The organism is Synechococcus sp. MVIR-18-1 (genome assembly GCF_014279835.1).
GTDB lineage: Bacteria > Cyanobacteriota > Cyanobacteriia > PCC-6307 > Cyanobiaceae > Synechococcus_C.
The window spans coordinates 441,871-549,421 of record NZ_CP047942.1; the positions used below are offsets into that span (position 1 = coordinate 441,871).

A 107,551-nucleotide genomic window follows, 5' to 3' on the forward strand; every position below is an offset into this window, starting at 1 on the left:
GTTCAGTAATGAACCTGGTTTTCCAGGAACAGAACCTTTCACAACGAGAAGGTTGCGATCACTGTCGATTTTCAGGATCGTCAAACCACGCGTGGTGATTTTTTTGCCGCCGTAGCGGCCGGACATCCGTTTGCCTGGATAAATCCTGCCTGGCGTTGTGCCGGCACCGATCGAACCGGGTTGGCGATGATTTTTGGAGCCGTGCGTCATTGGACCACGACTAAAACCATGGCGCTTTTGCAGACCAGCAAAGCCACGACCCATGGTGTCGCCACTGACGTCTACTTTTTGACCAGCCGCAAAGTCACCAACGGTGACCGCTCCACCTAATTGAATCCCGTCGAGATCGTCGACGCGGTACTCAATTAGGTGGCGAACGAGGTCTTCGCCAGATTTAGCGAGATGACCTTTCGCTGGTTTATTGATCAGCTTTTCGCGAATCTCGCCAAAGCCGATCTGTACGGCTTGATAGCCGTCAGTTTCTGAACTTTTGAGCTGGGTGATACGGCAAGGACCCGCCTCGATCAATGTGACCGGGACGGATTTGCCTTGCTCATCGAAGAACTGGGACATACCCAATTTCTTCCCAAGAATGCCGATAGACATGGAGGTAAGAACGCCAGCGTGAACAACCGCTTATTCACTAAGGAATGAAGAGGCCTGAGAGGGCGCTGATCGTATTAACGCAGTCATGACCGTCATCCTTTCGCCAGTGGCGGAAAAGAAGCCGGATTGGAGCTAGCGAGCGAATCAGCTGGCTGAGACTTTCCGTGCAATGGTTTGCTCGGTGAGTTTCTCGGCAGTACCACCAATGAATTGGTAAGACTGCGCTGGCCTAAGGATCCGGCGCAAACGCCGAACCTGCTCTGTGATCTGGAGGCCCGGCTAGCGGACGGGCACAGCTCAACAGTGCAAACAAAGACACTACAGCATTGCGATCAAGTTATTAATTGGCGGCGATTAACTGCCAGAATCTCGTCATTCGATCCAATTTCATGCCGCTGCTGCTGTCTGGTCGTGGTTTCCGCCGTGAGCTGGAGTCAGCAGGTTGCATGGCAGTCTTCGCGCCCCTTGAAGGGGGAGCCGAAACTCGGTTGCTAAGGCGATTGCGTGGAGCTGGCTATCGCACGCAGCTTTCGTCTGCCCGCGGTTTGGGCGACCCCGAGGTGTTTTTGTTTCAAAAGCATGGAATCCGTCCGCCCCATCTCGGGCATCAAAGCGTTGGCCGTGGTGCCGCTGTGGGCGAGGTCCAAGAGGTGATGCCACTGCTCGGTGAGGCGATGCTTGGCTCAAAGCCTGTTGCGCTTTGGCTTCTTGAAGGCCAGGTGTTATCTCGCTCTGAATTGTCGGCTCTATGTGATCTTTGTCGCCGAGAGCCTCGTTTGAAAGTGGTTGTGGAGATGGGTGGCGCTCGAAGTCTTCGCTGGCAACCGATGAAGGAGCTGCTGAGCAACTGAATTGCACCGTTAAAACGGCTCTTCAGGGAGCGGATGCCGGTGAGCTTGCTCTGGCCAAGGGCTCATGGGTGAAGTTGATTTGTGGCGCCAGCAATCAAGACTTGGCCTCGATTGGGGATCTGTGTGCGCTCTTTTCAGTTGCAGGTGTTCATTGCGTGGACGTGGCCGCTGATGCTGCCGTTGTGCGTGCTGCCCGCGACGGATTGGATTGGGCCTGGGAGCGTACTGGGCGCCGCCCTTGGTTGATGGTGAGTGTGAGCGATGGAAATGATGCCCATTTCCGTAAGGCGGTTTTCGATCCAGGCCTTTGTCCCCCCGATTGTTCACGGCCTTGCGAACGGGTGTGTCCAGCCGATGCCATCCGAGCGACGGTTGGGGTTGATGAACGGCTTTGCTATGGGTGCGGTCGCTGTTGGCCGGCATGCCCACCTCAATTGATCGAATCCTTGGATCGTCGAGTGGGTCTGAATGACTTGGCTCCCCTTCTTCACGACTTGCGTCCGGATGCATTGGAAATACACACGGCTCCAGGGCGCTTGAATGCTTTTCAGGCCACCCTTGAACAGGTTCGTCTCGCTGATGTTCCCTTGAAGCGGCTGTCCGTGAGTTGTGGACTTGAAGGCCATCAGGTCACGGTGGAGTCTCTTTCCAAAGAACTGTGGCAGCGCCATCAGGCCTTGCGTGCATACCAGCAACGCCCGCTTTGGCAACTAGATGGCCGTCCGATGAGCGGAGATCTTGGGGTTGGAACTGCTCGTTCGGCCGTTGGCCTTTGGGAGCAGATTCAGCCCCTAGCACCGCCTGGGCCATTGCAGTTGGCTGGTGGGACCAACACAGCAACACTTGGTTTGCTCCCATGCCAAGGCGGGTCGATTGGACCTGCTGGTGTTGCTTTTGGTGGTGTGGCTAGAACGCTCGTTCAGCCCTTTTTTCAAGCTGCGCAAGACCAAGGATCTCGCTTGCGCGATTGGCCGGATGGCTGGGCTCAGTCTCTTCAAGCTGCGCGCACATTGATTACGCCCTGGTTGAGGCGTAGCTGATCGAACACCGACCCCGTGTTCCACTTGCTATGACTGTTTTTGGTCCGACTGATGGGCGAGTGAGCCATGACGACCGAGCGCATTACCGACGACTTAAACCGACTCGTCTCTTTGCTTCCTGCAGAGCTCCAAGCCTCGTTGGCTTCGCCGGAGTCGAGAGACCAACTCCTTGAGGTTGTTCTCGACCTTGGACGTCTTCCAGAAGCCCGTTATTCCGGTTGGTCGATCCCTCTTGGAGACAGCAGCATTACGCGTGCTGATCTGAAGGCGATGGTGGAACGTCTTGGTGAGTTTGGTTCCGACAACAGGGCGGGTATTGAGCGAACCTTGCATCGCATCAGTGCCATTCGTAATCGTCGAGGTGAAGTGGTGGGCCTGACCTGCCGCGTTGGGCGCGCTGTGTTTGGGACGGTGGAGATGGTGCGCGATCTTCTCGATAGCGGTGACTCCTTGCTTCTCATGGGCCGGCCTGGGGTCGGTAAAACCACTGCTTTGCGCGAGATCGCTCGTGTGCTCGCGGATGACCTGGGTAAGCGTGTCGTGGTGATCGATACCAGCAATGAAATTGCCGGGGATGGTGATATCCCTCATCCAGCGATTGGTCGAGCGCGGCGCATGCAGGTGGCTCGACCAGAGCTTCAGCATCACGTGATGATCGAGGCCGTGGAAAACCACATGCCCGAAGTGATCGTCATTGATGAAATCGGTACCGAGTTGGAGGCGCGTGCAGCCCGCACGATTGCTGAACGGGGTGTGACCTTGGTGGCGACAGCGCACGGAAATGCCCTGTCCAATTTGATCAAAAATCCCACTTTGTGTGATCTAGTTGGCGGCATTGAATCCGTCACCCTTGGCGATGATGAGGCTCGCCGTCGTCGCAGTCAGAAAACGGTGCTCGAACGGGCAGCGGAACCCACCTTCACCATGGCTGTGGAGATGCACAGTCGCAGTCGCTGGGCTGTTTATCGAGAGGTGGGACGAGCGGTTGATGCCTTGCTGCGCGGGCAAGTGCCCAGTTCTGAGGAGCGAAAAATGGCTTCGGATGGACGCGTTCTTCGGGTGGAACCTCTCCAGGTGTCGCCCTCGCCCTTAAGGCGTCCTTCCTTGGCGCCGGTTCCGCTTCCAGACCCCGTGGATTCAACCCCACGTCAACCCTTAGGAGTGGGTGTTGCGCAGCCAGAAAGGATGATGCCTCAGGCACCGCCCAAGTTGTTCCAGGTTCTGTGTTGCGGCCTGAGTGAGCAACGGCTGGATGAAGCGGTTCGCCGTCATGACTGGGCTGTTCAGGCCGTGGAAGATCTGATGCAGGCCGATGTGGTGCTGAGCGTTCGCCAAGGCCTTGGTCGTCAACCTGAACTGCGCCGTCAAGCGAGAGACGCTGGTGTCCCGATTTTGGTGATCAAATCCGACACCCTTCCTCAAGTGGAGAGGGCTTTGGAGCGTCTGTTGATGCGCCGTGATTCAGGTGCGAGTCATCGAGACGCAGCGGACTCTGGTGATCAGTTCGACGCCTCTGCCGCTCTTGAGGAATGCCGCTTGGCTGTCGAGCAAGTGGTGGTTCCGCAGGGCCGTCCCGTGGAGCTCCTTCCCCGCAGCGAAGACGTGCGCCAAATGCAGGCAGACCTTGTGACTCGCTATCGCCTTCGCAGCGATGTATACGGCAGCAGTGGCCAGCGGCGCCTGAGAGTATTTCCACCCTGAATCAGGGATTGGTTGTGAGAGGTGGATTGACGAAGGTCACTATGTTGTGGGTAACTATGTATGCGCTAGCAGGGATCACCAGTTTGGTGGTGCTGAGCTGGGGTTAATGGGCCGTCGCCAAGCGGTAAGGCAGCGGGTTTTGGTCTCGCCATTCCTAGGTTCGAATCCTAGCGGCCCAGTTTTTCCGGATTTCCGGTGTCGTTGCAGCCTCTCCTCGTTTTCGATTTCGATGGGGTGATCCTCGACGGGATGGATGAGTACTGGTCGAGTTCTCGAAAAGCTTGTCTATCCCTTCTCCAGGGAGTGTTTTTGCCTGAGCAAACACCGAGTCGCTTTCGTCAATTGCGCCCCTGGGTGCATCACGGCTGGGAGATGGTCCTGATCGCTGCGTTCCTTCAAGAGTCAGACGGACCGTTGCAGCGTCTTGGTGTTGATGCTTTCGCCGCGGATTATGACCAACAGCTTCGAGCTGGTCTCGATCGGTTTGGCTGGAAACCGTCGCTGCTACAAGACTCCCTCGAACGTGTTCGTCGTCAGGCCGTGTCCGGCGATCGTGCTGGTTGGGTGGCCTTGCATCGGCCGTTTAAAGGGGTGCAGGAGCGTTTGGCTGGGTTGGAGGAGGAGGGTGTGGCTTGGTCTGTGCTCACCACAAAAGGGCGAGATTTCACGGATGAGTTGCTTGATGCTTTTCAGCTTCGACCCGTACGCCTCGATGGCAGAGAGTCCGGCCCCAAGCCTGAGGTGTTACTCCGCTTGCGCCGCGAATGGGCGCTAAAGGGTTTTGTGGAAGACCGGCGGGCCACCCTTGAAGTGGTGTTGGAGACGCCTGGGCTTGAAGGCCTGAAGTGCTTTTTGGCCGATTGGGGATATCTGCGTCCGGCCGACCGAGAGGGTTTGCCGGAAGGGCTGGATTTGCTCTCAACCAGCAAATTTGCAGCCCCCTTGGCGATCTGGCCCTGATTCGATAACGTACATGTGTACTAGATGAGACAAGTGGCGTTAGTCGGGGCACTGGATGATCTGTCCAGTGTTGTGTCGACTTCAGTTTGCGGATCTTCCGCTGGCTGAATCGGCGACCTGCGGCACCTGTTTGCTCCTTAACTGTTCATTGCTATGCCAGCCGACGTGAAAGCCTCTCATTCCTCCGCAGGAGATCCCCGTCCAGGTGAGAGGGATAAAGCCTTGGACCTTGTGCTCGGTCAGATCGAGCGGAATTTTGGCAAGGGCTCAATTATGCGTTTGGGAGATGCCTCCCGGATGCGGGTGGAAACCATCTCCACGGGCGCTCTCACTCTCGACCTTGCCCTAGGCGGTGGGTACCCCAAGGGGCGAGTGGTGGAGGTTTACGGGCCTGAAAGTTCAGGCAAGACCACACTCACGCTGCATGCCATCGCTGAGGTGCAAAAGCGTGGAGGGGTGGCGGCATTCGTCGACGCTGAGCACGCCCTAGATCCTGTCTATGCGGCTTCCCTTGGTGTTGATGTAGAAAATCTCCTGGTCTCCCAGCCGGATACGGGTGAGATGGCCCTTGAAATCGTCGATCAGCTCGTTCGTTCTGCCGCTGTTGACATCGTGGTGATCGACTCCGTCGCTGCGTTGACGCCTCGGGCTGAGATTGAAGGAGAGATGGGTGATTTGTCTGTTGGGGGCCAAGCTCGCTTGATGAGTCAGGCCATGCGCAAGATCACTGGCAACATCGGTAAATCCGGTTGCACCGTGATCTTCCTGAACCAACTTCGTCTGAAGATCGGAGTGACCTATGGCAATCCTGAGACCACAACGGGTGGAAATGCGCTGAAGTTCTACGCCTCAGTGCGGCTTGATATTCGCCGGATCCAAACTCTCAAACGTGGCACTGAGGAGTACGGCATTCGGGCGAAAGTGAAGGTGGCGAAAAACAAGGTGGCGCCTCCGTTCAGGATTGCCGAATTCGATATTCTTTTTGGGCGCGGCATCAGTACGCTCGGATGCATTCTCGATCTGGCTGAGGAAACAGGAGTCGTCACGCGTAAAGGGGCCTGGTACAGCTACGAGGGCGACAACATTGGCCAAGGTCGTGACAACACAATTGGTTGGCTCGAGCAAAACCCCGAAGCCAAGGACGCCATCGAAGTGCTTGTGCGTCAGAAGTTGACCGAAGGATCGGAAGTGACCTCGAATTCGATGCGCCCTTTGGCTGCTGCTGCTCGCTCAGCGGCTGCCAAGCCGTTGGCGAAACCTGCTGATACGGATAAAAAGTCCCTTGCTGATGGGGCTGCTTAACGGCTTGCGATTTCAGGGGTGCTGCCCATTGCGGAGCGCTCCTGAATGGAGGTGACGATTCGTTGAAGCTCCTGAATGGCTTCTGCACCCTCAAACTTCACGAGTTCGCGCCCATTACGGGATTCAACCCAGCTAATTCCGAAATCGGACACCAGAAAACGCACGAGGTGCTGATCGCCGAGTTCGGCCACGAATGATGCGCCATTGCCGTCAGGGCTGTGGCCGTCATTGCAGCTGTAGCAAGTGGCAACGATCCCTTGCTTTTGAAGACTTGAAGCAAGGGCATGAAGGCTCATGACCAAATCTTTGACGACGGAGCGGTACTGATCGGCAAGGCGTGAAAACATCACGGATGTCCGGAAAACCTTTAGCAATCCTAAAGGTTTTGACTGGTTTCCGGTTGCGCCGCTTCTGGCTGTGCTGGTTTCGGTAGGTGGGTTATGGCATGTCGGAGAGCGTCCACCAGCCTGCCGCTGGTCCAATAAAACGCACCACGATCCAAAGAACCACGAGTCCTCCGATCCCAATCCAGGCCCCCTTTGTTGTGAGGGCAACGAATTGCTGGGATTGGCTCCGGGTTAATGGCAGCCAGGCAACGATTCGCTCGCTGTCCTTGGGGTCTGTTTTGCGTTGCTTTGGAGGTAGTCCCAGGCTGGTGCGACGTCGAGCTTCTCCCATCGAGGCAGGCTAGTGAGCAGATCTCAAGACTAGGGACGGTGTCAGTCCGGTAACAGCCTCTGCAGAGGAGACCAGGGCTCGAGGGCACGTAGGACCTGTTTGCCCCAGCTGCGTGCGCGGACTCTTCCATCCAAAATGGCGAGCCTTCCGCCGCTCTGCCTGAGGGGGGTGATTGCTGGAACCAGCTTTGCTAGAGCCTCCGGCAGAAGCAGATCGCGGAACCAATCCTGCCCCAGTTGTTTCAACGATTCCACCCGAGCGGCTGTGAGTGGATCTTCCAGGCTGGACACAGGAAGTAGGGCAATGATGAGCTGATCCAGGGCCGGTAGCTGGTTCTGATGGTCCATCCACCAAGACCAACCGCAGCAGATCACTCCGTTGACGTCCGGCGCTGTGTCTTGATGAATCACTCTGCTGCCAAATTCTCCAGCGAGTTCGGTGGTGAGTTTTTGCCTGAGCCCTGGATCGTCCAGCAAAACAACGGTCAGCCCACGACGCCCAAGAATTAAGCGCCGGCATTGATCAAGAAGGTGCTCCGCATAGATCGCCGTATTCGGCAACGGTTGTCGTCTGGGTGCGAACAAACGCAGCGGTTCCGTACGCATTCGATCGTGGAGCTGGATGTCCACCACGGCCCCTGATTCTGTTGACTTCCCACCGGTACGTCTGATTCGCTCCAGAGAGACGCCATCCGTTTGAAGAAGAATCGAGGCGTGTTGCTCCAGCAGGCCATGAAGGGTTTGGAGCGGCTCCAGGGGTTGGAGAGTCCAGGTCCATTGCAGCAGGTGTTGATCGAGGTGTGCCCAGCTGGCCCACTGCGAAGGTTGGAGGGTCAACAATTCAGTCCAGGGCTCTGGCGCTGCCCCAAGCAAACCGATCAAGTCGCGCAGGCTCACCAACGCGCTACCTGGCATTGGGAGGTCGCAAGTGGATCGGCTGGAGGCGGCGAACAATTGGCGGCTGAGCCGTTCGTGGAGGTCGAGGAGCGCAGGACCTGCTGTTGGGTAGGCCTGACGCAACCGATCCCAATCCTGGGTTTCGATGCTGAGTTCCATCGCTTCGCGCAGATGCTGAGCCAAAGATTCCGCTTCAGGAATGATCAACTGATGCGAAGGTTTGAAGCCGCGGCGGCGGTGAACGTTGACCAGTTCGGCGGGAGAGAGCAGCCAGAGTTGTGAGCCGGGAGGAGCCGTGCTGCCGCTCCAACAGGCAAGCCTTAATCCTCCCTGGCGCAGACGAGGCAGTTCGACATGAAGGAAGCGTTGCCGTTGGCGTTCATCAAGCACCAACACGCAGTCTTGGGATTGCAGGCAAAGAGGAACAAGCAACCCCAGCCACCAGCGATCCCGCTCTCCAGCAGACAAGCGGATGCGGGTGCGATCTTGTCTGCGCAAGCTGCGACCGATCAGACGGCTGAGCGTTAGATGGTGCTCCCAAGGCATCTCCTCCAGATGGAGAAGCTGCTTGAGCTGCTGATGGGCTTGAACTTCCAGCATTAAATGAGCCTAAGCAGTGCACTGAACGTGTTTGGTTCAGGTGGATTGATCCATCAACATGGGCTATTGAGCGAAATCGATCCGATGGATCAGGGGCAAGGGGCGCAGCCATGGTCGATCGATCGTGTTGGCGTGGTGGGGATGGGGTTGATCGGTGGCTCGATCGCCCTTGATCTCAGCCAGCAAGGGGTTGAGGTGCAAGGCCTTGTTCACCGTGAAGTCACGGCGGAGCGGGCCCGCAGCAGAGGGCTGGCTCCCTTGGTCAGCACCGATCCCAGCTGTCTTCAGAATTGCGACCTGGTGATCCTTGCCCTCCCTTTGGAGTCGTTGCTGAGTCCCCAAGAAAGCCTGATCAAGGCCATCCCCGAGAGGGCGGTGGTCACTGATGTGGGCTCGGTGAAGGCAGAGGTGCTGGCGGTTTGGCGCGATCTTCATCCGCGCTTTGTGGGGAGTCACCCCATGGCAGGAACGGCTCAAGCAGGCGTTGATGCTGGCCTGACGGGACTTTTTTGTGGCCGTCCCTGGGTGTCAACACCTGAGTCATCCACGGATGCGTCAGCGCTTGCGGTGATCCAGCAGCTGGCCGCCCGTCTCGGCAGCCATTGGCTTACCGCTGATGCTGCCCGTCATGACCAGGCCGTGGCGTTGATCTCCCATCTCCCGGTCATCGTTAGTGCTGCCCTGTTGCGAGCGGTAGGAGAAGAACGTGATCCTGCTGTCCTCGATCTCGCGAGGACCTTGGCATCGAGTGGCTTTGCCGATACCACCCGAGTGGGGGGTGGTAATCCTGCTCTCGGGACTGCAATGGCGTCACACAACACCCAAGCGGTGCTTCGTTCTTTAGCGGCGTATCGCTGGAGCTTGGAGCAGCTCGAAGAAGCAATTCTTGAGGGGCATTGGGCTCAGCTCGAGAAAGAGCTGGAAAAGACGCAATCGCTAAGACCGCAGTTTCTTTCGGATTAACCGAGGGCTTTAACTGTGCAGCTGAAGGGTTTGACCGCGTTGAGCCAGCAACTGCCTACAGGCCATGAGGGCAGACAGGGTGACCCCGGCCGTTCCCTCACCTGGATGAATGGAATCTCCACAAAGCCAAAGCCCAGGCATGGGGGTGCGGCTTGCCAGGCCAAAGGGTCCGAAACGACTGGGGGATTGCCCCAAGCCACCGACGATGCCGTTTGGCCGTCCGGTCCAGCGGAGAAAGCCCCGCGGTGTCGCCAGCTCTTGATGACGCCAGGTGTGTTCCGACAAGCCCAAGGCGGCTTCCACCGTGCTGCGGATCTTGGCTTGACAGGCTTCTTTTTTGCTTTGGTACTCGGCTTCTGAGCCTGAGAACCATCCCTTAGGGGTCGTAAACACGCTGGCAATCACGGTGGCTTGCCCTTTCGGAGCCCTGCCGTCTCCCTCACGGCTGATGGAGATAAAGACAGAGCCAGGATCGCTTGCATCGCGTTGCCAATGGCCTGGACAGTCGTCCGGTAGATCCGCCCTGTCGATGGCGCCATAAAACACCAGGGCCCCACTGGGAGCCTCGAGCTCAGTGAGGTGTTGGCGATAGGGCGCTGGCATGGGGGTCTGGTCAGCGTTGCATTTAGGAACGATCAATTCAGGCAGGCACTGAGGAGGGAGCGTGCTGATCACATCGCCAGCTCGAAAGATCTGCTCCTTTCGACCTGGTCCTTCGACGCGTAGTTGCCAGCCTGAACCATCTGCGTTTTGTTGAAGTTGCTGCACGCGGTGACGCAGAAGCATGGTTCCTCCATCGCGCTTCAACCCAGATGCCAGCGATTCACTCAGCACCTGCATCGATCCGTGGAGGTGCCACAGGCCAAGAGGGGCTTGGCACATTTGCAACACCGTCGCTCCGTAAAGCGCTGCGGTTTGATCGGCAGGTTGTTGGGAGTAAAGCCTGAGCTGTAGATCGAGAAAACGACGCAGGCGTTGATCACTGCCGCAGCCAGAGAGCGTTAAAAGGTCTTTGACTGTGCAGAGACTCAGAGGAGCGCTGAGCAAATTTCCGGGATGGAGCGCAGCAAGCGTTTGCTTTAAATCCCAGCCATTGCGAATCGGTAAAACAGGGTCGGAACCAGCAAATTGCCAATTGCTTTGGTGAAGAAAGCTGCAGAGCTGCCAGAACCTTTCGCTTCCTGGAAAGTGTTGTTGTCGTTCCTCCTGCCAGCGCTGGGGATCATGCCAAAGGCGCACGGGGGCTGACCCATCGGCTAGGTCAACCACGCAGCCTGGATCAAGCAGTTCGGCCCCTGGGAGAGGAAGATTCAGATGTTGAAAGATGCGGGCGTGGCTGCCACCAGGTTCGAGGCCTGCCACTTGGGTGGCACCCACATCAAAGGTGTACTCCCCTCTCCGGAAGGTCCCTGCACAGCCCCCCGGCTGATAATGCGCTTCTAAAAGGGTGACTGAAACACCGTCGTGTGCCAGCAGAGCCGCTGCGGTGAGTCCAGCGATGCCACCGCCGACCACGATCACGTCGTCGCGTTTTTGCATCAGGTCATGCTGACAGCTGAGTTAGGGGGATCGTGAATGCGAACGCAACTGCTGGAGGCGTTGCAAAACGATTGTGCTGAGCTGCAGGGCTGTCAGTGCACGAGCCTGGAGCCCGTTGGCAGTTCTTCCACTTGGCGTGCGGAGGTATCGGATGGGAGATCGCTCTTCCTCAAGCTGGCATCACCAGCCATGCTCAAGGTGGAATCACGGGGGCTCCGCTCCCTGAAGCATTGGGCAGACCCTGCGCTTTTGTTGATCCCTGATCCGCTTGGGATGGTCCCAGTGGGAGAGCTTGCTGCTTTGATTTTGCCCTGGCTCGATTTTGGGCGAGGGGATCAATATGAGCTTGGACGAGGCTTGGCTCGCCTTCATCGAACCTCTGCTGATGCTGGGATGGATCGATTTGGTTGGGATGAAGAAGGTTTTATTGGCTTAGGTCCTCAACCAGCTGGGTGGTTGTCGTCTTGGGGAGACGCGTTTGTGACCTTGCGGCTGACCCCTCAGCTTCAGCTGGCATCAAGCTGGGGCTTGGCTCTTGATCAACTCGAACCTTTGCTAGCCGCAACACGGGTTTGGTTGGATCAACATCAGCCCCTGTCCTGTCTCGTGCATGGCGACCTTTGGGGTGGAAACGCTTCAGTGCTCGCAGACGAGCGGGGAGCTCTGATCGATCCAGCCTGTTGGTGGGCTGACCGGGAGGTGGATCTGGCGATGACTCGCTTGTTTGGAGGATTCAGTGCCCGTTTTTACCAGGGCTATCAACAGGAATGGCCCTTAGATACCAACTATCAAGATCGAATTGATGTTTACAACCTCTATCACTTGCTGAATCACGCCAACCTTTTTGGTGGTAGCTATAAACAACAATGCCTCACAGCAATCAGTGCCATGAGGTCAATGTTGTTGTGACGAACAGAGAATGCCTCCGCTTTAGCCGAGGTATTCGCTGCGGATGGTCTGAACGCGATTCACCAGAGCGGTGCGCTTTTCACTTGTGGTGAGATTTTTCCAGCTCCATTGGCCCACCACTACAACTCCGAGAAGCTCAAGGAGCCCTGGTACGACAGGAAGAAGATTGATGGTATCGAGAATGCCTTTTATCAGAATTTGGGCAACGATGACAGCAGCAAAAATTCCAACAACTTTGCCGATACGCCCGGCTTGACTCCAATCCACCTTGTCTAAGGTTTCGTTGACTTTCCCGAGAATCTCGCTGTAGCGCTCAGAAAAGTTGGCGGTCTCAGCACTGGTGGATGCTTCGCTGGTGTTGGCGGTCCCAGTTGATTCACTCGCCGGCGTGGTGGACTCCTCGCTCATGTAACTAATGCCTAAGGCAGATTTTGGCTGAGAGTATCGGTCTTTCTTCACAAGCGCCATCCCAGTTGATCATTAGTGCGGAATGTCTGATGGTTCTCCGTCAAGATCTTCTGGCGCCAGCACCTGCGGAAGGCTGTGCTTTGTTGCTCGGGCAGGGACATGGCTCTGCTGATTCCGGTTCAGATGATTGGCGGGTGCAATTGATCTGGCCTTGCCGAAACATGGCGGGTCAGCGAGAACATGACCGTTTTGAGCTCGACCCCCGTGAACAGATTGCCGCCCAACGTTGGGCGCGCGCGAATGCATTAATAGTGCTTGGAAGTGCCCATTCCCATCCGGGAGCTTCGGTTGTGCCCAGTCGAAGAGATCGACTCTGGGCTGGGAGCTCTGGACTGATGCTGATCATGGGACCCAATGATGCTTTGGCGGCTTGGTGGTTGGAGGTGGTGGCACCCCATTGCACTCTCGCCGCTGTGCATCCGCTGCCGATTCGAGTTGTGGGGGAGACTTCTTGGACGTCTTGTCCAGGAGATCCTGGGGTTCGCCATGACTGACGCGGGGGGTGCTCTTCAGCTAGGTGGAGAGGAGAGGTCCAGATATGCCCGACACATCACCCTCCCCGAGGTGGGCGTTGAAGGACAACAACGTTTAAAAGCTGCCTCGGTGTTGTGCATTGGTGCTGGTGGATTGGGTTCGCCACTCCTGCTCTATTTGGCAGCTGCAGGGGTTGGTCGCATCGGCGTTGTAGATGATGACCTTGTAGAGCCTTCCAACCTGCAGCGTCAGGTGATCCATGGCACTGGAACGGTGGGGCAGGCCAAAACGTCATCGGCGCGCGCTCGAATTGAAGACCTCAATCCCTTTTGTCGGGTTGAAGACCATTGCTTTCGCTTGTCGGCGAGCAATGCGCTTGAGCTGTTTGCTGCGTACGACGTGGTTGTTGACGGAACAGATAATTTCGCCAGCCGTTATCTGATTAATGACGCCTGCGTCTTGACCAAGCGACCGTTTGTTTACGGCTCAGTCCAGCGCTTTGAAGGTCAAGTCAGTGTGTTCAATCTTGGAAGTGAATCACCGGATTATCGAGACCTGTTGCCGGAGCCGCCGCCGCAAGGGCTTGTGCCCTCCTGCGCTGATGGCGGAGTAATGGGCGTGATGCCTGGATTGATTGGCCTGATTCAGGCCGCTGAGGTCATCAAGCTGATTACCGGAATTGGAACTCCTCTTGATGGTCGGTTGCTGTTAGTGGATGGCTTGTCGATGCGTTTTCGAGAGCTCAGGTTGAAACGAAGGCCAAGTCGCGCACCCATTGAAAAACTGATTGACTACCAAGCGTTCTGCACGGCCGGAGGTTCGATCTCCGGGGAGACATCGAATCTGATGAAAAGCATTTCTGTGGTTGAGCTCAAAGCCCTGCTGGATCAAGGAGAAGATTTGGCTCTGATCGATGTTCGTAATCCTGCAGAAGCGGAAGTCGCTTTGATCGCTGGTTCTGAATTGATCCCCTTGGCCACTCTTGATCGTGAAGAGGTGATTGTGCGGATCCAGGCGATCGCAGCGAGCCGAACGGTGTATGTGCACTGCAAGCTTGGAGGGCGTTCGGCCAAGGCGGTGGAACTTCTGGCCAGCCACGGGATCGATGCGGTCAATGTGCAAGGGGGGATTGATGCCTGGTCAGAGGAGATCGATCCTTCCGTTCCGCGCTATTGAGCGCAAAGATTAGTAGTCAACACCGCGTTTGAGATCAACGCCTTGCTCGGCGTAGTGCTTGTGGCACACCATCTCTGAATGGACGCTTGCAAGGTCGAAATAGGCCGGCTGGTGTTTGCACCGGCCGGTAATGATCACCTCCGTCTCTGTGGGCTTACGGAGCAAGGCCTGAACGATGGGTTCAACCGGTAGAAGCTCGAGATCCACTGTGGGGTTCAACTCATCGAGAATCACGGTTTTGTAGAGACCACTCGCGATCGCAGCTCTGGCGATTTCCCAGGCGCGTTCCGCTTCTACGTAGTCGATGGGTTGTTGCTGGCCACGCCAAACGATGGCATCACGCCCTGAGCGAAGGTGATCGACCAAATGGGGATAACTCTCACGCAACGCTGCGATCGCGGCGTCTTCTGTATACCCACTTCCTCCTTTGAGCCATTGGAGGATCAGTACGCGATGGCTTTTGTCTTGGCTGATTCCTCTGCCGATCGCTTGCAGCGCTTTGCCAAGGGCACTGGTTGATTTTCCTTTCCCTTCTCCGGTGTAAATCTCAATGCCGCCTGCCGCGACAAACGAGAGCGCTGCGTTGTTATTCACCTCGGGACGTCTGTGAGCGCGCATCTCAGAGTGCAGGTCTGCGATCTTCACTAAGGGACGCGGAGCACCACGCCCGGTGACGATGATTTCCATGCCTTCCGGTCGGCTTTTTAGCGACCGAATCACATCTTCGGTTTCCAGTAAGCCGAGATCGAGCACTGGATTGAGTTCATCGAGAACGACGACGGAGTACAAAGCGCTTGCAATGGCCCCTTTGGCGATATCCCAGCCCCGTTGGGCTTCCTGTCGGTCGAAACGTGTGACCTCATCCACACTGAAATAGTCTCCCCGGCCCGTTCGAACCTGGTCAATTAGGTGAGGGAAACCTTGTTGTAGAGCTTCGATGGCTGCGTCTTCGTCGTAAGCCCGCCCTGGTCCCTTTAAAAAGCGCAGCAACAACACCCTGGTGCGCCGTTGCTCGCAGATCCCAAGTCCAATGGTGCGCAGCACAACTCCTAAGGCTGCTTGGCTTTTGCCCTTGCCCTCGCCGTCATACACGTGAAGTTGGCCAAGGCTTCGCTCGCGGCTATCAGCAGCTGTGACGATTCCGACGCCGCGATTGCTGCGAGCACGGCTGGCTTGTGACGTACCGGATGAGACTGCATCCATTGGCGGCGAAAGGATGAGTCTTCTTACGCTGGGAGCATACAGAGATTTGAAGCGAAGGCCGTGACCAACGTGATGTTCCGCCAGCTCGAATCATTGTCAGAGCTGGAATGTGACGTCTTGACGCGGTTGCGTGATTCCTTGGCGGCGCAGAAGCATGTGTGTGTGGCCTACTCGGGTGGTGTTGACAGCAGCCTCGTTGCCGCGATTGCCCATGAGCAGCTTGGTGAACAGGCCTTAGCGATTACCGGAGTCTCTCCTTCCCTAGCGCCCCATCTCCTGGTGGAAGCGCGCCAGCAGGTGGCCTGGCTTGGGATGCGGCATCAGGAGGTGTCCACCCTTGAACTTCAGGATCCGAGTTACACCAGTAATCCTCAGGATCGTTGCTACGCCTGCAAGCGAGAGTTGCATCGCCATCTCGCTCCGATTGCGGCTGAAGCCAACGGCGCTCTTGTTCTTGATGGGGTCAATCACGATGATCTCGGAGATCATCGTCCTGGGATTGCGGCGGCGAAGGAAGCTGGTGTTCGCTCTCCTCTGGCTGAACTTGGCATCACGAAGGCGACCGTTCGCCGCTTGTCCTGGGCGCTTGGTTTCCCTTGGTGGGATAAGCCTGCGCAGCCTTGCCTTGCCTCCCGTTTTCCCTACGGAGAATTAATCAGCAGTGAACGTCTTCAGCGGGTGGGACAGGCAGAGGCCTGGTTGATTCAGCATGGATTTGATCAGGTTCGGGTGCGTAGCCACGGACTGGCGGCTCGGGTGGAGGTCCCAGAAGAGCGAATAGCCGATCTTTTACAGCCCTTACTGAGACGTGAGCTGGTGAAAACTCTTCTCAGCCAGGGCTTCACTTCGGTGAGTGTGGATGTGGAGGGGCTGGTGAGCGGCAAGCTCAATCGCGTTTAGACGTTCGATCAAACATCGACTTCGTTACGACTTTGGCGCTGGTTGCCCGCTCTGAATAGTTTTTATCAAGACGAATTCTGTCTTGTGGCACTGCATCAATCCAGTCATCATCTCCATGACAGTGAGGAGCAGGCCATGGTTGATGCCATGCTCTCTCCGCTGCCAAAACATCATTTCCCAGGAGTAGGGCGTGAGGGAAATTCCACAGTGCAACTTTTGAAAGAAGAGTTGCTTCTTGATGGAAATAGTAAGCAGAACTTGGCCACATTTTGTCAGACCTATCAAGCGCAAAGTGCGATGGAGTTGATGACTCTGGGAGTGGATAAAAATCTGATCGATAAAGATGAATATCCTCAGACGGCGGAGCTTGAGAGTCGCTGCGTTTCAATGATGGCCGACTTGTGGAATGCCCCTGGTGCCGCCGTTGGATGCTCCACCATTGGCAGTAGTGAAGCGGCCATGCTTGGAGGGATGGCCGCGAAGTGGCGATGGCGCAAACGTCGCGAGGCGGCAGGCTTGCCAACCGATAAGCCCAACATGGTGTGCGGAAGCGTGCAGATCTGCTGGAAGAAGTTTGCGCGTTATTGGGATATTGAAATGCGTGAATTAGAGATGCTTGCCGGCGAGTTGTGCATCAGCCCTGAGCGTGTTCTTGAGGCCGTAGATGAAAACACGATTTTTGTTGTACCCACTCTTGGGGTGACGTATCACGGTCTTTACGAGGACATTGAGTCGATCAGTAAGGCTTTGGATGATCTCCAGGCGCGTACGGGTCTGGATGTGCCGATTCACGTGGATGCGGCAAGTGGTGGTTTTCTTGCTCCGTTCTGTGCACCCGATCTCCCTCTATGGGACTTTCGCTTGGAGCGGGTGAAATCGATTAATGCTTCAGGCCATAAATTTGGTTTGGCGCCCCTTGGTGTTGGCTGGGTGCTCTGGCGCAACCAGGAGGATCTACCTGATGAGCTTGTTTTTCATGTGACCTATCTAGGTGGGGATATGCCCACGTTCCAGATCAATTTTTCAAGGCCTGCGGGTCAGGTGATTGCTCAATATCACGAATTTGTGCGTTTGGGGCGAGAGGGCTATCGCATGCTCCATATGGCCAGTCATGCCAATGCCCAGTACTTCGCGGACAAATTAAGGGAGATGGATCTTTTCAAAATCATCCATGACGGTGCCCCTGACCAGGGCATTCCCACCGTGGTTTGGACTCTGGATGACAATTCGAAGCCTGGCTTCAATCTGTATGACTTCGCCGATCGGTTGCGGATGCGGGGCTGGCAGGTGCCTGCCTATCCGTTTACGGGCGAACTTGAATCCACAGCCTTCCAGAGGATCTTGGTGAAGCGAGATTTCACTCGCGACATGGCTGACTTGCTTCTGGAAGACATCCGGCAAGCCATTGCACATTTTCAAAAACACCCGCTTACAAGCAATCTGCTCGCCACAGAGGCGGCGTCTTACAACCACCTCTGAACGCAGGTCCTGTAATCAGGCAGCGATTGGCATGGCCGGCATGCGCTCGGTTGTTCCAAGCGCTGCCGGCGTCTCCCGTAAGAAGCTGCGCAGGGCGTGACGACCAGCCGCTAATTCTTCGCACAGCACCTCACAAGCTTTCTCCGGCATGGTGTGGTCACCACAGGTGAAAACATCCACGGCTGCATAGCCGTTTTCAGGCCAGGTGTGGATAGAGATGTGCGATTCAGCCAGAAGTGCCAGACCTGTCACCCCTTGGGGTTCGAAGCGGTGGGTGATCAGGTTGAGCAGAGTTGCACCAGCACGTTGGGCTGCTGTCGTGATGGTGTGCCTTAGAAAAGTTTCGTCGTCGAGCTTCGTAGGATCGCAGTCATAGAGCTCGAGAATGCAGTGTTTACCAACCATGTCGGTTGCACTGGTGTCGGTTGCACTGCTGTTGGTCGTGCCACTTTTGATCGCGCCGGAGCTGAGGTCTTGCGTGCGCTCTGAAGTCGCCCATCCCGGGTTGGGGTGCAGGCTGGACAAGGACTGCTCCATCAAGATTCTTCATGCAAATGGCCCGCGACCCTACCGCGACACGGACTGTGATCTCAAGCTGTCGGCATCGAGAATCTGCGACTGCTCACGCCAGCCGCCTTCAAATGCGTCGAGATGGGTGGCACTGACAAGGCATTGATGGTTTTTACCCACGGCCTCTAGGAGGGCCAGCTGGCGTGTGGGATCTAGTTCAGCCAATACATCATCGAGCAAAAGAAGAGGGGGTTCTCCGCAGAGTTCACCGACTAGTTGTAACTCCGCCATCTTCAAAGCCAGCACCAGGGTGCGTTGTTGGCCAGAGGAGCCGAACCGTCGTGCGGCAGTTCCATTGATCTGCATTTCGATTTCATCGCGATGAGGACCAACCCGGCAGCTCCCTAAACGTTCTTCTTCGCTGCGTTGTGCGCGGAGCTGTTGCTCGATCGCAAGTCGCCAGGATTCTTCCTGCTCGTCTCCGATCAATGCACTCCCCGGGCAATAGCACAGCTGGAGATGCTCACGGCCCTCACTCAGTTTTTCTTGCCATGCAGCAGCTAGGGGCTCTAAACGGGCAAGGGCTCGGAGACGCCTGCGATGAATACGCGTGCTCACTAAAGCCATTTGGCTATCAAAGCTTTCGAGAAGCGCCTGCGGTTCCATGCCGGAGGACAGACCTCCCCGCCGCCAAAACTGTGCGCGTTGCCTCAACAAGCGCCCGTAGCGACTAATGAGATCGGCGTAAACAGGCTCCAGTTGAAGGACAACACGATCGAGCCACTGCCGGCGCAGCGCTGGCTCGCCTCTCACGAGATGCAGGTCAAGAGCGCTGAAGCCCACACAGCGCAGAGGACCAATTAAGTCCAGCTGTCGCTGCAGTGGTTTCCCATTGCGCTTGGCTTGGCGTCCGCCGCGGCGACGCAGCTCAAGTTCAAGGATCTGCTGGTCTGCGCAGGTTGCCCTCAGCAGTGCACGGCTGGAATCCCAATGGATGAGATCTCCATCCTGACTGGAACGGTGTGAGCGCAGGCTTCCGAGGAGCTCCACGGATTCCAGCAGGTTTGACTTGCCAACACCGTTGCTACCGATCACCAGGAGGCGTGGTGCTTCGATCTCCAGCTGCAGGTTGCTGTGGTTGCGAAAGGCCTGCAGTTGAAGCTGGAGAAGCCGAATTGGTCCGAATGCGTCGTGTCGCTAAGGTACTTGGATCGGCTGATTTTGCCGATCAATACCGGCAGCTGTCGCGGCAGCCGCAGGGGCATGTAGCTCAGTTGGATAGAGCATCAGATTCCGGTTCTGAGGGTCGGGGGTTCGAGTCCCTCCATGCTCGTGATAGTTCAGGCTCCAGCCTTATCGGAGCCTCAAGCCCATGGCGCGAATTCCGCCAGGGTCAAGGATAAACCCTTGTTTTTTCAATCCCTCAAGTGCAATTGCGGGTGCGGAGATCGAGATGCTGCATCCTGGCAATTCTTTTTTTAAGCGTGCAAGGGCGTGATGCAATAAGGCGTTAAGTAGCGCGTTCTGGTCGTCGCCAGGACAGGCGGCGAGGTTCCAGAGATTGGCATTTAAGGCCAGGTCGCTCGTGGCTCGAATGAAGCCAACCAGCGTTTGATCGCGCTCGTCGACGATGCTGAGCTGCCAGAGGCTGCGACTAAGAGCTAAGGACCAACGCTCCTCGGGATGAGTGGGCTCACCGCATGAGAACAGCAGCGCGTTGATTGCCTCACCGCTCGGATGGGGCTCAGTCTGCAACCGGTAATGGGCAGGCAGTCTTGGTGCAGCGGCTTGCTGCCGGAAAGGAAGCGGTGACACTCAGCCTGTATTGCGCATTCCTGCAGCGATGCCGTTGATGGTTAGAAGTGCACCGCGCAGGAGCTCGCTACGGCTGTAGGTGCGTCCGTCTCCGTCGCTGCTGGGCGATTCACTCATGGGTGGTTGACGGTTTTGATCTCTCAGTCTGCGCAACAACGCAACTTGAAGAAAACCAAGCGGAACGATCGTGCGATTGCGTAGATCAACTGAAAGCTGCAGGGCGGGATCGGCATCAAGAAGCCTCTCCTGGCCTGTGATGGCCAACACAAGCTCCTTCGTTCGTGCGTATTCCTCGGCCACCGTCGCGTAAATCTGTTCAAACGCTTCGTGGTTCTCAGCACTGCCCAAACTGGTCACGTAATGACGCGCTAAATCAAGATCCACCTTGGAGAGGGTCATCTCCACTTTTGAAATCAGCATGCGGAAGAAAGGCCAGCGCTGATGCAAGGTGCGCAACAACGTGAGTTGGTCTGGATCGGCCTCCAGCTCTTCACTAAGGGCTGAACCAACTCCAAACCAGCTGGGGAGTAGGAAGCGGCTCTGGGTCCAACCGAACACCCAGGGAATGGCTCTCAGACTGGAAAGGTCCCGAGCGCCTGTTTTCCTTCGTGCGGGGCGACTGGAAATCTGCAGTTTGCTGATTTCCTCGATGGGAGTGACCTGTTGGAAAAAGGCGACAAGATCAGGGTTGTCGTGCACCAAGGCCCTGTAATGGCGCCTTGAGCTCTTGGCGACCCGGGACATCAATTCATTCCAGCTCGGTGTTGCATCGAGTTGGTTGGTCACCAGGCTGTTTTGGACAACTGCGGTGGTTACTGTCTCAAGGTTGTAGAGGGCCAGCTCCGGCAAGCTGTACTTCGAGGCCAGGACTTCGCCTTGCTCCGTAATTTTGATGCGTCCCTGCAGAGTGCCACTTGGCTGAGCCAAGATCGCTTGATAGGCCGGGCCACCACCACGCCCGACGGACCCGCCACGCCCGTGGAATAAACGCAGGGCAATGCCCTGACGAGATGCTAAATCTTGCAAGGCGATCTGGGCTTGATGGATCTCCCAGTTGCTGGAGAGAAACCCTGAATCCTTATTGCTATCGGAGTATCCGAGCATGAGCTCTTGTAGAAGCAGCCCCTGGGTGCCGACTTTGGGCAACAAATCTCGATAGAGGGGGGTCTGGAACAGTTGCTCCATGACCTCAGGAGCCTTCTGGAGATCTTCCACGGTCTCGAACAGTGGGACGACAAGGAGGTCGGCATGGCGGGACGACGGATCAACCAATCCCGCTTCTTTTGCGAGCAGAAGGACCTCGAGTAAATCGGAGACGCTGTGACTCATCGAGATCACGTAGGTCCCACAAATACGGCTGCCGAATTCATCCTGCAAACGGTGCAGCATCCGGAATACGTCCACCGTTTCAGCTGTTGCCGCAGACCAGCTAACAGCCGGTGGAATCAAGGGACGACGCGTTTGCAATTCCTCCATCAACCAGGCCACCCGCTCCGCCTCGTCCATCTCTCCGTAGGCACGATCTGGATTGATGTAACGGCTTATTTCGTCGAGCGCATCACTGTGTCTCGTGCTTTCTTGCCGGATGTCGAGACCTGCTAGTGAAAACGCAAAAATGTGCACTTGCGTGAGCAGGGTGTCGAGGGGTTCACAGCTCAGATCTGTGTTGACCAAACTGGTGCGAATCAGTTCGAGCTCGCTGCGAAACTCAGCAATCGAGCCGTAGTGAAGAGCATCACCTGGGGCATTACCTGGAGTACTGGATGGCAATCCTTCAGGAGGGGTTCGCCAACCGGCATCAGCCAGTTGCTGGTTGCGCAACTGTGTGAGACGTAAGCGCTCAAGCACGAAGCTGAGCTTGAGCCGATAGGGCTCAAGCCGGTAACGGGTGGCACGCTCCTCATAGACATCTGGGAAGCGCAGTCGGTCCATTTCCAAGGATTCGAGCAGTGGAGCACTCACTTGGCTCCATTGCATGGAAATGCTGAGTTGATTGCGAAGGTGTTGCACGGCACTGACGTACCGCTCAAGCATTAGTTGGCGCTGATAACAGGCTGTACGCCAGGTGATTTCAGTGGTGACGGATGGATTCCCGTCTCTGTCGGATCCCACCCATGATCCAAACGTGCAGAACGATGAAGAAGGAACCCTCACGTCTGGATAGCTGGCAGCAAGAGACGCGACGATCCGACGCCGCAGCTGCGGCATGGCATTGAACAGAACCTGCTGGAAATAATGGAGGGCGTAGTCCACTTCATCCAGAACCGATGGCTTGAACTGATGGAGCTCATCGGTTCTCCACCAAAGCCGAATCTCTTCTTCAAGCTGAAGTCGCACGCTGTCCGTAGCCCCTGAGGGTGTCAGTGGCTGCGTTTCAATTTGCTGCAGGAGACTGGCAACGCGTCGCTGTTTATGGCGCACGGTATGGCGCACGATCTCCGTGGGGTGGGCTGTGAAAACCAAACGGATATCGAGTTCTTGGAGCAGGTTCTCAAGCTGGGCTGGGGGAACGTTGAGTCGTCTCAGGCGCTCAAATAATTCTCTGAATGTTGCCGGTTCGGTCTGGGTGGCTAAAGGCGGGGCAAAGGGATCGAATTGCTCTGCCTGGTCCTGGGATCGATTAATGCTCTCGAGGTAGGTGTCCTCTTCGATGCGTTGTTCCAGGATGTTGACGAGCTGGAAATACAACGAGAAAGCTCTTGCGGCAGCGATGGCCTCGGCAAGATCCATCTCCTTAATGAGATCAATCAGTGCATCGGTTCCAGCTGGATGCTCGCCAGGAAGGACCGGATCACTGAGCTGCTTCATGCGCAGAAGTCGCTCGGCCTGCTCCGGTGGACATTCGCTGCGCAGAACCGTTCGCCACAGGTCCTCAACCAGAGCAAGACGTTGCTGCAGGAGCTGTCCACCACCTGCTTCGTTGCCATCAGCCCTGGGCTGTGTGCTCTCAGGAATCAGGGCTGAGGACGAATGCATCGATGGGAAACCGCTATCAGATGGAATCATGATCATCCCAAAGCGTCAGCGAGGAATCGGTCGACCGGCTGTTCTTCCTGTTCCATCGCAAGAATTCCAGTGCGGAATTCCTCTTCAAGGCTGCGTCCATTCTCGATTCCTTTGAGCCAACGCATGGCTTGATTCCCTTCCGCGAGAACCACTTCGAGAGGAGACAGGCAAGATGCAAGGCCAAGCTCGTGCGCTACAGGCATCACGGCATTGATCATGTCCTTGAGCCAGTCACGACATAACCGTTGGCGACCATCACGCCAATCATGCAATTGTGCATCGAGGCTATGCCTGGCGGCAGCGGCGTCATTGCGATCGCTGAGCACCATGAGCTGGTCGGCGCTCAGGTCACTTGCCTTGAAGGGGTCGAGTTGATCGGGCTCCCGAAGCAACATCAACACGCGCAGTTCCATCAGGGCAGTAATCGCCAGCAGCAGATCTGGATTGGTGACCAAATCGCAGATCCGTAGCTCGAGCCGGTTGAGGTCAAAGGGCCGCTGTGGACCATTGGGACGGACGGACGTCCACAGATGACGCACGTTGTGCATGCGCCCCTCCACCAGCTGGGTGTCAGTCCATTCCACGAAATGCTCTAAATCGCGAAACAAAGGAACGTGTTTGGGAGTGAGGGGGAATTGCAGCCAACGTTGTGAGTGAGCGCCGGTGATCTGGCGGTTGAGAAAGGGTGAACTAGCGCTCAGGGCAAGCAGAAGGGCTGCTTCACAACGCACAAGCCGAAGAGCGGGAAATAAATCGGCCGGTTCACTTATCCCCAAGTTGATATGGATGCTGGCTGTGACGACCGTGGTGCCATAGGTGGCTTCAATTAGGTCGTGATAAGGATCGTTTGGATTGGATCGTTCAAATCGCGTGGCATCTCCCAAGGTGAGAGTGCTGCCTGGGAGCAAGGTGAGATCACGTTCTGCAAGCCAAGTCCGTAGGCGCCGGCGCGGGGCTAGAAGGGCTTCTTTGAGTTTTCCATAATCGGATTCAGGCTCTGTGATGTATTCCAGATTGCGGTGGTCGGGCTCCACGCAAAATTCAGTGAGATCCTGCTTGACCAGCTCTGCTACACCAACGTTTTCACCGCTGCTTCGACCGGTGAACAGCTCCACTTCAAATCCTTTAAGTCTGAGTTTTTGGATCATGACTTCGCATCCTCTAGGCAAGCGAGAGCGGTGAGCATGGCGCGGGCCTTGTTCAGGGTTTCTTGATACTCAGAAGCAGGGTCGGAATCGGCGACGACGCCAGCGCCGGCTTGCACTTGAATCTTCCACCCCCCCTCAGGGTGAGGACGGACCACCATCGTGCGAATGGTGATAGCCGTGTTGAGGGCGCCGGCTAGATCTACAGAACCGTAGACGCCGGAGTAAGGCCCTCGAGCATCGGGCTCTAACTCATGGATCAGCTGCATGGCCCTGATTTTTGGCGCGCCGCTCACCGTTCCCGCCGGGAACGAGGCCATCAGCAAATCCCAGATGTCTCGTCCTTGAGCCAAGCGTCCTTCGACTTGGCTCACGATGTGCATGACATGGGAGTAGCGCTCGATCACCATCAGCTCTTTGACCTCCACCGTGCCAGCGGTGCAAACCCGGCCTAAGTCATTGCGTCCAAGGTCCACCAACATCACGTGCTCCGCCCGTTCTTTGGGATCAGCAAGCAGATCGACTTCAAAATTTCGATCTTCCAGTTCATTGCGCCCGCGTGGGCGCGTGCCGGCGATGGGCCTCAGGCTGGCACGAATGCCTCCTTGGTCTGGTTCGGCCTTGACCATGACTTCAGGGCTTGAACCGATCAGGTACCAATCTCCGAAATCAAAAAAGGCCATGTAGGGGGATGGATTGACCATCCTCAAGCTCCGATAGACCTCTAAGGGGGGCTGAGAGACGCGAGTTTCCAGACGTTGGCTAATCACGAGCTGGAAGGCGTCTCCTGCGGCGATGTGTTCTTGAGCCGTGGCAACGGCTTGTTGATAATCCTCAGGAGATCGATTGCTTTCTGTTTCTGGTGTAGGCCTCGCCGCAGGCTTCCAGCGCAGAGGACGCACCTGAGGCAGAGGTGATGCCATTTGGTTTTCAAGCGCATGGATGCGACCCATGGCACCATCCCAGGCTTGATCTGCGGTTTTGGCCGCGGCCTTTGTACCGCTCAAATCTCCGTAAGCGACTGCCGTGATCAAACGCTTCACTTGATCGATGATCAAGATGCTGTCCATCAACATCCAAACGCCGTCAGGCGGAGCGTTCTCGTCGGCTTGATGCACTGGAACGCTGGGTTCGATCCAACGGATGAGCTCATATCCCCACATCCCATACAGCTGCCCAAGAGGTGGCAGCCCTGGAAGAGAGACCGGCTTATAAGCATTAGTGCATTCTCGAAGCACCTCTAGGGGATTGCCTTGAAAGCTCTCTTCGTGGCCATCTCGCCAGCGGCGCGTCAGAGCGTCCCCTCTGGCTGAGAGTGTCCACAGGGGATCACAGGCAATCACACTCCAACGTCCAAGGTTCTCGCCACCTTCGACGGATTCGAGTAAGACACCGGGCGGATGGCCTTCACCGACCTTGAGCCAGGTGGTGAGAGGGGTTTCCAGATCAGCGGGCCAGCTATGGGCGACGGGAATAAACGTGGCCCCGCAGCGGGCGGCTTCAAAAAAGGCGGAGCGGTCGGGGCTGAGCATGAGGTGATTGTCGCAACCGACCGCTGGGCATCATGGCCAAACGCTGATCAGGAGTCGAATGTGTTGCGACCGCTGAACTTGATGCTGGAAGGCTCGACATTCGCGCCGATTCTTCTTGGGTTATGGCCAACCATGGGCCGTCCCTCATTCACTTTCTCTGAGAAGACGCCATCCAATGGATGCAGGAACTCGGTGTCGCCACCAGGGAAGATCCGATAGATCTTGAAGTCTTCGATCCTGGGCTTGAATTTGGTGCGGAGTTGGGTGCCCAAGGCCAAGCACTGTTCTTTGCGAGCGAAATACATGATGTTTTCGCCAGAAGACATCACTGCGGCTCCACCTGTGGGGAGTTCGAAGGCTTGCTCGCTCTTGCTGGTCCAGGTGATGGCGTACTTTTCTTCCGTTTCAGCGGAATTGAGCAGGCCGCCGGTGCTGCCGATGTACTGGGGGAGCTGACCGGTTAAGGCGGATGCTGTCATAGCTGTCCTCGAAATTCGGCATGCCGTGATGCCAAAAAATTAGCATCGCGGTTCGGGCCTGATCGCCCTTCTGACCTGGAAACTTCACACCCGTCAACAATGCGGGGCTAACGGGAAAAATACGGTCAAACCGCGATCTCGTCGCTGGGTGAGTCGCCCTCCTAGCCGGGCCAGTAAGCGCCGGGTCGCGGTCTGACTGAGCTGCAAACTTCCCGTGTCTGGATTCCAGCTCAGTACGGGGCCAAGCTGGGCGATGGGTTCTGGACTGGCGACCGCCTCTCCACGTTCTGCAGGACTCTGACCGTGCAGTTGCAACTTGAGGCGAGCTCCAGCGGGTTGAAGGGTGAGCAAGAGCTGGCTTCCACTGGGCAGACCTCGACTGCAACGATCCACCAGGCCTCCGAGCATTGGTTCCAGGCGACTTGGATCACTGAGGACGGAAGGAAGGTTGCTGGCAATCGAAAGGCTCAGCTCAATGCCCCGTCGCTGGAGCTGCTGTTCCCATGAAGGCGTCAACAGACTGATCATCCTGCCTAGATCAGTCTGAGCCAAAACAGAGGGACCTTCTGGTTGGCGTTGTAGTTCTGCCGCTTGAAAGATCAGGCCGAACCGATCAATTTGTTCGCTGCATTCGGTATCGATCATTTGAAGGCGCTTGATGGCTGTCTCTGGTAAGTCATTGCGCCGCAGCAAAGATCGGATCAGGGTGCGAATCGTCGAGAGAGGTGTCCGCACTTCGTGGGCGATTGCTTCAAGCAAGGACAACTCTTCATCGGCTTTATTCGCCGCCGATCCCTGTTCGCTCGTCGTTTGTGGCTGCTGATGGCTGTGAGCGGGAGCTGATGTTGACGCCTGCAACGTCACGGTGGGGGCCATGCTCGCGAGTCGCACGGCCAGGCTTGGCCAGAACGTTTGGCCTAGGGCACTGCTGCTTTCAAGAGGGCCAAGCGCCTCGAGGGCTTGATGAAGAGCCAGTGCTTGATCGGGGGCATCTAGTTTCAGCCTCTGTTCGATCAGGCCAAGCACGCTGCCAAGGGTCTCAGGCTCACTGCGCATGAGCAACTGCCGTTGGCTTGATCCTCCATGAAGGGCTAGGGCGATTTGCACTTTGGCTGTGATGACCACCAAGAGCGGGTCATGGCTGTCGCTTTCGTGAAGCGGCAAGCGTCTGAAGGTTGATGTGTGTAAGGAATGGGTTGTGCCTGCAGGGCTCTGGCGAGCTCTTGAGAGGTCTGGAGGCAGGAGGCTTGTGCTGGGCGATGTCAGGGCTCCGAGTGCCTCAGGTGCCCAGACCCAACCTTGCAGGCAGTTCAGAAGTTGGGGGGCATAGAGAGCTGGTAGGGGGGCCGCAAGCCAAATACCAGCCGGTGCTTCTTCGTTCTGGAGGAGCGTTTCTTGAAGCGTTTCCAACGCAGCCCACCACATGCGCCGCGCCGTCGAGTCATCGGAGCATCCCGTGCTCACTCCCTGAGCCATCTGTTGGTGAATGCTCTGGAGCAACATCACTGGCTCATCGGTTCAGGGACCGTTTGGAGCGCCTCGACACCGAAAGACACAGTCCTAGGGCTAAGAAATTCACAACCATTGCGCTTCGGCCATAACTCATAAACGGAAGGGGGATGCCAGTAACAGGACCAAGGCCAATGGTCATGAAGATGTTCACGACAACTTGAAACATCAGCATGGTGGCGACGCCAATCACCACGAGCGATTCGAAATCTGAACGGCTTTGCCCGGCCACCTGAAGCAGGCGGCCCATCAACAGTGCAAATCCGATAACAACCAAAATCGTGCCTAAGAATCCAGTCTCTTCTCCCAGAGCACTGAAGATGAAGTCGGTGTGCTGTTCAGGAATAAAGCGCAATTTAGTGAGTTGCCCTTGTAGCAGCCCCATCCCGAACAAGCCTCCCGATCCAATGCCAACGGTGCTTTGCAGCAGGTGGTAGCCGCCTCCGAGGGGATCTTTTGCTGGGTCAAGAAACAGCACGAGGCGATCACGCTGATAGTCCTGCAAGCCGTGCATCCACAGCCAAGGGGTGACGAGGGCCGCAGCAGATTGCACGATCATCACCAGTGCAAGCGCCACCCGTTTCCATGGCAACGATCGGTAGGCAATGATCATCGTTAACGGGACCCAGGCAGCCAGTCCCCAGGGGAACAGTCCCGCGAGCAAGGCCGTAGCGAGGGGAGAGAGCAGCAGCACGAGCCACTCAATCGGCATGCCCGACCAATAGAGCATCGTGAGGAGTAGAGCCCCAAACACAAGCGATGTTCCGAGGTCGGGCTGGATGAATACCAGTAACCAAGGAATTGAGATGATTCCTAACGGACGCAGAAGATCGACAGGTCTTTCGACAGGGTGCCGATCGAGCACCGCCGCCAGCAAAAGAATGGCTGACAATTTTGCGAACTCTGACGGTTGCACGTGCACCCCGCCAATGCTGAGCCAGCGTTGAGCGCCCAGCGCAGTAGTGCCGATTAAGCGAACGGCGACCAGGCTGATCACCGTGATGGCGTAAATCGGAATCAGCAGTGGTTTCAACCGCAGCAATGGAAGCCTGGCTGTCACCAGAGCGATGACAACTCCGACAGCGGCCGTGATCCAGTGGTGATACCAGTCGGCGTAATCCGCTTGGCGCTGGGTGCTTGCGATCAAGAGACCCGCCACCATCACCATGGCAAGAGGCACACCCCACAACACCGGTTCCTTGAGTCGCCAGCCTTTGCGTTGCCGGTTGAGGGTGAACAGGCCAGGTTCACGACTTATCGGGCCCATTTTCATGCTCAGCTGATCGCCTGAAGGCTGTTGCCAACGGTCTCAGCTAGCTCTCTAAAGGCCTGCGCACTTGCGGAGTCGGGATGGCTGATGCAAACGGGACGGCCTTGATCACCTCCCTCTTGCACGGACATTTCCATCGGGATCTGGGCCAAGAGAGGAACGTCGAAGGCTTCAGCCAATGTTTGTCCACCTCCTGATCCAAACAGGGCATAGCTCCTGTCGGGCTGATCTGGTGGGATGAAGGAACTCATGTTCTCGACGACACCAAGAACCGGGACCCCCATCTGAAGAAACATGGCTAAGCCACGCCTGGCATCCTGCAACGCCACCTTTTGTGGAGTGGTCACAATCACCACTCCAGCCATTGGAACGGCCTGGGCAAGCGAAAGCTGGGCATCGCCAGTTCCGGGAGGAAGATCCACAACCAGGACATCGCGCTCGCTCCAGTTCACTTGATATAGAAACTGTCGAATAATCCCGTTCAACATCGGTCCGCGCCAGATCACCGGTTGGTTTTCCTCGATCAATAACCCCATCGAGACCACGGCAACTCCGCAGCTTTCCAGTGGGATCATCTGCTGATCATCACCAGATCCACTGACCTCAGGGGTTTGATCAGCAACGCCAAGCATGATCGGAGCGTTAGGCCCGTAAATATCGGCATCGAGCAAGCCAACACGGAGTCCCTGTTTTGCCAGTGAGCAAGCGAGATTGACCGCCACTGTGCTTTTTCCGACTCCTCCTTTCCCACTGCTTACGGCAATCACCTGTTTGACACCAGGGATCGGCTGCCGTTCAGCTGCTTGGCCATGACCGGCTTGACCTATTCCACCTTGAGACGGTGGGGGTGGGGTGCCAATTTCAATTTGGACGTCTTGAATGGATTCAAGAGCTAGGAGGCGTTCTCGTGCTTCAGCGACGATGCGGTCCCGTTGCCCTTGGGCAAAGCCAGGGAGATTGAGACGGAGCACCGCCCGGGGTGGATCAACGCGTACGCGATCCAGCCAACCGAGATCCACAACAGACCGATTGCTGCCTGCATCCACAATCCCTTTGAGCAACTCAGCTGCCTGTTCTGCTGTGGCCATGCATCTGTTGCTTTGGAGTGGATCCTAGGGGCGCCGCCCATGACAGTCCTTCACACATGCTTGTCGGGACCGGTGTCAGGCTGAAAAGGTCGATTGATCGTTGATCGCCTTTTTATGGTTCGCTCTTTACTCAAGCGCCTCAAGGGCAAGATCTTGCTCTCCTCGGATGCCACGGGGGAGCGACCACCGACCGATTCGCGCGCGCGAGCCCGCGCGCTGGTTCAGGGCCTTCAAAATGAAATATGCGCTGGTCTTGAGCAACTGGATGGCAACGCCCATTTCCAGGAAGAGAGTTGGGATCGTCCAGAAGGTGGTGGCGGGCGCTCGAGGGTGATGACCGAAGGGCGGGTGTTTGAACAGGGAGGGGTGAATTTTTCTGAGGTGCACGGCAAAGAATTGCCACCGTCGATCCTTAAGCAGCGGCCTGACGCCAAGGGGCATCCCTGGTTCGCAACGGGAACATCGATGGTGTTGCATCCGCGCAATCCCTTCATCCCGACCGTTCACTTGAACTATCGCTATTTCGAGGCGGGCCCTGTTTGGTGGTTTGGAGGTGGTGCTGATCTCACCCCTTTTTATCCATTTCTTGAGGATGCCCGTCACTTCCATCGAGAGCACAAGCGGGCCTGTGATTCCATCGATCCCAAGCTCTACACGGTGTTTAAGCCTTGGTGCGATGAATATTTTTTCCTGAAGCACCGCAAGGAGACAAGGGGCATCGGCGGGATTTTCTACGACTACCAAGACGGCAGTGGTCGTTTGTATCGGGGGCAGGATCCAGAGGGACCTGCGGCGCGTCAAGCCGCTGAGATCGGGTCGTGTCGCCTTGGTTGGGATCAGCTGCACGATCTTGCGCGGGCCTGTGGACAAGCCTTCTTGCCTGCTTACACGCCGATTGTGGAGAAGCGCAATCCGCTTCCCTATGGGGAGAGAGAGCGTCAATTTCAGCTCTACCGCCGTGGCCGCTATGTGGAATTCAATTTGGTGTGGGATCGGGGCACGATTTTTGGACTTCAGACCAACGGTCGTACTGAATCGATTTTGATGTCTCTTCCGCCGATGGCCCGCTGGCAGTACGGCTACCGAGCCCCAGAAGGATCACGGGAGGAATTACTCACTGATCTGTTTACCCGTCCGCAGGATTGGTTTGAGGATCCGACCCTTGAGGACCGTTGCCGCCCTCATCAGGCGATTGATTGACGCCTTTCTCTAAAGCATCCACCACGCGTAGCGCCAAACAATCGATCGTTTGGCGTTGGGTGTTGGGATTGCGGAGCTTTTGCTCTAGTGGCGGTTCCAGCATTCCAATTTCGAGAATGCCGATTCCCCGTCGGGGCCCGCCTAATCCACCTCGGAACAATCTGGGGAAGCGCCCAAAGGCCTTGCCAAGACTTTCATCAATCGTGTTGAGGGGTCTGTTAATTGCAGGAATTAAGCCTGAGCCAAATCCATAGGGGCTATAGGCATCGAAGTGAATTTCGAGGATGTAATCGCCTTTGGCTGAACGCACCCTCGCTTGCGACCAGTTGGTCTTGGGGTGGTTGTCATTCCGGATCGTGAGAGCCGGTGGGTTGTAGGCACTGATCTTGAGAGCTCTTGCTTTCCCCAGACGAACCACTGCCGCTTGAACCTTCAAATTCCAATACAGCTCGTCGCGCATGCGTGCATCCATCGGCGCTTGCTTTTTCACGCCAACGGCAAATCCAGGGGTGCCTGCACTGTCCATCCCTTGGGAGTCGGCATGCCCAGCCATGACGACAATCGGGGAGTTTTTCGCCATGGGGGTAGTTCCTACCCAGCGGCCAGGCTTACGGGTCCTAGCCCCTAATAAAGGGTCAGGGTTGGCCGGGGTTGGGCAGACCGGTTGTTGCGGAAGAGTGCCGTCCGACTTTGCAGCGGCGCTGCCTTGCATCCAGAGGCTCTGCTCTTTTGCCTGAGAAAGAACCAGGGCGACCATGGACAGCAGGATCACGCTGATCGGGATGGTGACCCGTTTGCGTTGTATCCAGGCCGGAATGGTGGGCATGGGTTTCAGATGGGGGAGGAGAGCAAGGAGCCATCACTGGCGAGTTGAAGGGGCTCCCCTAAAGCAAGCTCAAGAGCGATCAATTCGTCTCTGTGCGCGCGAAGCCTGAGGGTGCTGCCTTCTTGGAGCGATGGTTCTATTAAACGAATTTGGATCCCCTCCTGACGCGCCGCCCGTCGGCTGTAAATCCAACCGGCGAGAGGCCCAAGCAGGACGAGCGCGACCGGCCACCATCCGAGCGATGGGTTGAGCTCTCGCAGCACAAGTCCAAGACAACCTGCACCAACCCCGCCCAGGATGGAGAGCAACACCGCTAAGGGGTTACTGGAGGCCACACGCCCGCGATATTCGAGCAAACAACGCTCAGCATCGCCGCCATCGCGAATCCAGCCGCGACTCTCGAGCCATGCGCAGAGGCCTTCCATCACTTCAAGTGCGGGGCGCGGCGAGTGCACCTCCACCACTGTGGTGCGATCTTTGCTGGCGGCTCGCAAGAAGAAAACCAGTCCAATCGCCAGCAGCAGAGTCAGCAACAATGTGGACGTCTGTGTGGTTGGCATCCGCCGCGCTTGGTCTGTAGTCCACCTGTTCTAGGTGGTAACGGGGTCATGTTCGTGGAGCCAGCGATGCCATGGTTCCATTAACCGCTCAGCCTCAGCTCTGGCTTCGTCATGGAGATGGAGCATGCGGCGAGGACGGCCGCGGCTTGGGCAACGCTTGCTGTAGCAATCGAGCAGTTCTTGCTGATTCAGAAAATCAACGGCCTGGTGCAGAACGGTTTCAGAAACGCGCAACTGTGGGTGTTCCCGTTGCAATCTTTGGAGCAGTCCAGAGGGGTAGCTGTCGTGTTGAAGCAGACAGTCCACGATCCAGCACACCGCAAGTTCAAGATCTAAGAACAGTGGCGGTGGTTGCTGAAAATAATGTTCGATATCGGCCAGGCAGTTGTGAGTGGCGTTGCGACGGTGGAGCATAAAGCCGATCGATCTCAGATTGGTCTAGCTCGGTCTCGGTTTGATTTTCAAGCCGCGAATGGGAAATCATTCTGCGTGCGGACAAGCGGTCAAAGTGGAGAGCTGCGTCCCACGTCTCTATTGCCATGACTGACCTCTCCGCACAGCCTCGAACGTTTGCTGTTTTCGATGGCGATCTTGATGCGGACTGGGCGGATCGCTACAGCCATGCCACCGCTTTGGCCGTGGATACGGAAGCCATGGGTTTAATTCATGGACGGGATCGTCTCTGCTTGGTTCAAATCTGTGATGCCGAAGATCAGGTGTCTTGTATTCGGATCGCTCTGGGGCAAACAGAGGCTCCACGCCTTAAAGCGTTGATGGAACAGGCCTCAATTGAAAAAGTGTTCCACTTCGCCAGATTTGATGTTGCGGCGCTTGCAACCGGTTTGGGCATCAGAGTGAATCCCATTTTCTGCACCAAGGTGGGGAGCCGATTAGCCCGCACCTACAGCCCGCGCCATGGACTCAAAGAGGTGGTGATGGAGCTAGTGGGTGTGGAGCTGGATAAGCAGGCTCAAAGTAGTGATTGGGGGCGTGTGGATGAACTCAGTGAGACACAGCTCGCCTATGCGGCTAATGATGCGCGCTACCTACTGCCAGCCCGAGACCGCCTGAAGGAGATGTTGCAGCGTGAGGGACGGTGGGAGTTGGCCGAGCGTTGCTTCGCTTGCATTCCAGTGATGTCCGATCTCGATCGCTTTCGTTTCACCCAGACGTTTGAACATTGATGACCTCAACGTTCTGCAGCCCTTGTTGATCTAGACATCAATCCTCCAGCATGAATTTTTCGTCTAGGGGCTCTGCTTCAAGTAAGCGGTCGAGGACTTGCCCTTGATCGTGTTCTCCCTTTGAACGTTCGTTTTGTGCGTCTGTAAGCAGGGTTGCGGCCACCTCTTTGCGAGAGGTCAAATCTTTGGCACCTTGCTTGCTTGCGGCGAGTTCAACTCTGCGGCGCGCTGATGACTGGCTGATGCCAAGGTGGGTGGCCAATTCCGCGCAGAGCCTGAGGTAGTCATGGTCCTGAATCGCGGGCATGGCTGAAGGACGATTGCCTCTCAGTATCCGTGGCCGAGTGGCAGTTGATTCAGAACTCGCTTCGCGATGGCTTCACCGCCCCCGGCAGGGCCCATGCGTTGGCGACCTCTTTGACCCATTTTCAATCTCAGAGAAGGATCCTCGAGGAGCTGCTTCAGGCGTGTGTTGAGCTCATGGCTCGATTGACAAGAACGCACAGCTCCACCGAGCAAGCGACTTTGGCGTTTTGCAAATCCTTGGGTGAACTGAGGCCCCTTCCCTGGGAGGGAGAGAGCGGGAATGCCCAGCCCTACGAGTTGTTCGGTGGCTGTTCCTGCCGTTGCCACGCCCACCTCAGCCCATGGAGCCCAGCGGTCGAACTGACCGGGTCCCAACAAGACAAGAACATGCCCCTTCAGCCAGCAGGCTCCTGCCTGCAAGGCATCACTGGGTGGTGGACTGGATCGAAACCCTTGACGCTTGAGTTCTGACCCAAGGGATTGAAGGCCTGGCGTGCTGCCAAGCGCAACCAACACGGCAATCGGTCGGTCGCTGGGCAACGGTGCCAACCCGAGCAGCAAACGGCTGAAGTTGCGCTCTGCTTCTGGCATTCGGCTTCCGCACAGCAGCAGGATGCGCCTGCAGCGATTCAGGCTGGCAGGGGCGGTTGCGTTGCTCAACCCATCCATCATCGGATTGCCAGGGGCTTCGGCGCGGACCCCGTGTCTGCGTAGCCCTCGAGCGGTTAAGCGGTCACGGGTTACCACCAAACGGCAGCGTTTGTTGCGCATGAGCAGCCACTCCCAGGGATCCCATTCGCTTCCCTTAAGAGCGTGATAGTTGTCGCTGAGGTCACGACCGGGGCCGCTGGACCAGGTGTAATCACTTTTTGGGGTGCCAACGAAGCCGAAGGGGCGTCCCGAACCCCACGCCATCAAGAGCGGTAGCAGGTCTCCCACGGCAAGGACGGCGTCGACTTCAGATCGGTGCTTGCGCAGGCATCGCCATTGCTGCCAGGTGAGCAGGGGTAGACCGGCGATGACATCAGCGAGGAGGCCCCGCAGACTTTGATTGCTAAAACCGCCGCTCGGAAGCGGAGCAGAGGGTCCAATTTGTTGAACCCAGCCTTGTTCCGTGGCGGTCCGGAAGCTTCCCCCTATTCCCACGAGCGGTAACACCTTCAGTGTTAGTTGCGGACGTTGGTTGCGCAGTGCCTCGATGATCCTCAAGGCGATGAGGTCTTCCCCGTGTCCATTGCTGATGATGAGCAAAGACCCTGAACCCTCGCTGATACGATCCGTTTGTGGAGTTGACGCTCCCTGAATGGCGGCATGGCCAAGTGGTAAGGCAGAGGATTGCAAATCCTTTATCCCCAGTTCGAATCTGGGTGCCGCCTTTGAACTCAATAGGCCCGAAAGGGTTCTTTTTATTGTTTTGCGTATCCCCACGCTACGCAAAATCCTCAATTTTTTTGCTCAGAATCTGTCTCATTTGGGATGAATTGTGGTCTTGTCGTTTGAGGGTTTTTCAGGAGCTTGCGCCTCTTCTCCTTTCAGGCATCTTCCCAGATCTTCGTGAGCTGAAAGTGTTGATCTTGCGATTGGCTTGTGTCTCCTCAGAGGGCTGCGATGAGGTCAGGGATGGCGGCTTGGCTTAAGGAAGAAGCTCTTGTGAATGACGCGCTGAGGGGCATGGGGCAAGAAAAAAAAGGCCCCAGGAGAGTTCGATCTCCTGAGGCCTGAGTCGTTCTCATGCGACCACCCCTTTCTACGTGAGTGGCTGAGTATTTGTGCTTACGGAATGCCGTCCATTGGGGTTCGGTTGTCCTAGCGGCTGAGTGGTCGTTGAGGGTTTTCGGTATCAAAATAAATGCACTTTGACAGGCAGATTGGGTGAAAAATATTAGGACTAGGGTTCATATTTTGCTTGGGGAAGGGGAAAGTGGTCGAAAGAGCACATTCGTTGTCAAAGCGATTGGTGTTTTGATTGTCTTTTCAATAGTTCTGGCAATTCTTGCGACAGAGCCAGTGATTCGTGGCCCTCATCTTGATCTTTTGGCAAAATTAGATCTCGTTGTTGCAATCTTGTTCCTGGCAGAATATCTTTTCCGTCTGTGGATTGCACCGCTAAGAGATGGGGCTCGTAAGGGATTGCGAGGAGCTTTGGACTTTGCAATCACTCCAATGGCAATTCTTGATCTTGTCGCGATTGCGCCAACGATTCTGGGTTTTATTACTCCTGAGCTCTATCTTCTTCGCGTGATTCGTCTTGTGCGAATTGGAAGAATAGGGCGTTCTAAGCGTTTTCAGAAAAGCGTAAGGCATTTCAATCATGCCATCGCATCGAAGAAGGAAGAGCTGCAAATTTCGGCAATTTATTCAGCTGTGGTTATTAGTCTTAGTAGTGCTTTGATGTATTTGGTTGAGGGAAGTGTTCAGCCTGAGCAATTTGGTTCCATTCCCAGGTGTCTGTGGTGGTCTGTGATTACCGTCACAACGGTTGGCTACGGCGACGTGTCTCCAGAAACTGCAGCGGGAAAGATTGTTGCTGCAATCACGGCATTGTTTGGCATTGCAGTCATCGCTATTCCTATCGGAATTGTTTCGTCTGGCTTTACCGATTCTTTGAGTTTGGAAAAAGCGAATTTAGATTCCAAGAATGGTTGAGCCCCTTGCTGATGAGCTGTCTCGAATCGTGAGGCCTTTGGGGAGGGCTCTAAGGGTGCCGTTGGGGGTGCTGGTTCTGCGTTGTTTGATCCAGTCGAATGCAGAAGTTTCGAAGCCTAGAGATGGGCCTCCGCTTGATAGATCTCGCCATTGAAGTGCAAAGCGCTGCAGCGTAAAACTCGGTTTTTTAAGCGGCATTCTCCGCTTTTAGCGGCCCAAGCTTTGGGTAAGCCTGTTGCAATTCCATTGGAGTTGAAGGATGCCTCTGCCACGCTTGAGACCGTGCTTTGCCAGGACTCGGCATCTAGGCGGCAGGTTCCAGTGCTGCATGTCAAAGGCGATTCTCCTTGCGTTGTGAAGGTCACGAACGTGAGCTGCCTACGGGAATTTTTGGTGGTGCCGTGACCAATGAGTCGTACCGCTACAACGGATGGACTTCGTCCTTTTAGCTGCAAGGTGATGCAAGCAACGCTGTCTTGCGTGCTGTCGGTATAGGAACACTCCTTGGTATCGGTTTCGTAGCGGCCAATCTTGGGATTCGGATCGGCAGCCCCCCTGACCGGAAAGCTCAGCATGCTGCTCAGCAGGAGGAAGGTGCTGAGGTGCAGAGAGAATGAGCGATCGAGCATCTGTTTAGTAATCGTTGTCGGCTACACAGATGCCCATGCATCGGATGCCGTTGGAGGCAGTCCGACGGCAGTGGGGACAGAGGACCTTTTCAGTTTGGCTAGTTGTGATGCCATCCCCTGCTCCATCTGAGTCATCCCCAGATGTTTTGCTTGTACTGATGATGGATTCTGCGATCGATGCCATGGCGAGCGCTGCTTTATGGCGATCATGGCGTGCAGAGTGAAAGGCCGGCGTGACGGGAATCGGATTTGGAACTTGGGCCTGGGGCAACCAATTGCTGTGGGGTTACCAACCAGAGCGCGACGATCCCGATCTTGAGGCCACGCTGAGCGCAGCTGTTCAAGGCGGACTGTCGCTTGTAGACACTGCCGATTCCTACGGCACGGGTCGCCTCAATGGGCGTAGCGAACTGTTGCTGGGTCAGTTCCTCCGCGCCATGGATCCTGCTCAGTCCAGGCGGCTCAAGGTGGCCACCAAGCTGGCTCCATTCCCTTGGCGGCTGGGTCGCGGCGGCTTTAAGCGTGCCTTTAATGCCAGTCAAAAGCGGTTGGGAGGGCATTTGGATCGAATCCAATTGCACTGGAGCACGGCTCGGTACGCCCCTTGGCAAGAGTTGCCTCTGCTCGATGGGCTTGGTGACCTCGTGGAGCAAGGGTTGGTGCCAGAACTTGGCTTGTCCAACGTGGGACCGAAGCGTCTTCGCTTCCTGCATGGGCATCTCTTGACCAGAGGGATCCGCCTTCAGAGCGTGCAAGTTCAGCTTTCTTTGCTCGCACCTGAACCGGTCTTGCGTGGCGAGTTGGTGCAGGTGTGCCAGGAGCTTGGTGTGGAGTTGTTGGCCTATAGCCCCCTAGCCCTAGGGATTTTGGCGATTCCTTCGGGCGTGCAAGGCACCACCTCAACGGTGCTGCGTTCAAGGTTGTTTCAGCGGTTGCTGCCGGCCAGTGAGGATTTGCGTTCTGTGATGGGTGAGATCGCTGCAAAACGAAGCGCCTCGATGGCACAAGTGGCTTTGAATTGGTGCCGGGCCCACGGAGCGTGCCCGATTCCGGGGCTACGGCGCCCAGCCCAAGCTCTCGATGCGGCAGCCGCTTTGAAGTGGTCGCTGAATACAACCGAGAGGCAAGCGTTGGATCAACTCAGTAAACGAACATTGGCGCGCATGCCAGCAAATCCATTTCAGAGTGCCTGATCAGCAGGATCAGGATCTGGACTCACAACCACTGGCAAGGACGATGATTTGCTCTGGAATGGAATGACCTTGACCGGTGATGGATTGGACTTTTCTTCCTGCGCCTTGGATTGTTCACAGGCATTCAAAGCTTCCTGAAGCAGAGAATCGAATGTGGCTCCTGGCAAACGATGTCTGGCAATCTCTAGGAACGTTCTCGGTAGAGACTCACCCGCTGCACTCAGGACAGCAGGGTTCTCACGGCGTTGCTGTTGCTCATCTTCAATCGCGCGTAGGAAGCGATGCGTCACATCGCGTTTGGTACACGCTTTGATCAGGGTGTCTCGGTCGGCAATCGGCTGATCAGCAATCTCTTCAAGTTCAACAATCCTGCGCTCGAGGCTCTCGAGCACTTCGGCAGCTTCTTTCGTGATGTTTGCGAGTTGTCCGTCCGATAGGAAGGGCATGTCTGCAACAAAGACTTTTCCATGATCTTTGAGGGCTAAAAAAGTTGGCCTTGGCCCTTGCCGATGCCCTGATGCACGGTCATAATTTCCGCCAAGAGGCCTGCGGGGAGGCGTAGGACCAGCAGAAGCTCTTCTACGAGTCGTCCTTTGAATTCTATCGAAAGCCATTTCTAGTTAAAGATTTAACGCTCTTCTTGCGGCTGATGCCGAAGTGCTCTATCAACACTAACGATTTAAACCCTAAAAAGGCTTGAGAGTCCAGCCAGTTTCAGGAGCTGACGTCAACTGTTAGGGATGGAGCGGACCTCATGCTGGGAGTCCCAAGACGGACCCGTCTCCATCGCCGCTTGGTGAGCTTTCGATACGTCCGATGCTCCAGGCCTGAATCCCTTCCGATTCGCATGCTTTCTCAGCCATAGAAACCCCTTCTTCAGGAACGATCAAGCAATATCCAATTCCGAGATTGAAGGTGTGCCAGAGGTCCCGCTCGGGGATGTCGCCGTAGGACTGCAACCAGTTGTAGATCGCCGGACGTGTCCAGCTCGATGGGTCCACGCTTGCCTTTAGGCCCTGTGGAAGGCAACGCGGCAGGTTCTCAGGAAGACCTCCTCCTGTGATGTGGGCCATTCCATGAATGGGCGTTCCTGCGTCGAGCAAGGTTTTCACAAGCCGCCCATAGAGCTGTGTGGGAGTGAGCAAGGTCTCGATCAGAGGTTGTTCACTGGGGCCGAATGTGGTTTCAGCATTAGCACCAGCTTGTGCGAGAACCCTGCGGACCAGGCTGAAGCCATTGCTGTGAATGCCGCTACTGGCAATGCCCAAAATGCGATCGCCCGCTCGGATCTGCCGACCGTCGATCAATTGCTCCTCATCCACAACGGCCACGCAGAAGCCTGCTAAGTCGTAACGCCCTGGTGGATAAAACCCGGGCATTTCAGCGGTTTCACCACCCAACAAAGCGCAACCACTCACGCGACATCCCTCGGCAATGCCCTCCACCACGGTGGCCATGGCTTCAGGGCTCAGCGCTCCTGTGGCCATGTAGTCGAGGAAAAATAGGGGTTCAGCCCCACTGGTGATCACGTCGTTGACACACATGGCCACGAGGTCGATTCCCACGTTGTGATGACCGCCATGGTCTTGAGCAAGTTCAAGCTTGGTGCCAACACCATCGGTCCCCGAGACCAGTAGAGGTTTCTTTAGGCCTTCGGGAAGGCGCATCAGTCCGCCGAAACCGCCGAGTCCGCCCACGACCTCTGGCCTGTGTGTTGCTTCCACGCTCTTGCGGATTCTGTTGACGAAGGCGCGCCCCGCCTCCACATCGACCCCAGCGGTTTTGTAGTCCATTCAAGAATGCTTCACTTCAATGATCCTCCTCTCTCACGGCTCGCTGTGTGCCTGATGCGGGATCGTCTGTGGCCGCGATGAGCTCACCTTGTTGCTTGAATCAGGTTCCCTAATGCATGGTCCATTGGATTTCGTTGCTTAGCCCTGTGCGGGTGTGACATCTCAGGGTTGCGTCAGGGATCTCGCTCAGTAGCGCTGTTCAAAAGTGCCTGCAGGGGATTGAAAAAGGTTTTTGACTTGCCCAATATTTGAAATGAGAGATCTTTCGCACAAGAACACCCAATCCGTTTTCTTCGGACATTGGGAGCTTTCTTAAGGCTGAAGGATCAACTTGCATGGACCGAACTTTCCCCTTCGCGACTCTCGTCACCGGGCTCTTTGCTACGGGCTTTGCACTGTTTCCAGTCTTGGCTCGTGATGTTGCCACCACTGAGTTTTACGACCCTTTCGAGCCCTTGAAGCCCCAGTCTGTCCAGGCTTCTGCGCCCACCTCTCCGGGGGTTGTTCCTCCTCCTGTGGTGGCCCCTCCAGAACCTCCCAAGAGGTTGGTCATTTCCACTTCAACGGGAGAGGCAAGCTGGTACGGACCTGGTTTCTTTGGCAATCGCACGGCCAACGGAGAGGTCTTTAGGCCAGGAACCATGACCGCAGCGCATCGCACGTTGCCTTTTGGAACGAAAGTGAAGGTGACGAATCTCAGAAACGGCAAAGAAACGATCGTACGAATTAATGACAGGGGCCCATTCAGTGGCCATCGCGTCATCGATATCGCCCATGGCGCCGCTCAGCACCTTGGGTTGGTGTCAAGCGGCATTGCTCAAGTGCGCCTCGAGGTGCTCCGCTGAGCATTCAGGTTTGTCAATCCCTGCATGAACTTCAACGTTGGCGTCAATCCTGTGACGCCTTCGTGCATTTTGTCCCAACGATGGGGGGGCTTCATCACGGCCACTCAAGCCTGATTGCGGCGGCCTCCTGCCCAAAGGCAGGTGTGGCAGAGACCTTGGTGAGCGTGTTCGTCAATCCTTTGCAGTTTGGTGCGAATGAGGATTTCGCTCGCTACCCACGAACCTTTGAAGCGGACTGCGAACTGGCGGAGCTATCTGGTGCTTCTGCAATCTGGTGTCCAGACGAGCAGCAGATTTATCCCGGTGGGATGGCTGAATCCTGGAGGGTTCAGGCGCCGAAATCGTTGCAGTCACGATTGTGCGGATCAACGAGGCCTGGTCACTTCGATGGTGTCGTCACAGTGGTCTGCCGTCTGTTGGCATTGGCCAGGCCGCATCAGTTGTTTTTGGGGGAAAAGGATTGGCAGCAACTCACCATTCTTCGCCGCATGGTGGTGGACTTGGGCTTGGACGTCCGGGTGCGCAGTGTGCCCACCGTGAGGGATGGTGATGGTCTGGCTAGCAGTTCGCGCAACCGCTACCTCAACGCTCAAGAGCGCCAGCAAGGGGTGTTGTTTGCCCAGGTTCTACGCGATGCGAAATCTGCGTTCTTGAGTGGCGGCATGTCGCCGGACCCTGGTCAAGTTCGCCGTCATCTTGAAGAGGGTGGCCTCAATGTGGAGTACGTCGAGGTTGTTGATCCCTGGTTGTTGCAGCCTTCCAAGCCCAATGAGGCATCACTTACTTTGCTTGCAGCTGCTGTTCGATGCGGCAGCACCCGCCTGATCGATCATGCTTTTTTAATGACGCGTTCTCCCCTCGTTGCCATTGACGGTCCTGCAGGAGCTGGCAAAAGCACGGTGACCAGAGCCTTTGCTGAGCGCCTCGGGCTTGTGTACCTCGACACCGGAGCGATGTATCGGGCCGTGACGTGGTTGGTGCTGGAGCAGGGAGTTGATCCGGCTGATTCTGCGGCTGTGGACGTTGTCTTGAATGGTCTCGAGGTGGAACTTGAGCCGTTACAGCAGGGTGTGCAGGTGGTGCGTGTGAATGGCCACGAGGTCACCGACGCGATTCGTGATCCGCGGGTGACGGCGTCTGTATCAGCGGTCGCGGCCCATGCTTGCGTTCGCGCTGCAATGACTGCCCAGCAGCAGCGAATGGGCGCAGCGGGCGGTCTCGTCGCTGAGGGGAGAGATATTGGCACTGCTGTGTTCCCAGATGCAGAGCTCAAGGTGTTTCTTACGGCAACTCCCAAAGAGCGGGCCCGACGTCGTGCTCTCGATTTGGAAGCCAGAGGACACGAGGTGCCAGCTCTTCCTGAGCTGGAGGCACAGATTGTGGAACGGGATCGTCTTGATAGCACCCGTGAGGTGGCGCCCCTGCTTCAAGCAGACGATGCCATCGAGCTGATCAGCGATGGGATGAGCATCGAGCAGGTGATTGATGCGCTGGAAGATTTGTTCCGTCGTCGTGTGGGCGAAGAGGTCTGGCCCACTCCTGTTTAACGGTTTAGCGCTGAGGGGGCGGAGCTAAGAGGTCGTCAAGAAGCCCTTCACAGGCATCCTCGAGTAAATCGAGCACATGTTCGAAGCCCTGCTCACCTCCGTAATAGGGATCTGGAACCTCAAGCGTGTCTGCCCGACGTGCATGGCTGAGCATGAGGCGAATGTTGGCTGTGCTTCGGGGGCCGAATTCTTTGGCCATGCTGCTCACGTTGCGCAGGTTGTCCTGATCCATGGTGAGGATGTGATCAAAACTCTCTAAGTCGCTGCGTTCAAGTTGGCGAGCACGACTGGGCAGATCAATCCCGCGGCGCTTCGCGGCTGCTTGCATGCGTCGATCGGCTGGATTCCCTACATGCCAGCCCCCTGTCCCAGCGGAATCAACGAGAAACTGGTCCGTGAGTTTTCGTTGCTCGATGAGGTGAAGGAATACGCCTTCAGCGGCGGGTGAACGGCAGATATTGCCGAGACAAACAAATAGCAATTTTGTTGTCATGAGGGATTCACGCGGTGTAAAGCCAAGGTGGCGCGCAGGCGAATCACCTTGATGGACTCAGAATTGGAACTCAGTTGTTTTAAACCCATGATGCATTGATGCTTATTTATGGAATTGTACTTGAGTAAGTGCAATTCAATTCCGAAGATTGCGGAATAGCGCACTACCCATTCATCATCTTTGATTGCTGCGAGCAGCGCTAATAGACAGCGATTCAGTTTTGAACTTTCTTCAGGATAAATGAGATCTAGATCTGCCAGACCACGGGCGGCGGAGCGCCGCACACTTGGTGCAATATCTGTTGCTAAAGCATGTTCCAGTAAGTCGAGACTTCTGGGATCACGAATCGAGGCAAGGGCTCGCACGACCCAGGCGCGTGAACCGTAGTTTTTCTCGTCAAGGCTCACTAATAGTGAGGGCACAGCCTGGCTGCCAAGTTCGATCAATCCAGCAGTTGCAACTGATGCGACGGCTGGATTATTAAATCCCAACACTTCAATCAGTGCTGAAATTGCTCCAACCGTACGAAGATTGCATAGGTTTTTGGTGGCTTGAATTAATTCAGGTGTTGTTTTGGCGGCTTGAAGATCAGCGATAGCTCCTTCTAGCGGAGAGGCATGCATCACAAGAGTGCGTCCATTGCATCAAGGACGGACGTGTCTTCGCTTTTTTCTGCAAGGCCACGTAAAGCGACAAGTTTGAGGCTGTTTTCAATGGCAGCAGCCTGAATGGCGGGCAACGCTGGCATCCAGCCTGTTGCGCCTAGATCCAGAAGAACGCCCCTACGAATCAGTGGATCATCATGTTGTAGAAGCTCAATTAAAGGTGGTGCCCATTTCTGATCACCGGTGAGTTGAAGCAAGGCTCGACAAGCTGAAGCTCGTATTAGCGGACGAGAATGTTTTGTGAAAGGCGTAATCATGATTATCACGCTGTGTGATGCTACGCCAATCGCTCCCAAGGCCTCTAACACAGATTCATAGGGTTCTTTCAACTTGGCAGATCCCGGTTGTATTTGTTCTACCTCGTCCTGGCTCCCAGATAACAGCTCGCATAGATCTGGGATAGCAGCTTGAGCTTGAATCATTCCCAAACTTCTTGCTGACTCTTCACGGATTGAGTAGTCGTTTTTCTTCAGGAGAATTCTGAGCTTTTCTTCTGCATTCGTTGCTTGAAGGATTCCTAGCGCTCTGATTGCATTCAATGCAACGGCGCGACGTTCGCTATTGATAGGATTTTCTTGGAGAGGATCCAACGCTGCGATCAGCAGAGGTATCGTTTCAGGATGACGACTGCGCATCCGCCCGAGCCACCACGCTGCGTAGTACTGGTCAGAGAAATCTTCTGTCTGGCGTAAATTCGCAATGACCTGCGCTTCTGTGAGAGGTGGGTGGAGGTGCTCAGTTGAAGGATCCTTCATTTCATAACCACTTTTCAGGAATGTTTTCAGCCCAGTTACTGATGCGCTGAAAGCGGAATTCACCAGCAATGGATCCCCAGCATCTCTCATGTGTTTTGGGGTCGTGTCCTCGATCTAATGTTGATAATTCATCGCCTTGGAGGTGAAAGCTGCTCACTAAATAGGTCTCTTTCCCGTCGCGATGCACGATGCATCGACATCCCGGTTCAAGTTCACCATGAAATCCATTATCTAATTGACGGACTTGATAATGGCAATGATCGAGGCGGATTAGATCTTGCTCTTTAATTGTTTTTCTGCACTCGTCATTATATGTAGCAGTTGAGAAGTGATCCGGATCTTTAAATGTATGATTCCATAACTTGATGACACCTGAAGTAACTTCTTCGGCACGAATTACCCTCAGCCGATAAGGATGCTTAGGGTCGACTGCGTAGGTTTGTTCGAGAAGGATTGAACCAGGCTGCAGATGCTCAATTGGCTTATAGCGAAGAAAAATGTGTGCAAATAATGGTGGGTTGTCGAATGCCTGTTGCTGGTTACTGTATTCACCACAAAGATTCTCAAGAAAATGTCCAATCGTTGCTGTCATTTAGGCAGTTTTCACATTGTGACATTGAAAAAGCCCCCGTTATAAGGGGGCTTGAATGCGTTGACTGATCTGATCCTTGCGTAATGGGATCAGGTCAGTGCATTAATTGCATAGTTGATGTAGCTATTAGCTTCGGTTGCAGCATCGCCTGATAGGCCATGGTTGCTTTTAATGTGCTTAAGAGCCTCTACGTACCATGAAGGAGAAAGCTCAAAAGTGCGGTTGATCTCGTCAAGACCAGCGATGAGGTAGTCATCCATCGGGCCTGTGCCACCGGCAACCAAGCAATAGGTGACCATTCTCAAGTAATAGCCGATATCACGAGAGCACTTTGCTTTTCCTTCAGGAGTGGTTGAGTAGTTCGGCCCCTCCATCTGAGTGGTGTAAGGGAACTTGGTGTAGACAGCCTGGGTGGCACCGCTTACGAGTGAATCAGCCTTTGCTGTAAGACCTTTGGCGGCCTCTAGGCTCGCTTGGGCACGGTTGAAACGTCCAGAAGCTGCTTGGACTTCTGTGTTGCTAAGGAAACGGCCTTGTGAGTCGGCGGCTGCAACCGCTTCGGTAAGTGGAGTTTTCATTTCAGAGATGAGGGAGATGAAGTGGGATTAATTCGCCAGATCAGGCAACGGATGCAGCTGCACGATCAAAATAAGTACCGATTTCACTACTCAGCGAAGCGCAATCGCCACTGGAAATCCCTGCACTGTCGTTAACGATAGAAAGTGCTGCGTCCTTCATCAGGTTCACGCCAGTTGCAACTGAGGCACCTGGTGTTCCTAATGCGAGGTAGGTCTCACGAAGACCATTCAGGCAACGATCCTCTAGGACAGATGCGTCACCAGTGAATGCTGAATATGTGATGTAACGCAGGATGATTTCCATATCGCGAAGGCAAGCTGCCATTCGACGGGAGGTGTATGCGTTTCCTCCAGGAGAAATCAGAGCAGGTTGTTGTGCGAAAAGTTGGCGTGCAGCGTTAGCAACGATTGTGGAGGCGTTGTTGGAAATCCGGCTTACGGCGTCCAAGCGCTTGTTGCTGCCAGAAACCATGGCTGCCAGAGCATCAATTTCATTGGCACTGATGAACTGTCCCCTGGCGTCGGCCTGGGCGACAACCTTGGTGAAGGCGTCGAACATTTTTTACTCCTGCTTGCAATGTCTGGTGAGGTGTCCAAGCACCCGTGAGACCATCCTACGGAAGTCCTCTCGGGTTCCAGGCAATTTTCGCCAAATGCTTAGGACTCCCCTGAAAGCTGTTCATAATGTGTAACTCGCTCCGGGTGGTTTGGGGCTGTATTGGACCTCAAAAGCTACAAACGGGTCTCTATTACAGGTCAAAAAGAACAGAGTGGATATAGGCCTCAGTCCATTCGCTGCCATGAAAGCGAGTCAACATTCCGCGCGCAGGGTCTTTTTCAGCTCGATAGTCCGTGTATTTTCTTTGCCCTTGCAGGAGAACATCGCTTCGTTCCGGGCTCACAGGCTCAGCGCTAGCGGCTAGTTCTAGGTAGAGATTTAAATATTCATTGAAGGCAGGTCTCACGATTGACTCAATCAAATCGTCGCCTTCCTTCCCAAGCGGGAGTCGTGTCCAGAGGAATCCTGGAGAGAAAAAGGGTTTTGCTTCTTCTGGGATTGGTCCTCCGTAAGGCAATTGATCACGCCAACGTTCAAATATTGGGATCAGTCGCTCCCAGACTTGAGTGGTGTGGACTTCATCGGTTTTGATGGCGGGTTGCAGGTCCAGGGCAAGCAGGTGCCCTGAAGGGAGCGTTACTAAATCACCGCCAAAAAAAGGTAGGTCATATGTGGAATTTGGATTGATCACAAAATTCAAAACAGACGCTGCAGATCCAGCACTCACGCAAGCAGCTCTGACTTGCCTGAATTTCTCCGTTTTGCAAGCCCAGGTGGCTGTTGTGACAGAAATTGGTTTTGATTTGGATCCGGTTTGACCTTCGCGTTGTAAAAACCGATCTGGCACTGGGTATGGGTCAAAATTTAAGCCTTCTAGGCTTTTAACCGCATCTTCAAGAAAGGGTTGCCATGACCATCCCTCGATGCTTACAGGTTCTGTGCTTTTTGACCTTTGAATTGTCATTGGTGAGGAGAGGAGGCGGGGAATAAAAACTCGTGGAGGAACCGATTTGACCAATCTTTTCCAAAATGGCTTGTGAAGAGTCCGTGAGCTGGATCCCGTTCGGCGCTATAAACATCATATTTTTCCTGGAGGATCTTAACTTCGTCTGCAGGAATGGTTGAGGCAATACTTTTGGCATTATCATGCAACTCCCAATAGGCCTTTAAGAATTCACTAAAAGCATTTGGAAGGGATAATTCAGCTTGTTCTGCACCACCGCGGCAAAAAAGTAGCCACGAAGAAAAATATTGATTTGGATCAAATGAACGCATTGTTTCTTCACTGTTGAGATCTGGGAAGCGTTTGTTCAGATCCTTAAGCCCAGAAAAATAGCGATCAAGATAGTCTTTGTCTTGGATCAAGGGCTGGAAATCGAGTACGGCAACAAGCTTTTGACGGGCTCCAAACCAGAGGAGATCAACCCCCATTAAGGGATGGTCGTAGTTGTAATCAGGATAGGCAACGGAATTAAAAACCTGGAGGCTATCGCCTGCATCCAGTCGCGTTACCCTCCAGCGCCGAAATCCAGGAACATCCCAAAGCCAGCTCTGAATGACACTTGATGACTTTGACGATTTACATTCTTCAAGCCCTTCAGGTAGAGCCAGGGGAGATCCACCTCTCTTGGTGATATCTGAATGAAGCTCGTTTAGAAATGAATCAAACATGGTGTAAATGTGCTTATAAAGGACTGGTCTGAGCGAACATTTGGGCTTGGCTAGCAATCTCTTCAATATCGGCTTTGCTTGGACATCGAAATTCTGTGCAGTAGGTGGTCATTGCAGCACCATTTAAAAACTGTACTGAACTAACCCGCATTCTGATTTGATCATTCACAAACCAGCAGCGCTCAATCCCAAAATTTGTGTCGTACCTGGATTTGATTGTAAGTACTCCATCAGGAGTGAATTCATATGTACTAAGAGTGGGTTTTTTTTCTACGTAACCGACATCTCTTAAAAGATAGCCTTGGTTGGAATGTTCAGGCTTTGGAACATCGATGACAACGGCTGCATAATCATCATTGCGCTTGTCAGCAAGAAGGTTGCTTTCCCACCAAAATCTTGCACCACCTTTAGCTTCTTTTGCTTCAATTCCAAATACTTGGCAAATTTTTTCTACTGCGTTATCAGATGCATCGAAGGGTTCAATGATTAGATTAGAGTCAGCCGCTTCATCATCTTGGTTGTCAAGATGATGAACGACTCGTCTGTTAAGCCATAGCCCTCGGCTGGCCTCAAAAAAGTCCTCCATGGTGACTGGAGGATTGTCCATCAAAGTCATGCCTAACTCTCTTGCGTATCTCGTTGAAGTTTTAGTTGGGTGAGAATTGCATCAATCCGAATTAGTTCAGGATGCTCTTTGATCGTTGTATCGATTTTCTTTTGGGATAAACGAAGCTTCTGCCCAAGGCCCACAACATCGTCGTAAAGTCTTTTTCTATAAGCAGTCAATTCTGTAATTGTTTCGATCAGCTCTTCAAGAGTAGGTGCCTGATTTGTTTGTTCCGTCATGTCGACCTGTGATTTGCAGCAAACACTCCTCGCAACCATACCTCCTGGAATCAAGCGACAATTGTTCTATCAACTGTTTGTTGGCAGTCTTGCTGTGGGAATGGGTGTCTCTAAACAGATGGCAAAGATCGGCGCTGGTGGGCTTTGGCACTCCTTTTTCATCCATCACATGGCATCAAGGTGACGAACTCTTGCGTGATCAGCCGAAACTGGGCCACTCATCGGGTAATTAGGCTTAGGTTTATTGAGTGCTTCACCTGAAAAGGCTAGTTCTGACAACGGATTCCTCTCTAGAGAGGAGTCTCCAGGCTTAGCCTTCGCGGGATTCGAGAAGCCTCTTCCCTCCAAATTTGTCTGGCCCACATGCTCGACGCATTCTCACGTTCGGTCGTCAGTGCCGACGCCAAAACAGCTCCCGTTGGTGGTAGTGACCTCGATGGTCTCCGCTCCTACGTTCGTGACGGCAATAAGCGTCTCGATGCCGTCAACGCCATTACCTCAAACGCCTCCTGCATCGTTTCTGATGCAGTTACGGGCATGATTTGTGAAAACACAGGTCTGATTCAGGCAGGTGGTAATTGCTACCCCAACCGTCGTATGGCAGCTTGCCTGCGCGATGGTGAGATCGTTCTCCGTTACATCAGCTATGCCCTCTTGGCAGGTGATGCATCCGTGCTTGACGATCGCTGCTTGAATGGGCTGAAGGAAACCTACATTGCGCTAGGCGTTCCTACCCAGTCTGCAGGTCGTGCCGTGGCTATCATGAAGGCCTCTGCTACTGCTCACATCGGAGAGACCAATACTCCTGGTTTGGGTGGTAAGCGTTTCCGTAAAATGGAAACCACACAGGGTGACTGTGCCGCTCTGGTTGCAGAAGCAGGTTCTTATTTCGATCGCGTCATTGGCGCCATTTCCTGATCTGGAATAAAGATCTTCTTTCTCCGCTTTCAGACACTTTTCATCTTTAGGAAACTCCAATGAAGTCCGTCGTGACAACAGTTGTGACTGCTGCTGATGCAGCTGGTCGCTTCCCTTCTCAAAACGATCTTGAAGCCGTTCAGGGCAATATTCAGCGTGCTGCTGCTCGTCTTGAAGCTGCAGAAAAGCTGGCCGCAGGCCTTGACGCTGTTACCCGTGAAGCAGGTGATGCTTGCTTTAGCAAGTACGCCTACCTCAAGCAGGCTGGTGAAGCTGGCGACAGCCAAGTGAAAGTCGACAAGTGCTACCGAGATCTCGGTCACTACATGCGCTTGATCAACTACTGCTTGGTTGTTGGTGGTACTGGTCCTTTGGACGAGTGGGGCATTGCCGGAGCTCGTGAGGTTTATCGTAGCCTTTCCCTCCCAACAGGACCTTACGTTGAGGCTCTGACTTATACCCGCGATCGTGCTTGCGCCCCTCGCGATATGAGTCCTCAGGCTCTTAATGAGTTCAAGAGCTATCTGGATTATGTGATTAACGCACTCTCCTGATCACCCAAAACCATTAAAATAAAAGCCCCATTAGGGGCTTTTTTTTATGATCAGTAATTCTCAGTCGTTGGGCTTAAGTTGATTTATTGTCAGTCGAAAAACAGCCTTGACTCCTGGATCTTCTTCGGAATTGATTAATTCTTTTATTTCTGGAATTGCCTCAGTAGCATTTAGTTTCATCAATGCTAGTGCCGCATTTTTTCTTACCTGCGGAATTGAGTCAGACAGTCGAGGCTTCAGTAGTGGTTCTGCCCAGCCTGCATCATGCAGTTTTCCGAGAAGTGTGCTCGCTTCAGCCCGTACATCCGCCACTTCATCATTTAGTGCCGCAATCAGTAGGTCTCTTGCACTTTCATCCTCCAAGGCCTGGATTTGATCGCCTAAGGCTGCGATTGCCGCTGTTCGAATTTCGGCATTGCTCGAGGTGGCTGCTTCCCGCAATCGTTCTGGGGCTCTGGCTCCAACAAACGAGAGTCCCCAGCTCGCCATGCCAAGTTGCATCTGCGTGCTGTTCGGGTTGGAAAGGACGCTTAGCAGTCCATCTAATGCTTCTTCACCAATAACTACCATTGCGCCGACTGCTGATCCTTGTACTACAGGATCTGAGTCTGTGAGCAATGCGTGTAGCAAGTCATCCAGTGCTGCTGTATCGCCAATCAGGGTGAGAGTTTTCGCTGCTGCACGCCTAACTGTGACGTTCTTGTGGCAACGAAGTGCATGGCAAAGGGCTGGTACGGCCGTTTTGCCAACTTGGCCAAGACTTTCTGCAAATGTCAGACGCATCAATCCGCGTTTATCTCCCAGACCCGCGACCATTTTCTGGATTTGTTCCGGATCAGCGTCGGGAAGATGTCCTGAATTCAGTTGATGGGATAGTTCCTTGGCAAGTTCAGATGCTTCTTCTTCGCTCAGCTGAATTTGATCTTGCTCTGTTGCATGGTTTGGCGGAGTGTCAGGCATCAGCAATCCCTTCTAAGGTCCTATGATAATCCTCGAACACATTAGTTCTTTGAGTTAAAGAATTTTGGCTATTTTTATTTTGTCTCATAATCTTCAAGTTCAAGATTCTAATGTCCCTGCTCTATCCCCAATAAAACTTGCCGAGGGCTTGTCGAAACATTGTTCTTCAATACAAGCGTCAGAACCATTAGACCATGGTCATTGGATGGTAAAAGTTGATTCTTCTGTCACTCCTAAGGAGTTAGCTGAAGAATTAACGAGTGGTTGGCTGGCAATGCGTGCAAGCTTTGGGCATCACAATAATCATGCTGTAATGGCATTGGGAGGTCGCAAAGATTCTGAGGGGACGGCCAATTCCCCTTTGCAAAAAGGTTTTTGGGGAGTTGATGTAGTTGAAACTTGCGATCCAGAAGGCTTTAAAAAGTTGATTAACTGGGAAGCTTTAAAAAATGCAAGACCTCAAGATGCTGTTTTTGAAGTTGTCCGTGGACCAAGATAAATATATATTACACTTTGCTTTTGCGTCGTGACTTCCTGGTTGTTTGTTTAGTTTCTTTGGCCGCACTTGCTTTCTTGGTGGCCATTGCTGATGTAGACTCTTTTCGTGTCTCAAGTAATATATTCCCGCCTAAACGTGTGACTGATGTAATCTTTTTCCCTAATTGATTCATGCATTGCATGTTTAAGCTTAGATGGTGGAGAGGAACCTGAATAGTTCTTTGTTCCATCTGGCGTGAACCAGGTGCAGTCCCAGTAGTGATACGAAAACAAGTGCTTGAAAAAGGACCCATCGTAATGACTTGCTCGTTTTGATGATAGTAACGGTGTAAATCACTATGGGCAAGGAAGCCAGGCTTCTACAGCTAATTCTTTACACAGAAAAACTCTCCTTTGCGCCGGTAGGCAAAGTACCTTGGTATTGAAAGATCTTTGCTGAAGCAATGATGGGCCGATTTGACAATATTCATCCCGAGCTGAGTTGTGAGCAGGCCAGAATCATTCTTGCTTCATCTCCTGACCAGCTGGATTCACAGAGCGATTTCTATATGGCTGCGGCACATTTGATTAATTGCCCGTGTAAGGAATCTCATCATTCTTTGATAAATTTTCTGAGTCTCCAGGGATCGGAGCAAGCTATCTCTATTGCCAAACGTAAAGCAGTTGAGGTCCTGGCTCGTTTGCAGGTTAGTGAGGCTGTGCCTGAGATTGGTAAATGTTTGTGGTCTGATGATGTTTATTTAGTTGAAAACTCTGTTTGGGCTTTACAGAAATTATGTTGCTCTAGTCCTGTTTTAATTGAAAAAATGATTGCTTTGATGAGCGATGATCGTCAAAGCACGCGTGTGTTGATTCAGGCTTTAACCCAGCTGAAGGTGACAGCAGCTTCAGCAAGTATTTTTCCTTTTCAGGAAGATCAGAGGCCTGGGGTGAAGGGAGCGGCTATTGCGGCTATCTCCGTACTTGAAGGCAGGCAAGACCGTATCTCTGAAGTTGGTGATCATCTTCTGCTTCCCAATCAAATGGATCGTCAGTGCGCGATTCAAGACCTTATCGACGCTGGTGCTTTTGGGATGATAAATCAGATCGTGAGATCACCTGTTTCACCTGTCTTTCGAATGCGTGCTCTACGTAGCCTGGTTTTTAACGCTGGCCCTGAAATTGATTTCTTAGGTCAAGCAGACATGATTCTCTTGGATAATCCGACGTCCCTTCACCTAGTTCATAAGTATGATGACTTCCCGTGTATCGAATTTTTGGTTGGAGAGCTTTTTAGCACCGATTTTAGTCGTTGTTATTTAGCTTTAACCTCATTAGTGGATTGTAATTCGACGGAGTTGTGGGCTGTCTTAGAAGAGGTCTGGAGAGATCGAGCTTGGAATGATTATGGGGCTCATTACTTTATAATTCGTTTATTGGGTCTTCGCTTTGACTGGCCTGATTTTGCTTTGCAAGTAATAAAGTCTCTGCTCGATGAGACAGTTTCAAACTTACGTCCTCAGTTTCAAAAGTCGAGAGCTGCTGCTATTGTTTCGATGTCAGGTTTGTTCCCGAAAAAATTTTTAGCGTCTGCCAATGACTTAATACGGCCGGTTGAAACTCCCGTTTGGGAATGTCGGTATGTCACTTGGCTTGCACTTGAAAGGTTGTTTTCAGCTGGAAATGAGCTATCTATGTCTTGGCTTGATTTCCCATTATCTGAACTAAATGAAACTGATGAATTCGTGCGCCTTAGAGCACAGAAGTTTCAGCTGTGCTCTAAGGCAGGATGATTGCTTATCTTCTTACTGTATGATGCAATAAGTACATCATTGAGTTAAATGAGCCCTGATCATCCTGCTTCTCTTGAGAAGCTGTTCGAAGATCTTGCTCATCCCAATCCCAATATTCAGAGAGAAGCCTATTGGGAAATGGCTGAACAGTATCCCGATCAAGCAATGCCAGGCCTCTTGTCGATGATTCACGATGAGGATCCAGTTAAGTATCGCACTGCAGTCAAAGCATTAGGTGCATTCGGTGAGCGCTCTTTTCAGCCTTTGATTGAACTTTACTATCGATCACCAAGTGGTACTGTTCGCGCTTGTTGTGTTAAAGCTTTAGTTCAAATAGCTGCAAACTTTCCCGAGACAGAATTTCCTGACAATGTAATTGAAGTATTGTCTAAGGCCGTTGATGATTCTTCTCAGGTTGTTGCTCAGTCAGCTCTTATGACATTGGGGTTTGTTGCGAAAGCGACTGAAGGTGGGCAAAGGGCAATTCCTGTTCTTGTTAATGCTTGTCAGGGCGAAAATATTGCTCACGTTCAATCTGCAGTGATGGCTTTGGCGGAGGTTGATTCTCCAATTGCTCAAAAGTGTCTTCATGATCTATCTAAATCTGAATCAATTGACCCTCTTGTTAGCGAAATTGTCAAAGCGAGTTTGGATCGCTTTGGCAATTTACAGGCAAATAAGTTTTAATAGGTTGAAGTGTTTCCAATGTACAAAAAATGCACCTCCAGTGATTTTGGAGGTGCATCTCAATTGAATTTAATTAACTCTTAGAAATAGAATCCAAATGGACGGAATGGTACATATTCGCTTGTTGCTGGAGGATTATGACCTGTGTACTGTTGCTGAGGTAGTTTGACAGGGATTCTTGTTACAGATACATAAGAGAAAGGCTGAGGCTTTGTGCTTTCTCTCAATGCATTTGCCAAAGTATTGACGGTTTTGCTTTGACGGCCCTGTGCATTATCGCTAATCGCTACTTTCATGCCTCCTAGATCCCTCATTAGATTGTAGGAGCGAGTAAACATTCCGGCGTAGGAATCTTGAGTTCGCTCGTAAGGAACGATATCACTACCAAATACTTCGGTGTATTCGGCAGAATTTGTCAGAGAATCAACCAGAGCATCGAAGCCATTCTCTGCTTGCAGCTTGATGTGATTTTGAATTTCTGCTTGGCTTAGAGGTGCTCTACCAAGAAGATGCTTGAAATTCAGTTCGATGCCTCGCTGGGCTCCCACTGAGTGGAAGAAATTGTCTTTGTAGAAGGTTGACTTTGCCAAGCCGTTCACAAAATCACGGACATTGATTTCTCCGTTAAGGAGCCTTGCTTCTAGTGATGTCTCTTGCTGGCTCTCTGTAGGTGGCATGTTTCCCAGGACCTGGCGATATGCAGCCTTGATGACACGCATGATTGCCTCTGTATCCCCTGGGCTGTATTGATCAGCTACTACTCCGTATGGACATTCTGAATGGAGTCTTGGGCCTATGCCGATTCCTGAGGTAGCGCAGTGTTGCCTCTTGTATTCGGCTCTTGCGCCTGAAGGGGAATATGGGACTGTGCTTTTGCCAGCTTTGTTGGATGTGGAGAATGAGGCTGGACCAGTTCTGGTTGCCGAGGTCAAGGATTTTAGGCTTGTTTCTGCTCCGAGCATGATGAAGATGGGGTGGTGGTGGTTTGAATGCGCCTCTACATCTCAGGGCAGGAAATCAATTATGCCGTGAAATTGTATGGCGTAATAATGCTCAATTAGATCTCTTCGATGAGTTGTTTTGTCTTCTGAAAGAACAACGCCAAAGTGAGATTTTCCTTATTTGCTATTTCTTAGACAGACTTTGCTTTTGCCAAAGTAAATTCCTGAAAAAAAAGGGTGGGCATTGCCCACCCTTTGCTCCAAGCGGAATTAATTAATACCTAGAGGTATTAATCAGCCCAGTGAGTTGATCACGTAGTCAAGCAAGTTGTTGTACGCAGTCAGAGCTTGAGCACTCATGTCACGAGGAGCGCAGCCATCGTTACGCATGTTTACGAAACCAGCTACATAGGTGCCAGCATCGATGCTGAGAGCTTTGTAAACTTCCTTTTGGCCGTTGATGGCGAGTTCGTCAAGAGGACCAGTGCCGCCTGTGACCAAGCTGTAGTTGATCAGACGCAGGTAGTGCACGAAGTCACGCTTGCACTTCTCTTTGCCTTCAGTTGCGCATTGGCGTGGCTGGCGGCCAGTAGCACCGTTGGGGTACTGAGCGTAGACGGCGTCAACAGCGCGCTGGGCGATGCCGTCGTAGTTAGCAGCAAGCTTTTCAGCCGCTTCCAAGCGAGCAGCTGCGCGTTGGATAGAACCCTGAACGGACTCCAGATCAGAGGCAGAAGGGAAGCGTGATGCGCTGTCGGCGGAGCCGACAACTGTTGTGATTACGGACTTCATGAGTTGTAAGTTTGAGGTGAGTGAGTATTAATTGAGATCAGGTTCAGCTGATTGCGCTGATCACTGCATCGAAGTAGCTACCAGCTTCGCCTGACAGACTGGAACAATCACCTGCGGTGACAGCCATCTTGCGCTTAGGACCAGTCGTGTCGTTTGTGTTGGTGATGTGCGCACAAGCGGAAGCCTTCATGATGGCTACCGCGCGAGCAGCAGATCCGGTGGGCACGCCAAGTGCGGCATAGGTTTCACGGAGTCCGTTCAGGCAGCGATCCTGCAGGACGGAAGCGTCGCCTGCCAGAAGCGCGTAGCTCACATAACGGAGAACGATTTCGCCGTCACGGAGGCAAGCAGCCATTTTGCGGTTGGTGTAAACACCACCATTAGGTGCGGTTAAGCCTGTGTTCTCACAGCAAATACCTGCTACAGCATCAGAAACGACACAGCTGGCGTTAGAAGTGATGGCGTTAACAGCGTCAAGGCGCTTGTTTCCGTCAGCAATGAATGACTTGAGAGAAGCAAGTTCGCCTCCGCCAATGAAGGCGCCGCTTGAATCGGCCGAGACGGCCTTCCTGGAGAATGCGTCGAGCATGAGGAGTTGGGAAGAGTTTTTTTTGGGGGATGCGTATCCGCCAAAATGACATTACTTCTCTTTTCTGCTCGCTCCTGTTCAGGACGATGTCAAGACAGAAAAGTTTGCAATCACCAATCCGAAGAAAATATAAAGCAGCGTGCGTTGGCCGTCAAACTCTTTCGTAGAGGGCTTTTTGGGTGATTCATGAATCATCATGAATACTTCTTAAGCACTTGTGAGCAGCTCCATTTCAGTGGAACCCACTTTGAGCTCGTGCTGATCTCCTTGAGTAGGCCTAGCTGGTCGCTTAGATCTAGTTTTAGGCATGCCCACGCCGCGGCAACTCTAGATTTTGCATATTGAGGGAGTATTTCTGCCAGTGATGTTCTGACCAACTCCTCTCTTTCATGGATGGATCCCAGGCCAACCAACGATGTCAGCAAATAGTTAGCCCCGTAATCACTCCATAGCCGTGAGTGAATACCATCAATTATTTCGATTTGTTGCGGCTTAGGCATGTTGAGGAGGCTAAGTGCTGCTCCATATTGTTTCCCTTCGTCCCGGTGTTGGAGGTTTTTCTCAATCTCTATTGGGTCTTGGTTGCTCAACCACTCTTCGCGTATGGAGAGGCTTCTCGGGTCATCTTGCAGAAGTGTCGTAATGCTTTGGATGTGTTCTTCGGGTACTTGCGCTTTTTTACTTGGATCAACCAGCTGAAAAGCACTCTTTGCTCGTAATGGCATCGATACAGCACTTTTGATCAGGTAGTCCAGCATCGTGATATCACCAGCATCACCTAGGTCAATCACAGCAGAACGCCGACGGCCTGCTTGAAGATCTTGGAGTTGAGGAATCAGCGGCTTCAGTTGGTCTAGGTCTCCCTCGACTCGAGCGCAAAAAGCCCTCGCGGCTCCTGAAATCAAAGGGTTTTCATCATGGATGAGGGTTTGAATGAATGATGTACCACTCTTAAGGCCTAGTCTTGTATGAGCCTGAATGACTGATCGTTTTTGCGGATCACTTCCTTTTAATGCTTCTAGAAGTGAATCACATTGACTTTCAGTGAGGGGAGCAGATATTTGTGTAATTGAATCAGCGGCGTTGATGACTGATGGCTCATCATCAAATTTTAGGGCTTTAAACAGGCAACCCAAAGCTTGTACGTCCTTTCTTCGTCCTAAGGCTTCTATTGCTTTCCTCCTAGTGATTCTGTTGAAGAGGTCTTCTGGATCAAGATCAACTGCACTGATGAGTCCCTGCAATGACTCTTCGCTTGTGCATGCTGCGAGCCGTGTTGCGGCCATATACTTATCTACAGGATTAGACAGATCTTTTGGATCCGACAATAGAATCTTTAGAGATGACTCTTCTGACATTCCCTCGAATAAGATATCGAATCGCTCTGCCATAATTCTTTTGATTCGTTGTGATTTTATTCAAGCTTCCTAAATCTACCACTTTGTATTGGTATGACATCACCTGAGTCGTTCCCTTTTGCTTCTTTGTTCTTCATCGATCTACTTGAGTAATCGCATATTGCATCCGTCCTATTGGTATAGTATTGAAATCGACGGTTGGATTTAGGATGTCAACGACTATTGAAGCAGAAAAAGCATTGCCTCGCTTCGTACAGTTGATTGCTCAAGATAGTGATCTTCAGGACAGGTTTAATACTGTTGATGATGTCAACTCACTCCAGATTTTGATTCAGTCAGTAGAACCATTGTTGACTGGTGCTGCTTTGATTCCATTAGAGCAAGCCACTCGACCGCCTAAAATTTTGGTCGATTCTGGCCATACCAGTCAAAATATCCCTTGGCGTCTTCTTCGTTGCACTGGTGGTCCGTTAGTTCTTCAGCTCATTTGTCTAAAATCAAATTTTGCTATTTGGATTGAATCTTGTTAAGTTCAACTTCTTCTTCCATTATTGAAAATTTTATTCGCTCTGTTGTTCAGAGTCATGAGATTGCAACTGGCCTGAAAAAGCTTACATCGCATGAACAAATTATTGACTATGCCTACTCGAAGGGATTCTCTTTTACAAAAGACGATTGGGATGAATTTGTTCTTTTAGATTCTGAGTCTTTAAAATCCCAGTCAAAGCAATCAGCTCATCTGCATGATACGACCCATTGGAGTTGGGCTTTTCGTCAAGTTTCAACCTGGAGAGCTATGCTGATGGAAGGAGCCGATCAAGGTTCTTCTTAACAATCTATAACTGCAATTCAAATCCATGAGTGCGCCCCTCTCTGATTCCCAGAAGGATCAAATTCTTAACGATTTTATTCAGCTTGCTCAGAACGATAGTCAGTTAAAAGAGGAGATCAAGTCATCTCGTAATCAAGATGAACTGATCGCAATTGCAGAGCAAAGGGGCTATCACTTTGATTCATTGACTTTGCTTCGTAAATGGAGTGAGCATACTGATTTTTCTCAGCCAACATGGATGGGATGGTTTTCCGATTAATGTTATTACGAATTTATTTCTGAATATCTTGTTTGTTTAGATCCTTTCTTTGCCCAATAAGTTACTAGCTCTTCGCCACCTGGTCTTGGTACTGAAGCGATTGCTCTTAAGATCTTAAAAGAGCGATTTGGACCCATTGGCCAATTCCCAACAGCCTTTACTGATCTCACCCTTCCCCCTAATGAATCCATAATAGTTTCAAATTTTTCTAGTTGTGTTTGATCCACAGTCTCGAATATAAAGTCGCTTCCCTCACAAATCAGATGTTGGGATCGAATCCAAGATTTTATTTGGGATTTACTATCTTTCATGACTTAGTTTTTTATCCATCCAGTCATTGGTAATCATTTCTCCAATATCTTCTATCTTCTTAAAAACTAATTGTCCGTGCTCAGATCCCCAGATCTGTCTATTTGTATTTGGATCGTATCCACGATCTCTGCTTATCCAGCTTTCTTGAGTGACTTCAACTTCGCTTACTAAATATGTGAGTTGTCCATCCCTTGGAATCATGCACTTTTTTCCTGGTTCTACTGAACCTATATATTTCCTGTCTGCTTTTGTTTTGAAATGCATTCCACACCCACATCTTGCTTTTAATTTTTCTTTTTTCAAGGAGTCAAGAAGTTCAGGATTTCTACCAGCACCTGCCAAGCGTATTTGATCTGCATATCCAAAATTTTCCATGATGAAGGTATCTGAGTGTTCATTATGAGCAATTAATCTGTGCACTCCCTGTCTATACGGTGACCATGGTGCATAGTCGTAGTGTTGTTCAGAATAAAACCCTGGGCCATTAAATATTGCCCATGGTAGTGGTCTGAAGATGATATTGATGCGAGCAAAATCTTTTGGATTTTCTTGAGATTGCTCGAAGTTGTCGTATATTCCTGCAATGGTTTTAGCAAACTTTAATATGGGATCCATGGATTTACCTTTGGTTATGATTTAGTCAGTCGTCGTACTTCTGAGGAGAATGATGTTTGTAGTATTCCAGAGCCCTCAGATGTCTTAAGCACAGAGGAGCGGCAGCGAACATTTTCGCTTATAAACCAAATTCTTTCTTCAGCAATTGATTGATCATATTTTGTCTTTAAAACAAAAGTTCCATCATCTAGAAAGTTGTATTCTGATCTCGCTGCGATAGATTCTGCGTAACCAATACTTCTTAGCAGTACTCCAGATTTTTCATTGGTTGGTATTGGTACGATAATACACTCACCATTCGCAACATCATTAGGATCATCAGGCTCCCAGTCACTTTCAGCGGCCCATTTCATCAAAAAGGGTGACTTAATGTCGGATACTCTTAAGTCACCTTCTTGTTTTAGTATTGCTTGCAAATCAGTATTTGTTTCGCTTATTTTTTTTACTGATATTTCGCTTAGGACGTCTTCGAATTGCTGAAAGGCTAGAGAATGGGCTGAGCGCATTGACCTCCATTCACCTTCAGTCTGAGCAACAAACTGCTCTATATCCATTTCAGTTAGCGAATGTATTTGATTGTTCTTGCTGAAGAGGTGGTCTTGTATTCTGCATCATATTGACAACTGAGTCAATCATCATTGACATTGCCATAGGGTTTTTATCTACTGATCTTTCAAATGCCGTTTGATCTTGATTTGTTTTTTGGGAATTTGGGCGAATGATTGGCATGGTTTTAGATTATTTGGGTTGGTTATGTTTTAAGTAATTCCTATGCTTTCAATTATGGCCCAGCGCCGAAGGGGCTAGGCCGTAAAACGAGGACTTTTAAGCCTTTGTAATACTAAGGATTTTTCCGCCTTGGGCGAGAATGCTTTTTATTGTTGACGACATCGATGTTTGGCTCACCACTGACTTTTGTGCGACACGGCGATTGGCCCCAATTTGCCTTCGTGAACTCCAGCTTATGGTTAAGGACCCTCCATTACCAACTCCTTTCCTCCCAGTGATATCTGGAGTTTTTCCAGTTGTTATGCTTTGCAGAAGTGTAGATCCTTTCATTGCACCGTCGTATCCTGCATATCCAACTTCGAAGGCATTCGTTCTGGTGTAGTTGATCGTGCTCCCACCTCGCATTGTGCTTGATCCACGATTGTAAGGTACCTGATCAATTCCAAAAGAAGTTAAATACTCTTCGCTATAGGTGTAGCTTGCGATTTCGCTCTCGAAGCCTTCATCTTTCATGAGTTTTACATGCTTTTGGATTTCAGCTTGCCCATGAGGTGCTCTTCCAAGCAGATGCTTGAAATTCAGTTCAACAAATTTATAAGGGTTATTTGTCTCAAGAAAAAGTTTTTTGTAGGTTTCTGATTGTGCTAGAGCTGTTACAAATCCCTGGACCGTGAGGTCACCATTGTTGAACAGCGCTTCTAAGGACTTATTGATATCCAACTCCATGAGATGTCGATTGCCAAAAACTTGCCTATATATTCTCTTGATCACCTCATTTGAGTGCTCAAGATCAATATTCGCTTTAGTGGCAAGAGTGAGTGGCTGTGACATTGTTTTTTATGGGGTTGGATAATGTTAAGGGGAGCCTCCCAATTGGAAGGCTCCCCTTATTGAATATTAATTACTGCTTACATTACTTCTGTAATTGAAAGGATCTTCCCGCCACGTGAATGGATGTACTTCATTTGGCTGGACATGTCCTTTCCAGAAACTAAATAAGTGCTTCCAGCTGTGCGTTGTCTGCTGCGTGCAGCTTGTGCCGAAACAACGATTCTGAATCTCTTCTTGGTTGGATCTGCTGCACCTGATTGTGTACCAGTGCGGTTGATGCGAGTTGTCGTTGAACTCCATCCTCCTGGCACTGTTCCTGTAGCAACAGAGGTGACGAGTGAAGATCCTGTTTGAACCGTGTCACTTGCTGCATACCCTTCAGCTAATTTCAGGTGACGATTAAAGGCAACCTGAGACCGACCATTCTCAGAAAGAATACGTGCGAACGGTACGGTGTCTTCGCCGAATGTTGTTTGATACTCAACGCTATCGACATAGCTACAAATTTCAGCTTCATACCCACTTTCAGCGAGTATTTTTGTGTGCTCGCTGATCTCAGCTTGTGAACTTGGAGCCCTTCCTAGGAAGTGCTTGAAGTTTAATTCGATAAAGCGATAAGGGGCATTTGTTTCAAAGAAACGACGCTTGTATTCGGCTGAAAGTCCTAATGCCCGGACAAATTCACGAGTACTCAGATAGCCATCCACGTACTTGCTTTCAGCTGAGATTGCCCTTTCAAATTCCATCAGGTGTGGATTGCCCATGACCTGCTTGTATGTGGATCTAATCAACGCATTAAGTTGATCATTTGAGTCGCCCGGGCAACGCTGGAATGTTTCTTGTTCCCGTTGTCCAAGTCCAAAGAATACGTAGCTGTCACCACGCATTGGTGCTCCATCATTTCCGCTTGTGACACCCGGTGCTCTGCTTGCAAAACGACCTGCTGCGTAGCTTGGAGTTGGTCTTACTCCGATCGATTCAGATGGCACATTGATTTTTGGTGCCCTTCCACTTGCATAATTACTGATGAGGTTGCTCGCTCCACCCCTGGCACTATCACTACCAGCAAAGCTTTTTTGAATCGCTGCGAGTAGTGGGAAGGCGGAGGTTGCTAAATCAGCTGGGGAAGACCACGCTCTCGCATAGGGAACGATGTCACTGCCAAATACTTCAAGATATTCGGCAGAATCAACAATGCTGTCGATTACGGCTGCTTGACCATGTTCTGCCTGAAGAGAGATCTTCGCTGAAATCTCTGCTTGTGAATGAGGTGCTCGTCCAAGCAGGTGTTTGATGTTTAAATCAATGCCTCTTTGTGGTCCAACAGCTGTGAAAAATCTTTGCTTGTAGAAACTAGACTTTGCTAGTCCACGAACAAAGTCACGAACCGTTAGTTCTCCATTGCGCAGTTGTGCTTCGAGTTCTTTACAACGCTCAAAGTCCATAACATGAGCATTGCCAAATATTTGACGATATGCAGCCACAATAACATCTTCAAGGGAAGAGTTATCATCAGGGCTATAGCATTCCGCAGTGACTCTATGCGGGCAATCTGCATGGGTTCTTGGCCCTACGCCAATAGCCATCTGATCACATGAATTCTTGAGGAATTCACCTGTTGTTAGTGCTGCTTTTTGGTTTGAGATGCCCTTTCTTTGAAAGGAAACTGGCTTATTCCACTTGCTTTCTGCGCCGAATCCTGAAGATGCTTGGTTAGTGTCCATGGTGAATTTGTGTAATTGTTGAAGTTGGTAGCTGATTGAATTGCTTTAGGGATTATGTAACTGGTGTAATACTGGAAATTTTCCCCCCTTCTCTATGTATTCTTATAAATTGCTCCGAAAGCTTGTCGAATGGGATGTAATACACACGGTTTGATTTCGTATACCGGGATATCCGGCGTACGTTATTGGCTCTGTATCCTGTCACTTCAACGCGATAAGTCGTGCCCTCTTGCCCTGCTCCCACTCCTAGGCGGGTTGGAGCATCTTGAAGATTTTTCGCCCTCCTAAAGCTCCAGCCTGTTGCTTCTTTGGATGATGGTGGGACAACTGCGAGCGGAGTGTTTTGGTAGACAGCCCCTCCTAGTTTTGCTGTGATTCCTGAGAGGTCGCCTTTCAGGCTGCTACTGCTGTTGCCACGAAGCAGTTGAAAACTCCAGGTGAATTCTTGAAGGGTCTTGCAGCTCTCTGTCTTCCAGCCACGTTGATAGGGCACAACCCACTCCCCATATGTATTTTGATAGTCGTCAGAATCTAGGAAGCTATCGATATCAGCGTCATACCCCTTGCTGTCGAGACGTTCAGCATGCGCTCGCATTTCCTCAAAATCGACAGGAGCACGCCCCAAGAGATGTCTGAAGGCAAGTTCGATATAGCGATAGCGCGGGCAGGATTCGAAAAATCGACTGCGATACAGATCGCTCTTGGCGATTCGACGGATTAATTCTCGAACGCTGATTTCGCCAAGTTTGAATTGGGATTCTGCGATCAATTGTCGCTCGCTCTCCATGACGTACGCATTGCCAAGGACTTGCTTGTAGATAGCGCGTATCAAGGCTTCCTTTTGGACGTCGTCGTCGCCTGGAAGCAGTTCGAGCGGTGCTTCACTCTCTGCTGAGAAACGCTCGACCCCTAGTAGCGAGGCAGGACCAAAGGGCATGAATGCTCTCTCGTTTATCTCCGATCAATCTCTTGCAAATTCCCTGCGAGTGGACATCTTCTTTATAAAGCTCAATCAAATGTTCAGTTTTGTTGCGTGACACGGCAAAATGATCCCTCGCGGCGACGAGCGCCTTCGTTTAATTGTGTAGTCTTGTTAACCTATTTCTGTACCAGTAGTGATTCGAGGCTTGCTCGTGTAGTGCTCCGGGTCAATGGATTCCAATGATCCAATTCATCAGAAGGCCTCTCTAGCAAGTGCTTGAGTTGGTTAGCCATTCCTTTACACATCGAGAAATCGCTGCCTTTGATTGATTCGAGTGCTTCAAGATTCGCCTCTGTTAGATCAGCACCACGTAGGTCGGCCATGTTGATTTCGCTTGTGCCAAACCGAGTCCCCCTACACATGGCCCCTCTCAAAATAGAATTTCGAAGATCGGCTCCTGCTAATGAAACATTATCTAATATGGCGCCGCTAAGATCTGCACCGCTCAGATAAGCTCCCATTAATGAACCTGTTCTTAGATCGATTCCTCTTAAATCAGCATTGTTTAAAAATGCACCGTTGAGTTTAGCTCCTGGGCCGATTGCTCCACTAGTACGAATGTCAAAATCTTCTGGTAGTTGTGTTTTATTATCGTATTTTGCCAGCCTCATGTCAATGTTTTGCATGCGGCAGTATTTAAGATTTGTTCCCCTTAAATCCGTGCGACATAGATTTGCATCTCTTAAATCAAGATCCTGAAGATCTTTGTTTCTCCAGTCTGCGCCTCTAGCATCTATTGGGTACCCAGCAATTTGCTCCGGAGAGGTCTTTTCTGGTGGTGCCCAAGTACTTATGTTTAAATTCATGCTCTTAATTTCGTACCATTGATACACCAATTGTAAGTATTACCCTTGCAAGCTCAAACCCTCCAATTGCAAATAGAACCAGCCAAGACTTGATAAGCCATGTTGGTGGCTTGCGAACGATTGATTTCATCTCGCTATTCATATCACCACCAGTTGTAAATGTTTTATTGACGAATTCTCTTTCGATAAGTGCATTCCTCCAGTCTTCTCCATAACGAGGAAATTTTTGATAAATTGGCATGTCTCCAGTTGATCTTCCTGGTATCAACCTGCCACGCTGCGCTGGCGCCCCGTCATATCCAAAATTCATCATATATTCATCACTCTCTAGTATTTGATCGACAAAGTTTGTAAAACCTCTCTCTGCAATCACAATTGACCAGGCCAATCTTTCGCCCTCGCCACTTACTGAACGACCAAGCACTCGTCCCACAACTTGATCAACCATTCTGTAATTAGAGCTACATTGGTAATATCCTTGTTGGAATCTTTCTGATAAGAGCAGACCTCTTACAAAATCTCGCATTGTTATATATCCACTTCTTAATTGCGACTCGAGATAGATTTCTCTATCGCAACTCATTGCATGGAAGAAAATTTGCTTGTATGTCTGTTCGATCAAGCTGTCCATATCTCTACGTGTTGATATCGAGGAGGCTGATATTTCCCCTGTTGCTTGATATTTTATAGAATCGGTGTTTCCAGCAAGATTGTCGACGCGACTGTTCTGGCTCTTCTGCGAATAGGTGAGAACAGGAATAGTCATACAGTTTCTTGTTTCTGCTAGGTAGAATTGCCCAATCTTAGGGGTCTGCGCCGTTATCTTTGTTTTTTGTTTCCAAAACTTAAGATGCCAAATGTGTCTTTGCGAGGTCATATATTATCACTTTGTACAATAGTAAAAAAAGATAGGCCTCAAGGGCATTAGTGATTCTCCCTTGAAGCCTCTTTTTTTCTTGAATTTTACAGGATTAATATATTCTCTTTGACCGCCTTTTGCTGTCTTTTTGGATTAATTATCGTTTTGTTGTTTGTGGCATATACATTCTTCGGAAGGCTCCTGAGGATGGGTCTCTTACTGCCTTTGAATAACTAAATCCTGAGACATCAAAATTACCTGATGATGTACTTAGTTCTCTTGCTTTGGCTAAAGCCATGACGAGTTGGCTTCTGCCGCCCACGATTTTGTCAGAACTTGCGTTCCCTGTGCTTACTGAGCACATATTGACAAATGTGGAGCAGTAAAATCCTGCTTCTGATTTCCAGGCTCGATCATAAGGAACTGTGTCTGTTCCAAATACTTCAAGATATTCACCGGATGAGGTGAGCTTATTGATAAATACATCATATCCCTGGTCTGCAATTAGCCTAATAGAGCTACCTATTTCACTTTGATTAATTGGTGGCCTGCCTAGTAAATGTTTGAAGTTATGCTCTACTCCTCTGATTGGTGATACTTTATGGTAGTAGTTTTGCTTGTAAAATTCAGACTTGGCGAGTCCTGTTACAAATTCTTTGACTGTAATTCTTCCGTCTCTAAGTGCGGACTCATGTTCCTTGCAACGTTGACTATCCGTTGGTTTTGCATTGCCAAATACCTGCTTATACGCACTGCTAATTGCAGTTTCTAATGCATTGTTTCCCGTGCTTGCATATTCTTCTGCTGTTACTCCGAAGGGACATTCTCCATGATGTCTTGGCCCAATGCCAATCCCCATTGATTTGCATTGATTCTCTTTAAATTTTTCTACTGTTAGCGCAACAGTTTCTTTTGACTTCTTGTTCGTTGCTGTAAAGGACGTTCGAGCATTATTCGTGAAATCACGTGTTGGCTTGATGGCGACCATAGCTCTTCAGAGTTTATCTTGATTTCCGTGACTCTAGTTCTGTTTTCCAGTCTTTCACCAATTTCCCTCTTTCCGCAACAAAAATTTTAGTCTTACCTGCTTCTGCCTAGAACCGTCTTATAGCGAACGAGACTACACTCTCTTATTGATCTTATAATGTATTTTTAATTTTGATTGTTTTCTATTTTGTTTGGCTTTTACAATCTTTATTTCTTGGAGTTCATCTTCTCCGCTAGATGGTTGAAACACCCATCTAGTAGTTTGATATCCTCCTTTTCGTTTCTTTCTGAGTATATTTCCCTGCATTTTAGTTGCAATTCTTTTAGACATAGTGTTAGTGCATCAACTGGTACCTCAAGTATTGAGTACAACTCGTGAACTGCCTTCAACCCCTCTTTGTCTGTAATATCTGTTTCCCCCACGGCTGTTCCGTAGATGCTGATTCTTGCAAAGTGAAAGCAATCTCTCCAGCATGCCTCTGCCCTTTCCTTTGGATAGAGTGAACCACCTTTTTCTGTGATTTCTGGTTGCTTTCTGAGGAGCATCGCTTTTGCTTCATTGATCAATGAAGGCAATTTACGCTGGAGTTCTTCAAGTCTTTTTGCATTACAATGTGAGTTCTCGCAGAGTATATTCAGCTCTTCAAGGCTCAATAATCTTTTTGATGTATTGGCTGAATCTAGTATTATTGCATTACTTTCTGGTAACTTGCTATGTTTCGGGAGTGCAAATACGTTTGCTACTTTTATTAGCTCTTTGATCTTTGGCGATGATCTATTGATTGTTTCCATGGATTTGCTTGGTTGTGTCAATGATTGGTGAAGCTGTTAGCCACCCATGGCGCTCTAAATAAAATGCCCAAGTAATGTCCGTGCCAAGCCCCGGACAGTGCTTGCTGACTCCTTCGGCGATATCTTTAGGTATATCAAGAGATTTTAATACATTTACGATGTCACTTTTCTTTTCGATCATTGTAGATCGAATAGCGGCTCCTACAATCCACGTCAATTTTGTTGATGATAATTCAACTTGGCTACTCTCGCATGCCAAAAGAACATTTCCTGGCTCCGAGATGTTCTTTAGAGTTTCCCCCCATAAGACGATGTCTTCTGTCTTTAAATTCAGCCGAAGGATTCCTTCACCGATGTTGAAGTGAACCTCTCTTTCTTCTGAACTGTTTTTTAGAAGTTTTGAGAGTTCCTGTTCCGCTGTGTTCAGCATTTGTTGGACCTCCTCTTCCTTTGGATGTTGCGTAACCAGTGTTCTATTTTCTTCTCTCTGGTCTGCCTTACCTCGTCTATCCCTGTTTTCATCATTATTCGTTATAAACACCCTGCTTCCCCCTTCGGCCTGTATTTGTTCTCTTTTTGTCTTTTCGCTTTAGTTCCTTCAAGTTTTGTTGTTTTTCCACTTAGGCTTATCTTCTTTGTTGCTTTATACACGGTTTAGCTCGCTTTTGTTTTCTTGTCTTTTTTGAATTTTCTGCCCTTCGCTTATGCTATTGATGCCTTCTTAACCCTATTAAATTTTTAGTTGCTGAGAGCTTGTTGCACTTTTGTTGGATTGCTATGTAAGCTGGGGTTCTTTCTCGAATGTCCTTATGAGTGTTGAGCAAGCAGGTTCTTAGCTGTTAAATTTTGACCGATCAGGCCGTTCGTTTCAATAGGACCTGATCACAGTGGACAAGTTCACCAGGCTCGATACCATCAGCTTGATGAGTGGGGATTTTTCGCCAATGTCCATATCCAGCCAAGACTTGACTCAGCAGTTAAGCGGTCAACTGCACTTGGTCAGTGAGATTGCTGAATCTTTGACGCTTCGATTGCTTGCGCTTGAAGAGCGGTTCAACGAACTCTCGGAGCGTTCGGAGTCTGTTGAGCCTGAACAAGCTGATGATTCCGACAGTTTTTTATTGCTTGCAGATAGTAGTGATCGCCTCGAGCAACTCCGCGGTTTGCTGAATGAGAGAGCTGAAGTAGAGGCGCAGGTAGAGGTCCCCCGGCTTGAAGCAGTCACTGATTCTTATATGGCCCCTGACGACGTTTTGGATGAGTCTGAAAACTTTGAACTGGAGCAGACTGTATACGTTAATGATTCACAGGAGCCACCTACAGACACGGTTGATCAAGGCATAGAGCAGATTGACGATCTGCTTTCAGCTTGATTGGTCTGAGTTATCCAGGTTTAGCAATCGAACCCTAAAGGTGGCGACCTGACGTGCTTGCTCGGGTTCAGTCTGGAGAAAAGGATGATCTTCCATCTGTTTGATTACGATATCGATGCGTTCATCAATAGATAGAGCAGCAAATTCCACTGTTTTTGCTGATTGCTTCCATGTTCGGTCGAACACCATTGCAAATCCGTCAGGATTGTTGAAGGTGCGATCATCATCGATTGGTACGCGTATCATGACAGGTGGAAGTAAATAACAAGATCCAGATTTGAACTGGGAGCATTTCGACAATTTGCCCCTTTATACATTCGAACTGGTTTAGCAGTGTTGCTAAGAAGCGCCTATGAGGGGTTCTTGCTTGTTGCTGTTCTACCTTTCCCAAGCCTATGAGCATGTTGTTTGGTAGTTCCAATGCATCCCTGAGGGGAGTGTTGGATATCAGAATTCTATTCCTCACCCGCTTCAATTGGTTTTTGAGCCTGACTTTGTTGTTGAACGAGCTCAGTGGCGAGACATTGAGAGACTGCTTTTTCCTATTGGTGAAGTCTCAATATCTATTCCTGCAAATCTAACTTATTGTTTTATTGCTAACGCTAATAATTTTTGGCTGAATGTATTGGATGTTGTTTGTGCTTGTCCTCAGCGTTTCATGTACGCATTGGCGTACTGATCAATGATATCTACTTCGTAATGTCGGGAAGATAAGACTTCTGTGATCTTATGTGCCATAGCCCTAGATGTTGCAGAATATTGATGGCCTAGTGGTTTTAGCTTTTTTCCCTGACCTCTCAATGTAGGTATCTTAGTTGCCCGATATTGTTCTTCGGCTAAATCGATCATGTCTCCACTGCTATTCTCAAGCCACCAGTGGTAGTCATCTGTTTCTTCTAGTTTGCGTGAACCTCTGATGCAGTCAAAATCTTTCCAAAAGAAGCGATGCAACGTATGCATGGCAAATCCATGCCACCCTCTTGTTTGACTCACTGCCGAAGGAAGTGTGCTTTTTGTTGATTGTTCTGGATTATCTGTCTTGAATTCTTTACTAAACTCTTTTTCAATCTCAAGAGTGGAATGCAACCACTTTTTCCCTTTCGACCTTTTCTCTTGCAGCATTCCCATCCGATTGATGTAGAGATCTAGGAAGCACTGAGAGATCGTGAGAATATTTCGATCTGTTGATGGGATTGATAGATCTCCATCGCAAAACTGATCGGATGGAAATAGGCCATCAGTGTGCGGCTTTAACACCCTTTTTCCATCAACACAGAGATGACCGGATCGACTAGAAAGAAGAAACCCCATGTGGATTCGTTAAAGCTCTTCTGAATGATCAACCCATTGATCTTACCTCGCGCTTGTGAGGTCTCATCAGTTTTTCAGGGCTTCCACGTGTCTCCTCCTTAGATTTCATTTCACTTGTCCTGGTATAACAGGTTTGGGTTATTTAGGGCCTTGATCTCTTGAAGCAGCGCATTTTAGAGGCTGCTCAGTGCATGGCCAGGAGCTGATTGGAGAGGAAATGCCACGAGTTGGAGCCTTTGTGGTCTTCCTGGTGGTTTAGGGGATTCGGTTCTCCCTCACCCCTTTGATGCATTCCAGCCAAAGACCTGAATCATTTGTCCCCTCAGTTGTGCTGCCGTTTCAAGCGCAGGTGAGAGGCTGCGTTGGCGTTGAGGGCTTTGCTTCATTACATACTCGAGGTCATGTAAGAGCATGGAATTCATGTTCAGGGCAAGAATGCACTGTGCATTCTCACAGTGATTTTGCTTTATGTCGTTGTACATGGAGACAACGTCCTTGATGTAATCAATAAAGATCGTGTTTGACTGTTCGATCGTTAAGACTTCTTCTTTGTTCCATCCAAGGCAAGCCATGAGTTGATGGCATGATTTCTGGGCAGCGATGGTGTGTTCGGTTTCTTTAAAAGATGTTTTGATGAATGCAGTGATATTGGTAACGCAATATTGCATTCCATACACCATGCTGTTGGCTTGCTCTAAGTCGTCTTGGATTCTGTCCCAGACAATACGCGCGATACGGTCGTCAGGATGCATCTCAGCAAGTGATGCCAATTGTAGTGACCTTGTCACAAGTTCTTTATTTAGCTTGCTATTCATTAGTCTCCGTTCATGGCAATAGTTGGTAAAATGGTTTACCACTATAGCCCTTTTTGAGTGGTACCCCTGTTTGTTCTCTTGGCTTTATGGTTGTTCTTCGATCGTCTTGATTCTGAGCTATTCATCCGTGACTTTGGAGATGTATTTGCATTATTTTAACTATAGTTGTTGGTGGTGTTGTTATTGTTTTCTACGTTTTTGACGACTCTTGGGTTTGCTTGCGGAATTATTCAACTCGTTGCTTTTTCTGTAATCTATATGTTTATGCTCGGTTTGTTTTAGTGGGTTCGCTTCTGTAATCGTTTAATTCGCGTTGGTTGCTTTCTATCCTTTCAGCGTTGGTCTCAATGCTGCGCTGAAAGGAATGGATGGTTGATGCATTCGGTTAAAAGGTATGGAGTGGTTGATCAGGAATTAAGCGGTCTCACCTCTTCGGCAAGATGGTAGTTGCAGTTTTCGCTTCATGACGTACGAGCAAGAGGTCATCATCAAGTGCGCCATCAAGGGCACCCTTGGCGGTCTTGACAAAAAAATGACGTCTGAGGAGCTAGATGAGCTGCTGAACGCGTCTCAGGATTGGAGGAAGCACTTAGTGATTGAGGAGATTACGGAGGTTGCCACCATCCATGCAGGGCGCCGTCGTCCAGAAATTGACTAGCTGTTCAGGCTCTGTCTTTGTGTAGATCAATAGGAACGAGCTATTTGATCAGCGATTTTGTGATCTCCCTCAGCTCCCATCACCTTGGAGTTGAAGGGAGATTCCGTCGTTTGGGCGGCGTGGCAATCGATCTGCAACCTCTGGGCCGCAGCGTTGCTGTTTTGATCGAGTTGCAGTCAATGCCAGGACCCAGATTTGAACTGGGGACACGGCGATTTTCAGTCGCCTGCTCTACCAACTGAGCTATCCCGGCACGTCGCTTTCACGACATCGGAATCTTAAATCACGGGGTGCGCCCTAGGCAGATCAATCCCCTGACTCCAAACCCAGCGCTTTTCAACGTGTTGAGTGCTTCTCGGGCTGTGGCTCCACTGGTGAGGATGTCATCGACAATCCAGATGGGCGTTTCTGAAACGCACCAGGATCGCTGATCTGGATCTATCGCGAATGCAGATTGCATGTTTACAAGCCGCTGACGGCGACTGAGATGGTGTTGCCCCACGGTGGGCCGGCAGCGTTTCAGCAACGTCTTGGTGGTGCGTCCCAGGCTCTGGCAGATCAATGCTGGCAGCGGATTAGCTCGCTTCTGTGTTTTCCAGCTCGGGATCGGAACCAGGAGAGCCTTGGCGGGAAGAGTTCGTCGTAGTGCAAAGGTGATCGCCTTCAGCACTGATAGGTCTTGATTGAGCTTTAGGCGCAGGATCTCTCGGCGTAGCTCTCCCCGATACCAGCCTGCCGCGTTGAAGCGAACAGGAGTGGCGCCCTCAAGCCCCCTTTTCATGAGGCCCAGCTTTTGCTTGCACTCGTTGCAAGGTTGATCCGCGTGTTGATGGGTATGGATCACCTTCTTGCAAATCGGGCAAGAAGGCACAACGAACAGGTCTTGAAGGCAATCGTGGAGTGCGGTTAGCAAAGCATCAGAACGACTGCATTCAGGATTCCCCTTTGCCCCCATCAGAAGGCATGGCTCTCAGCATGGCCACCATGGTGCGGTGGGCGTCTTCACTGTCAGTGAGTGTGTGATCAAAGGGGATTCTGAGGGGTTTTCCGTCCACCTCAAGGCTCATGGCATCAGCGTTCACGGCTGTCATGGTGGCGATGTTTGCAGCACTCACTCCGCCGTAATGGAGAGCGTACTGAAGCACTGCATCGCCGTGGTCATCATTCATGTGACGACAGATGCGTTCGCTAACAGCGGGGGTAAGCGGATCAGCGGTCATGGTGGAAAAGGGCGAGGGTGAGGGTGGGGGAGTGGCTCAGCTGAAGCGTTGCCAGAGCAGGATGGCGAGCCGAAACCCGCTGAATCCCACATATCCGGCAAGCACGATGAACAGGCCAAGGGCAAGGCCGTCACGAAGTCGGTTGGGCAAGGGCTCGGTGATGCTTGCTTAATTCTCCCCTAGATGAATCGTCTTGTCTGGTGCTTTTACAGCCTGTAGAGCCAGACGAGCCACTCCTGCCGCTGGAGGTGTGTTGCAGCTGCGAATCGGAACACCAAGTTGGCGCTCGCGCAGACGTCGCCATTGAGGATTGCGCGCTCCGCCTCCAATCGTCACGATCTTTCTCGGAGGATCGGCTCCAAGGCTTGTGAGGCGTTGCCATCCTGCGTGTTCGATTTGCGTTAATCCCTCTAGAAGGCCGTGGAGATAAAGGGAATCGCTGACTGGACGTGGCGTCAGGATGGGTTCGAGGTGGGGGTCATCAACAGGAAAGCGCTCTCCGCACTTGGGAAGTGGCCGTAGCTGTAAGCCGCTGTTTTGATCTGGATCAATCTGACGGCTCAGTTCAGCGAGGTCGATGCCAGGAAACAGTTGCTTCAGCACCGCAGCACCAGCATTGGAGGCTCCTCCGCATAACCAACGACCACCCACGCGGTGGGTAGAGGTCCCTGGCCCTGGAGATAGGGGCTGATCGGTGAATCGTTTAAGCACCAAGGTGCTCCCCAGCACTGTGATGCCCTCGTCGTCGTCAGCATCAGCTGTGAGAACGGCCGCGTTGGAGTCGGTTGTCCCGGCGACGACCAGCAGGTCCTTTGGCAGGTCTAGATCAATGGCGCGTTGGGGTGAAAGGGGGCCAAGCACTGAGCCACTGGCGCGAATCTCTGGAAGTGCATCCCACCAGGGTTGGCTTGTGAAGCTGTCTGGCCACGCACTTTTGCTGAGGTCCCATCCCAAGCGAAGGTTGTTGCCCTCCTCCCCATAGCTCCAATTGTCAAGAAGCCAGCCGTTAATCCAGTCGGCTTGATGGCGAAGCAGGAGCGGAGCTTTGTGTTGGTCGACGAGGTGCAGAGCCCGCGCAAGGCTGCCACTGGCGCTTGAAGCGGGTCCACCCTGTGGACTCAACGCTTGGAGTTGCGCCGTGAAATTTGGGCATGCGAATGAATAGGGCAGGGCCTCGGCAAGAGGTAACCCTTTTTGATCGCAGGCCAGCAACGTTCCTGAGGTGCCATCCACGGCGATGGCTTTGAGGCGATGTCGGTAGTCGGGCTTGAGGCGACCGATCAACGTGCAACAGCGCTCGCGCCAGTCGAAGGGGTTGATCAGACCGATCTGGTACGGCGCACTTTCGGTCTGGAGTAGAGAACAGTTGCTGTCGATGACAGCAATGCGGACACCGCTGGTGCCTAGGTCTATGCCGAGCACCAGCGGATCTTGGCTCATGGTCTTGGACCTAGAGGCTGCTTCCGGATTGGATGCGGCTCGCTTCCGCTTGCTTCAGGGCTGCCGCTTTATCAGCGACATTTTCCCAGGGCAAGTTCAGATCTGGGCGGCCAAAGTGCCCATAGGCAGCCGTATCGCGGTAGAAGCGACCACCGTTGAGGGAAGGCATTTCCCGCAGCTTGAACTGCTCGATAATGGCGCCAGGACGCAGGTCAAAGTGCTCTTGCACGAGGTCGGTGAGCTCTGCATTGGACACCTTGCCTGAGCCGAAAGACTCCACAAGGATCGACACTGGTTTGGCCACTCCGATGGCGTAGCTCAGTTGAACTTCCACACGGTTGGCAAGTCCAGCTGCCACGAGTGCTTTCGCCACATATCGGGCGGCATAAGCAGCGGAGCGATCCACCTTGGTGGGGTCTTTGCCTGAGAAGGCACCACCGCCGTGACGGGCATAGCCGCCGTAGGTGTCAACGATGATTTTTCGACCCGTGAGGCCGGCATCACCCTGAGGACCGCCGACCACGAATTTGCCTGTGGGGTTGACCAGATAGCGGCAATTGGCGCGATCGGGCTTTAGAGGTAGATCAGCTGTCGCTGGCAGCACAACGTGCGTCCAGAGGTCTTCACTAATGCGATTGCGCACCTCCTGCTCATCGGTTAAGCCAGTCACCTCTGCGGTGTGTTGGGTTGAGATCAGGATGGTGTCGATCTCAACTGGCTTGTCGTTTTCATAGACAACGCTCACCTGGGTCTTGCCGTCAGGGAGCAGGTAATCGAGTGTTCCGTTGTGGCGAACTTCGGCCAGGCGCCTTGCAAGCCTGTGGGCAAGGCTGATGGGCAGAGGCATCAGCTCGGGCGTTTCATTGCAGGCGTAGCCGAACATGATTCCCTGATCACCGGCGCCCACCTTGTCGAGCGGATCACCTTCGTGATCATCGGCTTCATCCACGCCCTGGGCAATATCAGGTGATTGCTGGTCAAGGGCAACGAGTACGGCACAGCTCGTGGCGTCAAAGCCACCGGCTCGAGCTCCGCTGTAGCCGATATCTCGAATCACATCGCGTACGAGATGGATGAAATCCACCTGCGCTTTGGAGGTGACTTCGCCTGTGATCATGCAAAGACCGGTATTCACAACCGTTTCGCAGGCCACGCGGCTCGTGCTGTCTTGGGCTAAGAGAGCATCCAGTACGGCATCGCTGACTTGATCGCAGATCTTGTCAGGATGGCCTTCCGTTACGGATTCGGACGTGAAAACGTATCGACTCATAAGTAGTTAGGGCGTGGTGAGATTTTACGGGTTGCCCCTACTGAGCTTGTTCAACCCTTAGCTCTTGCCAGTGATGGATCAAATGTTGATGGGATGTCAGGCCGGGGGTTCGATGCCATCCCGCCACATAGCCAAGCGCACAATCAATACCTGCGCGGCGTGCCATCAGCAGATCTGAGTCGGCATCTCCGATGAGTGCGCATTGTGCTGGATCCAAATCCAGCATTTTGCATAGACCATGCACGGCGCCTGGGTCTGGTTTGCAAGGGGTGTCATCTGCGCTCCAGATTCCTGTGATGAAGGAGCTCAAGCCATGGTCTTGAAGAAACTGTTCGATTCCATGGCGGGTGTCATTGCTGATCACGGCACAGATCACACCTGCGCTGTGCAGCTCGTTGAGCAATTCCTTTGAGTGGGGCAAAGGGGTTCTGGCGCTGAGGCTTGCTTCCGTTGCGTTGTGCTTATGGCGGCGGTCCACGCTGTCAAAGATCTCTTCAGCGAGCACGAGCGCTTGAGGCCAGCTGAGATCAAAGAGACAGAAGATGGTGGCGGTGCTCAACAGATTGTGTTGACGGGACGCGACGGCCAACGTTCCATCAGGAATCAGGCCGGAGTCGCACCGGCCCATCGCGCGTTTCAGTAAGCCCAGGAGTTGGACTTGGACGTCGGTGGATGCGCCACGGGAGGCAAAGACGCGAATGATTTCCTCAATCCTGGCGTCGGCCAGCTCGATGAGATGGGGTTCGCTATGGGAAAGGGTGCCGTCCTTGTCGAACAGCACCCCACGAATCAAGCCAAGTGAATGGCCTCTTAGAGATAAATGAGCCATGGGCTCATGCAGCTCAGACCATCATCGAGCTCAATGGCTCTTCTCCTTCTTCCGCTTGCTCAAGAAGCATCTGCTTGTAGCGAGCTGCCATTTCCTCTGCCTTGTCAAAGACCTTTTGAGGATCGGTGAGCATGTCACCGGGTTCCGGTTCCAGAGCCTTTGTAGACAGGGAAATCCGACCGCGTTCGGCGTCGAGGTCGATGATCATTACCTTCATTTGATCATTCACGTTCAGCACCGAATGGGGTGTTTCGATGTGTTCGTGACTGATTTCGGAAATGTGAAGCAAACCGCTCACACCACCGATGTCGATAAAGGCGCCGTATGGCTTGATGCCACGAACGGTTCCGATCACGACTTCGCCGACTTCAAGGCGATTCATCTTGCGCTCGACCAGGGCGCGGCGATGACTGAGCACTAGACGATTGCGCTCCTCGTCGACTTCAAGGAATTTGAGAGGCAAGAAGTCTGCAACCAGCTCTTCTTTCGGTTTGCGGGTACTGATGTGGGATCCAGGAATGAAGCCACGAAGGCCTTCCACCCGAACGAGAGCACCACCACGGTTGGTGGCGAACACCTCTGAATAAATGGTGGCGTCTTCTTTTTGCAGCTGACGCACCCGTTCCCAGGCGCGTTGGTACTCGATACGGCGAACGGAGAGAGAGAGTTGCCCGTCTTCGTTTTCTTCACTCATGATGAAGAATTCCCGAATCTCACCGGGTAGCAACACGTCGCTGAGACCTTCCACCCTGTTGATGGAGACCTCTTGAAGGGGCATGAAAGCGGCGGTTTTAGCGCCGATATCAATCATCGCCCCCTTCGTTTCCAGCGCAAAGACTGTGCCGTTAACGATGTCGCCTGGCTTGAAGTTGTAGTCGTACTTGCTAAGTAGTGAGGCGAAATCATCAATGGTGAAGCCGGCCCCATCCAAATCCTTAGGGTTGGCACGACTGCTGGGATCGTCGGCAGTAGGAATCTCTTCCGGGATGCTGAGATCTTCATCCGTTCCAAAATCGGCTTGGTCTGCTGTGGCTTCGACGGCAGTGCTCTCGTCGACGGCAGTGGTGGTCTCCACAGCAAGATCCTGAGCCGGATCGGTTGGGGTAACAGTCATGGATGGTTGGCGGTCTGCCCGGAGACAGTGCGATAAAAAATGACCCAGTGCCCGCCGACAAAGAATCAGTATTTTTTAATTTTACAGAACAGCCTGGCTTTTTAGACGAGTGCCGCGAGCTCAGCTTTATCTGCGTTCATTCCTTCGAGCGTGGAGACGAAATCGCTGACGCTTCGGAAGTGTCGATACACCGAGGCAAAACGCACATAAGCAACTTCGCTGAGCCCCTTGAGATGACCAAGCACCAACTCACCAATCTCCGAGCTGGTGATCTCACGGCTATTGCTTTGCTGAAGACTGAGTTCGAGCTCGTCAACAATCGCTTCGAGTTTGCTGGGGGTTAGTTCAGTTTTTTCGCAAGCTCTGCTCAGGCCGTGTAGAAGTTTGCTGCGATTAAAAATTTCACGGTGTCCATTGCGTTTGATCACGGTGATTGGAACCATTTCTACCCGCTCGTATGTCGTGAATCGGAATTCACAATTGAGGCATTCACGACGCCGGCGCACACTTCTTCCGCCCTCGGCTGCTCTCGATTCGAGAACCCGGCTATCCGTGTTTTGGCAGGAGGGGCACTGCAAGCCCTAATCAATCCATTTTGAATTGTTCACACTGTATAGAAGATGTGGACCCTTGAAAAGTGTTTGTGAAGGAAGAATCTGATTTGAGCAATAAAAAAACCCCGCTTTTGAGCGGGGTTTGATCTGCTGGATGGACTACTTACCGATCTTCGGTGGATCGCGAAATGCGATTGCGAAGAACAAGGTGGCAATCGCCAGGCCGAGGATGAGGATGTAAGCGAAGCTTTCCATCGAGAGTCTCCTAGAGAGCGATCAACTGAGGGGTGTGGATCCCGTGGGAGGAACGTATCCCTCGGGTAGGCGACGTGTTGATTTGTCGCCGAGTTTTTGGAAGAGGCCGAATTCAACCTGTTCGCCAAGATCAGGATCAATTCCTGCGAATACATCTCGGTAGAGGGTGCGAGCACCGTGCCAGATGTGACCGAAGAAGAAGAGCAGAGCGAAGGTTGCGTGGCCGAAGGTGAACCAGCCGCGGGGCGAGCTGCGGAACACGCCATCTGAGTTGTAGGTTTCGCGATCGAACTCGAAACCTTCTCCCAGTTGGGCCTTGCGAGCTAAGCGCTTGACTTCGGCAGGGTCTGTGAAGACTTTCCCATCAAGAGAACCGCCGTAGACAGTTGCAGTAACGCCTCTCTGTTCGAAGGAGTACTTGGCCTCGGCGCGTCGGAACGGAATGTCGGCGCGAACGATGCCGTCGTTGTCTTCGAGAATGACGGGGAAGTTCTCAAAGAAGTTGGGAAGACGACGCACTTGAAGTTCGCGTCCTTCTTTGTCGGTGAAGACAGGATGACCAATCCATCCGGTTGCAAGACCATCTCCATTCACCATCGGGCCAACGCGGAACAGGCCACCTTTGGCAGGACTGTTGCCCACGTAGTCGTAGAAGGCGAGTTTTTCAGGAATGGCAGCGTAGGCCTCATCGACGGTGGCCCCTTCATCAAGGGCCGTCTGAACGCGGCGATTGATTTCGGTTTTGAAGTAGCTCTGATCCCACTGATAGCGAGTGGGGCCAAACAACTCAACAGGGGTTGCAGCTGCGCCGTACCACATGGTTCCTGCCACGATGAAAGCAGCGAAGAACACAGCTGCGATTGCGCTAGCAAGAACAGTCTCGATGTTTCCCATCCGCAAGGCCTTGTAGAGGCGCTCCGGCGGTCGAGTCGTGATGTGGAAAATACCGGCAATGATGCCCACGATGCCTGCGGCAATGTGGTGGGCAACAATTCCTCCTGGATTGAATGGGTTGAAGCCTTCCGGTCCCCATGACGGTTGAACCGCCTCTAGATGACCGGTTAACGCATAGGGATCAGAAATCCACATGCCAGGTCCGAAGACACCGGTGAGGTGAAAAGCACCAAATCCAAAGCAACCCAAGCCTGCAAGAAGGAGGTGGATGCCGAAAATTTTCGGAAGGTCTAGAGCTGGTTCGCCCGTACGGGGGTCTTGCCAGATTTCAAGATCCCAATACGTCCAGTGCCATATCGCAGCAAGCATGAGTAGGCCGCTGAAGACGATATGAGCGGCTGCGACGCCTTCGAAGCTCCAGAAGCCAGGATCGACTCCTGTTTCTCCGGTAATACTCCAGCCTCCCCAGCTTCCGGTGACGCCCAGTCGTGACATGAAGGGCATGACAAACATGCCCTGACGCCACATGGGGTTCAGAACTGGATCCGATGGATCAAAAATTGCGAGTTCGTAGAGGGCCATCGAGCCGGCCCAGCCGGCAACGAGGGCAGTGTGCATGAGGTGCACGGCCAAGAGTCGGCCTGGGTCGTTAATAACGACGGTGTGCACCCGATACCAGGGCAATCCCATGGGTCAGGTTCAGGTGGAACGGAGCTGCTGATGCAGACAGACCTAGCGATCGTAAGGGGTTCGCTCAATTGAGTGGGGCGTGTTGTCGCGAGCTGCAATGTCTTGTGTTGAGACCCCTTGATTTGTTTTCCTCACTGTCCTGTCAGTGCTTCCGCCCTTTGGCTGCCGCATTCGGCTCTGGCTGAGGGGGTTACAAAACGCAACCTTTGGGCGCAAAGTGGGCGTTTATTGCTGGAGCACTCCATGCCAGTCATTCGTTTTCTGCGTGAGGGACGTGATGTGGAGTGTTATCCAGGTGAAAATCTGCGTGATGTCGCTCTGCGCGAAAACATCGAGCTCTACGGCTTGAAGGGGCAACTGGGAAATTGCGGTGGGTGTGGTCAGTGCATCACCTGTTTTGTTGATGTTGTGGGATCCGACGCCGACTCCCCCTTAACAGCTCGAACCGTTGTTGAGGACAACAAGCTCAGGCGTCGCCCTGAGTCCTGGAGATTGGCTTGTCAGGCACTTGTAGAGCAATCCGTGATCGTGCTGACTCGTCCGCAGGTTCGCTTGGCGGAACTTGATAAGAAAAAGGCAGCGGCTCGCGCTGAAGCCCTGCCAGCCGGGCCAACGTCATGGCCGATTGACGAGAGCGCTGACGAGGCGGAGGAAGGGTCTGAACAGGAGACTGCAACCGATTCGCCTGCTACGCCCAGTGACGAGGGGTGAGCTGAAGTTCATCGTTGCTCCCGAACGATGATACGTTCGGCCTTGCATCATTAATCGCCCATGGAAACCAACGATCTCGGCTTCGTTGCCAGCCTCATGTTCGTCCTGGTTCCGACGGTGTTTCTGATCGTCTTGTTCATCCAGACCAACAGCCGAGAAGGTTCCTCTTGATCGACTGCTGGCACAGGTCTGCTCCGGTTTAATTCTTTTCTGGTTCGCGGACCAGAAGAACCGGAGCAGGCGCGTGGACTCGGATGTAGTCGCTGATTGAGCCGCCAAGGAGCTTGTCCAGATCCACAAGACCTCTTGCAACAAGAGGTCGCCTGTCCTGTGACGCGATCACTACGAGGTCGGCACCGATCTCTTCGGCTGCTTGGCAAACACCTCGACCAATGTCCGGATTCGCCACGTGCATTGGTTTCAGTTCAACGCCCATGCTCCGAGCGCGTTGAACTGCGGCAGTCAGCAAGCCGTCGGCTTTGTTGTCTCCTCCACGGGAGGCTGATAAGTCTTGCCTGGCAATGTGAACGCCAGTGAGCTGACCGCCAGGGATGTCGCGAACCATTTCGCAAGCAATCCGGAGTGCATCATCGCCAACCCCAGTTCCGTCAATGGTCACCATGAGCCGATTCACGTGGCGAACGTAGAGGTCATCACGGACCAGCAACATCGGACGTGTTGAGAGCTGAAACACGTATTGGCTGGTGCTGTTGGACAGGATCGACTGGAGGCGACCAAGGCCTCTGGATCCCATCACAATTAAGTCGGCATTGATTTCTTCAGCCACCTTGAGAACGGTTTGCTTGGCATCCCCTTGGCGGATGATCGAATTCACGTCACTCGGATCAAGGCCTAATTGAGTCACCGCCTTGGACAGCAGGCTTCCTGCTGTCGTCCAGTGGTCTTCTGAGTTGACCTTGCCTTGCTCAGAAACCACGTGGAGCAGGTTGATACGAGCTGCTCTGAACCCTGGAAGGTCACGGAGCATCCGCACCATTTCTCCGACATGCCCTTTGCCGGAATCAGCAATCAGAAGATTCTTGAACACGATGAAGAGTTAGGTCTGCTTCAGCCTATGGCTGATGCTCCAGGCCGTGTTGATGGTGACTGAGAGCGTTACGCGCCTTCCTTGGCGATTGAACAAGCGTGTGTTGCCACAACACACCGATCACGGCGGTGTGATGTGGCACGGCGCCTATGTCGGTTGGTTGGAAGAGGCTCGTGTTGAAGCACTCGCGGCGGTAGGCCTGCCCTATCGACTGATGGCGCTTGAAGGGTTGGAAATGCCAGTTGTTCGCTTGGAGATGTCCTACAAGCGAGCCCTCATGCATGGCGACCAGGTTGTGCTTCAAAGCCACGCACTTGAGCCAGAGGGTCCCCGCTGGCGCTGGCAGACGCAGCTGTTAAGGGCCGATGGTAATTGCGCCTTCGAGGCCCATGTGGCGTTGGTTTTGGTCCGTCTCAACGGAGACAGGCGTCAGGTTTTGCGCCGCCCACCAGCGTCTGTTGCAGGAGCGCTAGAGCTGTTGATCCAAGGACCGTCCCAATAATGTGCTAGTACATTTGTACTTGCTCTGAGCTGTTGGGAGAGCGTGGCTGGTGGTGGCTGTGGATCTCATGTCCCGGACTCGGTGTTGCCAGGATTAGGGCTCTTAGGGCTGTTGCTCAAGCCCATCAGGTGACCTTGGCAGAGCTGTGGTCATGGCCCCTCTTGCGTTTGCAAGCAGCCCTGCGCTGGCCCGACTCCTTGATGGCGCGTGTCGAGGCTTATCGGTTGAGCAAAGGGACGTCCCCCAGCCTTTTGGTTCCAGACAATGCTCTGTTTCCCCTGGATCAGGACTGGCCAATCTCGTTCGATTTGTTGAAGCGTCCTCCACTTGCTGTGCACTGGTCAGGGAGGACGCAGTGCTGGCCTTTCTTATCCGCTCAAAAGGCTGTCGCGGTGGTGGGAACGCGCCGACCATCGGATCATGGCTGTCGGATGGCCTATGCGCTTGGTCAGTGCCTCGCCCGTGCTGGTTGGCCCGTGGTGAGTGGTCTTGCTGAAGGCATTGATGCCGCCTCTCACCGTGGTTGTCTTGCAGCGGGTGGACTTCCGGTTGGCATTTTGGGCACGCCATTGGATCGTGTGTATCCGCCTGAGCATGAGGCTCTGCAGGCCCAAGTTGAGGCTGCTGGCTTGTTGTTGAGCGAATGGCCTTGCGGTGCTCGGGTGCAGCGATCCAACTTTGCGTTGCGGAATCGCCTGTTGGTGAGTGTGGCTTGTGCCTTGGTGGTGGTTGAGTGCCCTGAGACAAGCGGCTCGCTGCTATCCGCCCAGATCGCGCGCACTCAGAATTGTCCTGTTTGGGTGGTTCCAGGGGAAGAACCAACATTGAGTAAGAGACAAGGATTTGAGGGAAAATCGATGTTAGAGCGGCGTTAGAGTAGTTAGAGGAGGTTTAACTCCTTCAGCATCTTGAACTTCCTAAGGAGTTTCAGGTCGTCAGAGTCAATTGCAGAGAGGAACTCCTCAGAGGATTCATGGATGACTCCGTTCTCATCTGTTTCTGTTTTGCGGTTCTGAGTGACTTCCACCTTTCGCTCGGCAATGTCTACTGCGTCGAGGAGGGAGTCTTTTCTCATTACTGAGTCACGAGTGGGTGTTGAAGGGAGAACCTCACGGATGTGAGAGTTCTTGCTGAAAACACCCCTGGTTAGGAGTGCTTCCTCAATCAACGCACCACACACCTTGGATTGGGAGAGATTCTCCTCTTCCGCAATCCCTTCAATGATTTCCGCAACGCGGTCTCTTAGTAGGACTTGAACCCTTTTAGAAACTGCCATGGGTAACTCTGTGTGTGTTTAGTGTAGGTGGACTAAAGGAGGTTGTTAGTCCTTGATGCTTTCAACCAAGTAATCCACTGAGACACGCTCCTTTGGGTGACAAGTTTCATCTTGGTTTGTTGCTGTGAATCAAGTTCACCTGAATCCATTAGGACTTGTGCTTTCTGCTGAAGTTCAATTAAGTCTTCAGAGCACATCCTCCTGAATGTGAAATCAGTTGTGTCTCTGGTGATTCGTAAATCCGCCAACCATTGGTTGTAGAGACACGTTGCTTCTTGATTGGATGTAGGTCCATTCATGCAGGAACAAAGACTGTTTCCTTCACGAGATTCAGAACAGACTTCTGACGAGCAGAGAATGCTTTCTTGATGTCTGCTTCTGTAAGAACCTCCATCCCAGCAACTTGCTGAAGACGGATGATTAAATCAAGTGCTAAACCACCACGTTGGAACAGGACACCACGTAGAACGTCAGGTTGCATTCCTAGGAAGTCGTGAACGTTAGAGCGTGGGTTCTTAGTCTCTACTGTTAGTCCTGAGACAGAAGATGGTTTAGATGATGTGGTCTCTGAGTTCTGAGCATCTCGGATTCCATTAAGGAGTTCCTTACGCTTAGACATGGGAACATCGATGTAAATGGGAAGACAGACTCGTGTTCCGTCTTGGGTGTAGTAATCGTTCAGGTGAGAGTTAGCAGTCATTTCTTAAGTCCTCGGGTTTTAAGTTCTTTGTTGTGTGCTTGGTTTAGTCGTTTAGCGTCTTCAATTTCCTTCTTCAACTGTTGACCTGGAGTTGGTTCAGTTCGTTGAACAGTCTTAGGTTTTGGTTTAGGAAGTTTCTGTTTAGATTGTTTCATGTTCATTTCAGACTGTCCTGTGTAAGGATTCACGTCTGGATGTCCACTGCGTCGGACTTCATCCTTCAACCATTGGTGATGGTCTTTAGTGACTCCATCTACATTGGTTACGGTTGTAATCTTTGTGCGTCTTGGCATTACTGAAAGTCCTTAGTAGCGTAAGAAGGACCAGTAACCCTCTTAAGGGGTTGTCCACCAAGTAAGGAAGGTCCAGTAATTGTTGGAGCACCTACAGTTGTCTCAATCGATTCTTGTAGAACTTCAACACAGTAATCTTCTACTTGCTTGTGTTGATGAGAAGCAAGACTGTAAAGCACATCAAACAACTTAGGAGTGACTCGAAGGTTGATTCGTGCTTCATCCAGTTTTAGCAAGTGGTCATTAAATGCTTTCTCATCTGGGTCTTCTACACGGTCATTAACGATGATTCCAAATTCAGGGTCTGGGTTAGTAATGTTACGTGCAGGTTTAAGGTTAGAGTTTTCGTCCATTAGTTTCTTTAGTTTAAATGTGAGAGGTTAAACATTCGACCACCATCGAACCAAACCCTCCCACCATTAGAAGTTGCTCTTCTTCAGAGCATGTCCTTGAGCAATTCACTCTTCCGACCGTAGTAATGTGTTTAGCAAACATTGACTAAAGAAGAGATGGTGGAGGAGCACCAATCATTCATTCAATTAATTAAGCGGGTGCATTCTCAAGGACATTACGGATGAATTTGAATGCTTCATCTTTGCCAAAGGTGTGCATCAAAACATCAACAACATCTTCACCTGAACATTCACCACTGTGGTAAGCAGCAAGACCTTGAGACATCATTGACCCAATCATGTTTCCTTCTTCCTCTTGAACCATTGCTTGATGGTCGTAATCATCAACTAAGTCTTCATCACGTTCATTGAAGATTGGAGAAAGAGTTTCTTCCATCTTTGCGTGATGGTCTTGTTCTTGCTGTTGTTGAGGTTCAGAACGAGGAGTTGAAGGTTGTCTAACCTTTACACCAGACTGTTGGAACTGACTAATCAATCCTTCAATTGCAGGGTAAAAAGCAGAAGGGTCATCCCCCTGCATTACTGAATCAAACTGTTGAACCTGTTCATCATCAAGACCACCATTACCTGCCCATGACAACGCTTGGTCTAGGAGTGGGTAACTCTGGTGAATCGCTACTCGGTAATCGTAATCTTCAGCACGTCCATCACTACCATCAGTTAGTTCTACATCCTGGAAGTTGTTAGCGACGATTCCATGTGACTCATCTACAGAGAAGTCACGATTGTCTGTGTTGTTGCCATGTCGGTTCTCACTGATGGAGAAATCAACGACTTGTTCTTCTCCTGCTTCACCTGAAGTAAAGACTGGGGAGACTGTGTAACCTTGACTAGGCATTGTCTAATCCTCCATCAAGATTCAGAACACGTTCACGAAGACACAAGTAGAGTTGCATTGCTTCGACGTGCGTAAGTGATGCGTGGACATGTTCTCCATCAAAGGAGACATCGTTAGGGTCAAATTCAATGTGATGTGTAACTTCGTCACAACAATCACAGAGTGTAGTTTCAATCATTAAAGTTTAAGTCCTTTAGTTTAAGTAGTGGGTGCAGTTGTTAAAGAAAAGAATCCCAAGATGGACATCAAGAGATTCGATTAAACAACATTTCCTTTCGAACGGTAAGTAGAAAAGAACAAGAGTGTCTAGGCAAAGAGTTGGGTCCACCCTTCCCTCGTCAATGTGAGTCCTAGACAAATGACAATCGTGGGATTTGCACCCACCCGTCAGTCGCTAGCATTAAAACCAACGGACGTTCTTACTGTGATTGTCTGATTACTTCCTTCAGCGCCTTAAACCACCGAAAGTAAACATTGCGGATCGACCTAAGTCCCAACTCAGTGTCGGAATCATTCTCGTTTTTAATGGGGTGAGAAGAATCAAAAAAGACCCCAAGGATTAACTAACTACTGACTCAACACCATTAGGTGAGAGACGCTGACACTCTTCGAGTTGTTCAGACATGGAGTCTTCATTGTTTACTGGAATGAAGAACCTGTCTCCAGTGGTAGAGACAATGTAATTAGAGGTAACGACCACATCTGAAGGGTCGTAAGGGTTAGCGCGTGCCATGATTAATTAATTGGTTTAGTTTCGTGTTACAAATCAGAAGACACCGAAGACGTCCAAACACATTCTCACTACCTCACTCTTACTCTGTCTGTAACGCCAGGAGTAAAGGTTGAGAAGTTCTACCTCATCATCTGTGAGACGAAGAGTTAAGTGATTAGTAGAAGGTGTGTCTTTACGTTTAGGTCTTCCTACTGAAGAAGACATCATTTAGACTTTCTGTTTGTAGAATTTAGATTCTTTGTAGAGGTCTTTACGTTCATTGAAGTTAGCAATGTAATCACCTTCATGGAGACCATTGAATTCTGGGTCGTAGTCAGTTGCTAGGAAGTCAAACCAGTCCTCTTGGTCTTCAGTAAAGACACCATCAGAGAAACAATCCTCTTCTACCTCTCTACCTGGAACAGGTGAAGTAGAAAGACCAAAAGGGTCAGTAATTAAAGAAAGAGCATGTCTTACATTCTCAAGTTGAGAGTAGTGAGTAACTCTAAAGAGTCTTTTCTTACTACCATTACCACTTGGAACAAATGCGAGGACTGTAAGAAATCCAGCATTCAGTAATGCATCAACTGCTTTACCAACCTTCAGTTTACCAAGACTTAGTTGAGATGCTAATCCTTTGATTGACCATTCAGTAGTCCCTCCAAAGTCACTTCTTTCAGACCAAGGCAAATGCTTTCTCTTGTCGTAGCATCTGTCTTTGTAAGCACTCTCGTAAAGTAGTGCGTAAACTTCTACAGCACCAGGAGTCTTAAGATTACTGACTTCAAGAATTGGTGGGTAGGAGTTTAGTAGGTAAGTGCACTTCGATGGTTTGGTTTGTCTTACTGGGTAAGTCCTGTAACCGTTCTGACTTTCTTTTCCTGAACAGTCTTCATTCCCTTCGATGTGTGGATTACGGGTGAACACAGTTTTACTCGTGTTCCATGTGGACCCCATTTTCTCACTCTTTTTCATCATTAGGTCCAAAGAGTGTTACGGATGCTGCCCATCCTGTGTCTTGTTTCTGTGTTGTGTAAGGGTTACCTTGTTCCACTCTTCCGTAGATGTTGTAACCATTAGTGTCTAGGAGTTCTACGATCTTTTCTTGAAGTTTCCTGTCTCCGTAGAGTTTCAGAGAAACTTTGTTTTCAATCTTTTTAGTCATTAGTTTGGGTGTAATCTGTTTTCGTTTTCCCTTTCACGGGTGAGGTCCGGACCTGAACAGTTTTACTCGTGTTCTAACTGGACCCCATTTTTTGTTAGTTAGTCTTCTGCGAAAGTAAATCGTTCTTTCCAGTAATCGGAACCACGAGGAATGGCACCAATTGTGCGGAGAACCTCTCGGACTCCGTCACTGGTTGAGGAGTAACCGGACATGGTTGACCAGTCATCCAACCATTTCTGTTCCTCTGAAGTCAAAGGAAGGGTAATCGTAGTCATTGTTTACTACCGTGTTCTGTGTGTAATGGGTGAATCGTTCGTTGTGTTGTTCAAACACTGGTGCCAAGACTTGATGTAATGTTTCGTCCACTTCGTCGAAGGTCTTCTCACCTAATCCAACATCAATGTAAGGGATTAATTCAATCTCATTGTCATCGTTGAACCAATGTTTAAAGGAGTAATTTGCTTTCATTTCTAAGATTAAAAGTAGATGATTTCATCTCTCTGTAGTGCTCCCTGGAGACCGACTGCGGGGCAGTGGATTACAAGGATGAGGGTAATTTCTGGGTCATTTTCGGGTAGGTTTCCCACAAAAGTGGACACGGTTAACAGAACAGGTAGGGCGATTCAAGAATTTGGTCTAAGTCAATGTTTCCGATTGGAGGTAGTCCAACTTCATCAGTCAAACCATTGGAGTCCAACAGTTCTTCAAAACATGGTGAAGTCACTACATTGTGCATTGCCTTTCTAAAGTGAGGAATGACAGAACTAAATTGTCCACTTAAACAGAAAATGCAGTCGTGAACTGTGAAGACAGGAATCTCTTCAGGAACACCCAAGATTCCTAATGTCATCACTGCACCATCTAAACTGTGAGTAAAGTTAGCGGCAATTGCTGATTGATTCTTAGAGAGTTTTGGTTCTCCTTCACCAGTCTCGATGTAGGCAAGACCTTCACTTGAGATTGAAAGTTTGCCGTAATGACCTCCACCAGCAGCGTAAGTCTTGACATCGATGAAACAAGATTCTCTGTAGTCTTGAGTGACAAACATCCCTGAAGGTGATGTCCAAGTAATCTTCTCTAATCCCTTCTTTAGAGCAGCACCAGCAAGTTTCTTGAACCATTTGTTCAATTCCATGTAATCAGGGAATGCAATCTCCATTCCTTGAATTCCTGCTCTACAAAGGATGGTTAGGTCTCCCCGATGAATCTCAGGGATTGTTCCTTTCTTCACCTTCTTAGCGAGTGCTTGTCTGATGTTCCCGTGTCGTGTTCTGACTGTTGCTCCGTAACCACAAGTCATTGCTTGAGTCTTGTTTACCGCACGGTCATGAACTGAAGGGTCTACTTCAAAGACATCACGCTTTTCAGTTTGTTTGTCAGGTTTCTTGTCAGCATTCCATCTAATCCTGTCTTCCTCACGTCTTTCTAACTGGAGTTTCATCCAGTCTTTGTTCTCTAGGAGAAGTCTTGCCTCCCTAGCAACCTCTCCGTAAAGGTCTTGAGGTTCTTCAGTGATTAGAACATTGGTGAATCGTGCTGCTTTCTCATCTCCAATTAGTGCGGAGAGGATTTGAACACCAGAGCAAGTCTGGTCACGTCCAAAGAACACGTAGACCCGATGTCTCTCACCAGTAACAAAGACTCTGTAGAACTCCTCACAGAGCGAGAGGAAACAGAAGGGTTCATCAGCACTCATCCAATGGTCATTTGCCATTGGGTTGAGAATCATCGTTTCAAACTCAGGATGTGAGGTGTAACTCATCGCCCAAGTCAGTCTTTCAAAGAAGTCTTGTTTGTCAACACCATCAAATGCACCAGCGGTAGCAATTGAAATCAACAAATCTCGTTTAGTGTCTTCATTGATTCCCGCTCCCTCAGCACTGATTAACAATGCTTTAGCGTAGTCAGCACCCTGAGGTGAAAGACCACTAACAGAAGGGTAAAGACGACCTCTTGTGTCTAGGAACCATGGGAAGTAGATGCGTTCTTCATCTCTGAATTGTTCAGCGATGTTGATTGTCCTTCCACTTGGTTCAGACCTCTGCTCATCAATCTTCTGGTCATGGTAAGCACTAGACAACTGTCTCATGACTTTCTTGTAGTCATCAGATTCCTTGTCGAGAGTAGCGATGTAGTCAGAATCAACTAAAGGGAAGTGTTCATCCTCCCAGGAGTCCTTCTCGTAGGTTCTAAACGAACCAATCTCCCAACTCTTACGAATCAGGTCTGTTTGTAGTTGAAGGATGTAAGGATTGATTCTGAAAGGAACTCTCTGTAGTTTGTTGAGAGCATCAATTACTAACTGTGATGGTTCGCTACCTGCATTCCAATGAATCAGATTTGCTGCCATCCTGTTGATTTGAGTAAGGTAACCACCCCTCTCCTCAAGTGACCAGTCCAATGGTTCGCAAACCATCGGCAATGGTTTCATTGAATCCTTGTTAGCAAGGTCTTGAATCTTGTCTCTGTAGAGGAGACCAGTCCTTGTGAATCCAATGTAACAAGCATCCTTGTGTTTTTTAGGTTTAGATTCCCTGTTAGGGTCCATGAAATCAGGTTGTCTCTTTTCAAAGAAACCTTCACCAGTCTCATCAATTGACAGACTCATCACTGCCTTTAGTAGTAATGAACCTAACCTGACATGAGACTCAGCATCCATCCATTGCCAGGTCATCTCCTCATGGTTGTTTAACGCAACCCTCATCCCATTTACTTTCTTGTCGTAACGTCTTACAGGGTCGTGTAAGTAGTAACGAGTCAGAGTCTTGAAGTAGTTAGGGTCGGCATCCTCCATGTAGGCAATGAATGCTTGATGTTCTACTTGTTCGCTAATCTCACATTGGAGTTGAGTAATCTTTGCACCCAAACTGTGACCTCTTCCTAACTTGTCAAGGATTACAGAGACAGTAATGTGTGCCATCATCGCTGATGTCATCCAAGTCTTCATTCGCGTGAACTCAGCAACTGCTTGTCCTACACGTCCTCGTGATTGGATGTAGTCCTCATGTTTGTCTAACCAGCGAACAATGGAAGGAACCAGAACGGAGCGCAATCCTCTTGCACCATCTGTCTGTGAACCTCTTCCACCTGTTTGGTTCTCTTGTGTCTTCTTAATTGACTTACCTAAGAAGTGTTCTCGTTGCGCTTGTTCCCTCTCTAACTGTCTACGTTGCGAGGCAGAAAGTTCGCATGTCAATGAAACATTCGTTTCCGAGGTCTTCTTTTGTAAGGTGTCTTCTTTGTTCTCGTTCAATCGGGTCTCTCCAGTAGGTGTTAGTTGGTGAATGTGCTTTCCTCACATCACGTCGCGCAATCTGATGTTGTTCAGATGGTTTCCATCCAACGTCTTTGAAGAATTGTTGGAAGTCATTCCACTCTTCGACCATTTCATGTCTTGCTTTAATTGTTGCCCAGGTTCTGAATTCAATCGATTCACCATTAGAGCAACCACCATGTCTAAGTTGTGATTTACCCAACAATCGACCGGTGTCTTTCTTTAAACATCCACAACTTTTCTTCTTTCCAGATTTAAGTTTTGTTGTGTCAACTAATGCCCATGTTCCACATTCGCAGACACAGAACCAAAAGTTCTTACCATTCATTCTTCCTGCGTGACTGTCAACAGTCAGTCTTCCAAAATTTTTCCCAACTAAATCTTGCACAGGTTGAGGCATTCATTACTTTCTCATTAGGTTTACAAAAAAGGGGGAGGGAAACCACTGCAGTTTCAGGTCCCCCGTGTTACTTACAGTCCTGCTTTACGTTTGAAGTTGGCAACACGTGAACGCAACCAACTCTTCTCCACTCCTTGAATTTCTGCAATTTCCTGCATCAGGTAACCCTCGTTAAAAAGGTTAATTGCGTGACAGTTTCTCAAGTCGTTAATTGTGTAACCACTACCTGCGTAGTAGTTAGTCAAGTCATTTGCTAAGTCACCAGCATTGTCTGCTGTTACTTTGCCAACGATGTTCTGAATGTTTTCAATGACCTCACCATTAGGGTCAAGTTGATTCAACCAATCAGGGTCAAACTTAACTGACCTTGGGGAAGGATTCTCTTGATTGAGTTTTTCTCCGATGACGGCAACACCATCCTTTAGAAATTGCAAGTCATTTAGTTCTCTTAGAAGGTCATTAGGTGTAAGTCCAGCGATGTAGGCAAGACACTGAAGTGCTCGCCCTGATGGATTTAAGATTGATTCAAAGTGTTCAAAAGCATTTTCTGGTTTAAGGTAACGACCTAATTCTTGACTCGGTTCAACAACCTTTTGTGATGCTTTGTCTGCAATCTCATCAAACTCTTCCTTGTAATGACTTCCAAAGTCAACCTCTACAAGGTTGCCAACACCCTTTAAGTTTTTTACCCTTGCGTCTAATGTTGATTGTTTGTTGACTCCATCAAAAGATTCAAGCATCGCGTTGCCAAAGGGAGTTTCAAAGTCCTCCAACGCATGAAGGATGAATCCGTAATGTCGCTTTGATGATGTCCGTGTGTAGTTCTTACTAACGTAATTGAAAAACTCTTCGTTGCTTTTAAGATTAAACATGTTCCTTTAGTGTTATGATTTCAGACATTTTGTTGTCCGCCAGATGTCTTAAGTGACATCCGGTAATTACTTCTAGGGACTTACATCTAACGAATGCCCAGTGTTACTTACAGAAGTGCTAATGCTTCTGCTTTACCTTCAAGTCCTGCGTGCGAGTAACGCAAGGTTGTTGCACTCTGACGATGTCCGAGAGTGTCCATGATTTGAACAAGGTTCGCACCTTTCTTCCAGAGATTAGATGTCGCTGTGTGTCTAAGGGTGTGGAAACATTTCTCCTCACTTACCCTTGCAATCCTCTGAACCTTCCTTAGTTCGTAGAGAATCTTTGCTCCGTTGTAGTCAAAGACTGACTCACCTGTTCGTTCACTGTGTAAACGTTCTACAAGGTCTCTCAGTGACCCTACAAGGGGAAGGATTCTGTCTTCACCTGTCTTTGTGTCGATGAAGGTTAACTCTCCCTTAGAGAGGTTTACATCACTCCATTGGAGGTCTTCAATTTCACCACGTCTCGCACCAGTCTTTGATGCAAAGAGGATGATGTCTTTGATTTCTCCTCCTACTACATCAGAAGCAAGCAACATCTGCTCAACCTCTTCATCTGTGTAGAAGACATCCTTACCCCTAGGTTCCTTGAGGTTGCTGAACCCAGGTTTGTGAGTGATGTGATTGAACTGTTTCATCACCGTCAAGACAGTAGACAACGCTGAGGTGATTCGGTTCACTGTTGCGGGAGTCTTTCCCTCCGCAGTAAGACACTCCTGAATGTTGATGAATGACATCGCATCAATCTTCTCAACGTCCACATCACCCAACACATCAACGCAATGCTTGCTGTTAATCATCGCTGTCTTGTAACCCTTAGCAGTTGGTTTCCAAGCGCGTCTGACTTGCGTAGTGAACTCAATCGCTTCGGTTAGTTTCATGTAAAAATTTTTCGTAGTGTTTAGTTGCCTTGAAAGGAGAGGTAGTCCATTACCGAGTCCCTGATTAATCGTTGTTTAGAGACACCTGCGTTAGTTGCAAAGTCAGTCAATGCGATTGCATTTTCTTGGTAGAAACTTGTCTTGATTGGTTGTCCAGGTTCCCAACATGAACGGTCTCCACAACCATGTTGTTTAGTAGTAATGATTCCTGCTTCAAGGAGTGAATCTCTTACAAGGTTCTGTGGGTTTACATCCAACCATGAGTAACGTTCTCCACTTGGACTTGTCGCTTGCGTTCTGCAGTAAGCAAAGATTTCATCTGCAATGTCACCTTGAGGTGTAAAACTTACTGTCTTAAAAGTCATTTGCTTACCTCCATGGTGTTGGTTTCTTCAAAGGGATTGCCTACCCATTGAGTCTCGTAATCTCTTACGAGTCCCTGAATTGTTTCTCTTACCTGTTGTCCTTTCTCCATCGTGTAAACCACCGCAGTGATGATGTAAGCGATGTAGACAGCGACCTTGCGAGCAAAGTCTTCAATGTGGATGGAAAGAATCTCATCAGAAAGATTCAATGCAGCGGCATTGGTGAATGATTTGATGTTCATTTGTTTAGTTAGTTAGTTAATTGGTAAGCAGTTAAGTCTTGTTGGAAGTTGACAATCTCTTGCGTTGTCATTGTGTCAACAAAAGACAAGACACTAAACACGGTTGCTTCTGTGTCTTGTGGAATGTTCTGTCTAAACCAGATGATTAGTTGACCTAAACAAACTCGTCCAAACTTGATGTCTTTGTCTTCAATGCCACCTGCAAACTTCACCACTTGCTTTGCTAGTAGGCGTGACGCTTCTGGTTCATCTCTGAGTGCATCCTTCACTTCCTCGTAGATTCTTAGTCCATTCTCTACAATCTCTTTGAAGGTAGGTGCTTTAGGTTTACCAAATCCTTTGAATGTCATTTTGTCCTTTAGTTCTAATGTTTACTTCGCCGTTACTTGCTAATGCGCTACGGACTTGCGAGCGCAGGTGATTACTTAACCGTCACCGATTCCTAAGTAATCTACTTGAGACAATTCAAAGCAACGATTACAGAACCACCAGAACGCATCTAGGTTTGCTTCTTTAGGGAAACAGTTCGTTGAGTAATCCGGTAGGAACTTGACTTCCTTTAAGTCAAAGTCCAGAGAGTAGACACCCTCACATTCTTCAATCTTGTCAAACACTTCCTTAGTTACATCATCCTTAAAGGTGATGATGCCAACAAAGGTAATGTCACACATCTCTGTTTCATCTTGGATGAAGTCCAGGGAGTTCTCTGTTACCCATTCAACAATCTTCTCTTCATCAAGTTCTAAATCCTCAACCTCCTGGTAGTTGTCACAAAGGTTGTAGTAGAACTGTGTCTTCTCTTCATCTGTTAGTTTGTCAATGAAGTCTTTTTGAACACTGTAGTCTTTCAAGTTTGTGTAATCAGTGTTGTCCTTGATTTCTTTGTAAGTTGTCATTAAGTTAAACTTCTCCCTTTTCTAAGTCCAAAAGGAAATCAATCAATTGATTGTAGAAATCTCCGTAGTAGTTCCTTGCCATCTCTTTTAGTTCTTCATTCAATTCAAGTTCCTCAATGAGTTGTGTTCCTCTGAGGTGAACTGGTTTGTTTTGTTCTTTCATTAGTTAAAAGTTCCATCTAAGAATTGTTCAGCAATTGACTTGCTTACGTGTTTACCATTCACCTCAAACTTGTAAACATCTCTGTCTCCGTAACCATTACGGAACTCACAAGAGATTACGTTCTTACCAACAAGTTCCATGTGTAACTCTCTTGAATCTTCACTTGCCTTTACCTTCATTTCATCTGTAGTCATTAGTTAAAAGTCCTTTAGTAGTAGTTAGTTACCAAGGGTTTAATGTCTGTTGGTTAGACAAATGTTGTATCGAATGTGTTAGTTAGTTAGACTTTTCTTTGATGATTTGATTCATGATGCCTGTTAAACAATCAGCAAGGTTGTTCATTGCCTCCAACCTTGTTTCACCTGTGTTCTCCATTCGTTCAGACAACATCCTCTCGATTGTCTTAGTTTGCTCAGTTGTAAGTGGAGAGTTAGTCATTAGTTAGTAATCCTTTAGTTAGTGTTAGTTAGTGCGTTCGTAGAACGAACACTACCAAGGGTTTAATGTCTGTTGGTTAGACAAGAGTGAGGTAGCGTCCAGGATGTAAGAAACAGTTGGAGTTACCTACGAATCACCACTAAATGTTGCTTAGTGTGAATGTTACTCAACACCCCTAATCTCTAAACTCATGTTTACCTCATGAGTAAGCAATTCAAGGTGGTGAATGATGTGGTAGAACCAGTAAGGTTGTTCTACTGTTTCAACCCTTACTACATCTCTTGTGAAGTAGAGAGGTTCGTAACCCGCATCACGCAATTGTTGTTCTGCGTCTTTTTCAAAGTAGAAATTGTTGTAGTTCATTGGGAATCTCCAAGTAATTGATTTACCGCTTCATCAGTTAGTTCCATCTCACCAAACAACCCATTCAACATTTCCAATGAATGTTCGGTTGCCTCTTCTTTTGTGTTACCCCATTTCATCTCTCTTTCGATGTTGTCTTTGAGAAATGTTCTCATCATTTCAAAGGTTTCTTTTTCTTCATCGTTAATGAATTCGATTTGGTTACTCATTAGTTGTTCTCCTTTACATCATGTGGATGAGTAGGAACCCACACCTCAATCTCTGAGTAAGGAACACCATCACCATCTAATGTTTCAAGAGCAATGAATGGTGTGTTCTCATCATTCCAATCAGTTGGTAACATTCCAAAGTAATTTTCTACATCCTTCTTTGCTTCTACAACTTGTTCATTGAAGAACACCTTCGCTTCCTCTAATGAATTGAACTTCTCAAGTTCAGTGAAGTGTTCACCATCCTCGCTGTAAACAATGTAATCCATTTCATCCTCAACATCTTCTCTCTGTGAATTAAGGATGGGGTAACAATCAATCATCTCATCCTCAGAATCCTCATCTGTTCTTTGGCGAAGGGTTAACTCTTCATCCATCGATGTGTAATCATCATCTAATGCTTTCTCTTGTTCCCACAGTTTACTAATCTCCTCAAAGGATTCTGATTGGTAAACGTGTTGTGTTTCTCCACTTGATTGGTGAAGGTAGATTGTGTAAATCATTGTTCTGGTTCCTTTAGTTAGTTTGGTTCATTTGTTGGTTGATTCAATCCCCCATTCAGGTGAATGATTCTCTTCATCACTCACCCGTTCAGGTGATTCAACCTTTCTTGCGGTTACCTCTCATCACATCCGCATCCGTTGCGTGAACCTCATTACACCAGAGGTGCGATGGATTCGATAATGGTTGGTGAGGGTAACTACCATCCTTTTGGTAACTCGGTTGTGGATGGGTTACCACTCCGATGAGATGTTGAGGTGTTGGTTGGAACTCATCCTCCCTTACCTCATCTCCTTTAACTTTCTTTTTTAATTCTTCAATCCTCAATCCCCACTCCTCATCCCATGGTGTTGGTGTTACAACCCTGGATTTCTTAGGGAGTGATGATTCATTCCGTGGTGCGGAAACTCCTCTCAGCGCATGTGAACCGCTTCTGAGGTTGTTTCTACATCTCCGTTTCTCTGCGTTCTTGTTCATGGTTCCTTTGGTTCGTGGTTTTTAATCTCCCAAGGGTTTTGAGTTTGTTGGGTAAACCTTTTGATTTCCACGGGGGAAACCGCTACTAATCGTTCTTCACGCTTTCGGGAACCTCAATCGCCGGGTTACCTAATCACTTCGCTCATCTCCCAGGTAGGTGATTACCATCGCGTAGATGGTGCGGTTCCCTCTGGTGGTTCCTTTCGGTTGTGTTCTCTCGAACCCGATGAGTTTGTTGTTGGTGGTGGGAGGTGGTTCCTCTCCACTCCCTACATCTTACACGATTCTTACCCACAATGGTGGGTTTTGTTGTGGAACGTTACACGGATGTGTGTTGGTTCTGAAGGGAGGAGAAAGGGTGAACTCTCTCCACTCCCTACATCTTACACCATTCCTACACACATTACAAGGGGTGTTGTTCCAGTTCGTGATGTGGTTGTGTAGGTTCTCATCCACCTCTCACTCACCTCACTCACTCCATGTAACCGTTCTCCTCTACCTCAAATTCCAAATCCGCTAACGCATCTAGCGCATCCATCAGTGGTGTTCCATCCATCTCATCCCACGCTTCATCACTGAGTGAATCCCGATGGGTTTGAAGGAGGTAAACCAACCGATGGGTTAGTTCCTGGTTGTTCATCCTTTGGTTCTGTAAGTTCTGGTTACCAAGAGAGAGCGAACACGCTCCATCCCTTGGTTCCACCATCTTAACACATTTGAACCACAACTGTGTAGGTTCTGTTGCGGTTCTTAACGAAGTGGTTCATCTCTGTGTGTAGGTTGAACAAACCCTTAGTGTGATTAGTGTGAATTCTCTACGGTTACTTCCTGTTCAGTTAGTTCACCTAACCCCTCTGTAATCCTCTACAACAGTGTTCACTACTCTCTGTGATGGATTGTTCATTCAACGTGTTACCACGTGTTGTAGTTCCTTCTACACATCTTAGATGAAGTGTTAGTTAGTAATGGTGTCACTGTGTTACTTAGCGATGAACAGTAAGCATTAGTTTGTCTAATCAATCAGGGTAATGTTGATTACATTTAGCAATGGGAAAACGGAAACAGATAATGAAACAAAGAAACAAACAAATGAGAATGATTCTCAAATTAATTACATCATCATCACATCATTACCCGCTCGCTTCGCTCGCTCCCCCGCCAATTAATTAATTAGTGCGGTGATTAGATGAGCAATCTACTCGATGTTACTCAGCACACACAGTAGGCAACACATTGCCCTGGTAATCCGCCCGTTTTACAGTAACTACCCTGCCCACCGGGGGTGTTACAAACTCCCTGATTAAACGATTAGGGTTCAGAGATTTTTGTTATTTTTTAAAGGGACTGTAGAAGGACCTGTAAGAGTAAATGGTTAGCAAAGGTAATCTACTACCTTCCATCTTTTACAGGCACCTTGTAGGACCTAATTCAGGAATCAGTCCCCCACATCCCAGTGTTTAAGGGACTCAGATTTGGAACTTTCTGATGTTCCTCTCCCATTCATCACGCTCTTTAGCAGTTAAGTCTCTACCAGGGTTAGCAAGGAAGACCATGCGTGGTTCATTCCTCCATCCTTCAAGGATGCGTTCGTCTTTCTGTGAGCGAGACTTCGCTCGCACTTTTGTTCTTTTCATCTAAGGTTAATTAGTTCTAATTTGTTCTACCCATTCAGTAACTCTTACATTTCAAGTGTCAAAAAGACACAACGTCACAGGTTCTTCCATTCACTTCATCTGGTGAAGTGTTTAATGGGTTCTAATCGCTTCATTCAAAACCTAAATCAATTACTTTTCTACCTTCTCTCTTCTGTCCAATTGGCAATTCAGTTAATTCTCTTGTCTTTCTTCTTACATCTAACCTTGCGTAATGCTGTAACAGGACTTGAGGTGAATGACCAGACATCATCGCTAACTCTGCGATTGGTGTCCCTCGCATTAGGTGGTCTTCTACAAATGTAGAACGCATGGAGTAAATCGTGTAAGGTTCATCACTTGCCCAATGACCTTTAAGGTTCAACTTGTCTACACATTGCTTCCAAGTTCTGTTGAACCCTGAATGACTGTAGGGTCTGCAATGGTTGTAGAAGTTACCGAAGACATGTGCGTCTTCATTGTAATCAGTGGATTTAAACCACTTCTCATTGTAGGAACGTTGGTAAATTCTCCATTCCTGTAACTGTGTTCCACAATTAGCAGGGACTTGTCTAGGGACTCCAGTCTTGGTGTCTCTTGCTGAAATCTCTGCAACGATGTGAGGTCTTGTGTCTGTTGAAGATGAAGACCTTGGACCTAGGTCAATCAGTTCGATGTTCTTCCATTGTAGTTTGTGTAACTCAATTGGTCTTAACCCTGAGTTCTTAGCAACCATGATGAAGGTGTAGAACTGTTTTCTCCAGTAATGAATCCTGTGACTTGGGTAGTTCTCTGCATCTTTTAGGTAGATGTCTTTAACGTAGTGCCAGATTTTGTTCCAATCATCAGGACCGATTGCTGGGTTAGCAAGTAGTTCGTCTTTCTTGATTTTAATTGTAGGAACTAACTTCAGTCCTGCAACATCAGATGCAATGAGACGTTGTTGCTTTAGGTAATTAAGAAAGCAAGAGACTTCTTTGAGTTCAACTTTTACAGTGAGACGCTTTGCACCTTTCCTGTAGTGTTGGTAATCATTAAATGTGTCTTCTTTAATTTCTTGTGTCTTTTGTAGTCCTTTGCTTTCTAAGTAAGGAGCAACGTGATTGTTCAACAGTAGTTTACGTTTGTAGACTGTCTTCTGTTTGATTTCATCTAGGTCAGCACGTTTCTGTGATTCCAGTAAGTAATCAGAGATTGCTCGTCCGATTCCTGTTGTTCTTTTTCGCTTCTTTACTGATGCAAAGATTTTTGCAACGGGTGTTCTGAACTTGGTGTAACAGTCAATTGATTTCTTCTTCGCATCTTCAAGGGTGTCTACCCCTTCAATTTTCATTGACCTGTAACGTCGTTCACCCTCTACCAGTTCTCGGTAGTAGAAGACATCAGGTCGTTCCTGGTAGGAAAGGACTTCTCCGTTCCCTTCAAGGACAGAGACCTTCTGATGGAGTTTGGGCAAGGGTCTCTCTCGGACCCCTGAATGTTAGAGCAATTGTTAGAGTAAGTCCAGTTCTAACCTTGTAAAACCCTGTGTGTTACTGCAAGTGCTTGGTTCCAGGGGATGCGCTGCGTTGGTCTTGTGAGGGCAGCAATGCTTTGTTGCAGGAGGGGGCAACGCCTTTGTTATCGCCTGAGTCATTGCTGGCTGCCCTTGGACCAGGACCGCTTGCCGCCGCGAGGTCTGCGTCGATGCCATTGGACCGATCCCGGTCTTCAGCAGAGCGGAATCCTTCACTTCTGCGTTGCGTTGATGAAGGGCTCACGCTTGAACAGCTGTCTGCAGCACTGAGCTGCAGTCCAACGCAGGTGGCCCATGAGTTGTTGCAGCTTGAGCTCGAGGGTGTCATCGAGCCCAAGCCTGGTTTGCGTTGGCGGTCCGTTTAATCTGATCCCATGGGCGTGATTCGCTGCAAGGGAACAGATCTACTGGTGTGGAGGCGTGAGCTGATCCGTCGGGGTGGACGCGCTGTGGATTTGGATTGGCTGCTTTCGATGGCCGCAGATTGCTCTTGGGGTGATCTTCAAAAACTACGAATTTGCCCAGATGTTGAGATCGAACTGAGTGCCCCGTTGCACGACCTCACGGATCTTTGGACTCGGCATTGCGATCAGCACATTCCTCTTCAGCACTTGGTTGGCCTTTGTCCATGGCGAGATTTTGAGCTGGAGGTGTCGTCCGACGCCTTGATCCCCCGTCAAGAAACTGAGCTGCTCATCGACTTCGCTTTGCAGTGTTTGCCAGAGGATGCATGCCATCTGGAAGGGATCTGGGCCGACTTGGGAACGGGCTCTGGAGCTTTGGCGGTGGCTCTTGCCCGTGTTCTCCCTCACTGGCAGGGGCATGCCGTGGACTCCAGTGCCAGTGCGCTTGCTCTTGCTGAACGCAATCTGATGGCCCTCGCTGGCAACAGTGGTTGGCAACTCCATCGCGGCAGTTGGTGGGAACCGCTCAAACCATGGTGGGGACAGTTTGGCCTTGTGCTGAGTAACCCGCCCTACATCCCAACGGCTGTGATGGATGAACTCGAGCCCGTCGTTAAAGACCATGAGCCCCATCTGGCTCTGTGTGGCGGTGGTGATGGACTCGACTGCTGTAGGCAGATCATTCGGGATGCCCGCAAAGCATTAGCGCCAGGCGGCTGGATTCTCTTGGAACACCACCACGACCAGAGTGCGATGGTGCTGGAGTTGCTCACTGATGCAGGTCTTGAACGGCCAGAAGCCCGTTATGACCTTCAGGGCATTCCCCGCTTTGCTCTTGCTCAGCGAGCTTGCCAATCCATAACTTCCGATCTGTCGATGGAGGAACGATGACGATCAACCCTCTCAATCTGTTGGATCGCGACGGTATCAATGCGCATTTGCGTGCTGGGGGCGCCGCCCTACTCCCAACAGACACCCTTCCAGCACTGGTTGCGGCGCCAGAGCAGGCGGCTCAAATTTGGCGCTTAAAAAAACGGCCCCAAGACAAGCCGTTAATTCTGATGGGTGCTGATGTTGAAGGGTTGTTGTGTCATGTCTCCCCAGCTGCTCGAGCTGATGCCAGTTTCCTTGCCCAACGGCACTGGCCAGGGGCCCTCACCCTGGTGCTACCAGCTTTTGGTCCCGTTGCAGAAGTCCTCAATCCTGGAGTGGCAACCCTTGGTTTGCGCATCCCAGCTTGCAAGGCCATGTTGGATCTACTGCGTTGCAGCGGTCCGCTTGCCACGACCAGTGCCAATGTGTCGGGAGAGCCCTCGAGTCGAACTGAAATAGAGGCGGCTCGAGCCTTTCCAGATTTGCCATTGCTTTCACCGATCCCTTGGACTGCCCCGTCCTGTCAAGCGAGTTCAGTGATTGCTTGGCGAGGACCTCAAGGCTGGCATTGGCTTCGCAGAGGCGCTGTGATGCCAGCAGGAGTAGTGAGCCTTCCTGAATGCTCTGGTTGATTGCTTCGTTGATTTTGCTTCAAACCGCCATTCACTGGCTGTTTGAACCTGTGGTCCAATTGCTCACGCCATGGCTTGGTTTGGACGTGCTCCCATGGCTATTGGCCATCATTGGGATTTGGATTTTTACAGGTCGTTCAAGCCGCTGAGCTCACCGTGGAGCTGCAGAGCTGAGCGTGATGGATGGATCTTCTCTGAAGCCGGCTAACGGATTTGAACCGATGACCTTCGCTTTACAAAAGCGCTGCTCTACCACTGAGCTAAGCCGGCATTGAAGGGAGTTTACCGCTGCACGTTCTCGTGGACTCCGAATGGGTGCGGAGCCACCACATTGAAAGTTCAAGTCGCGACCGGCAACCACTTTTATCGAGTGCGTTGCTGATGTGACTTTCAACCGTGCGGATGCTCACCACCAGCCTGGAAGCAATAGCTCGATTGCTAAGCCCCTCCAGGAGGAGTTGGACCACGGTGATTTCTGCGGGGGTGAAGGCTTGCTCAGCCATGGGTTCTGGAACTGCTTCCAGAACCATTCCCCCTTTAATCAGATTTGGGATTGGTTGATGCAACCGGTCGACGAAACGGCAAGTTGGCAACAAGGGCCGTTACACGATCTTCGGTTTCCAGGCTCACATCGCCTTCCTCCAGATCAATGTCAACGTACTTAGCCACTACTTCAAAAATTTCACGACGCATTTGGTCGAGAAGCTCAGGGCTCAGGTCACTGCGGTCGTGCGCCAGAACGAGTTGAAGCCTGTCTCTAGCAGTACTGGCGCTTGCTGGTTGCCGCCCCAGCAATTTGTCGACGAGGTCACGGAGAGTCATCGGTTCAGAAGATCTTCGTTTGCATCAAGCGGCGCACTGTGGCCCGAAGGCCCGAACGCTCCTTGGAAGGATCCAGCAATGGGATGTCTTCTCCTTGAAGGCGGCCAGCGATATTGCCGTAAGCCTTGGCTGCTGGTGATTTTGTTCCATTCAGGGTGAGAGGTTCACCTCGATTGGTGCTCACGATCACCTGCTCATCTTCCAGCACTAATCCGAGCAAGGGGAGAGCCAGGATATCGGTGACGTCATCCACAGCCAACATCTCTTGATTGGCCATCATTTTGGGCCTTACCCGATTCAGAACGAGCTGAACTGGGTTCACCCCATGGGTGTTGAGCAATCCGATCACGCGATCCGCATCACGCACAGCCGACACTTCAGGAGTGGTGATCACAATCGCTTCACGCGCTGCGGCAACGGCGTTCTTAAATCCGTCTTCAATGCCTGCGGGGCAGTCGATCAGCACGTAATCGAAACGTTTTTCAAGCATGGAGGCAATGGCCTGCATGTCTTCTGGTTTGAGCCACTCGAGCATCCGCGGGTTGCCAGCGGGTAACAACGCCAGATTGGGAACTTGCTTGTGCTTCACAAGGGCCTGGTCCAAGCGGCAGGTCTCGGCCAAAACCTCTTGAGCTGTATAGACAATTCGATTTTCGAGTCCTAGCAGCAAATCAAGGTTCCTCAAACCGAAGTCGGCATCCAAGACAACGGTGCTGGACCCACGCTGGGCCAGGGCAATTCCCAAGTTGGCCGTCAGGGTGGTCTTACCGACGCCACCCTTGCCGGAGCAAATCAGGATTGTTCGCGAATTTGACGTCACGTTGTCGCGGTGGATTTGGCCAGGTTAAGGGCTAGTGCTCTTGATTGTTCGAATCGGCAGAAAGCTCTTGCATTGACAAGTCACTGCGGGGATCAGCAGGCTCGATCGAAATCACTCCATCCACAATCCGGGCTTCCTCCGCAAGTCCAGGTTGGGGTTTCTCCTCTGGTCCCCTGGCTACTAGATCCGCAATTCGTAGCTGCAGGGGACGGAGTTGTAATGCCGTGATGCGTGCATTTCGATCGCCTTCAACTCCTGCATGGGCACAGCCACGAAGGCGTCCCCAGATCAGAACGTTCCCCCCGGCACTGATTTGGGCGCCAGGATTAACATCGCCAATGAGCAAAACGTGGTGGCGTGCTTTGAGGTGGTCTCCCGATCGCAGGGTTGCACGATGCGTCAATAGGGCTGGGGCCTGCTGTTCTTCAGGGCGATTAGAAAGCGAATCAGCAAGCTGCGGGGTGGTGAGCTGAGCTGGAATGCCCAGGGCGTTGGCGCTGACCACGGTGAGGGGATTGCAGCTTTTGATCGAGAGCAATCGACATCTGCGTTCTTTTAGTTGAGCTTGAAAGGCAGAAAGCACCCGGCCATTGAGTAACCACTCGCCGCTGTCCAATTCGAGATCCTTGCCCTCAAGGCCATTGAGTTGGTCCTCCAGGGTGTCTTGCCAAGGGATGTGCCGATTGGTGGGCAGAACCAGGCGATGGCATGCCGCTTGAAGGGTCTCTTCGGTCAAAGCCACCGACGTGATCAAGAGTGGAAATTGACGTTAAATCTGCGCCAGGTATTGGCCCACCTTTCGTTTCAGTTCCTGACTGATTTGCTTTGGATAGATCAGCCAGCTGGTGCTGACAGGCTTGCTCAAGCTTTTAACGAGTGCTGAGCTTTGCTCGAGTGCTTGAAGTTGCTGGCCATTCCAGAGCCTCAGCCCCCCGCGATAGGGGTGATATCCATGCAGTTGTTGATGGCGTAGACCGCAACTCAAACTCGGATCCAATCCCTTTGCTTCGGCCAATCCCCGTGCGAGAGCCAAGCATTCGAGCTGTTTCTCCTTGGAGAGGCTGTCCACATCGAGAGCTTTGAGGAGTCGGCGGTTGAGAAACCGATCACAGAGATCAGCGAGCGGGCGAGGGGCTTCCTCTCGCCAGCGCAACAGGTGATAGCCCGTTCGCAGGTCATCGTTAGCCAAATAGGCCTCCAGGTCGAGCTCATGGGCTGACCACAGCCAGCAGCGCATCGTGGAATCTGTCCAAACCTGATCGGGGCCTAGCTCACGGGCTAGGCGGATCATTTGCTCCAGCAGCCAATTGCACACCACATTGAGACGGTGGTTGTAAACACTGCGGTACATCAGGTTTCGCACCACGAGGTAGTGCTCAACCGCCATTAGACCCTTGGGATGAATCGCGAGTTCTCCATCTGGTGCCAGGGTCAGTGCGGCCAGAATTCTCCCTAAATCCAGTTGGCCATAGCTCGTCCCTGTGCTGTAGCTATCTCGCAGCAAGTAATCGAGCCTGTCGCAATCGAGTTGGCTGCTAACGAGGTCTTTAATCACTCTCCGCTCTGAGGTGCCGTGTTCTAGGAGAGCAGCCACAGCTTCTGAGCTTCCTGGTTGGAATCGTTCGAGTGGCTCCCGGATCGAAGGGTGCTCTCGAACGATGCGTGCGGACCATCGTTCATGGTGAGTACCAAACATTTCCTCCCCGGTGTGGCTCAGGGGCGCATGACCCAAGTCATGAAGCAGGGCTGCCGCATAGAGCACTCCCCGATGAGGTTCCAGTGATGAATCCATGGCCAACAGACGCTGAAAGGCCTGTCGCGCGATGTGGAAAACGCCAAGAGAGTGGGTGAACCGGCTCGATTCAGCGCCGTGAAAGGTTAAAAACGCAGGCCCGAGCTGACGAATGCGCCGAAGCCTTTGGAAGGGGGCTGCGTCAACGAGCTCGAGCACCAGCGCTTCAGCTGGGTCGTCTGAATGAAGTGCGATGCCGCCATGAAGAGGGTCGTGATAGGTGCGGCTGCTCATGCCGTTTCTGCCATCTCCTCTGAATTAATGGCATCGGCTGTTGGAAGAGATTCGGCGGTCTTGCGATCGATGATGGCCTCCAGTACCCGTGCTGCATCCGTAAGCCAGCGGTCTCCTTCGCCCCCGGGGTTCAGTGGCTCGGGCTGATCCAGCAAGCGATCTGGTGTAATTCCTTGCCCCTGAATGTCACGTCCGCTTGGGGTGACATAGCCGGCCACGGTCACGGCCAAACCACTTCCATCACTCAGGTTGGTCAGGGTCTGGATGAGCCCTTTGCCAAAGGTTTCACTGCCGAGCAGCAGCGAACGATCGTTGTCTTGTAGAGCCCCCGCAAGAATCTCGCTTGCACTTGCGGTGCCGGCATTAACGAGGGTCACCATCGGACCGTCGTACAGCGTGGTTGGGTTCGATTGAATGGGATCAGCAATCCCGTCTCGATTGCGTGTTTCCACGATGGGGTCTTGGTCCAGGAAGGCGTCAGCAACGGCGAGTCCGCCGCTGACGAGCCCCCCAGAGTTGTTTCGAAGATCAAGAACCACGCCTTCCACTCCCTTATCGGTGAGTTCTTGCAAAGCTTCTTGCACTTGTTTCGGCACGCCTTCGCTGAACTGCGTGATGCGTAAGTGGCCAAGGGTATGCGTATCACTCCGAAGGCGCCGAGTGCGAACAGGGCGCAAGTCAACATTGCGCCGTTCCAATGAAAGCTCTTCTGTTTCTCCATTAGGGGGTTGCACGGTCAGCAAAACCTGCGTTCCCACATCCCCTCGCAAGCGTGCTGCGGTGGTTTCAAGTCCCAGTAGAGCGGTGGATTCTCCGTTCACCGCCAGCAGGGCGGCGCCGCTGACCACGCCAGCGTCAGCGGCGGGTGATCCCTCGAGTGCAGCGATCACAACAACTGAGTCTTCATCGTTGTGATGGCCGAGTTGAAGTCCTACGCCACTCAGGCTTCCGGAGTTGCTGGACTTCATGACGGAGTAATCGTCAGGTCTCAATAAGCGTGTGTAGGGATCATCGAGGGGCTCAAGCATGGTCTCGATGGCGCTGTAGGCCTGCTCGCTGGTTTCGATCGTTTGCTCGAGAGCCTTCTGTCGTAGACGCTTCCAGTGAATACGGTCGAAACTCGAGGGGTCGACATAGCTCTGATTCACCAGGCGCCAGGTTTCAACTACCAACTGCTGGGCGTCGTTGAGAGCCAGAGCAGGCGCTGGAATGAAGAGGCTGCAAACCAAAAGGGCGGCCAAGCCGGAGGCCAGCTGCTGCAGGCCTTTTTTCATGTAATTAACAATCGGCAACATCAGCTTCATTCTGTCGCGTCGGCTGGAGCGTCATCGGTAGACTGCCGCAATCCAAACCGACCTTTGCATGGCGAACTCCTCACCTGTCTACGACTGGTTCCAGGAACGTCTTGAAATCCAGGACATCGCTGATGATTTCAGCACCAAGTACGTTCCGCCCCACGTCAATATTTTTTATTGCCTGGGCGGCATCACGCTTGTTTGTTTCTTGATTCAGTTCGCGACCGGGTTCGCGATGACTTTCTATTACAAGCCCACTGTTGCTGAGGCTTACAGCTCAGTTCAGTACCTGATGACAGATGTGAGCTTCGGGTGGCTCATTCGTTCAGTTCACAGATGGAGCGCCTCGATGATGGTGCTCATGCTGATTCTTCACGTCTTCCGCGTGTATCTCACGGGTGGCTTTAAACGTCCCCGTGAGCTCACTTGGGTCACCGGCGTGACGATGGCTGTGATCACCGTTTCTTTCGGTGTCACCGGCTATTCACTCCCTTGGGATCAAGTTGGCTATTGGGCCGTCAAGATTGTTTCTGGAGTGCCTGCT

General features: G+C 51.1%; 130 protein-coding genes and 5 tRNA genes (2 of these 135 running past the window's edge). 39 read left to right on the forward strand and 96 right to left on the reverse strand.

Annotated elements, in window-relative coordinates; translation table 11 throughout:
- A protein-coding gene (rplC, locus tag SynMVIR181_RS02290) for a 50S ribosomal protein L3 (RefSeq protein WP_186524585.1) crosses the window boundary here: on the reverse strand, positions 1-606 show its 5' portion. 51 nt of this gene lie to the left of the window's left edge; 606 of the gene's 657 nt are visible here — the first part of the coding sequence; the start codon lies at positions 604-606; its stop codon lies beyond the left edge, outside the window.
- A gap of 389 nt (positions 607-995) precedes the next feature.
- On the opposite strand from rplC, the gene SynMVIR181_RS02295 reads away from it, so the two are divergent.
- From SynMVIR181_RS02295 to recA, 6 genes are all read left to right on the forward strand, one after another.
- Complete coding sequence (locus SynMVIR181_RS02295) at positions 996-1,457, forward strand: NAD(P)H-quinone oxidoreductase subunit N (RefSeq protein ID WP_186589837.1); 462 nt, start codon at positions 996-998, stop codon at positions 1,455-1,457.
- A 68-nt stretch (positions 1,458-1,525) separates the two neighbouring features.
- Positions 1,526-2,497 (forward strand): LdpA C-terminal domain-containing domain, encoded by a 972-nt coding sequence (locus tag SynMVIR181_RS02300; protein ID WP_255444489.1) that lies wholly within the window; start codon positions 1,526-1,528, stop codon positions 2,495-2,497.
- Positions 2,498-2,563: 66 nt separating this feature from the next.
- Complete coding sequence (locus tag SynMVIR181_RS02305; protein ID WP_186589838.1) at positions 2,564-4,198, forward strand: AAA family ATPase; 1,635 nt, start codon at positions 2,564-2,566, stop codon at positions 4,196-4,198.
- 107 nt (positions 4,199-4,305) lie between these two features.
- A tRNA-Gln gene (locus SynMVIR181_RS02310) sits at positions 4,306-4,377 on the forward strand.
- A 16-nt stretch (positions 4,378-4,393) separates the two neighbouring features.
- Positions 4,394-5,158, forward strand: a complete 765-nt coding sequence (locus tag SynMVIR181_RS02315; RefSeq protein WP_186589839.1) for an HAD family hydrolase — start codon at positions 4,394-4,396, stop codon at positions 5,156-5,158.
- A 153-nt stretch (positions 5,159-5,311) separates the two neighbouring features.
- Positions 5,312-6,460: a recombinase RecA gene (gene recA, locus SynMVIR181_RS02320; RefSeq protein ID WP_186589840.1), complete on the forward strand. Its 1,149-nt coding sequence runs from the start codon at positions 5,312-5,314 to the stop codon at positions 6,458-6,460.
- On the opposite strand, the gene SynMVIR181_RS02325 is transcribed toward recA, so the two are convergent.
- The 3 genes from SynMVIR181_RS02325 to SynMVIR181_RS02335 all read right to left on the reverse strand — a co-directional run bounded on the left by SynMVIR181_RS02325 (position 6,457) and on the right by SynMVIR181_RS02335 (position 8,634).
- Positions 6,457-6,807, reverse strand: a complete 351-nt coding sequence (locus SynMVIR181_RS02325; protein ID WP_186589841.1) for a DUF1815 family protein — start codon at positions 6,805-6,807, stop codon at positions 6,457-6,459. The genes recA and SynMVIR181_RS02325 overlap by 4 nt on opposite strands.
- A 91-nt stretch (positions 6,808-6,898) precedes the next feature.
- A complete protein-coding gene (locus tag SynMVIR181_RS02330; protein ID WP_186524591.1) occupies positions 6,899-7,138 on the reverse strand; it encodes a DUF2839 domain-containing protein in 240 nt (79 codons plus the stop codon).
- 41 nt (positions 7,139-7,179) lie between these two features.
- A complete protein-coding gene (locus SynMVIR181_RS02335; RefSeq protein ID WP_186589842.1) occupies positions 7,180-8,634 on the reverse strand; it encodes a helicase in 1,455 nt (484 codons plus the stop codon).
- Between the two features lie 84 nt (positions 8,635-8,718).
- Here SynMVIR181_RS02335 and SynMVIR181_RS02340 point away from each other — a divergent pair, with 84 nt between their 5' ends.
- Complete coding sequence (locus SynMVIR181_RS02340) at positions 8,719-9,597, forward strand: prephenate/arogenate dehydrogenase (RefSeq protein WP_186590451.1); 879 nt, start codon at positions 8,719-8,721, stop codon at positions 9,595-9,597.
- A 9-nt stretch (positions 9,598-9,606) separates the two neighbouring features.
- Here SynMVIR181_RS02340 and crtD read toward each other — a convergent pair whose 3' ends face one another.
- Positions 9,607-11,136, reverse strand: coding sequence for a C-3',4' desaturase CrtD (crtD, locus tag SynMVIR181_RS02345; RefSeq protein ID WP_186589843.1), 1,530 nt, complete (start codon positions 11,134-11,136; stop codon positions 9,607-9,609).
- Positions 11,137-11,172: 36 nt separating this feature from the next.
- Between crtD and SynMVIR181_RS02350 the strand changes: the two genes are divergently transcribed.
- On the forward strand, positions 11,173-12,045 hold the full coding sequence (locus tag SynMVIR181_RS02350) for a fructosamine kinase family protein (RefSeq protein ID WP_186589844.1): 873 nt from the start codon (positions 11,173-11,175) through the stop codon (positions 12,043-12,045).
- Positions 12,046-12,066: 21 nt separating this feature from the next.
- On the opposite strand, the gene SynMVIR181_RS02355 is transcribed toward SynMVIR181_RS02350, so the two are convergent.
- The gene (locus tag SynMVIR181_RS02355) at positions 12,067-12,453 is read right to left on the reverse strand and encodes a CAAD domain-containing protein (RefSeq protein ID WP_186518070.1); all 387 of its coding nucleotides are present in this window, start codon (positions 12,451-12,453) and stop codon (positions 12,067-12,069) included.
- Positions 12,454-12,542: 89 nt separating this feature from the next.
- Between SynMVIR181_RS02355 and SynMVIR181_RS02360 the strand changes: the two genes are divergently transcribed.
- Both SynMVIR181_RS02360 and moeB read left to right on the forward strand, forming a co-directional pair.
- Positions 12,543-13,007 carry a M67 family metallopeptidase gene (locus SynMVIR181_RS02360; RefSeq protein WP_255444378.1) on the forward strand — a complete coding sequence of 155 codons (465 nt, stop codon included), beginning with the start codon at positions 12,543-12,545 and terminating at the stop codon, positions 13,005-13,007.
- A complete protein-coding gene (gene moeB, locus SynMVIR181_RS02365) occupies positions 13,000-14,163 on the forward strand; it encodes a molybdopterin-synthase adenylyltransferase MoeB (RefSeq protein ID WP_186589845.1) in 1,164 nt (387 codons plus the stop codon). The genes SynMVIR181_RS02360 and moeB overlap by 8 nt, the downstream gene beginning before the upstream one ends.
- A 9-nt stretch (positions 14,164-14,172) precedes the next feature.
- On the opposite strand, the gene SynMVIR181_RS02370 is transcribed toward moeB, so the two are convergent.
- Positions 14,173-15,366 (reverse strand): cob(I)yrinic acid a,c-diamide adenosyltransferase, encoded by a 1,194-nt coding sequence (locus SynMVIR181_RS02370; protein ID WP_186589846.1) that lies wholly within the window; start codon positions 15,364-15,366, stop codon positions 14,173-14,175.
- Between the two features lie 72 nt (positions 15,367-15,438).
- On the opposite strand from SynMVIR181_RS02370, the gene larE reads away from it, so the two are divergent.
- Positions 15,439-16,266: an ATP-dependent sacrificial sulfur transferase LarE gene (gene larE / locus SynMVIR181_RS02375; protein ID WP_186590453.1), complete on the forward strand. Its 828-nt coding sequence runs from the start codon at positions 15,439-15,441 to the stop codon at positions 16,264-16,266.
- Between the two features lie 84 nt (positions 16,267-16,350).
- Positions 16,351-17,745: a glutamate decarboxylase gene (locus SynMVIR181_RS02380; protein WP_186590454.1), complete on the forward strand. Its 1,395-nt coding sequence runs from the start codon at positions 16,351-16,353 to the stop codon at positions 17,743-17,745.
- Positions 17,746-17,760: 15 nt separating this feature from the next.
- Here SynMVIR181_RS02380 and speD read toward each other — a convergent pair whose 3' ends face one another.
- Positions 17,761-18,282: an adenosylmethionine decarboxylase gene (gene speD, locus SynMVIR181_RS02385; protein WP_186589847.1), complete on the reverse strand. Its 522-nt coding sequence runs from the start codon at positions 18,280-18,282 to the stop codon at positions 17,761-17,763.
- A 30-nt stretch (positions 18,283-18,312) separates the two neighbouring features.
- Positions 18,313-19,410, reverse strand: a complete 1,098-nt coding sequence (gene recF / locus SynMVIR181_RS02390) for a DNA replication/repair protein RecF (protein WP_255444490.1) — start codon at positions 19,408-19,410, stop codon at positions 18,313-18,315.
- Positions 19,411-19,514: 104 nt separating this feature from the next.
- Between recF and SynMVIR181_RS02395 the strand changes: the two genes are divergently transcribed.
- Positions 19,515-19,588: transfer RNA gene (locus SynMVIR181_RS02395), tRNA-Arg, on the forward strand.
- Positions 19,589-19,608: 20 nt separating this feature from the next.
- On the opposite strand, the gene SynMVIR181_RS02400 is transcribed toward SynMVIR181_RS02395, so the two are convergent.
- From SynMVIR181_RS02400 to SynMVIR181_RS02435, 8 genes are all read right to left on the reverse strand, one after another.
- Positions 19,609-20,070 carry an N-acetyltransferase gene (locus tag SynMVIR181_RS02400; RefSeq protein ID WP_186589848.1) on the reverse strand — a complete coding sequence of 154 codons (462 nt, stop codon included), beginning with the start codon at positions 20,068-20,070 and terminating at the stop codon, positions 19,609-19,611.
- Positions 20,071-23,082 (reverse strand): phosphoenolpyruvate carboxylase, encoded by a 3,012-nt coding sequence (ppc, locus tag SynMVIR181_RS02405; protein ID WP_186589849.1) that lies wholly within the window; start codon positions 23,080-23,082, stop codon positions 20,071-20,073.
- Complete coding sequence (gene gshA / locus SynMVIR181_RS02410) at positions 23,079-24,224, reverse strand: glutamate--cysteine ligase (RefSeq protein WP_186589850.1); 1,146 nt, start codon at positions 24,222-24,224, stop codon at positions 23,079-23,081. The genes ppc and gshA overlap by 4 nt, the downstream gene beginning before the upstream one ends.
- Positions 24,221-25,753 (reverse strand): anthranilate synthase component I family protein, encoded by a 1,533-nt coding sequence (locus SynMVIR181_RS02415; protein WP_186589851.1) that lies wholly within the window; start codon positions 25,751-25,753, stop codon positions 24,221-24,223. The genes gshA and SynMVIR181_RS02415 overlap by 4 nt, the downstream gene beginning before the upstream one ends.
- A gap of 47 nt (positions 25,754-25,800) precedes the next feature.
- On the reverse strand, positions 25,801-26,232 hold the full coding sequence (locus tag SynMVIR181_RS02420) for a photosystem I reaction center subunit II PsaD (protein ID WP_186524603.1): 432 nt from the start codon (positions 26,230-26,232) through the stop codon (positions 25,801-25,803).
- Positions 26,233-26,325: 93 nt separating this feature from the next.
- Entirely contained in the window at positions 26,326-27,735 is a 1,410-nt protein-coding gene (locus SynMVIR181_RS02425; RefSeq protein ID WP_186589852.1) for a sensor histidine kinase KdpD, read from the reverse strand.
- Between the two features lie 7 nt (positions 27,736-27,742).
- The gene (rodA, locus tag SynMVIR181_RS02430; protein ID WP_186589853.1) at positions 27,743-29,014 is read right to left on the reverse strand and encodes a rod shape-determining protein RodA; all 1,272 of its coding nucleotides are present in this window, start codon (positions 29,012-29,014) and stop codon (positions 27,743-27,745) included.
- A gap of 2 nt (positions 29,015-29,016) precedes the next feature.
- Positions 29,017-30,099, reverse strand: a complete 1,083-nt coding sequence (locus tag SynMVIR181_RS02435; RefSeq protein WP_186589854.1) for an Mrp/NBP35 family ATP-binding protein — start codon at positions 30,097-30,099, stop codon at positions 29,017-29,019.
- A gap of 114 nt (positions 30,100-30,213) precedes the next feature.
- On the opposite strand from SynMVIR181_RS02435, the gene hemF reads away from it, so the two are divergent.
- Entirely contained in the window at positions 30,214-31,299 is a 1,086-nt protein-coding gene (hemF, locus tag SynMVIR181_RS02440; RefSeq protein WP_186589855.1) for an oxygen-dependent coproporphyrinogen oxidase, read from the forward strand.
- On the opposite strand, the gene SynMVIR181_RS02445 is transcribed toward hemF, so the two are convergent.
- Genes SynMVIR181_RS02445 through SynMVIR181_RS02455 form a run of 3 tightly spaced genes read right to left on the reverse strand, consistent with a single transcriptional unit; the run spans position 31,226 to position 33,099 of the window.
- On the reverse strand, positions 31,226-32,125 hold the full coding sequence (locus SynMVIR181_RS02445) for an N-acetylmuramoyl-L-alanine amidase (RefSeq protein ID WP_186589856.1): 900 nt from the start codon (positions 32,123-32,125) through the stop codon (positions 31,226-31,228). The two genes, hemF and SynMVIR181_RS02445, sit on opposite strands and share 74 nt — an antisense overlap.
- A 5-nt stretch (positions 32,126-32,130) precedes the next feature.
- Positions 32,131-32,685: a cofactor assembly of complex C subunit B gene (locus SynMVIR181_RS02450; RefSeq protein WP_186589857.1), complete on the reverse strand. Its 555-nt coding sequence runs from the start codon at positions 32,683-32,685 to the stop codon at positions 32,131-32,133.
- Between the two features lie 30 nt (positions 32,686-32,715).
- Positions 32,716-33,099, reverse strand: a complete 384-nt coding sequence (locus tag SynMVIR181_RS02455) for a helix-turn-helix transcriptional regulator (RefSeq protein ID WP_186524610.1) — start codon at positions 33,097-33,099, stop codon at positions 32,716-32,718.
- Between the two features lie 125 nt (positions 33,100-33,224).
- Between SynMVIR181_RS02455 and SynMVIR181_RS02460 the strand changes: the two genes are divergently transcribed.
- The gene (locus SynMVIR181_RS02460) at positions 33,225-33,869 is read left to right on the forward strand and encodes a ribonuclease D (protein ID WP_186589858.1); all 645 of its coding nucleotides are present in this window, start codon (positions 33,225-33,227) and stop codon (positions 33,867-33,869) included.
- A gap of 37 nt (positions 33,870-33,906) precedes the next feature.
- Here the strand turns inward: SynMVIR181_RS02460 and SynMVIR181_RS02465 are convergent, their stop codons facing one another.
- Both SynMVIR181_RS02465 and SynMVIR181_RS02470 read right to left on the reverse strand, forming a co-directional pair.
- A complete protein-coding gene (locus SynMVIR181_RS02465) occupies positions 33,907-34,176 on the reverse strand; it encodes a hypothetical protein (RefSeq protein ID WP_186524612.1) in 270 nt (89 codons plus the stop codon).
- A gap of 20 nt (positions 34,177-34,196) precedes the next feature.
- Positions 34,197-35,426, reverse strand: coding sequence for a lipid-A-disaccharide synthase-related protein (locus SynMVIR181_RS02470; protein WP_186589859.1), 1,230 nt, complete (start codon positions 35,424-35,426; stop codon positions 34,197-34,199).
- Positions 35,427-35,480: 54 nt separating this feature from the next.
- On the opposite strand from SynMVIR181_RS02470, the gene SynMVIR181_RS02475 reads away from it, so the two are divergent.
- Both SynMVIR181_RS02475 and SynMVIR181_RS02480 read left to right on the forward strand, forming a co-directional pair.
- Positions 35,481-35,551 (forward strand) — tRNA-Cys (locus tag SynMVIR181_RS02475).
- Between the two features lie 526 nt (positions 35,552-36,077).
- On the forward strand, positions 36,078-36,821 hold the full coding sequence (locus SynMVIR181_RS02480) for an ion transporter (RefSeq protein ID WP_255444380.1): 744 nt from the start codon (positions 36,078-36,080) through the stop codon (positions 36,819-36,821).
- Positions 36,822-36,937: 116 nt separating this feature from the next.
- On the opposite strand, the gene SynMVIR181_RS02485 is transcribed toward SynMVIR181_RS02480, so the two are convergent.
- Both SynMVIR181_RS02485 and SynMVIR181_RS02490 read right to left on the reverse strand, forming a co-directional pair.
- On the reverse strand, positions 36,938-37,450 hold the full coding sequence (locus SynMVIR181_RS02485; RefSeq protein WP_186589860.1) for a hypothetical protein: 513 nt from the start codon (positions 37,448-37,450) through the stop codon (positions 36,938-36,940).
- Between the two features lie 4 nt (positions 37,451-37,454).
- Positions 37,455-37,721: a hypothetical protein gene (locus SynMVIR181_RS02490; protein ID WP_186590707.1), complete on the reverse strand. Its 267-nt coding sequence runs from the start codon at positions 37,719-37,721 to the stop codon at positions 37,455-37,457.
- Here SynMVIR181_RS02490 and SynMVIR181_RS02495 point away from each other — a divergent pair.
- Positions 37,684-38,643 carry an aldo/keto reductase gene (locus tag SynMVIR181_RS02495; protein ID WP_186589861.1) on the forward strand — a complete coding sequence of 320 codons (960 nt, stop codon included), beginning with the start codon at positions 37,684-37,686 and terminating at the stop codon, positions 38,641-38,643. The genes SynMVIR181_RS02490 and SynMVIR181_RS02495 overlap by 38 nt on opposite strands.
- Here the strand turns inward: SynMVIR181_RS02495 and SynMVIR181_RS02500 are convergent.
- Positions 38,631-39,257 (reverse strand): 2-hydroxyacyl-CoA dehydratase, encoded by a 627-nt coding sequence (locus SynMVIR181_RS02500; RefSeq protein WP_186589862.1) that lies wholly within the window; start codon positions 39,255-39,257, stop codon positions 38,631-38,633. The genes SynMVIR181_RS02495 and SynMVIR181_RS02500 overlap by 13 nt on opposite strands.
- Positions 39,258-39,395: 138 nt before the next feature.
- Positions 39,396-40,436 carry a phosphoribosylformylglycinamidine cyclo-ligase gene (purM, locus tag SynMVIR181_RS02505; protein ID WP_186524618.1) on the reverse strand — a complete coding sequence of 347 codons (1,041 nt, stop codon included), beginning with the start codon at positions 40,434-40,436 and terminating at the stop codon, positions 39,396-39,398.
- Between the two features lie 335 nt (positions 40,437-40,771).
- Here purM and SynMVIR181_RS02510 point away from each other — a divergent pair, with 335 nt between their 5' ends.
- Together SynMVIR181_RS02510 and SynMVIR181_RS02515 are read left to right on the forward strand one after the other, a co-directional pair.
- Complete coding sequence (locus SynMVIR181_RS02510; RefSeq protein WP_186589863.1) at positions 40,772-41,281, forward strand: septal ring lytic transglycosylase RlpA family protein; 510 nt, start codon at positions 40,772-40,774, stop codon at positions 41,279-41,281.
- Between the two features lie 62 nt (positions 41,282-41,343).
- On the forward strand, positions 41,344-42,828 hold the full coding sequence (locus SynMVIR181_RS02515) for a bifunctional pantoate--beta-alanine ligase/(d)CMP kinase (RefSeq protein ID WP_370593870.1): 1,485 nt from the start codon (positions 41,344-41,346) through the stop codon (positions 42,826-42,828).
- Between the two features lie 4 nt (positions 42,829-42,832).
- On the opposite strand, the gene SynMVIR181_RS02520 is transcribed toward SynMVIR181_RS02515, so the two are convergent.
- The 10 genes from SynMVIR181_RS02520 to SynMVIR181_RS02565 form a co-directional block, all read right to left on the reverse strand.
- The gene (locus tag SynMVIR181_RS02520; protein ID WP_186589864.1) at positions 42,833-43,321 is read right to left on the reverse strand and encodes a low molecular weight protein-tyrosine-phosphatase; all 489 of its coding nucleotides are present in this window, start codon (positions 43,319-43,321) and stop codon (positions 42,833-42,835) included.
- A complete protein-coding gene (locus tag SynMVIR181_RS02525) occupies positions 43,318-43,944 on the reverse strand; it encodes a HEAT repeat domain-containing protein (RefSeq protein WP_255444381.1) in 627 nt (208 codons plus the stop codon). Before SynMVIR181_RS02525 ends, SynMVIR181_RS02520 begins: the two co-directional genes overlap by 4 nt.
- A complete protein-coding gene (locus tag SynMVIR181_RS02530; RefSeq protein WP_186589866.1) occupies positions 43,944-44,741 on the reverse strand; it encodes a HEAT repeat domain-containing protein in 798 nt (265 codons plus the stop codon). The genes SynMVIR181_RS02525 and SynMVIR181_RS02530 overlap by 1 nt, the downstream gene beginning before the upstream one ends.
- Before the next feature lies 1 nt (position 44,742).
- Positions 44,743-45,333, reverse strand: a complete 591-nt coding sequence (locus SynMVIR181_RS02535; protein ID WP_186589867.1) for a chromophore lyase CpcT/CpeT — start codon at positions 45,331-45,333, stop codon at positions 44,743-44,745.
- Between the two features lie 89 nt (positions 45,334-45,422).
- Entirely contained in the window at positions 45,423-45,911 is a 489-nt protein-coding gene (gene cpcA / locus SynMVIR181_RS02540) for a phycocyanin subunit alpha (protein WP_186589868.1), read from the reverse strand.
- Between the two features lie 40 nt (positions 45,912-45,951).
- The gene (locus SynMVIR181_RS02545; protein ID WP_186589869.1) at positions 45,952-46,470 is read right to left on the reverse strand and encodes a phycocyanin subunit beta; all 519 of its coding nucleotides are present in this window, start codon (positions 46,468-46,470) and stop codon (positions 45,952-45,954) included.
- Between the two features lie 190 nt (positions 46,471-46,660).
- Complete coding sequence (locus SynMVIR181_RS02550) at positions 46,661-47,434, reverse strand: phycoerythrobilin:ferredoxin oxidoreductase (RefSeq protein WP_186589870.1); 774 nt, start codon at positions 47,432-47,434, stop codon at positions 46,661-46,663.
- Entirely contained in the window at positions 47,431-48,141 is a 711-nt protein-coding gene (locus tag SynMVIR181_RS02555) for a 15,16-dihydrobiliverdin:ferredoxin oxidoreductase (RefSeq protein ID WP_186589871.1), read from the reverse strand. The genes SynMVIR181_RS02550 and SynMVIR181_RS02555 overlap by 4 nt, the downstream gene beginning before the upstream one ends.
- A gap of 13 nt (positions 48,142-48,154) precedes the next feature.
- The gene (locus SynMVIR181_RS02560; RefSeq protein WP_186589872.1) at positions 48,155-48,757 is read right to left on the reverse strand and encodes a phycobiliprotein lyase; all 603 of its coding nucleotides are present in this window, start codon (positions 48,755-48,757) and stop codon (positions 48,155-48,157) included.
- 2 nt (positions 48,758-48,759) lie between these two features.
- A complete protein-coding gene (locus SynMVIR181_RS02565) occupies positions 48,760-48,987 on the reverse strand; it encodes a hypothetical protein (RefSeq protein WP_186589873.1) in 228 nt (75 codons plus the stop codon).
- A gap of 363 nt (positions 48,988-49,350) precedes the next feature.
- Between SynMVIR181_RS02565 and cpeB the strand changes: the two genes are divergently transcribed.
- Together cpeB and cpeA are read left to right on the forward strand one after the other, a co-directional pair.
- Positions 49,351-49,905, forward strand: a complete 555-nt coding sequence (gene cpeB / locus SynMVIR181_RS02570) for a class 1 C-phycoerythrin subunit beta (RefSeq protein WP_186589874.1) — start codon at positions 49,351-49,353, stop codon at positions 49,903-49,905.
- A gap of 59 nt (positions 49,906-49,964) precedes the next feature.
- Complete coding sequence (gene cpeA / locus SynMVIR181_RS02575; protein ID WP_186589875.1) at positions 49,965-50,459, forward strand: class 1 C-phycoerythrin subunit alpha; 495 nt, start codon at positions 49,965-49,967, stop codon at positions 50,457-50,459.
- A 60-nt stretch (positions 50,460-50,519) separates the two neighbouring features.
- Here the strand turns inward: cpeA and SynMVIR181_RS02580 are convergent, their stop codons facing one another.
- Positions 50,520-51,419 carry a HEAT repeat domain-containing protein gene (locus SynMVIR181_RS02580; protein WP_186589876.1) on the reverse strand — a complete coding sequence of 300 codons (900 nt, stop codon included), beginning with the start codon at positions 51,417-51,419 and terminating at the stop codon, positions 50,520-50,522.
- A 64-nt stretch (positions 51,420-51,483) separates the two neighbouring features.
- Here SynMVIR181_RS02580 and SynMVIR181_RS02585 point away from each other — a divergent pair, with 64 nt between their 5' ends.
- From SynMVIR181_RS02585 to SynMVIR181_RS02595, 3 genes are all read left to right on the forward strand, one after another.
- Positions 51,484-51,918, forward strand: a complete 435-nt coding sequence (locus SynMVIR181_RS02585) for a DUF2656 family protein (RefSeq protein ID WP_186589877.1) — start codon at positions 51,484-51,486, stop codon at positions 51,916-51,918.
- Between the two features lie 445 nt (positions 51,919-52,363).
- Complete coding sequence (locus SynMVIR181_RS02590) at positions 52,364-53,689, forward strand: HEAT repeat domain-containing protein (protein ID WP_186589878.1); 1,326 nt, start codon at positions 52,364-52,366, stop codon at positions 53,687-53,689.
- Positions 53,690-53,737: 48 nt separating this feature from the next.
- The gene (locus SynMVIR181_RS02595) at positions 53,738-54,376 is read left to right on the forward strand and encodes a HEAT repeat domain-containing protein (RefSeq protein ID WP_186589879.1); all 639 of its coding nucleotides are present in this window, start codon (positions 53,738-53,740) and stop codon (positions 54,374-54,376) included.
- An 80-nt stretch (positions 54,377-54,456) separates the two neighbouring features.
- Here SynMVIR181_RS02595 and SynMVIR181_RS02600 read toward each other — a convergent pair whose 3' ends face one another.
- The 4 genes from SynMVIR181_RS02600 to SynMVIR181_RS02615 form a co-directional block, all read right to left on the reverse strand.
- Positions 54,457-55,338, reverse strand: coding sequence for a phycobilisome rod-core linker polypeptide (locus SynMVIR181_RS02600; protein WP_186589880.1), 882 nt, complete (start codon positions 55,336-55,338; stop codon positions 54,457-54,459).
- 273 nt (positions 55,339-55,611) lie between these two features.
- Positions 55,612-56,109 (reverse strand): class 2 C-phycoerythrin subunit alpha, encoded by a 498-nt coding sequence (gene mpeA / locus SynMVIR181_RS02605; protein WP_186589881.1) that lies wholly within the window; start codon positions 56,107-56,109, stop codon positions 55,612-55,614.
- Positions 56,110-56,152: 43 nt separating this feature from the next.
- On the reverse strand, positions 56,153-56,698 hold the full coding sequence (locus SynMVIR181_RS02610) for a bleomycin hydrolase (RefSeq protein WP_186589882.1): 546 nt from the start codon (positions 56,696-56,698) through the stop codon (positions 56,153-56,155).
- A 194-nt stretch (positions 56,699-56,892) separates the two neighbouring features.
- Positions 56,893-58,089: a HEAT repeat domain-containing protein gene (locus SynMVIR181_RS02615; protein WP_186589883.1), complete on the reverse strand. Its 1,197-nt coding sequence runs from the start codon at positions 58,087-58,089 to the stop codon at positions 56,893-56,895.
- A gap of 176 nt (positions 58,090-58,265) precedes the next feature.
- Here SynMVIR181_RS02615 and SynMVIR181_RS02620 point away from each other — a divergent pair, with 176 nt between their 5' ends.
- From SynMVIR181_RS02620 to SynMVIR181_RS02630, 3 genes are read left to right on the forward strand one after another with little or no spacing between them, the layout of a single operon-like run.
- Complete coding sequence (locus SynMVIR181_RS02620) at positions 58,266-58,586, forward strand: hypothetical protein (protein ID WP_186589884.1); 321 nt, start codon at positions 58,266-58,268, stop codon at positions 58,584-58,586.
- Entirely contained in the window at positions 58,580-58,888 is a 309-nt protein-coding gene (locus SynMVIR181_RS02625) for a Nif11-like leader peptide family natural product precursor (protein ID WP_186589885.1), read from the forward strand. The genes SynMVIR181_RS02620 and SynMVIR181_RS02625 overlap by 7 nt, the downstream gene beginning before the upstream one ends.
- Before the next feature lie 25 nt (positions 58,889-58,913).
- Positions 58,914-59,147, forward strand: coding sequence for a Nif11-like leader peptide family natural product precursor (locus SynMVIR181_RS02630; protein WP_186589886.1), 234 nt, complete (start codon positions 58,914-58,916; stop codon positions 59,145-59,147).
- A 5-nt stretch (positions 59,148-59,152) separates the two neighbouring features.
- Here the strand turns inward: SynMVIR181_RS02630 and SynMVIR181_RS13200 are convergent, their stop codons facing one another.
- The 12 genes from SynMVIR181_RS13200 to SynMVIR181_RS02690 form a co-directional block, all read right to left on the reverse strand.
- On the reverse strand, positions 59,153-59,458 hold the full coding sequence (locus tag SynMVIR181_RS13200) for a CpeR family transcriptional regulator (protein ID WP_186589887.1): 306 nt from the start codon (positions 59,456-59,458) through the stop codon (positions 59,153-59,155).
- Positions 59,448-60,074 carry a chromophore lyase CpcT/CpeT gene (locus SynMVIR181_RS02640; RefSeq protein ID WP_186589888.1) on the reverse strand — a complete coding sequence of 209 codons (627 nt, stop codon included), beginning with the start codon at positions 60,072-60,074 and terminating at the stop codon, positions 59,448-59,450. The genes SynMVIR181_RS13200 and SynMVIR181_RS02640 overlap by 11 nt, the downstream gene beginning before the upstream one ends.
- Before the next feature lie 14 nt (positions 60,075-60,088).
- Positions 60,089-60,628, reverse strand: a complete 540-nt coding sequence (locus SynMVIR181_RS02645) for a phycobiliprotein lyase (RefSeq protein ID WP_186589889.1) — start codon at positions 60,626-60,628, stop codon at positions 60,089-60,091.
- Between the two features lies 1 nt (position 60,629).
- Complete coding sequence (locus tag SynMVIR181_RS02650; RefSeq protein WP_186589890.1) at positions 60,630-60,803, reverse strand: hypothetical protein; 174 nt, start codon at positions 60,801-60,803, stop codon at positions 60,630-60,632.
- A 96-nt stretch (positions 60,804-60,899) separates the two neighbouring features.
- Positions 60,900-61,634 (reverse strand): phycobilisome rod-core linker polypeptide, encoded by a 735-nt coding sequence (locus tag SynMVIR181_RS02655; RefSeq protein ID WP_186589891.1) that lies wholly within the window; start codon positions 61,632-61,634, stop codon positions 60,900-60,902.
- A 77-nt stretch (positions 61,635-61,711) separates the two neighbouring features.
- The gene (locus SynMVIR181_RS02660; protein WP_186589892.1) at positions 61,712-63,358 is read right to left on the reverse strand and encodes a phycobilisome rod-core linker polypeptide; all 1,647 of its coding nucleotides are present in this window, start codon (positions 63,356-63,358) and stop codon (positions 61,712-61,714) included.
- Positions 63,359-63,410: 52 nt separating this feature from the next.
- On the reverse strand, positions 63,411-64,295 hold the full coding sequence (locus tag SynMVIR181_RS02665) for a phycobilisome linker polypeptide (RefSeq protein WP_186589893.1): 885 nt from the start codon (positions 64,293-64,295) through the stop codon (positions 63,411-63,413).
- Between the two features lie 161 nt (positions 64,296-64,456).
- Positions 64,457-65,146 carry a pentapeptide repeat-containing protein gene (locus tag SynMVIR181_RS02670; RefSeq protein WP_186589894.1) on the reverse strand — a complete coding sequence of 230 codons (690 nt, stop codon included), beginning with the start codon at positions 65,144-65,146 and terminating at the stop codon, positions 64,457-64,459.
- 4 nt (positions 65,147-65,150) lie between these two features.
- On the reverse strand, positions 65,151-65,912 hold the full coding sequence (locus SynMVIR181_RS02675) for a phycobilisome rod-core linker polypeptide (protein WP_186589895.1): 762 nt from the start codon (positions 65,910-65,912) through the stop codon (positions 65,151-65,153).
- Positions 65,913-66,162: 250 nt separating this feature from the next.
- Positions 66,163-66,993, reverse strand: a complete 831-nt coding sequence (locus SynMVIR181_RS02680; RefSeq protein ID WP_186589896.1) for a phycobilisome rod-core linker polypeptide — start codon at positions 66,991-66,993, stop codon at positions 66,163-66,165.
- A gap of 206 nt (positions 66,994-67,199) precedes the next feature.
- A complete protein-coding gene (locus SynMVIR181_RS02685) occupies positions 67,200-67,784 on the reverse strand; it encodes a hypothetical protein (RefSeq protein ID WP_186589897.1) in 585 nt (194 codons plus the stop codon).
- A complete protein-coding gene (locus SynMVIR181_RS02690; protein ID WP_255444384.1) occupies positions 67,768-68,325 on the reverse strand; it encodes a hypothetical protein in 558 nt (185 codons plus the stop codon). The genes SynMVIR181_RS02685 and SynMVIR181_RS02690 overlap by 17 nt, the downstream gene beginning before the upstream one ends.
- Positions 68,326-68,671: 346 nt before the next feature.
- On the opposite strand from SynMVIR181_RS02690, the gene SynMVIR181_RS02695 reads away from it, so the two are divergent.
- Complete coding sequence (locus SynMVIR181_RS02695) at positions 68,672-69,157, forward strand: hypothetical protein (protein ID WP_255444385.1); 486 nt, start codon at positions 68,672-68,674, stop codon at positions 69,155-69,157.
- On the opposite strand, the gene SynMVIR181_RS02700 is transcribed toward SynMVIR181_RS02695, so the two are convergent.
- The 3 genes from SynMVIR181_RS02700 to SynMVIR181_RS02710 form a co-directional block, all read right to left on the reverse strand.
- Positions 69,149-69,403, reverse strand: coding sequence for a hypothetical protein (locus SynMVIR181_RS02700; RefSeq protein WP_186589898.1), 255 nt, complete (start codon positions 69,401-69,403; stop codon positions 69,149-69,151). The two genes, SynMVIR181_RS02695 and SynMVIR181_RS02700, sit on opposite strands and share 9 nt — an antisense overlap.
- A gap of 402 nt (positions 69,404-69,805) precedes the next feature.
- Complete coding sequence (locus tag SynMVIR181_RS02705; protein WP_222929424.1) at positions 69,806-70,279, reverse strand: hypothetical protein; 474 nt, start codon at positions 70,277-70,279, stop codon at positions 69,806-69,808.
- A 464-nt stretch (positions 70,280-70,743) separates the two neighbouring features.
- Positions 70,744-71,220, reverse strand: coding sequence for a hypothetical protein (locus SynMVIR181_RS02710; protein WP_255444386.1), 477 nt, complete (start codon positions 71,218-71,220; stop codon positions 70,744-70,746).
- Positions 71,221-71,746: 526 nt separating this feature from the next.
- Between SynMVIR181_RS02710 and SynMVIR181_RS02715 the strand changes: the two genes are divergently transcribed.
- Entirely contained in the window at positions 71,747-71,941 is a 195-nt protein-coding gene (locus SynMVIR181_RS02715; protein ID WP_186589901.1) for a hypothetical protein, read from the forward strand.
- 180 nt (positions 71,942-72,121) lie between these two features.
- Here SynMVIR181_RS02715 and SynMVIR181_RS02720 read toward each other — a convergent pair.
- The 10 genes from SynMVIR181_RS02720 to psbB form a co-directional block, all read right to left on the reverse strand.
- Positions 72,122-72,194, reverse strand: a tRNA-Phe gene (locus SynMVIR181_RS02720).
- Between the two features lie 30 nt (positions 72,195-72,224).
- On the reverse strand, positions 72,225-72,722 hold the full coding sequence (locus tag SynMVIR181_RS02725; protein WP_255444387.1) for a ComF family protein: 498 nt from the start codon (positions 72,720-72,722) through the stop codon (positions 72,225-72,227).
- A gap of 151 nt (positions 72,723-72,873) precedes the next feature.
- A complete protein-coding gene (locus tag SynMVIR181_RS02730; RefSeq protein ID WP_186589902.1) occupies positions 72,874-73,161 on the reverse strand; it encodes a DUF2470 domain-containing protein in 288 nt (95 codons plus the stop codon).
- A gap of 168 nt (positions 73,162-73,329) precedes the next feature.
- A complete protein-coding gene (locus tag SynMVIR181_RS02735; protein WP_186589903.1) occupies positions 73,330-74,601 on the reverse strand; it encodes an FGGY-family carbohydrate kinase in 1,272 nt (423 codons plus the stop codon).
- Positions 74,602-74,611: 10 nt separating this feature from the next.
- Positions 74,612-75,871: a methionine adenosyltransferase gene (gene metK, locus SynMVIR181_RS02740; RefSeq protein ID WP_186589904.1), complete on the reverse strand. Its 1,260-nt coding sequence runs from the start codon at positions 75,869-75,871 to the stop codon at positions 74,612-74,614.
- A gap of 37 nt (positions 75,872-75,908) precedes the next feature.
- Entirely contained in the window at positions 75,909-76,700 is a 792-nt protein-coding gene (locus SynMVIR181_RS02745) for an HAD family hydrolase (RefSeq protein ID WP_186589905.1), read from the reverse strand.
- Between the two features lie 13 nt (positions 76,701-76,713).
- On the reverse strand, positions 76,714-77,814 hold the full coding sequence (locus tag SynMVIR181_RS02750; protein WP_186589906.1) for a 30S ribosomal protein S1: 1,101 nt from the start codon (positions 77,812-77,814) through the stop codon (positions 76,714-76,716).
- Between the two features lie 101 nt (positions 77,815-77,915).
- Positions 77,916-78,392, reverse strand: a complete 477-nt coding sequence (gene nrdR / locus SynMVIR181_RS02755; RefSeq protein ID WP_186589907.1) for a transcriptional regulator NrdR — start codon at positions 78,390-78,392, stop codon at positions 77,916-77,918.
- 135 nt (positions 78,393-78,527) lie between these two features.
- Positions 78,528-78,623: a photosystem II reaction center protein T gene (locus tag SynMVIR181_RS02760; RefSeq protein WP_006854916.1), complete on the reverse strand. Its 96-nt coding sequence runs from the start codon at positions 78,621-78,623 to the stop codon at positions 78,528-78,530.
- A 21-nt stretch (positions 78,624-78,644) separates the two neighbouring features.
- Positions 78,645-80,207 carry a photosystem II chlorophyll-binding protein CP47 gene (gene psbB / locus SynMVIR181_RS02765; RefSeq protein ID WP_186524654.1) on the reverse strand — a complete coding sequence of 521 codons (1,563 nt, stop codon included), beginning with the start codon at positions 80,205-80,207 and terminating at the stop codon, positions 78,645-78,647.
- A 243-nt stretch (positions 80,208-80,450) separates the two neighbouring features.
- Between psbB and SynMVIR181_RS02770 the strand changes: the two genes are divergently transcribed.
- On the forward strand, positions 80,451-80,918 hold the full coding sequence (locus tag SynMVIR181_RS02770) for a 2Fe-2S iron-sulfur cluster-binding protein (RefSeq protein WP_186524655.1): 468 nt from the start codon (positions 80,451-80,453) through the stop codon (positions 80,916-80,918).
- Between the two features lie 60 nt (positions 80,919-80,978).
- Entirely contained in the window at positions 80,979-81,089 is a 111-nt protein-coding gene (psbM, locus tag SynMVIR181_RS02775; RefSeq protein WP_006854919.1) for a photosystem II reaction center protein PsbM, read from the forward strand.
- A gap of 28 nt (positions 81,090-81,117) precedes the next feature.
- Here the strand turns inward: psbM and SynMVIR181_RS02780 are convergent, their stop codons facing one another.
- Entirely contained in the window at positions 81,118-81,966 is an 849-nt protein-coding gene (locus SynMVIR181_RS02780) for a universal stress protein (protein ID WP_186589908.1), read from the reverse strand.
- A gap of 52 nt (positions 81,967-82,018) precedes the next feature.
- On the opposite strand from SynMVIR181_RS02780, the gene SynMVIR181_RS02785 reads away from it, so the two are divergent.
- On the forward strand, positions 82,019-82,468 hold the full coding sequence (locus tag SynMVIR181_RS02785) for an acyl-CoA thioesterase (RefSeq protein ID WP_186590460.1): 450 nt from the start codon (positions 82,019-82,021) through the stop codon (positions 82,466-82,468).
- A 32-nt stretch (positions 82,469-82,500) separates the two neighbouring features.
- Positions 82,501-83,343, forward strand: a complete 843-nt coding sequence (locus tag SynMVIR181_RS02790) for a DNA-processing protein DprA (RefSeq protein ID WP_255444389.1) — start codon at positions 82,501-82,503, stop codon at positions 83,341-83,343.
- Positions 83,344-83,348: 5 nt separating this feature from the next.
- Here the strand turns inward: SynMVIR181_RS02790 and SynMVIR181_RS02795 are convergent, their stop codons facing one another.
- From SynMVIR181_RS02795 to SynMVIR181_RS02900, 22 genes are all read right to left on the reverse strand, one after another.
- The gene (locus tag SynMVIR181_RS02795) at positions 83,349-83,744 is read right to left on the reverse strand and encodes a hypothetical protein (protein WP_186589909.1); all 396 of its coding nucleotides are present in this window, start codon (positions 83,742-83,744) and stop codon (positions 83,349-83,351) included.
- 295 nt (positions 83,745-84,039) lie between these two features.
- Positions 84,040-84,225: a hypothetical protein gene (locus tag SynMVIR181_RS02800; RefSeq protein ID WP_186589910.1), complete on the reverse strand. Its 186-nt coding sequence runs from the start codon at positions 84,223-84,225 to the stop codon at positions 84,040-84,042.
- A 215-nt stretch (positions 84,226-84,440) separates the two neighbouring features.
- Positions 84,441-84,737 (reverse strand): hypothetical protein, encoded by a 297-nt coding sequence (locus SynMVIR181_RS02805; protein WP_186589911.1) that lies wholly within the window; start codon positions 84,735-84,737, stop codon positions 84,441-84,443.
- The gene (locus SynMVIR181_RS02810; protein ID WP_186589912.1) at positions 84,737-85,090 is read right to left on the reverse strand and encodes a hypothetical protein; all 354 of its coding nucleotides are present in this window, start codon (positions 85,088-85,090) and stop codon (positions 84,737-84,739) included. Before SynMVIR181_RS02810 ends, SynMVIR181_RS02805 begins: the two co-directional genes overlap by 1 nt.
- 190 nt (positions 85,091-85,280) lie before the next feature.
- Entirely contained in the window at positions 85,281-85,988 is a 708-nt protein-coding gene (locus SynMVIR181_RS02815; protein WP_186589913.1) for a hypothetical protein, read from the reverse strand.
- Positions 85,989-86,928: 940 nt separating this feature from the next.
- Positions 86,929-87,678, reverse strand: coding sequence for a hypothetical protein (locus SynMVIR181_RS02820; RefSeq protein ID WP_186589914.1), 750 nt, complete (start codon positions 87,676-87,678; stop codon positions 86,929-86,931).
- Positions 87,662-87,865 carry a hypothetical protein gene (locus tag SynMVIR181_RS02825; protein WP_186589915.1) on the reverse strand — a complete coding sequence of 68 codons (204 nt, stop codon included), beginning with the start codon at positions 87,863-87,865 and terminating at the stop codon, positions 87,662-87,664. The genes SynMVIR181_RS02820 and SynMVIR181_RS02825 overlap by 17 nt, the downstream gene beginning before the upstream one ends.
- A gap of 222 nt (positions 87,866-88,087) precedes the next feature.
- Positions 88,088-88,333: a hypothetical protein gene (locus SynMVIR181_RS02830; RefSeq protein WP_186589916.1), complete on the reverse strand. Its 246-nt coding sequence runs from the start codon at positions 88,331-88,333 to the stop codon at positions 88,088-88,090.
- Between the two features lie 133 nt (positions 88,334-88,466).
- Positions 88,467-90,800, reverse strand: coding sequence for a DNA-directed RNA polymerase (locus SynMVIR181_RS02835; protein ID WP_186589917.1), 2,334 nt, complete (start codon positions 90,798-90,800; stop codon positions 88,467-88,469).
- 229 nt (positions 90,801-91,029) lie between these two features.
- Positions 91,030-91,539 carry a hypothetical protein gene (locus tag SynMVIR181_RS02840; protein ID WP_186589918.1) on the reverse strand — a complete coding sequence of 170 codons (510 nt, stop codon included), beginning with the start codon at positions 91,537-91,539 and terminating at the stop codon, positions 91,030-91,032.
- 71 nt (positions 91,540-91,610) lie between these two features.
- On the reverse strand, positions 91,611-92,312 hold the full coding sequence (locus SynMVIR181_RS02845; RefSeq protein WP_186589919.1) for a hypothetical protein: 702 nt from the start codon (positions 92,310-92,312) through the stop codon (positions 91,611-91,613).
- Between the two features lie 206 nt (positions 92,313-92,518).
- Complete coding sequence (locus SynMVIR181_RS02850) at positions 92,519-93,334, reverse strand: site-specific integrase (protein ID WP_186589920.1); 816 nt, start codon at positions 93,332-93,334, stop codon at positions 92,519-92,521.
- 20 nt (positions 93,335-93,354) lie between these two features.
- On the reverse strand, positions 93,355-93,699 hold the full coding sequence (locus SynMVIR181_RS02855) for a hypothetical protein (RefSeq protein ID WP_186589921.1): 345 nt from the start codon (positions 93,697-93,699) through the stop codon (positions 93,355-93,357).
- Complete coding sequence (locus SynMVIR181_RS02860) at positions 93,696-93,941, reverse strand: hypothetical protein (RefSeq protein WP_186589922.1); 246 nt, start codon at positions 93,939-93,941, stop codon at positions 93,696-93,698. The genes SynMVIR181_RS02855 and SynMVIR181_RS02860 overlap by 4 nt, the downstream gene beginning before the upstream one ends.
- A gap of 8 nt (positions 93,942-93,949) precedes the next feature.
- Positions 93,950-94,291, reverse strand: a complete 342-nt coding sequence (locus tag SynMVIR181_RS02865) for a hypothetical protein (RefSeq protein ID WP_186589923.1) — start codon at positions 94,289-94,291, stop codon at positions 93,950-93,952.
- A gap of 75 nt (positions 94,292-94,366) precedes the next feature.
- On the reverse strand, positions 94,367-94,837 hold the full coding sequence (locus tag SynMVIR181_RS02870; protein ID WP_186589924.1) for a hypothetical protein: 471 nt from the start codon (positions 94,835-94,837) through the stop codon (positions 94,367-94,369).
- A gap of 4 nt (positions 94,838-94,841) precedes the next feature.
- The gene (locus SynMVIR181_RS02875; protein ID WP_186589925.1) at positions 94,842-95,000 is read right to left on the reverse strand and encodes a hypothetical protein; all 159 of its coding nucleotides are present in this window, start codon (positions 94,998-95,000) and stop codon (positions 94,842-94,844) included.
- Between the two features lie 797 nt (positions 95,001-95,797).
- On the reverse strand, positions 95,798-96,010 hold the full coding sequence (locus SynMVIR181_RS02880) for a hypothetical protein (RefSeq protein ID WP_186589926.1): 213 nt from the start codon (positions 96,008-96,010) through the stop codon (positions 95,798-95,800).
- On the reverse strand, positions 96,010-96,513 hold the full coding sequence (locus SynMVIR181_RS02885) for a hypothetical protein (protein WP_186589927.1): 504 nt from the start codon (positions 96,511-96,513) through the stop codon (positions 96,010-96,012). The genes SynMVIR181_RS02880 and SynMVIR181_RS02885 overlap by 1 nt, the downstream gene beginning before the upstream one ends.
- A 97-nt stretch (positions 96,514-96,610) precedes the next feature.
- Positions 96,611-96,988, reverse strand: a complete 378-nt coding sequence (locus SynMVIR181_RS02890; protein WP_186589928.1) for a hypothetical protein — start codon at positions 96,986-96,988, stop codon at positions 96,611-96,613.
- Positions 96,989-97,460: 472 nt separating this feature from the next.
- Complete coding sequence (locus SynMVIR181_RS02895; protein WP_186589929.1) at positions 97,461-97,628, reverse strand: hypothetical protein; 168 nt, start codon at positions 97,626-97,628, stop codon at positions 97,461-97,463.
- A gap of 1,124 nt (positions 97,629-98,752) precedes the next feature.
- Positions 98,753-100,075 (reverse strand): tyrosine-type recombinase/integrase, encoded by a 1,323-nt coding sequence (locus SynMVIR181_RS02900; protein ID WP_186589930.1) that lies wholly within the window; start codon positions 100,073-100,075, stop codon positions 98,753-98,755.
- 89 nt (positions 100,076-100,164) lie between these two features.
- On the opposite strand from SynMVIR181_RS02900, the gene SynMVIR181_RS02905 reads away from it, so the two are divergent.
- Genes SynMVIR181_RS02905 through SynMVIR181_RS02920 form a run of 4 tightly spaced genes read left to right on the forward strand, consistent with a single transcriptional unit; the run spans position 100,165 to position 102,193 of the window.
- Complete coding sequence (locus SynMVIR181_RS02905) at positions 100,165-100,500, forward strand: hypothetical protein (RefSeq protein ID WP_255444390.1); 336 nt, start codon at positions 100,165-100,167, stop codon at positions 100,498-100,500.
- A 9-nt stretch (positions 100,501-100,509) separates the two neighbouring features.
- Positions 100,510-101,430 carry a peptide chain release factor N(5)-glutamine methyltransferase gene (prmC, locus tag SynMVIR181_RS02910; RefSeq protein ID WP_186589931.1) on the forward strand — a complete coding sequence of 307 codons (921 nt, stop codon included), beginning with the start codon at positions 100,510-100,512 and terminating at the stop codon, positions 101,428-101,430.
- Positions 101,427-102,044, forward strand: a complete 618-nt coding sequence (locus SynMVIR181_RS02915; protein ID WP_186589932.1) for an L-threonylcarbamoyladenylate synthase — start codon at positions 101,427-101,429, stop codon at positions 102,042-102,044. The genes prmC and SynMVIR181_RS02915 overlap by 4 nt, the downstream gene beginning before the upstream one ends.
- A complete protein-coding gene (locus tag SynMVIR181_RS02920) occupies positions 102,032-102,193 on the forward strand; it encodes a hypothetical protein (protein WP_186589933.1) in 162 nt (53 codons plus the stop codon). The genes SynMVIR181_RS02915 and SynMVIR181_RS02920 overlap by 13 nt, the downstream gene beginning before the upstream one ends.
- Positions 102,194-102,242: 49 nt before the next feature.
- Here the strand turns inward: SynMVIR181_RS02920 and SynMVIR181_RS02925 are convergent.
- The 7 genes from SynMVIR181_RS02925 to ctpZ form a co-directional block, all read right to left on the reverse strand.
- A tRNA-Thr gene (locus SynMVIR181_RS02925) sits at positions 102,243-102,314 on the reverse strand.
- The gene (locus tag SynMVIR181_RS02930; RefSeq protein WP_186524659.1) at positions 102,305-102,574 is read right to left on the reverse strand and encodes a response regulator transcription factor; all 270 of its coding nucleotides are present in this window, start codon (positions 102,572-102,574) and stop codon (positions 102,305-102,307) included. Before SynMVIR181_RS02930 ends, SynMVIR181_RS02925 begins: the two co-directional genes overlap by 10 nt.
- Positions 102,575-102,581: 7 nt before the next feature.
- Positions 102,582-102,866 carry a cell division topological specificity factor MinE gene (minE, locus tag SynMVIR181_RS02935; RefSeq protein WP_186524660.1) on the reverse strand — a complete coding sequence of 95 codons (285 nt, stop codon included), beginning with the start codon at positions 102,864-102,866 and terminating at the stop codon, positions 102,582-102,584.
- A 4-nt stretch (positions 102,867-102,870) separates the two neighbouring features.
- Positions 102,871-103,686 carry a septum site-determining protein MinD gene (minD, locus tag SynMVIR181_RS02940; RefSeq protein ID WP_186524661.1) on the reverse strand — a complete coding sequence of 272 codons (816 nt, stop codon included), beginning with the start codon at positions 103,684-103,686 and terminating at the stop codon, positions 102,871-102,873.
- Positions 103,687-103,717: 31 nt separating this feature from the next.
- A complete protein-coding gene (gene minC / locus SynMVIR181_RS02945; RefSeq protein ID WP_255444391.1) occupies positions 103,718-104,428 on the reverse strand; it encodes a septum site-determining protein MinC in 711 nt (236 codons plus the stop codon).
- A 27-nt stretch (positions 104,429-104,455) separates the two neighbouring features.
- Positions 104,456-105,712 carry an HD domain-containing protein gene (locus SynMVIR181_RS02950; RefSeq protein ID WP_186524663.1) on the reverse strand — a complete coding sequence of 419 codons (1,257 nt, stop codon included), beginning with the start codon at positions 105,710-105,712 and terminating at the stop codon, positions 104,456-104,458.
- Entirely contained in the window at positions 105,709-107,007 is a 1,299-nt protein-coding gene (gene ctpZ, locus SynMVIR181_RS02955; RefSeq protein ID WP_255444392.1) for a carboxyl-terminal processing protease CtpZ, read from the reverse strand. Before ctpZ ends, SynMVIR181_RS02950 begins: the two co-directional genes overlap by 4 nt.
- A 67-nt stretch (positions 107,008-107,074) precedes the next feature.
- Here ctpZ and petB point away from each other — a divergent pair, with 67 nt between their 5' ends.
- Positions 107,075-107,551: the 5' portion of a cytochrome b6 gene (petB, locus tag SynMVIR181_RS02960; protein ID WP_006854932.1), read on the forward strand. It continues 180 nt past the right edge of the window; 477 of the gene's 657 nt are visible here — the first part of the coding sequence; it begins with the start codon at positions 107,075-107,077; its stop codon lies beyond the right edge, outside the window.

Excerpts from the sequence above, each read along its gene's own strand:
- SynMVIR181_RS02725 (WP_255444387.1), bottom strand. The coding sequence starts at position 72,722 with ATGAAAAGGGGGCTTGAGGGCGCCACTCCTGTTCGCTTCAACGCGGCA.
- SynMVIR181_RS02710 (WP_255444386.1), bottom strand. The coding sequence starts at position 71,220 with ATGCATCCTGACGACCGTATCGCGCGTATTGTCTGGGACAGAATCCAA.
- cpcA (WP_186589868.1), bottom strand. The coding sequence starts at position 45,911 with ATGAAAACTCCACTTACCGAAGCGGTTGCAGCCGCCGACTCACAAGGC.
- mpeA (WP_186589881.1), bottom strand. The coding sequence starts at position 56,109 with ATGAAGTCCGTAATCACAACAGTTGTCGGCTCCGCCGACAGCGCATCA.
- SynMVIR181_RS02680 (WP_186589896.1), bottom strand. The coding sequence starts at position 66,993 with ATGGTCGCCATCAAGCCAACACGTGATTTCACGAATAATGCTCGAACG.
- cpeB (WP_186589874.1), top strand. The coding sequence starts at position 49,351 with ATGCTCGACGCATTCTCACGTTCGGTCGTCAGTGCCGACGCCAAAACA.
- SynMVIR181_RS02795 (WP_186589909.1), bottom strand. The coding sequence starts at position 83,744 with ATGGCAGTTTCTAAAAGGGTTCAAGTCCTACTAAGAGACCGCGTTGCG.
- hemF (WP_186589855.1), top strand. The coding sequence starts at position 30,214 with ATGGTTCGCTCTTTACTCAAGCGCCTCAAGGGCAAGATCTTGCTCTCC.
- SynMVIR181_RS02595 (WP_186589879.1), top strand. The coding sequence starts at position 53,738 with ATGAGCCCTGATCATCCTGCTTCTCTTGAGAAGCTGTTCGAAGATCTT.
- SynMVIR181_RS02855 (WP_186589921.1), bottom strand. The coding sequence starts at position 93,699 with ATGACTTTTAAGACAGTAAGTTTTACACCTCAAGGTGACATTGCAGAT.
- psbB (WP_186524654.1), bottom strand. The coding sequence starts at position 80,207 with ATGGGATTGCCCTGGTATCGGGTGCACACCGTCGTTATTAACGACCCA.
- SynMVIR181_RS02565 (WP_186589873.1), bottom strand. The coding sequence starts at position 48,987 with ATGACGGAACAAACAAATCAGGCACCTACTCTTGAAGAGCTGATCGAA.
- SynMVIR181_RS02335 (WP_186589842.1), bottom strand. The coding sequence starts at position 8,634 with ATGCTGGAAGTTCAAGCCCATCAGCAGCTCAAGCAGCTTCTCCATCTG.
- cpeA (WP_186589875.1), top strand. The coding sequence starts at position 49,965 with ATGAAGTCCGTCGTGACAACAGTTGTGACTGCTGCTGATGCAGCTGGT.
- SynMVIR181_RS02580 (WP_186589876.1), bottom strand. The coding sequence starts at position 51,419 with ATGCCTGACACTCCGCCAAACCATGCAACAGAGCAAGATCAAATTCAG.
- SynMVIR181_RS02425 (WP_186589852.1), bottom strand. The coding sequence starts at position 27,735 with ATGTTGCTCCAGAGCATTCACCAACAGATGGCTCAGGGAGTGAGCACG.
- SynMVIR181_RS02865 (WP_186589923.1), bottom strand. The coding sequence starts at position 94,291 with ATGACATTCAAAGGATTTGGTAAACCTAAAGCACCTACCTTCAAAGAG.
- SynMVIR181_RS02600 (WP_186589880.1), bottom strand. The coding sequence starts at position 55,338 with ATGCTCGGAGCAGAAACAAGCCTAAAATCCTTGACCTCGGCAACCAGA.
- SynMVIR181_RS02330 (WP_186524591.1), bottom strand. The coding sequence starts at position 7,138 with ATGGGAGAAGCTCGACGTCGCACCAGCCTGGGACTACCTCCAAAGCAA.
- SynMVIR181_RS02645 (WP_186589889.1), bottom strand. The coding sequence starts at position 60,628 with ATGGATATAGAGCAGTTTGTTGCTCAGACTGAAGGTGAATGGAGGTCA.
- SynMVIR181_RS02360 (WP_255444378.1), top strand. The coding sequence starts at position 12,543 with ATGGTTCTCCGTCAAGATCTTCTGGCGCCAGCACCTGCGGAAGGCTGT.
- SynMVIR181_RS02420 (WP_186524603.1), bottom strand. The coding sequence starts at position 26,232 with ATGACAGCATCCGCCTTAACCGGTCAGCTCCCCCAGTACATCGGCAGC.
- SynMVIR181_RS02810 (WP_186589912.1), bottom strand. The coding sequence starts at position 85,090 with ATGGACGAAAACTCTAACCTTAAACCTGCACGTAACATTACTAACCCA.
- gshA (WP_186589850.1), bottom strand. The coding sequence starts at position 24,224 with ATGATCCAAAAACTCAGACTTAAAGGATTTGAAGTGGAGCTGTTCACC.
- SynMVIR181_RS02325 (WP_186589841.1), bottom strand. The coding sequence starts at position 6,807 with ATGTTTTCACGCCTTGCCGATCAGTACCGCTCCGTCGTCAAAGATTTG.
- moeB (WP_186589845.1), top strand. The coding sequence starts at position 13,000 with ATGACTGACGCGGGGGGTGCTCTTCAGCTAGGTGGAGAGGAGAGGTCC.
- SynMVIR181_RS02895 (WP_186589929.1), bottom strand. The coding sequence starts at position 97,628 with ATGAACAACCAGGAACTAACCCATCGGTTGGTTTACCTCCTTCAAACC.
- SynMVIR181_RS02660 (WP_186589892.1), bottom strand. The coding sequence starts at position 63,358 with ATGGACACTAACCAAGCATCTTCAGGATTCGGCGCAGAAAGCAAGTGG.
- SynMVIR181_RS02880 (WP_186589926.1), bottom strand. The coding sequence starts at position 96,010 with ATGAGTAACCAAATCGAATTCATTAACGATGAAGAAAAAGAAACCTTT.
- SynMVIR181_RS02550 (WP_186589870.1), bottom strand. The coding sequence starts at position 47,434 with ATGACAATTCAAAGGTCAAAAAGCACAGAACCTGTAAGCATCGAGGGA.
- SynMVIR181_RS02510 (WP_186589863.1), top strand. The coding sequence starts at position 40,772 with ATGGACCGAACTTTCCCCTTCGCGACTCTCGTCACCGGGCTCTTTGCT.
- SynMVIR181_RS02455 (WP_186524610.1), bottom strand. The coding sequence starts at position 33,099 with ATGCTCCACCGTCGCAACGCCACTCACAACTGCCTGGCCGATATCGAA.
- SynMVIR181_RS02685 (WP_186589897.1), bottom strand. The coding sequence starts at position 67,784 with ATGGAAACAATCAATAGATCATCGCCAAAGATCAAAGAGCTAATAAAA.
- SynMVIR181_RS02715 (WP_186589901.1), top strand. The coding sequence starts at position 71,747 with ATGACGTACGAGCAAGAGGTCATCATCAAGTGCGCCATCAAGGGCACC.
- SynMVIR181_RS02460 (WP_186589858.1), top strand. The coding sequence starts at position 33,225 with ATGACTGACCTCTCCGCACAGCCTCGAACGTTTGCTGTTTTCGATGGC.
- ctpZ (WP_255444392.1), bottom strand. The coding sequence starts at position 107,007 with ATGTTGCCGATTGTTAATTACATGAAAAAAGGCCTGCAGCAGCTGGCC.
- crtD (WP_186589843.1), bottom strand. The coding sequence starts at position 11,136 with ATGCAAAAACGCGACGACGTGATCGTGGTCGGCGGTGGCATCGCTGGA.
- SynMVIR181_RS02630 (WP_186589886.1), top strand. The coding sequence starts at position 58,914 with ATGAGTGCGCCCCTCTCTGATTCCCAGAAGGATCAAATTCTTAACGAT.
- SynMVIR181_RS02655 (WP_186589891.1), bottom strand. The coding sequence starts at position 61,634 with ATGTCACAGCCACTCACTCTTGCCACTAAAGCGAATATTGATCTTGAG.
- rodA (WP_186589853.1), bottom strand. The coding sequence starts at position 29,014 with ATGAAAATGGGCCCGATAAGTCGTGAACCTGGCCTGTTCACCCTCAAC.
- speD (WP_186589847.1), bottom strand. The coding sequence starts at position 18,282 with ATGGAGCAGTCCTTGTCCAGCCTGCACCCCAACCCGGGATGGGCGACT.
- SynMVIR181_RS02370 (WP_186589846.1), bottom strand. The coding sequence starts at position 15,366 with ATGGATGCAGTCTCATCCGGTACGTCACAAGCCAGCCGTGCTCGCAGC.
- SynMVIR181_RS02840 (WP_186589918.1), bottom strand. The coding sequence starts at position 91,539 with ATGCCTCAACCTGTGCAAGATTTAGTTGGGAAAAATTTTGGAAGACTG.
- SynMVIR181_RS02500 (WP_186589862.1), bottom strand. The coding sequence starts at position 39,257 with ATGGCTTTCGATAGAATTCAAAGGACGACTCGTAGAAGAGCTTCTGCT.
- SynMVIR181_RS02445 (WP_186589856.1), bottom strand. The coding sequence starts at position 32,125 with ATGCCCACCATTCCGGCCTGGATACAACGCAAACGGGTCACCATCCCG.
- SynMVIR181_RS02560 (WP_186589872.1), bottom strand. The coding sequence starts at position 48,757 with ATGACTTTGATGGACAATCCTCCAGTCACCATGGAGGACTTTTTTGAG.
- SynMVIR181_RS02305 (WP_186589838.1), top strand. The coding sequence starts at position 2,564 with ATGACGACCGAGCGCATTACCGACGACTTAAACCGACTCGTCTCTTTG.
- SynMVIR181_RS02520 (WP_186589864.1), bottom strand. The coding sequence starts at position 43,321 with ATGACAACAAAATTGCTATTTGTTTGTCTCGGCAATATCTGCCGTTCA.
- prmC (WP_186589931.1), top strand. The coding sequence starts at position 100,510 with ATGGGCGTGATTCGCTGCAAGGGAACAGATCTACTGGTGTGGAGGCGT.
- SynMVIR181_RS02885 (WP_186589927.1), bottom strand. The coding sequence starts at position 96,513 with ATGATTTACACAATCTACCTTCACCAATCAAGTGGAGAAACACAACAC.
- SynMVIR181_RS02450 (WP_186589857.1), bottom strand. The coding sequence starts at position 32,685 with ATGCCAACCACACAGACGTCCACATTGTTGCTGACTCTGCTGCTGGCG.
- SynMVIR181_RS02850 (WP_186589920.1), bottom strand. The coding sequence starts at position 93,334 with ATGAAACTAACCGAAGCGATTGAGTTCACTACGCAAGTCAGACGCGCT.
- SynMVIR181_RS02705 (WP_222929424.1), bottom strand. The coding sequence starts at position 70,279 with ATGCTGCAAGAGAAAAGGTCGAAAGGGAAAAAGTGGTTGCATTCCACT.
- SynMVIR181_RS02860 (WP_186589922.1), bottom strand. The coding sequence starts at position 93,941 with ATGAACATCAAATCATTCACCAATGCCGCTGCATTGAATCTTTCTGAT.
- SynMVIR181_RS02870 (WP_186589924.1), bottom strand. The coding sequence starts at position 94,837 with ATGACAACTTACAAAGAAATCAAGGACAACACTGATTACACAAACTTG.
- SynMVIR181_RS02800 (WP_186589910.1), bottom strand. The coding sequence starts at position 84,225 with ATGCAACCTGACGTTCTACGTGGTGTCCTGTTCCAACGTGGTGGTTTA.
- SynMVIR181_RS02665 (WP_186589893.1), bottom strand. The coding sequence starts at position 64,295 with ATGCCCTTTGGTCCTGCCTCGCTACTAGGGGTCGAGCGTTTCTCAGCA.
- SynMVIR181_RS02830 (WP_186589916.1), bottom strand. The coding sequence starts at position 88,333 with ATGAAAGCAAATTACTCCTTTAAACATTGGTTCAACGATGACAATGAG.
- SynMVIR181_RS02465 (WP_186524612.1), bottom strand. The coding sequence starts at position 34,176 with ATGCCCGCGATTCAGGACCATGACTACCTCAGGCTCTGCGCGGAATTG.
- SynMVIR181_RS02670 (WP_186589894.1), bottom strand. The coding sequence starts at position 65,146 with ATGAATTTAAACATAAGTACTTGGGCACCACCAGAAAAGACCTCTCCG.
- SynMVIR181_RS02750 (WP_186589906.1), bottom strand. The coding sequence starts at position 77,814 with ATGACTGTTACCCCAACCGATCCGGCTCAGGATCTTGCTGTGGAGACC.
- psbM (WP_006854919.1), top strand. The coding sequence starts at position 80,979 with ATGGAAACCAACGATCTCGGCTTCGTTGCCAGCCTCATGTTCGTCCTG.
- SynMVIR181_RS02435 (WP_186589854.1), bottom strand. The coding sequence starts at position 30,099 with ATGGCCACAGCAGAACAGGCAGCTGAGTTGCTCAAAGGGATTGTGGAT.
- larE (WP_186590453.1), top strand. The coding sequence starts at position 15,439 with ATGTTCCGCCAGCTCGAATCATTGTCAGAGCTGGAATGTGACGTCTTG.
- SynMVIR181_RS02355 (WP_186518070.1), bottom strand. The coding sequence starts at position 12,453 with ATGAGCGAGGAGTCCACCACGCCGGCGAGTGAATCAACTGGGACCGCC.
- SynMVIR181_RS02530 (WP_186589866.1), bottom strand. The coding sequence starts at position 44,741 with ATGAAGGATCCTTCAACTGAGCACCTCCACCCACCTCTCACAGAAGCG.
- minE (WP_186524660.1), bottom strand. The coding sequence starts at position 102,866 with ATGACTCTCCGTGACCTCGTCGACAAATTGCTGGGGCGGCAACCAGCA.
- SynMVIR181_RS02485 (WP_186589860.1), bottom strand. The coding sequence starts at position 37,450 with ATGCTCGATCGCTCATTCTCTCTGCACCTCAGCACCTTCCTCCTGCTG.
- SynMVIR181_RS02295 (WP_186589837.1), top strand. The coding sequence starts at position 996 with ATGCCGCTGCTGCTGTCTGGTCGTGGTTTCCGCCGTGAGCTGGAGTCA.
- ppc (WP_186589849.1), bottom strand. The coding sequence starts at position 23,082 with ATGATCATGATTCCATCTGATAGCGGTTTCCCATCGATGCATTCGTCC.
- SynMVIR181_RS02770 (WP_186524655.1), top strand. The coding sequence starts at position 80,451 with ATGCCAGTCATTCGTTTTCTGCGTGAGGGACGTGATGTGGAGTGTTAT.
- purM (WP_186524618.1), bottom strand. The coding sequence starts at position 40,436 with ATGGACTACAAAACCGCTGGGGTCGATGTGGAGGCGGGGCGCGCCTTC.
- SynMVIR181_RS02930 (WP_186524659.1), bottom strand. The coding sequence starts at position 102,574 with ATGGTTCTGGAAGCAGTTCCAGAACCCATGGCTGAGCAAGCCTTCACC.
- SynMVIR181_RS02675 (WP_186589895.1), bottom strand. The coding sequence starts at position 65,912 with ATGACTATTCCTGTTCTCACCTATTCGCAGAAGAGCCAGAACAGTCGC.
- SynMVIR181_RS02610 (WP_186589882.1), bottom strand. The coding sequence starts at position 56,698 with ATGCTCGACGCATTCTCCAGGAAGGCCGTCTCGGCCGATTCAAGCGGC.
- SynMVIR181_RS02820 (WP_186589914.1), bottom strand. The coding sequence starts at position 87,678 with ATGATGAAAAAGAGTGAGAAAATGGGGTCCACATGGAACACGAGTAAA.
- SynMVIR181_RS02545 (WP_186589869.1), bottom strand. The coding sequence starts at position 46,470 with ATGTTCGACGCCTTCACCAAGGTTGTCGCCCAGGCCGACGCCAGGGGA.
- SynMVIR181_RS02920 (WP_186589933.1), top strand. The coding sequence starts at position 102,032 with ATGCTCTGGTTGATTGCTTCGTTGATTTTGCTTCAAACCGCCATTCAC.
- SynMVIR181_RS02650 (WP_186589890.1), bottom strand. The coding sequence starts at position 60,803 with ATGCCAATCATTCGCCCAAATTCCCAAAAAACAAATCAAGATCAAACG.
- SynMVIR181_RS02950 (WP_186524663.1), bottom strand. The coding sequence starts at position 105,712 with ATGAGCAGCCGCACCTATCACGACCCTCTTCATGGCGGCATCGCACTT.
- SynMVIR181_RS02615 (WP_186589883.1), bottom strand. The coding sequence starts at position 58,089 with ATGGCAGAGCGATTCGATATCTTATTCGAGGGAATGTCAGAAGAGTCA.
- SynMVIR181_RS02805 (WP_186589911.1), bottom strand. The coding sequence starts at position 84,737 with ATGCCAAGACGCACAAAGATTACAACCGTAACCAATGTAGATGGAGTC.
- SynMVIR181_RS02745 (WP_186589905.1), bottom strand. The coding sequence starts at position 76,700 with ATGGCTCATTTATCTCTAAGAGGCCATTCACTTGGCTTGATTCGTGGG.
- metK (WP_186589904.1), bottom strand. The coding sequence starts at position 75,871 with ATGAGTCGATACGTTTTCACGTCCGAATCCGTAACGGAAGGCCATCCT.
- SynMVIR181_RS02525 (WP_255444381.1), bottom strand. The coding sequence starts at position 43,944 with ATGCATGCCTCTCCGCTAGAAGGAGCTATCGCTGATCTTCAAGCCGCC.
- SynMVIR181_RS02735 (WP_186589903.1), bottom strand. The coding sequence starts at position 74,601 with ATGAGCCAAGATCCGCTGGTGCTCGGCATAGACCTAGGCACCAGCGGT.
- SynMVIR181_RS02890 (WP_186589928.1), bottom strand. The coding sequence starts at position 96,988 with ATGAACAAGAACGCAGAGAAACGGAGATGTAGAAACAACCTCAGAAGC.
- SynMVIR181_RS02915 (WP_186589932.1), top strand. The coding sequence starts at position 101,427 with ATGACGATCAACCCTCTCAATCTGTTGGATCGCGACGGTATCAATGCG.
- SynMVIR181_RS02590 (WP_186589878.1), top strand. The coding sequence starts at position 52,364 with ATGGGCCGATTTGACAATATTCATCCCGAGCTGAGTTGTGAGCAGGCC.
- SynMVIR181_RS02555 (WP_186589871.1), bottom strand. The coding sequence starts at position 48,141 with ATGTTTGATTCATTTCTAAACGAGCTTCATTCAGATATCACCAAGAGA.
- SynMVIR181_RS02620 (WP_186589884.1), top strand. The coding sequence starts at position 58,266 with ATGTCAACGACTATTGAAGCAGAAAAAGCATTGCCTCGCTTCGTACAG.
- SynMVIR181_RS02875 (WP_186589925.1), bottom strand. The coding sequence starts at position 95,000 with ATGAAAGAACAAAACAAACCAGTTCACCTCAGAGGAACACAACTCATT.
- SynMVIR181_RS13200 (WP_186589887.1), bottom strand. The coding sequence starts at position 59,458 with ATGAAAGATAGTAAATCCCAAATAAAATCTTGGATTCGATCCCAACAT.
- SynMVIR181_RS02350 (WP_186589844.1), top strand. The coding sequence starts at position 11,173 with ATGCGAACGCAACTGCTGGAGGCGTTGCAAAACGATTGTGCTGAGCTG.
- SynMVIR181_RS02340 (WP_186590451.1), top strand. The coding sequence starts at position 8,719 with ATGGATCAGGGGCAAGGGGCGCAGCCATGGTCGATCGATCGTGTTGGC.
- SynMVIR181_RS02535 (WP_186589867.1), bottom strand. The coding sequence starts at position 45,333 with ATGACAGCAACGATTGGACATTTTCTTGAGAATCTTTGTGGTGAATAC.
- recA (WP_186589840.1), top strand. The coding sequence starts at position 5,312 with ATGCCAGCCGACGTGAAAGCCTCTCATTCCTCCGCAGGAGATCCCCGT.
- SynMVIR181_RS02825 (WP_186589915.1), bottom strand. The coding sequence starts at position 87,865 with ATGACTAAAAAGATTGAAAACAAAGTTTCTCTGAAACTCTACGGAGAC.
- SynMVIR181_RS02415 (WP_186589851.1), bottom strand. The coding sequence starts at position 25,753 with ATGCTCAGCCCCGACCGCTCCGCCTTTTTTGAAGCCGCCCGCTGCGGG.
- SynMVIR181_RS02700 (WP_186589898.1), bottom strand. The coding sequence starts at position 69,403 with ATGATACGCGTACCAATCGATGATGATCGCACCTTCAACAATCCTGAC.
- SynMVIR181_RS02835 (WP_186589917.1), bottom strand. The coding sequence starts at position 90,800 with ATGACATCAGCGATGATGGCACACATTACTGTCTCTGTAATCCTTGAC.
- SynMVIR181_RS02760 (WP_006854916.1), bottom strand. The coding sequence starts at position 78,623 with ATGGAAAGCTTCGCTTACATCCTCATCCTCGGCCTGGCGATTGCCACC.
- SynMVIR181_RS02730 (WP_186589902.1), bottom strand. The coding sequence starts at position 73,161 with ATGACCGCTGATCCGCTTACCCCCGCTGTTAGCGAACGCATCTGTCGT.
- SynMVIR181_RS02815 (WP_186589913.1), bottom strand. The coding sequence starts at position 85,988 with ATGCCTAGTCAAGGTTACACAGTCTCCCCAGTCTTTACTTCAGGTGAA.
- SynMVIR181_RS02640 (WP_186589888.1), bottom strand. The coding sequence starts at position 60,074 with ATGGATCCCATATTAAAGTTTGCTAAAACCATTGCAGGAATATACGAC.
- SynMVIR181_RS02785 (WP_186590460.1), top strand. The coding sequence starts at position 82,019 with ATGGTGACTGAGAGCGTTACGCGCCTTCCTTGGCGATTGAACAAGCGT.